The organism is uncultured Anaerofustis sp. (genome assembly GCF_938029165.1).
GTDB lineage: Bacteria > Bacillota > Clostridia > Eubacteriales > Anaerofustaceae > Anaerofustis.
In genome coordinates this window covers 1-115343 of sequence record NZ_CALHFB010000003.1, presented here as the reverse complement: position 1 = coordinate 115343, position 115343 = coordinate 1, and the positions used below count along the sequence as shown (strand labels likewise).

The window sequence follows — 115343 nt, the reverse complement described above, 5'->3', positions numbered from 1 at the left end:
AATATAAAGTAAAAGATTGTATTTATAAAATTAAAGAAACATTATAAAAAAGACCTAAAATAAAGGTCTTTTTATTAACTTATCTAGCCATGAGCATGACGATTTCTTCAAACCATTCACCTTCAAAAAACTCCCCTTTTTTAAGTCTTTTATAAGGTTTAAATCCCGCTTTTTCATATGCTCTTACTGCACGTTCGTTTACACTTCTCGGGCATATTTCGATTATGTCGGCATTTAAAGTATTAAACAGGTAAGAACACATTAATTTTAGACTTCTTGAGCCAAGTCCTTTGCTATGTCCCGCATCGGGAGCGATAAATATATCTATTCCGTAAGCATTATTATATGCTGTTAAATCATGGTCTATGTATTTCTTTTCATCGAATTCATAATACTGGATATATCCTGATGGTTTATGTAAATATTCTATAATACAAGGTTTGATCAAACTTTTTCCATGTATTCTGTCAAGATATTTTTCTTTTAGAGCATTTAGAGAATTATCTTTATCTCTTCCTCCGTAGTATTTGCTGACTCTTTCGTCGTCTCTCCATTTACCAAGCATTATCAGTTCTTCGTCTGTGTCGTTAAGTCTTCTTATACTCAAATCTCCGTTTACAGCAATATATTCTTTCATAAATAGCTCCTTATAAGTAGATTATAAAAATATTATAACATAAACATTTTATAGCTTTAATTGAAAAGTGAAAAATATTGGTATATAATTAATAAAGATTAAATAGAATGAGGATAAATATGAGCACAGTAGTAGATTTACATATGCACAGTATCAATTCAGACGGAACTTTGAGTGCTGAAGAAATGCTTAATATGATGAATGATCTGAATGTTGACTTTGCGTCTATAACAGACCATGACAATGTTAAAGTTTATGAACAAATAAAAGAAATCGATGTTAAATTTAATAAACCGCTTACTTTAATTCCCGGTACAGAGCTGGGTTGTTCTTTTGAGGGCGTCATAAGAGATGTTCTCGGTTATGGGATAGATACAAAGGTAATAGATGATTTTGTAAGTAATAGATATTCAAAAGAAAATCAAATCAAGAAACAGAAAAGACTGCTTGAAGAATATAAAAGAGTATTTAAAAAAGCCGGAATCAAATTTGATGAAGATATAGAAGTTTCTAGGGGCAATAAGAGTGAAGCGTATATAACAATATATGAAAATCTTATAAAATATTCCGAAAATATAGAAAAATATCCTTTCATTTCTAAAATCACTTTGTTTTTCTGGAATTATTGTTCTAATAATGAAACTAAATTTTTTGTGAATGAATCTATGGATTATCCGACGATGAAAGAAGGAATAGAACTTATTCATGATGCCGGAGGGTTAGCGTTTTTGGCTCATCCTTGTATGTATAGAATAGGAAAGATAAGGACGCTTCAGCTTATCAATCATGCAATGGATTGTGGGGTAGATGGTATTGAGGTAATGCATTCCCAGCATACTTTTGACGATAATTTGTTTTTGGCTGAGGTAGCAAGAAAATATAGGCTTTTAAAAAGCGGAGGAAGCGATTATCACGGCGGAACCAAGCCTGATATAAGTATGGTGACAGGGAAAGGCGATTTATATGTGCCATATAATATGGTAAAAGAGTGGATAGATAAAGTCAGACAGATTAAATTATAAAGGGGTGATAATTATTAATATAGATTTGCATATTCATACTAATAATTCGGATGGTGATGACAGTACTAAGGAGATCATAAAGAAGACGCGGGATAATGATATAAAACTTATATCCATAACAGACCATGATACTGTAAGTGCATATGATGATTTGAAAGATATCGATACCGATGGGATTAAAATCATTCCCGCAGTTGAATTATCCTGTGCATATAATCACGAAATGAGAGATATATTGGGATATGATATAAACTTGGAAAAGATGAGAGAAATCCTTAAACGTTACGAATCTAAAGAAGAAGATATAAAAAGAGAAAATGCTTTATTAAAAGAATATGTTAAAGTATTTAAGGATAACGGGCTTATTATCGATGACGGACTTCAAATAATAGACGGAGAAAAAAATGAAGGATATAAAAAAGTAATAATAAGTGCGGTAAGCCATGAAGAAAATGTTTCTAAATTTCCGCAGATAATGAATCCTTCTGCTTTTTTCTGGGATAATTGTGCAAATAAAAAAAGCAGTTTCTATGTAGACGAATCAAGGTTTTTTAAAACTATTAAAGATACTATAGATATTATACATGAAGCAGACGGGCTTGCTTTTTTCGCTCATCCGTGTATCCATCATATGCCTCATAATGAGGTAGGTAAAATGCTTGATGAAGCCAGGAAATATGGGCTTGACGGTGTAGAGGTCCTCCATGCCAAACATTCTGATGAAGATGTTGAATTCTTACTAAATTACGCAGATAGTAATGGTATTTATAAAAGCGGCGGTAGTGATTACCACGGAAGTCCAAAGCCTGATATAAAGATTTTGATTGGCAGAGGAAATTTGAATGTTGAGTATGATTTGGTTAAAGATTGGACTGAAAACTGCAAATATGTATTGTAATAATAAAAGGCTTGGATTATCCAAACCTTTTTTATTTACTCTTCTATTTCTTTAATTATTTTACATGGATTTCCTGCTGCGATTACATTTTGGGGTATGCTTTTATTTATTACGCTTCCCGCACCAATGATTGAATTTTCACCTATGGTTACTCCTGGAAGTATGATTACATTACCCCCTATCCATACATTATCTTCGATGATTACTTTTTTTGCGTATGAATATCCTGCTTTTCTTTTTAATGGATTTTCTGCGTGTCCGACAGTATATATGGAAACATTTGGGGCTATTCTGACATATTTGCCTATTACTACGTTCGCTTCAGCAAGTATAGTACAGTTGTGATTTATAAATGAATGTTTATCGATACTGATATTTTTTCCGTAATCACAAATAAAAGGCGGAAGTATGTCTACACTTTCATGTATGTAGCCAAGCATGTCTTTTAGTATGTTTTTTCTTTTCTCGATATCTGTAGTGCCAAGATTATTATACTTATCCATAAGCTTCTTATTTTCCAAAAGTAAGTCCATTAATTCTTTATTTTGTATATATTCGAGTTCATTTATCATTTTATCATATTCACTAAAAATTTTATCCATACAAATCTCTTTCATTATAAATTATATATTAATTATAACTCTTTATTTTTGAGATGTCATTAATTAAAAGTATATTTACGGCTGAAATTAATTTGATTTAATATTAAATTATTTTTTTATAATGTATGAGCTTTTATTATTAAAATAATTAGTTGTCAATATTAAAACGCTTACTGTTGATTTTCTATACTTTAAGTTTTGTTTACGATAATAATTTGATATTAATCATATAAAATAAAAAAATAAGCAGATTAATATATAGGAATTTTCAGTTTTATTATTATTTTTTATAAATTACTTATTTTCTTTTTACAGGTCTTATATACTTAAAATGTTTCTTTGGGTCAAAATAAAAGTAGATAATCCTGCCGGGAGAAGTGTCAAAGGTGTAATTGGTGTTAGAAAAATCAAACGTAGACATAGCTTTCTCGATTTTTTCTTCTACGCTTCGATTTTCCTGTTCATAGTCAAATGGTCCGTGTTCAAAAACGATATATTCGTCTTCCGGAACATCAACCATAAGCATTTGTGGGGGAACTTCTCCGCTAAAATCAAAAGGAAGACGTACTCCGTAGCATTCTGTACGAGGGAACCCCCAGTCGCATAGTCTGCCGCTTGGGTCATTGATGTATGCCATTATTTGACCGCTTGCGCTGTTTACTTCACTTCCTCCGTTATCATCCAATTTTCCTTTGATACTGTCCAGTAACCCGCAAATCGTTTCATAGTCCTGCCCCGGGATAAGGTTTTGTTTCTGCCAAAAATCCCAATATCCGTTGCTTTCATAGTTTTTAATATGTAAAAACTTGTGTGCGGGTATCGTTACAAAATAAATTTTAATATCATCTGTAGATTTTATCATTCCAATTTCTCCAAATCCTAAAAAGTAGCGGTCAAAAGGGTTTATTTTTGTGCGAAGTATTAATGTCTTTGGGTTCTTTCTATATTTGCTGGGTGTTATACCATATGCTTTTTTAAAAGCCCTTGAAAAGGCTTCATTGGATGAAAATCCGTAATCAAAAGCAATGTCTAAAATAGTCTTTTTGCTGTCTCTGACTTCTTTTAGTGCAAATGCTAATTTTCTCTTCCTCAAATAATCTCTTAACTGCATTCCGGATATTTCTTTGAATTTTCTTGTCGTATGAAACTTTGAGTAACCGAGCTTTTTTGAAAGTGCGTTTAATGTCAATGCTTCGTCATTATGATTTTTTATGCTTTCATCGATTTCGTCAACTACTATTTGAATTTGTTTTCTCCATTCATACATAATTTATCTCCTCAATTCAACCACTCTGTATTCATTATATAAAATTAAAGATTTTCCTTCTTGATATTACTTGCTATTTATATATTTTAAAGAAATTTTTAGTTTTTTGTATTACAGGTTATTAAAAAAGGACTGGTGACAGTCCTTAACTTAAAATATTTTGTACGGTTTTAAAATGCATTTTACAAACATTATTTAATTCTTCTTCTCCGAATTTTTTAACAAATTCTTTTCCTTTAGAAATAACAATGCTGTTTGCTCCCAAAGGAAAATCAAAATCGTAGTGTTTATTCATGTTTTTTATGGTTGTAAGAAGTGCGTCTCTTGCTATAATACTTGCCGCTGCAACGGCTATATTTTGTTCCGCTTTTGGTTTAAATATCATTTCCAGATTTAAATCTTGAAGGCCGCTTCTGATTTGTTCTTCTCTTCCGAATTTATCCACTAAAGCTTTTTTAAATGGTTGTTTTTTATAAACATTTTTAATATTGGTTATATGAGCCCATGCTAAAATTGCATTTATATTTCCTATTTTCTTATATAATTCGTTGTATTTGCGTTGTCCTATTCTAAGTATCGAATAACTATTTGTAACTTTTTTTATCTCTTTTGCAAGCTTTATTATATTATCATCGCTTAAATCTTTTGAGTCTCTGACTCCGAGAGTTTTTAATATATCGTACTCGTTTTTTTCTAAATATACGCTGCCTACGATAATAGGAGCATAAAAATCCCCTTTCCCGACTTCGTCGCTTCCGAGAAGAGGAGGGTCCATGATTGGATATAACTGATTTTTCTCGGTATCAAAAGCAGAGGAACTTAAACTGTTCCCCTGAAAAGTATCATATATATTATTTAATATTAAATTTAACTTATCGCTTTTACTCTGAGAAGTATCTAAAGTTGTTCCTTTTTTCTTGCTGGAATAAATCCTTACAATATTACTATCTATATGAAATTGTATACCATAAGCTATTTTTTTAAAATCACTTATACTATAAGATATAAGTTCATTGGAATTTTTTATTCTCAGATATAAATCCTCTGGTGTCTTATTCATTCTGTTTCCTTTACGATACGGGTTTAACGAATATCATTCTTCCCGCGGCGGTTTGAAGTACACTTGTTACGACTGTATTAAGTTCTTCTCCGATCCTGTTTCTGCCTTCTTCCACGACTATCATCGTTCCGTCTTCGAGATAAGCAATTCCCTGTGAATTTTCTTTGCCCTCTTTTAATACTTTGACAAATAATTCCTCTCCCGGAAGAACCACTGTCTTAACGGCATTTGAAAGTTCGTTTGTGTTGAGAACTTCAACTCCTTGAAATTCTGCGATTTTATTTAGGTTGTAATCATTGGTTACGACTTTTGCGTCGATATCTATTGCAAGTTTTAATAATTTTGTATCTACTTCGGTTATCTCCGGATAGTCTTTATCCAAATTTACTACTTCTATGGGAAGTTCTTTTTGGATTTGATTTAATATATCGATCCCTCTTCTTCCTCTGCTTCTTTTGACGCTGTCGGCAGAGTCCGCGATTTGCTGAAGTTCATATAATACAAAGTTAGGTAATATTATCGGTCCGTCTATAAAACCGGTTTTTAATATATCCAATATCCTTCCGTCGATTATTACGCTGGTATCTAAAATCTTTGCGACGCCTATAGGAACTTTTGGATGTTTCTTTGTTTGTTTTTGTTTAAATGTATCATTTTCAAATGGATTGAGTCCTCTGAAGAACCTTTCCGCATCCGGCGCTTTATATGTAGCTATAGAAACAAATACATATATGCACACAGCATATATCACTATAGTTATAATGCTTACTATCCACCCCGGTAAGTTCATGTTTTGGAAAGGAAGACATAATAAAGCAGACAAAATCAAAGCAAGTATCAGAGAGCCTATTACAAGACCGATTTGAGTAAATGTAGTATTGTTTATTTCTCTGCTTACCTGAGCAAAAATACGTCTGAATGCTTTAGCAAAAAATGGAATAAAAATAATAAAAATAAAACCGAATAAAATAGCTGCTAATACATAAATTGTACCTTTGCCAAATGCTGATGTGATATTTATTCCAAGCCTTTGATATAAGTGTCCGCTATCTATCAGCCAGCTGCCTAACTGCGTTCCAACAATTGCACCCAATACAAAAATAAATGCATAAAGTGCTTTTTTCATCTTTACACCTCCTTCTATTAAATTTTCTATCATCACTAAGGTATATACTACCTTAAATTAATTGTATAAGAAATAAATGTAAATGTAAATAGAAAAAAGATTAAAGTTTTATGAAAAGAACTTTAATCTTTTTGTTTATGGTCTAATTATTGAATAATTTGAAGACACATTCTTTAAGTGTGCTGATTTCTATTACTTTTATATTTAAATTTGAAATGTCTTCATGTTCATCCAAAGAGTTTCTCGGAATGATTGCTTTTTTGAATCCAAGGGAATTTGCCTCTTTTATCCTTTTGAAAATATTGTTTATCTTTCTTATTTCTCCGCAAAGGCCTACTTCACCTATTATTATGGTGTTGATAGGTATTTCTTTTTTTAGCATAGAGGATATCACCGCGCAAGCAACTGCCAGGTCACTTGCGGTTTCTTTTACTCTTACTCCTCCCACGACATTTAAATATACATCTGTAGAATGAAGTTTGACATTAGTCATTTTTTCTATTACAGCTAATATTTGAACAAACCTGTTATATTCAAAGCCTGTGGATACTCTTCTTGGGACTTGGAAAGATGACATCATGGCAAGGGCCTGTATCTCTATCAGGACACTCCTGTTGCCTTCCATTATTGAACAAATAACACTTCCGTAGCTTCTGTTTTCTCTGTCTTCCAGTAACAGCCTAGATGGATTTGTTACGCATTGAAGACCTTTTCTGCTCATCTCGAATACTCCGATTTCCTCGCTGGAGCCAAATCTGTTTTTACTTAGTCTCAGTATCCTTAAGCTTGAATTCGATTCGCTTTCAAAATACATAACAGTATCTACCATATGTTCAATGGTCTTCGGTCCTGCTATTGTACCTTGTTTTGTTATATGTCCCACTATGAATACACTTGTATTGGTAGCTTTGGCAAAGTTCATAAGCAAATTAGTGCATTCTCTTACCTGGGTTATCGTTCCGGGCGCACTTGGTATATTGGAACTCCTTACTGTTTGGATAGAATCTATTATTAATAAATCCGCCTTATTCTCTTTAGCACTTTCTATTATTTGTTCTATATCCGTATTTGATAAAACAAGTATATCACTTCCTTTTAGTCCCAGCCTGTCCAGTCTCAATTTTAACTGTGAGAGACTTTCTTCACTGGATGCATATAAAACTCTTTTTCCGATTATGGATACATTATGAGCTGTCTGCATTAAAAGAGTAGATTTTCCTATTCCAGGCTCTCCTCCGACAAGTACCAGGCTTGATGCTACGATACCTCCTCCCAGTACATTATCCAGCTCACTTATCGACGTCGTAAACCTCATATCTTTTTTTGTGTCTACATCTTTTAAGTTGGTGACTTTGGGAGTGAAAATACTATTTTTTGAATTTACCAAATCTAATTCTTTTTTCGAAAATTCGCTGAACGTATTCCAGTTTCCGCAGTCCGGGCATTTTCCCCAGTATTTGGGGCTTTCGTATCCGCATTCGCTGCACACAAATATTTTTTTATCTTTTGCCAAAATTTTATCCTCTTTGCTAATTTTTTTATATAAAATCATTATTATCCTGAAAAAGATTATAACATATAAGAAAAAATTTTCATAAAAAGATATTAAAAAAACTATTACATATTTAAAATATTATCTACTTACAAAATAATATAAAATTATGCATAAATTTATGGTAAAATAAAAAAAAGATGATTTATTGTAAAAGGGCGATAAAAAGGGCAAAAAAATTGGAAATATTTAATATATTTTAGTTGTTACCCTTGACTTATCATAGTTCTTTTGCTAAAATATTAAATTACTGAAAATACAAAACAAGCCTAAAATTTGTATTAATTTTATGCAGTTTAGGACGGAGGAAACAACAGCAAATTGGTTGAATCTTTTATTTTAAAATAAGATGATTTTGCTGTGTTTTTCATGTTTAAATTAAGGAGAGTGGTACAGTGATTCATCCAGAGAAAATTGGTAGAAGAGAAAGAATGAGTTTTTCTAAAATCAAAGATGTAATGGAAATGCCTAATTTAATTTCTATTCAGACAGACTCATATAAGTGGTTTATAGAGGAAGGTCTTAGAGAGGCATTTTTAGATGTATTCCCTATCAGCGACCCAAGTGAGAATTTAATACTTGAATTCGTTGATTATATCTTAGATGACACTCCAAAATATGATGTTGAAGAGTGTAAAGAAAGAAAGACAAATTATTCTGCTTCTTTAAAAGTTAAAGTTAGACTTGTTGTAAAAGAAGATGGTGAAATCAAAGACGTTAGAGAACAGCATGTATTCATGGCTGATTTTCCTTTAATGACCAGAACCGGTACATTCATCATCAATGGTGCTGAAAGAGTTATTGTAAGCCAGCTTATTCGTTCACCCGGAGCATATTTCTCAGTTGAAAGAGATAAGTATGGTAAAGAATTATACAATGGACAAATCATCCCTAACAGAGGGGCTTGGCTGGAATATGAAACGGACGCAAGTGACTGTCTGTACGCCAGAGTAGACAGAACAAAAAAAGTTCCGATCACGGTTTTAATCAGAGCATTGGGACTTGGAACAAATGAAGAGATCATAAATTTCTTCGGAGAAGAAAAGAGACTTATGACTACATTCGAAAAAGATTCTTCTTCAAGTGTAGACGAAGGTCTTATTGAAATTTATAAAAAACTCAGACCGGGCGAACCTGAAAGCGTTGATTCAGCTAAAGGTTTATTCATTCCGATGTTTTTCGACCAAAGAAGATACGACCTGATGATGGTTGGTAGATTTAAACTTAACAAAAAATTAGCTCTTGCTACAAGAATTACTGGCCAGTATGCATTCAAAGATATAGTTAATCCTTTAACCGGAGAAATCTTAGTAAGTAAAGATGAAATAATTGATGAAAAAACTGCATGGGAAATCCAAAACTGTGGAATTAATACTGTCGAAGTCAAAGTGTCTGAGGACAAAGGCTTTAAAATAATAGGTAACGGTGTCGTTGACATAAATAAATTTGAGTTGCCTTTTGATGTAAGTGATTTAAAAATCGATGAAATGGTCAACTTTAGAGTTTTAAGTGAAATATTAGACTCCGACCTTTCAAATGAAGAAAAGAAAAAACAAATCAAAGACAGAATGAGCGAACTTCTTCCTAAGCATATCACTGTGGAAGATATTTATGCTTCTATCAGTTATAACCTCGGTTTCGATCATGGTATCGGAACTTTAGATGATATCGACCATTTAGGCAACAGAAGGATCCGTTCCGTAGGTGAACTTTTACAAAACCAATTCAGAATCGGTCTTTCAAGATTAGAAAGAACTGTAAAAGAAAGAATGATTTCATTCGACCCTGAAGAAGTTACACCTTCAAGCTTAGTAAACGTAAAACCTGTAAATGCTGCTTTGAAAGAATTCTTCGGTTCATCTCAGTTGTCTCAGTTTATGGACCAAACAAATCCTCTTGGGGAACTTACACATAAGAGAAGATATTCTGCTTTAGGTCCCGGCGGACTTTCAAGAGACAGAGCTGGATTTGAAGTCAGAGACGTTCATCATTCTCACTACGGAAGAGTTTGTCCAATAGAAACTCCTGAAGGTCCGAATATCGGTCTTATCGGTTCTCTTGCAACATTCTCCAGAGTTAATAAGTATGGATTTATCGAAACTCCGTACAGAAGAGTAAAAGACGGTGCGGTAACAGGGGATATAGATTATATCCCGGCTGATGAAGAAGGTAAATACACCATAGCTCAGGCAAATGAACCTTTAATGGAAAACGGTTCTTTTGAACATTCAAAGGTAACCGGTAGAGCCGGATTTGAAAGGGATTTCGTAACTGTTGAAAAAGATAAGGTAGACTATATGGATATATCTCCTAAGCAGGTGGTTTCCGTTGCTACCAGTATGATACCTTTCCTTGAAAATGACGATGCCAACAGAGCCCTTATGGGTGCCAACATGCAGCGTCAGGCAGTACCTTTATTAAAACCGCAGGCTCCTATGGTAGCCACAGGTATAGAACACAGAGCTGCTAAGGACAGCGGTGTTTGTGTCGTAAGTGAAGTTGACGGTGTAGTTAAGAGAGTTACCGCAACTGAAATCATTATTACAGATGATGCTACGAAGCAAAATGTAAAATATAAATTACTTAAATATAAGAGAACAAACCAAAATACTTGCATAAACCAAATCCCTATCGTAAAACTTGGTGACAGGATCAAAAAAGGCGAAGTAATAGCTGACGGTCCTTCTACGGAAAACGGTGATTTATCGCTCGGTAGGAATATCCTTATCGGATTTATGACTTGGGAAGGTTATAACTACGAAGATGCTATCATCATAAATGAAAAACTCGTAAAGGAAGATGCTCTTACTTCAATCCATATCGAAGAATTCGACTGCGAAGCTAAGGAAACAAAGCTTGGAAGCGAAGAAATCACGAGAGATATTCCAAATGTAGGTGAAGATGCACTTAGAAACCTCGATGAAAGAGGGGTCATAAGAGTAGGTGCGGAAGTTAAATCAGATGATATCCTTGTTGGTAAAGTTACTCCGAAAGGAGAAAGCGACCCAACGGCGGAAGAAAAATTACTTCGTGCAATCTTTGGTGAAAAAGCCAGAGAAGTAAGAGACACCTCACTTAAAGTTCCTCACGGAGAAAAGGGTGTTGTAGTAGATGTAAAAGTATATACAAAAGAAAACGGCGATGAATTAAAACCTAATGTAAATAAGCTAGTAAGAGTTTATATTGCAATAAAGAGAAAAATTCAAGTCGGTGATAAAATGGCGGGTCGTCACGGTAACAAAGGTGTAATCAGTAGGGTGGTTCCCGAAGAAGATATGCCATTCTTACCTGATGGAACTCCGCTTGAAATATTACTTTCTCCAATGGGGGTTCCTTCCCGTATGAATATTGGACAGGTACTGGAAGTCCATTTGGGGCTTGCTTGTAAAGCTCTAGGTATCGATATAGCCACTCCGGTATTCGACGGAGCAAAAGAGGAAGATATCATGGAACTTCTTGAACAGGCAGGATACTCATCAGATGGTAAAATCCAGCTTTATGACGGAAGAACAGGTGAACCTTTCGATAACAGGGTAACCGTTGGATATATGTACATGCTGAGACTGCATCATATCGTTGATGAAAAGATGCATGCCAGAGCAACCGGTCCTTACTCCCTGGTTACACAGCAGCCACTTGGCGGTAAAGCACAAATGGGTGGACAGAGATTCGGAGAAATGGAAGTTTGGGCTCTTGAAGCATACGGTGCCGCTCATACATTACAAGAAATCCTTACCGTTAAGAGTGATGATGTATCCGGAAGAGTCAAGACTTACGAATCTATCATTAAAGGAGAAAATATCCCAAAAGCAGGTGTTCCTGAATCATTTAAAGTTCTTATCAAAGAATTCCAAAGCTTATGCTTAGACGTAAATGTTCTTGGTGAAAGAAATGAAGTAATCGACATCAAAGACGATGAAGATGAAGACTTGGTAGAAGATTTAGAACAAGTAGAAGCAAGTGCAGACGGCGACTTTGTAGAAGATTTGGATGATATCGAATTTGAAGAAATCAGTGAAGTTGATATTCTTGAAGATGACGGGGACATTGAAAGCGAAGATTTAGATTTCCTTGATAGTGATGTATTAAGTTCTGCTTCATCAGATGATGAAGATGAAGAATTTATGTAATAGGAACTATTAAAGGGAAAATATAAGTGGGAGGTAAATTCCTTGAAAGAATTTAATGATGTAAATATAGATAATAAAAAAGAAAAAACAAATATGGGCGATATTGATTTTAAATCGATACAAATTGGTTTAGCATCAAAAGAAAAAATTCTTGATTGGTCTTACGGCGAGGTAAAAAAGCCGGAGACTATTAACTACAGAACTTCTAAACCGGAAAAAGACGGGTTGTTTTGTGAAAAGATTTTCGGACCGACTAAGGATTATGAATGTTACTGCGGTAAATATAAACAAATCAGATATAAAGGCGTGATTTGCGACAGATGCGGGGTCGAACTTACAAAGTCAAAAGTAAGAAGAGAAAGAATGGGACATATTGCTTTAGCTGCTCCCGTTACTCACATTTGGTACTTTAAAGGTATCCCAAGCAGAATAGGTCTACTTCTTGAAATGTCTCCTAAAGAGCTTGAAAGAATAATATATTTTGCTGCATATGTGGTAACCGATCCGGGGAATACTCCTTTGGATGAAAAAACGGTTTTAACCGAAAATGAGTATAAAGAATACAGACAGATTTACGGAAGTGAGTTTACTGCTAAAATAGGTGCCGAAGCAATTCAGGATTTACTTGGACAAGTGGATCTAGAAAAAGAAAGTCAGGAATTAAAACAAATCATTGCTACGGAAACTACAAGACAAAAGAAAACAAAAGCAATAAAGAAACTTAAAATTGTAGAAGATTTTAGAAATTCCAATAACAATCCTCAGGATATGGTCCTTGAAGTAGTTCCTGTTATTCCTCCTGAACTCAGACCTATGGTTATGCTTGACGGAGGCAGATATGCTACAAGTGACTTGAATGACTTATATAGAAGAGTTATAAACAGAAACAACAGACTTAAGAGACTTCTTGAACTTAATGCGCCTGATATTATCGTTCAAAACGAAAAGAGAATGCTTCAGGAAGCTGTTGATGCACTGATAGATAACGGAAGAAGGGGCAGACCTGTTACAGGTCCTGGAAACAGACCGCTTCGTTCATTATCCGATATGCTTAAAGGTAAACAAGGTAGATTCAGACAAAACTTACTTGGTAAGAGGGTCGACTACTCGGGACGTTCCGTTATAGTTGTTGGTCCGGAACTTAAGATGTATCAATGCGGTCTTCCTAAGGAAATGGCAATCGAATTATTCAAGCCTTTCATCATGAGAGAACTTGTTAAGAGAAAACATTCTCTAAATATAAAATCAGCTAAAAGAATGGTAGAGAGACAAAGTCCGGAAGTTTGGGATGTGCTCGATGATGTAATCAAAGATCATCCGGTTTTACTTAACCGTGCACCTACACTTCATAGACTAGGTATCCAAGCATTCGAACCGATTTTGGTCGAAGGAAGAGCTATTAAGCTTCATCCTCTTGTTTGTACGGCGTTCAACGCCGACTTTGACGGTGACCAAATGGCTGTTCATGTACCGTTGAGTGTTGAAGCACAAGCTGAAGCAAGATTTTTAATGCTTGCTGCATACAATATTTTGAAACCTCAGGACGGCTCTCCTGTAGTTTCTCCTACACAGGATATGATCCTTGGCTCTTATTACTTGACTATTGTAAAAGAAAACCAAAAAGGTGAAGGAAAGGCATTTGCTTCAATTCCCGAACTTGAAATGGCATATTACAATAAAGAAGTAGAACTTCATGCAAAAGTTAAAGTAAGAGTTAAGAAAGTCATTGACGGAAAAGAACATGTCAAAATAGTTGAATCAACTGTAGGTAGGTTCTTATTTAATCAAATAATTCCTCAGGATTTAGGATTTGTGGTAAGAGAAACTCCTGCGGATATGTTCAAACTGGAAATAGATAAAGTTGTGGATAAAGGTGTTTTATCCGAAATAGTTTATAAATGTTTCACAAGACACGGTGCCGCTAAGACATCAATGGTTCTTGATGATATCAAAAAAATGGGCTTTACTTATTCTACAAAGGCAGCCGTTACGGTAAGTATTTCAGATATGGAAGTACCTGATGTTAAACCTCAGTTACTTGATGAAGCTGATGTAAAAGTAGATAAAGTTTTAAAGAAATATAAAAGAGGTATGATTACCGAAGCCGAAAGAAAAAGAGAAGTTATCGATATTTGGAATGATACGACCAACTTGGTAACAAATGCGCTTCTTGACCACCTTGACCCATTCAATCCAATCAACATGATGGCTGACTCGGGTGCCAGAGGTAGCAGGAACCAGATTAGACAGCTTGCCGGTATGAGAGGGCTTATGGCGTCTCCTAACGGGGATATCATAGAACTTCCTATACGTTCTAACTTCCGTGAAGGCTTGGACGTTTTGGAATTCTTTATCTCTTCTCACGGTGCGAGAAAAGGTCTTGCGGATACTGCCCTTAGAACTGCCGATTCAGGTTACTTGACAAGAAGACTCGTTGATGTAAGTCAGGATCAAATCGTTAAAGAAGACGACTGCGGTACGGATCAAGGTTATGATGTTACTGCTATCAAAGTAGGTAACGACGTTATCGAAGAATTGGAAGAAAGAATAAACGGCAGATATGCATTTGACGATGTCGTTAATCCAAATACAGGAGAAGTAATAGTTTCAAGAAATGAACTCATTACTCCTGATAAAGCTAAGAAAATAGTTGATGCGGGTATAGAAAAAGTAAGTATCAGAGCCGTATTCAACTGTAAGAGTAAAGTCGGAGTTTGTGCTAAATGCTACGGTGTAGACTTAACGAGTATGAAGACCGTAAGCGTTGGTGAGGCTGTAGGTACTATTGCCGCTCAGTCTATCGGTGAACCCGGTACTCAGCTTACTATGCGTACATTCCATACAGGTGGGGTCGCATCAGCGGAAGATATCACTCAAGGTCTTCCAAGAATCGAAGAGTTATTTGAAGCCAGAAGACCGAAAGGTCAGGCAATTATATCGGATATCGACGGTGTTATTGAAGTTACCGAAGAGGACGGACACAGCAAAGTTATCGTTATGAACAATGAGAACGGTGAAGTATTTGATTATGATATTCCTTACGGTTCAAGGATAAAAGTAAGACAAGGGGATAAGGTAGAAGCCGGTGATGAAATTACTGAAGGTAGTATTTATCCTGAAGATCTTCTTAGGATAAAAGGTGTTGACGGAGTTCAAAAATATATCTTGACTGAAGTACAAAAAGTATATAGATACCAAGGGGTTCATATATCGGATAAGCACGTTGAAATAATAATAAGACAAATGCTTAGAAAGTATGAAGTGACCGATGCGGGAGAAACAGAACTTCTTCCGGGTACGAGTGTTGATTATTTTGAATTTGAAAATGCAAACCAAAAAGCGAGAGAAGAAGGTAAAGAAGAAGCTACAGGTAACAGAAAGTTACTCGGTATTACAAAAGCTTCGCTTTCTACATCTTCATTCCTTTCAGCCGCGTCATTCCAGGAAACCACAAAGGTCCTTACCGATGCTGCTATTCAAGGTAAAGTCGACCCATTACTTGGACTAAAAGAAAATATCATTTTAGGTAAACTTATTCCTGCGGGTACAGGTATCAAGAAATACGACCTTGAACTTGTAAAGAATAAGGACGATGATGACCTTTTAAAAGAGATTTTAGATGAGCTTAATGAAAGCCAAATAGAAAATTCTTTGGAAGAAGAAGGAATGACCGTTCATGATATCGAAGAAGATGATAAGCTTGATAATGAAGATTTAAATGATTTTGAGCTTAAAAGCGAAAATGAATAGGAAATAAAAATATAAATTAAAATCTACGATTCTTATGAGTCGTAGATTTTAGTACATATATAAATGCTTATGATAGGAGAAAACATATGTCTAAAATTGGATTATTAGGCTGCGGTACAGTCGGAACAGGCGTATATGAAATAATCAATGAAAAAAAGGGAAACTTTTTTGAAGAAAATAATTATAAGATAAAGAAAATTTTAGTTAGAGATGCTTCCAGAAAAAGAGAAGGTATTCCAAGTGAACTGTTGACGGACAGTCCGGATGATATTTTAAATGATGATGAGATATCTCTTATTATTGCCGTAATGGGAAGTTACGAGCAAGAATATCCTGCAATAAAAAAAGCATTGCAGCTTAAAAAGAATGTCGTTACTGCAAACAAAGAAATCATATCTAAGCATATGGAAGAACTTTTGGAGCTTGCTAAAGAAAACGGTGTTACGATTTTGTTTGAAGCTTCCGTAGGCGGCGGTATCCCTATTATAGAATCAATTATAGATACTATTAAAATAAATAAAATAAATAAAGTTCAAGGTATACTAAACGGGACTACAAATTTTATTTTATCCAAAATGACAAAAGAAGAGTTGGACTTTGATGAAGTATTGAAGGTTGCTCAGGATATGGGTTTTGCCGAAGCTGACCCGACAGCCGATGTAGACGGTTTTGATATTTCAAGAAAGCTTACTATACTTTCTTCACTTTGTTACGGTGCTTACATAGATAATGATAATATATATACCAGAACGGTAAGAAATATTACACTGTCGGATATACAAGCTGCCGATGACTTCGGTTATGTATTCAAGTATATGGCTGAAAGTGAACTATATGATGATAATACATTCGGAGCAAGCGTTACTCCCGTACTTATCGGAAAAGACTCCGTCACCAGCAATGTAAATGATGAATATAATGTGGTCAGTATCAACGGCAACATTATAGGTCAGTTATCATTTTTAGGAAGAGGTGCGGGAAAAGAAGCTACCGCAAATGCCGTAGTAGCGGATGTAATAAAAGTTCTGACAAAATCGGTTCATGATTATACACATTTGAAATTTGAAAATAATTATAAAAGCTGCGGGATAGAAAGATACAAAAATAAATTTTATCTGAGAGTTTCTGTAAAAGATGAAGTTGAATTTGCAAAGACAATAGATATAGTCTACAGAAATATAGAAAATATCAATCTTTCGTATGAAGACGGAAAAGTGATACTTCTGACAGATGAAGTGACAGGTGAATTCATGAGTAAATTGTGCGATAGGTTATCGCATGTGACCGAAGATGTATTCTATGCTAGAATAATCGATAATATATTATAGGAAGGTAATGAGGATGAGAAAAGAAGATAGTTTAATCAAGGCGATAACGATTGATGAAGATATTGCTAAAATATCAGTAATGGAAGTTCCGGATAAACCGGGTATTGCTTTTAATTTATTTAGCAGTATCGCAAACGAAGGTATTAAAATCGAAAGTATTACTCAAAATGTAAACAGAAGTCAGGTAAATGATATAACATTTACTGTGCCTACTGATGAATTTGAAAAAGCATTTAAAATCACAAGTGATTTTGCAATCGAAGTAGGAGCTACAAAAGTACTTTACGATAAAGGTGTAGCAAAGCTTTCCGTTATAGGATCCGGAATGGTTGCCAGCACTCAGGTAGCGAGCAGAGTATTTAAAGCACTTTATGAAAAAGGCGTAAACATACAAATGATTTCTACGAGTGAAGTTAAAATTTCTTGTGTAATCGAAAAAGATAAAGCTAAAGAAGCTTTAAAACAAATTTATAAAGAATTCGAAGTAGAATAATACATAACAAAAAAAGACCGTATGGTCTTTTTTTTATAGGATTTTACTGGACTAAATCATAAATATCATATATAATAAGATTAAGTAAGATATGATAACGTTTGTAGAGTTATCGTATAAACCGATATTTTAAGCACAATTTATTAACAGGAGGGAGATTATGAAAAAGTTATTATCGGTAGTGTTAGTTTTATTAATGGGGTTATGTTTTTTGACAGGCTGCGGAGACGAGGAGCCACAAAAGACCAGTTTTAAAGTAGGCGAAACTGCTACATATGAAGGTGTGAATTACACTGTGACTAAGGTTAAAAAATCAAAAGGTGGAGACTTCGATAAACCTAAAAAGGGTCATGAATATGTAATCGTAACTTTAAAAATAGAAAATAAATCCGAAGAGACAGTTGATTTTAATTCATTAGACTGGAGAATGGAAAATTCTAAAGGTAAAGTAGAAAATGAAACTCTTTCTATAGAGGCAACCGATACAGCTTTGGGAAGCGGTGATTTGAAAACGGGCGGAAGCACTAAAGGTACAATCGTATTTGAAGAACCAAAGAAAGACAAAGGATTAAAACTTCATTATTACGGAAATATTTTTACAAGTGATGAATCCGCATTTCACTTTGTGTTGAACTAAAAAAAGACCATTATTGGTCTTTTTTATTTTATTGGAATAGTATTTGGGATTATTTATAGTTATGATATAACTATAATGATAATAAAGATAATGTTTTGATTTATTAAATCATTATTGATATCATATAAAGTAATGTTTATGATAAAAGGCTTATAACGACGTTGTTATAAGCCTTTTTGGGGTGTTTTTATTTTAAGAAAAACATTTATGTTTGTCAAGTGTACGAATATATTTTATATTATTTTGTTACAAATGTCCATACTTTTTAGAATAAAATTCCAAAATAAAATATGAATTCATATTCTTTATTAATAATCTATTTGTTATTTAATATTTTATTATTGTTATATAAAAACATTATTATCGAGGCAATGCATATTATTATATAACCTATAATGCTATAAAAGTCTGGTATTTGTCCGAGTAGCAGAAAAGATAAAATCGTAGCAAATATGATTTGAGAATAATCATAAATTGATATTTCACTTGCAGGTGCATGAGTATAAGCCGCTGTTATAAAAAATTGTCCTCCCGAAGCAGCCAGACCCGTTAAAAGCAGTATGGATATCTGATATAAACTCATGGGTGTGAATTCAAATATCAAGTATGGAAGAGATACCAGACATGAAAACAGTGAAAAAAAGAATACTATAAAGGGACCTTTGACCCCTTTTGTACCAAGCTTTCTAACGTAAGTATACGCTATACCCGCACACATACCTCCCATGATACCTATTAAAGACGGAAATATAGGCATTCCCGTAAACCCGGGCTTAACGACGAATAACGTTCCCAAAAATGCGATGAAAACGCATAGACCTTGAAAGGGTTTGATTTTTTCACTCAAAATAAAATAAGAAAATATTATTACAAAAAAGGGTGATAATTTATTTAACATTGAAGCGTCACTTACGAGCATGTGGTCTATAGCGTAGTAATTACAAAATATTCCTATTGTACCGAATGTAGCACGTAATACTAAATCCGCTCTTGAGCCTTTGGGCATAAAAATCTTTATCCCTTGTTTTTTCATTAATATTAAAGCTATAAAAAACGCTATAAAGTTTCTGAAGAAGCTCTTTTGTATAAATGGCAGGTCTCCCGCCATTCTTACAAATACATTCATAAGTGCAAAGCAGAATGCAGAAAGTACTATAAAAAATACTCCCTTGTTTTTATCTGATATTACTATTTTTTCTTTCATGATGTCCTCTTTCTAAATTTATATTACGACTTATTATATCATCAAAATTTATCTTTACATACATTATATTGTGATGTTATTTTATAAATTATGCTATAATTATTTTAGGTGATGATTATGATTTATGTAACGGGTGATACACATATCCCTATCGACGTCCATAAGCTTGATGACGATGTGTTTATGGAACAGAAAAATTTAACTAAGGATGATTATGTTATCATATGCGGTGACTTCGGAGGCGTTTGGGGGAATGGAAGAGGCGATAATTATTATTTGAATAAACTTGAAAATAAGAACTTTACAACACTTTGGGTGGACGGCAATCACGAGAACTATACTCTTCTTAAAAATTATAAGATAGAAAACTGGCATGGCGGTAAAGTACAGTTTATCAAAGACAGTGTAATTCATCTTATGAGAGGACAAATATTCGATATCGAAGGAAATAAGTTCTTTACTTTCGGCGGAGGTAATTCCATTGATAAGAGTATAAGAGACCCGGGAAGGACTTGGTGGAAAGAAGAAATGCCAAGTAAGAAAGAATATGATGAAGGTCTCAGAAATTTAAAATTAAATGATTTTATGATAGATTATATAATAAGTCATACTGCTCCGTATTTTATAAACAGGGATATATTTAAAAAGGCAATCAAGGATGAGTATAAGCTAAATAAGTATTTGGAAGATGTGGAGGATATGTGTGAATATAAGAAGCATTTCTTTGGGCATTTTCATGAAGATATTGATATTGATGATAAACATAGCTGCTTATATCAAAGGATACTCAGGATTGTATGACTTCTCGGCACTGCGCCTCACTAACATGAGAATTCGCGCCTCGAAGTCAATATTTAAAGTAAATACAAGGTACACATATCAAGGGTGCGGAGTCTGCTTTGCATATAGTGCCCGCCTTTTTTGTATAAAGAAAAAAAGCCCGACGGGTAAGATCGGACTTTTTAAAAAGGGTTTTATTTATCATGAACAGGTTTTTTCAGTATGGCTAAAAGTGCCATTCCGACTAATGAACCTGATGCAAGAGCAGCCAAGTAATATAATGGATTTCCAATGATTGCTGTTACCCATAGTCCTCCGTGAGGTGCTCTTAGGGTACAACCGAATAACATGGAAAGCCCGCCTGCTATACCGGCTCCGATGGCACATGACGGTATTACTCTTAGAGGATCCGCCGCCGCGAATGGTATAGCTCCTTCCGTGATGAATGAAGCTCCCATAATATAATTTGTAAGGGCTGAACCTCTTTCATCTTTTGAAAATCTGTTTTTAAAGAATGTAGCGCAAAGTGCGATTGCAAGTGGAGGAACCATTCCACCTATCATAACTGCCGCCATGATATCAAAGTTACCTGTTGTTAGTGAAGCCGTTCCGAATACATATGCTGCCTTATTGAACGGACCGCCCATATCAATAGACATCATAGCACCCAGAACTATTCCGAGTACGACTTTTGATGATTCTCCCATAGCTTTAAGTCCATTTGTCAACGAAGCGTTAAGGATAGATACCGGAGGGTTTACAAGGAATGTCATTATCGCTCCGATCAATAATACCCCTAGTAACGGATATATCAGAACAGGTTTCATTCCTTCCAAACTGTTTGGAAGTTTGGAGAATAATTTCTTTAAAAATACCATCAAATATCCTGCAATGAAACCCGCAAGTAGTGCTCCTAAAAATCCTGATCCGCCGCTGTTTGCTATCGCTCCGCCTACAAAGCCTGTAACGAGTGCGGGTCTGTCACCTATACTCATTGCAATGTATCCTGCAAGGATAGGTAACATAAATCCGAATGCAGTGTCTCCGATAGTTTTAAGGAATGCCGCAAATGGTGTATTTGAACCGAAGGTTTTTGCACCGAGACTGGCATCGTCGAATAAGAATGCAAGAGCGATCAATATACCTCCGCCGATTACGAATGGAAGCATATGTGAAACTCCGTTCATAAGGTGCTTATAAATCTGTCTTCCTATACTTTCGTTTGCACCGTCGTCTTCTGTTACTTCTCCGTCGCCTTCATAAATAGGTGCTTTTTCATTGATTGCGTCGGTAAGCAGTTCTTCCGCCTTGTTGATACCGTTGGCAACTTTCGTTTGAATGACCTTTTTGCCGTTGAATCTAGCCATTTCCACTTCTCTATCAGCTGCTACGATGATACATTTTGCATGTTCTATTTCATCTTTTGTAAGTTTATTTTTAACTCCCCCCGAACCGTCTGTTTCAACTTTAAATTTAATGCCCATTTCTTTTGCTTTTTTCTCCATAGCTTCCGCAGCCATGTAAGTATGGGCGATACCTGTCGGGCATGCTGTTACCGCAAGGACTTCAAAATATCCGTCATCTTCCTTATTGCTTTCGGCTTTTTCTTCCGTCTTTTCTTCTTTGAATTTTTCTTTTTCTGCTTTATCAATCATAGCCAAAAATTCATCTTTATTTTTTGCATTTATTAAACTTGCTCTGAAGTTTTCATCCATAAGCAGTGTGGATAATCTGCTCAATACCTCCAAATGAACATTGTTTTCTCCGTCGGGAGCGGCTATCATAAAGAATAGGTATGCAGGTTGAGCGTCAAGCGACTGAAAATTCAGCCCATCCCTCAATACCATTGCGCTTAGTCCCGCTTCTTTTACAGCTTTATTTTTGGAATGAGGAATGGCAACGCCTTCTCCGATACCTGTTGTTCCCTGAGCTTCTCTTTCCAAAACTCCTTTTTTGTATTCTTCTTTGTCGGATAATCTTCCGCTTTTATCCATCAAATCTACCAAGAAGTCAATAGCTCCCGATTTGTCTTGTACATCGGGATTTAATGCAATTCCTTCTTTTCTAAGTAAATCACTTATTCTCATTTTAGTCTCCTTAATATTTATAATAATTTCAGTAAAGCGTCTACATCTTTTTTTGTAGCTATACTTTCGCTGAAAGCACTTGCGCTGCCTGAAGCTATGCCCAGTTTTAACGCCTCATAGTAGTCTTTGTTTTTAAGATACCCCGCTAAAAATCCTGCGACCATTGAATCTCCCGCACCTACGGAATTTATTACTTTTCCCTTTGGAGAGGTGCTTTTTAATATTTCTCCTTTTTCAGTTAGGAGTATCGCTCCGTCGCCTGCCATGGAAACCAAAATATTTCTCGCTCCCATATCCTGAAGCTTTTTAGCATAGGTTATTATGTCTTCCTCTGTCTTTAATCTGACATTAAATAATTCTCCCAGTTCATGATGATTTGGTTTTATAAGAAACGGAGAATATTTTAATACATTTAATAACAGCTCGTTGGTTGCGTCCACTGCGATATTTACTTTTTTCTCATTAAGTCTTTTCATTATTTGTTCATAAATGTCGTCATTCACCGAACTTGGAATACTTCCGGCAAGGACTAATATATCTTTATCTGAAAGCTTATCTAATTTACTCATCAGTAAATTCAAATCTTCCTTGGTTATATTAGGTCCCCCCGCATTTATTTCACTTTCTATATCCGCCTTTAATTTGACGTTTATTCTTGTCATCCCTTCTTTAAGCGTTATAAAGTCGGTTTTGATATTTCTTTTTTTTAGTTTCTTTATGAGCTCTTCTCCCGTGAAACCCGCTATATATCCGATAGCCGTGTTATCGACACCTAGCTCGCTTAACATCATTGAAACATTTATACCCTTTCCTCCCGGATTTAAAAATTCTTCCTTGGAGCGGTTTACTTCTCCGCTTTCAAATTTATCCAGAAGCATTACATAATCCAGCGCCGGGTTAAATGTTACGGTGTATATCATATTATTGTGCCTCCAGTATTTTAGTTTTGCCCTTAAGGGAATTATTGACATCAGATGCGGTAATTATTACTGCGTCTTTTAAATTTGCAAAAGTAATCGGAGCTATCTTGTTAAATTTGGATTCATCTCCAAGGATAAAAGCTTCTTTGCATTTTTTTAGTGCAGCTCCTTTTATCAAAGCTTCCTTCTCTTCATATGTCGTATATCCGGCTTTTATATCAATCCCGTTTGTTCCGAAGAAACCTTTGGTAAAATTATATTTTACTAAGCTTTTTACCGCTTCGCTTCCGACTATGGAACCTGTGATTTCCCTTGCTTCTCCCGATGTGATGAATACTTTGTAACCCATTTTGGAGAGTGTGAGAGCGTGATATAATCCATTCGTTACGAAAGTAACATTCTTAGGTGTGATATATTTAAGCATGGCTCCCGTTGAAGTCCCGGCGTCTAAATATACAAAGTCGTTTTCTTCGATAAGGCTTGCCGCCATTTTCCCTATTTTGTCTTTTTCTTCTTTGTTTATATTTTCTCTTGTAATAATATCTTCTTCTTTTTTTATAAAACTGCTGTTTTCGATTTTAGCCGCTCCCCCGTGGACTTTCTTAAGCTTGTTCATGCTGTCGAGAGCTTGTAAGTCTCTTCTTGTCGTTGCATCGGAGGAGTTAAGTGCTTGTGTGATTTCTTTTACTGTAAGAACATTTTTTTCGTTAAGCATTTCTAAAATTTTTTCATATCTTTTTTCGGTCAACATATCATCACTTCCTTTTTTATAGGTGTATAATAACACTAAGTACTTTCATTGTCAATCATTTTTAATCAAAAATAATCAATAACAATCAAATATATTCATAAATCCTTATATATACACTTGATAAGGATAGTATTGGTAAATTAAGTTAAAATTATTCTCATAAATTCTATAGGGTTCCACCCTAAGACCCGCCATTTTTTGCTCGTACAAAAAATGGATAAAAGGACTCCACTCAATCGCCGTGGTGGCTTTTTACGCTTCTCGATTTCCTGCAAAACTCTGCCCACGTTTTGCGGAAGAGAAGCTACCCCGCCCCCATGCTATAAAATACTACTGATTGTGCAATGTAATTTCTTGACGATATGTAGGAAAAAGAGATATAATTTTAATATAAAAATTATAATTAAGGAAGTAAAATGGCAAATAAAATAAAAGGAATTAAATTTAAAAAGAATAACTTAGAAGAAATTAAAGTAGATTTTTTTAACGAAAAAAATAATATAAAATATAGGGGATGTTTAATATATGGAGAAAATGGTGCAGGAAAATCTACAATAGCTCAAGCATTTTATGATTATAAAAACAATAATTTAAACAGCTATGATTATATAAATTTATATGATTTCAATTACAATACTTTGGAAAAAGAAAATCTAGATATTAAAAATATATTTGTTTTTAACGAAAAATTTATAGATAACAATATAAATGTTACTGATGATGGAATAAATAGCATTGTTATATTGGGTGAAAATGTTAATATAGATAAAGAAATGCATAAATTAATAGATGATAACGAAGATTTATCTCATGAATTAGAGGGGTTAAAGAAAAAATTAGAGCGTTTTAATAATAAAGATAATAAAGATTCTCCTAGTCATTATTTTAATAAAATAAAAAATTATTTGCAAGAAGATGATAGTTGGGCTGATATAGATAAAATACTTAAAGGGAATTCTGTAAAATCTAGTGTATCAAAGGATATAATTATAGAAATTTCTACAATTGATACTAATGGGAAAAAGGAAGAGGAAATCACTAAAAATTTTAAAAGTAAATATGAAAGTTTTAATAATACAAAAAATAAAGCTCCAATAGTTAAAGACTATATGAATAATTTACCAGAAATTGATGATCAAATAATTATTAATTTATTGCAAAAAAAAATTATATCTTATAAAAAAAATGAAACTATAAGTAAAATAATAAATTTTATAGAAAAAAATCCAAAAATAAATATTGATAATATAAACAAATATTTTTCTGATGATAAAAATAATATTTGTCCGTTCTGCTTTAGAGCTTTTGATGAAAGTTATAGAAAAGATCTAATTAGTAGTATTAAACAAATTTGCAACGAAGATTATAAAAATCATATAACAGAACTTAAAAATATTAGAGAAGAACTAACAGAACTTAAGTTTAATAATATTAAACTAAATTCATTAAATGAAGATATCTTAATAACAAAAATAGAAAATTTAATACTAAAGATAAATAATAAAATTAATACCTATAGTAATAGTATTGATAATAAAATTAGAAATATCTATATACCATTACAAGTTACCCCCTTAGGAATAACAAAAGATATATCACAATTAAAAGAATATTTAGCTCAGCTAGATGAAAAAATTGATATATTTAATGAAGCAATTTCGAAAAGAGATCAGTTAAAAATAGAGCTTATTGACTTAAATAAGAAAGTTTACTATTTTAAAATTAAAGATGATTATGATCTTTATCTAAACAAACAAGAAATAGAAGAAAGTGAAAGAAATTATATTAAAGATAAAGAAAAAGAGTTTAATAAAAATGATACAAAAATAAAGGAATTAAATGCAAGGAAAAAAAATATAACCATAGCAATTGATAAAATAAATAATGAACTTAAATATATATTTTTTGATAAAAATAGGCTAGAAATTGAAGTTCAAAATAATAAATATTTTTTAAAATGCAGAGGTAAAAATCTAAAACCTCATGATTTATCGACGGGAGAGCGTAATATTATTGCACTATGTTATTTCTTTGCACAAATAATTGAGAATAAAAATTCCTCAGATATTAAAGATGGTGATTTTTTTATAATACTTGATGATCCGATATCCAGTTTTGATTCAGAAAGACAAATAGGAGTTTTTTCATATTTAAAAAAGAAATTGTCAGAAATCATTTTAAAAGACAATAAAAGTAAATTAATTATTTTTTCACATAACTTAGAAGTTATTTCAAGATTTAAAAAAGTATTTGAAGAAATAAACGAACAATCTGATAAAAATTTTTTATTAAAACATCATTTTATAAAAGAACTTAAAAACGGTATATTAAAAAATATTAAATATTATAATAAATACAACCGACTAATTAACGAAGTTTATGATTATGCAACAGAAAATAATCAAAATGATGAAAATATAGGAAACATTATGAGGAAATTATTAGAAGCCTTTGGCACATTTGAATACAAAAAGGGTATATCAGAAATATCGACAAATAAAGATATTTTAAAGTCAATTAATGATAACCAATATAGAGATTATTTTGAAAATTTAATGTATAGGTTAGTTTTAAATGAAGAAAGCCATACTCAAGATTTTATAAAAAATTTGTCTTTTCTTGATTTCAGTTTAAAAATTAAAAGATCAGAAAAAATTCAAACAGCTAAAGATATTTTATGTTTTATGCATATTCTTAATCCATTACATGTAAAATTTCAATTACAACATAAAACAGATGCAATTAAAAATATAAGAAAATGGTGTAAAGAAATAAAAGAACGTATATAAACGTTCTTTTTTATTCTCATACTTTCAAACTTTTGGCTATCAAAACTAAATAATATAAAAATCAATATTGTTAAATCTTTTATTAAATCTTTTATTTTCTTTTCATAATATTTGTAATTTAATAATTACTTTAATCTATTACCTATTTATAGGTAATTTTCATTTTACCTAAATATAGGTAATACCTTTTGATATAATAAAAATATAGTAACAATTAAAAAGCGTCACTATCACAGACATATGTCTCTACAAGGGGGATTTCTTTTGTTAAGATATTAATTTAAAATAATACAAAGCCCAAATATGGACGACATAACAAATGAAAAAATTATAAAATATTTATAAGTAAAAATATTATCCATAGTATAGCTATACATGTGTGTATTTATATTAGCAACGATAAATTGACGTATACAATATAAAGATACTTCGGAGTACACATAGAAGCGTAGATAAAAAACAAAAACTTATGTAAAATTAAGTAAAATAATTTGAATGGTGTAAATAATGCAAATCAATTATAAAAAAGTTGGAGGAAAAATTAAAGAAGCAAGAAAAAAGCAAGGGTATACACAAGAAACATTAGCTGAAATAATAGATTTATCAGCCAGTCATTTGAGTCATGTGGAAAATGGTATTGCAAAAATTTCACTGCCAACGATAGTTGCTATTGCAAAAACACTAAATGTAAGTCTTGACGATCTATTAAGTTTGGAAATAGATAACCAGTCGATATACTTAACTATGAAAGAACTAGATAGGATTTTTAAAAATTGTACAGTAAAAGAGAAGAACTTACTTATACAAAACTTGAATGTTTTAAAAAACTATGATTTAAAAGAGTACATAAAGTCAATGCAGGAAATATAAGTGTTAATTTCCCTTTTAAAAATATAAACCCCTCCCTACGATATCATATCTTTCTCTTATACAAGGGAGGGGAAAAGAACAGCGGTACTTAAACTTATAAGCATTTAATAAAAATTCACCCTTTCTCCGATATAATATAATACTCTCGTTGTTATCGGGCAGGGGTAGCGGTCGTTTGGAGAAAGTGCGGGTAGCACTTTCCCAAAATCCGACCGCGTAAAGAGCCACCACGGCGATTGAGTGGAAGCATTTTATCGGATATTTTTTGCTTAGGAAAAATATTCGCGGGGTGAAAGGGGCAGAGCCCCTTAATCTTTCTTATTGATTTCGGGTAGAACGACCACAAGCATAGTGATAAAGCAGGCTAATCCTCCGATGAAGTTTGAGATGGGTTCTGCGAGGAATACTCCATTTACTCCAAGAGAGAAAAACTTCGGAAGGAGGATAGTTAGGGGAGTCACTATTATCACTTTTCTGAAAATGGAAAAGAATACTGCGTATCCCGATTTACCGAGAGACACGAATACTCTCTGCCCGGCAAACTGAAGCGCCATCATAAAGAAGCCGAAGAAATAAATTTCTATTGCGGGTATGCTCTTTGCTATCAGTTTTGGGTCGTGGTTGAATATTTTAATGAATACATCTGGGAAGGCTATAATGGTTATCCATGCGAGGAAAGTGTAGGCTATACAAATCACCGACATGAATTTTATTGCTCTTTTCAGCTTGTCGAAGTTCTTTGCTCCGTAGTTGTAGCTCATTACAGGGGTCGCTCCGTCTGTGATACCGCTGACGGGCATGGTGAATATTTCCCTTATGGAATTTAAAATAGTCATTACGCCGACGTATAGATCCCCTCCGTAGATTTGGAGAGTGGCGTTGCATATTATTTGTACTATACTGTTGGTTACGGACATGATAAATCCCGACATACCAAGGTCGATTATCCTCTTTACTCTGCTAAACTTAAGTACCATGCTTTCTTTTGTAAGCTTTAAAATGGCTTTTTTCCCCGTCAGGAATTTCAGTACCCATAAACTTGAAAGTAATTGGGATATGATAGTCGCTATTGCGGCACCTTTTACTCCCATGCCGAAATAGAATATGAATATAGGGTCCAGGATAAGATTGGTAAATGCTCCGAGCATTACGGTGAGCATTCCCTTCTTTGCAAAGCCCTGTGCATTTATGAAGCTGTTCATTCCCAGGCTGGTCATTACGAATATATTTCCAAGTAAATATATGGTTATGTAATCTCTTGCAAAAGGATATGTAGCGTCGCTTGCTCCGAAGAGGTATAGTATAGGTTTTTGAAATAAAAGCCCTATTACCGTAAGAGATACTCCGAAGATTATCATCATAAGGAAAGAATTCCCCATTATTTTTTGAGCTTCTTCATCGTTTTCTCTGCCTCTTTCCATGGAAAATAGAGGGGCTCCTCCGAAGGAAAACAGGTTTGCAAAGGCGGTCACTATCATGATTATGGGAAAACATAATCCAAGACCCGTTAAGGCAAGGGTACCCGTAGTCGGTATCCTTCCTATGTAAATCCTGTCTATCATGTTATAAAGGAGGTTTATAAGCTGTGCAACCGTCATGGGTACCGCAAGTTTTAATATATTTTTTGCGGGGCTTCCTATGCTGAAATCTGCGTTATTATTCATACTTCCTCCTTATATTTTTTATATATTATTATATGCTTCATCTTCCTATATAGTCAATAGGTGTAGATAGGTTTGAGACGATATGATTTATATAAAAGCATCGTTTCTGATTTAAGTGGTTTTAATATTAATATGTAAATGATAAAAATCAAGTGTAGAACCGTGTATAATTTTATGATATAATGATTACTCACGTAGAAATGAAGGAGACACATTATGGGAATGAATGAAAAAAATAAATCACTATGTGCCGATTTTTTCCTTTTGGTAATGGCTTTTATATGGGGAAGCGGTTTTATAGTGACAAAGAACGGTTTAGATGCACTAAGCGGTACTCAGCTTATATTCACAAGGTTTGTAATTGCCGCTGTAACACTGTTTATCATTAATATAAAAAAATTAAATCTTATTACGAAGAAGACTATCATAAAAAGTGCTATAATTGGCTTTGTTTTATTTTTGGGTTTTGCTTTTCAAACATACGGACTTGCAGAGACTTCCGCGGGAAAGAGTGCCTTTTTGACTGCGGTGTATGTTGCGATAGTACCTTTCATAGCGATGTTTGTGGGTAGACAAAAGCCGGAAAAGCATAATTTTATTGCGGCTCTTCTCATGATAATAGGGATATTTTTACTTACAATGAACCCAAGGGAAGGTCTTAATATAAATTACTACGACGGTATCACCCTTATAGGGGCAGTATTCTGGGCGTTTCATGTGTTCTTTGTCGGCATTTTTTCCAAAGACGAAGACCCTATTATCCTATGCATGATGCAAATGGCATTTGCGGGACTATTTGCTTTTATATTTCTTATATTTAACGGAGAATTATTTACTTTTAATATAACGGGAAGTACGGTTCCTATGTTGCTGTATCTCGGTGTAATCGCTTCGGCTATAGCTTTTTTAATTCAAAATGTTGCTCAAAAGTATACTACTCCCACTCATGCGGGAATACTTATGAGTATGGAAAGTGTATTTGGGACTATCCTAGGTATTATTTTCCTAAACGAAATTTTTACTATACAAATGCTGTTCGGTGCTGTTATAATATTCACAGCCTTGATATTGGCTGAAACGAAATTTGCTTTTTTAAAAAAAAGAAAAAATTAAAATAGAAACCGATGACATTTAGTCAAAAGGAGAAATATGGATATAAAAGAAATCGAAAAAATCATAGGAAGCGAAAATGTTTTATTAAATGAACCTATGAAGAAACATTCCAACTTCAGAAGCGGCGGAGATGCGAAGATTTATTTGACGCCAAAAACTTCAGATGAATTTGTTAAAGTAATTGAATATTTAAAAGAAAATAATGAAGAGTTTATCGTTCTCGGAAGAGGGACCAATATACTTGTAAAAGACGGGGGAATAAAAAACACCGTCGTAAGTACATTCAAAATGACCGGACTTGATATAGACGGAGAAGTCATAACCGCCAATGCGGGGACTCCTTTAGCACTGATAGCAAATAAAGCGCTGGCTTCATCTCTTGCGGGATTTGAATTTGCGGGGGGCATACCCGGCAGTCTCGGAGGAGGTGTATTCATGAATGCGGGAGCTCACGGCGGTGAGATGAAAGACGTGCTCCTTGACGTTACGGTATTCGATAAAAATGAAAATAACGTTAAAGTCCTTACTCCAAGCGATTTGGATCTAAGCTACAGACACAGCAATATCGAAGAAAAAGGATATATCGTCCTATCTGCAAGGATAAAGCTTAGAGAAGGAAATAAAGAAGAAATAAAAGCTAATATGGATGAATTCAAGGATTACAGGACCGGGACCCAGCCGAGCGAGGCTTCAGCGGGAAGTACCTTTAAAAGACCCGAGGGATATATCGCCGCTAAGCTTATAGACGAAGCGGGGCTTAAGGGTTATCATGTGGGAGATGCGGGAGTCAGCGAAAAGCATGCCGGCTTTGTAATAAATAAAAGTAATGCATCTTCAAAAGAAATCTTAGATGTTATTGATTATGTAAAAAAAGAAGTATACAATAAATATAAAGTAAAACTGGAAGAAGAAGTCAGAATTATTGGAGAAGATGATTAGGAGGTAGGAGCATGAATTATGCCGATTTTAAAATTATAAAGGATAAACTGGAGAAGAGAGCGAAGATACTCTCTATGGTACCGATTTTTATATTCCTTGCAATGATATTTCAAATCGTTTTACTTATCGTACAGGCTGAAACGAGTGCGACATGGTTCAACTTTGTGTTGGTGGATCAGTTCTTTACAAATGCGCATTTATTTTATGCCGCTGAGAACATAGTGTTATCTGTACTCTTTTACGGGGCTGTGGGTGTAAGTGTGATTATAATCGGCACATGTGCGTTTTTCTGCTATAGGAATATAAAGTTTTCTTACGGAGTACTGACATTTTTCTATTTCATAGATTTTGTGGTAGCGGTGCTTTCCATAGATTATATTCAAATGGGAGTTCACTTTGTATTCCTATGCCTGATGTTCTATGCCTTAAGGACCCTTACTCATCTAAACAGTATCCCAAAGGAAGTATGGGGTTACGGAGAATAAAAAAGAGCTTATATAAGCTCTTTTTTATTTGTATTTTACAGCCGTTCCGTAAGCGAATACTTCCGCTGCACCCTGCATTATCGCCGCTGAAGCGTATCTAACGGCTACTATGGCATCTGCTCCCATTTCTTCAGCTTCCGAAACCATTCTCTTTGTTGCCATTGCTCTGGATTCGTTCATCATTTCGTTGTAAGATTTAAGTTCACCGCCGACTAAATTTTTAAATCCCTGTGAAATGTCCTTGCCGAAGTTCTTTGTTTGTATGCATGAACCCTTTACAAGTCCCAGCATTTCAAATTCTTTCCCTTCGATTTTTTCAGTAGTTACCAAGATCATCTTCTTCACCCTCCTCTATTTCTTCTAATCTTTCTATTACCGTATGTATCATAACACCTATAAGAGCTAAAAGCATAAGCCCCAGTACTATTTTTATAATAACAGGGAAATCTATAAGCATTACCGCTGATATATATATTATGAGTATCAGGCTTATAAATATACCCACTAAAATAGGTGCTACTTTCTTTTTGTTTTTATCGTTCATGATTTATATTTCCTCTGTAAAGTATTCAATTATTTTATCTAAATCGGTTTCTTTGATACCGCAGTCCATTAGGTAATTCCTGTACGAACCGTAAGTATTGATGACATAGTCATACACACATTCCATATATCTTGCCTTTGATAAAAAGACCTTTGATTTTCCCGTTTCATAGGCTTTCATAAAGTCGTCGTTTTCTCTCATATATGTATGGGATACTTCATAGTTAGCTTTTATATCGCCTCTGGAAACTTCGCATAAACCAAGGAGTATGGATGCGATAAGCCCCGTCCTGTCTTTGCCTGCCGTACAGTGGAACAAAAATCCTCCGTGAAGATTATTCGCTATGTATTCTATGATGCCTTTTATTATTTCTTTATGCTCTATACGCTTGATATATCCTTCGGGCATATTGAAATTTTTATCTTCTTTGGTGATATCGGCTACCATATCTACTATGCTTAAAGGGATGTTATAGTAATTTATCCCCTCTACATCTTTCAGTTTGTTTGGCTGAATAGCCGCTTCTTCCTGACTTCTAAGGTCGAGTACGTCTTTTACTCCGTAGCTTAGCAGTATATCTATGTCTTTATTTGTAATATATGTAAGTCCCGCGGACCTTATGAATTTATGATATCTTGTTACTCTCGGAGTATCCGTATGGCAGCAGTACCCGCCGAGGTCCCTTACGTTGTTGGTTCCTTCCAAAGGAAGTTCACCGGAAAAATTTATTTTGCTCAAGTCCATTTTTTATTCCTCTCTTATAGTTGTTATTTTACCACAAAAGAACTCTTCTTCCCAATAAATTTGAATAAGTTTATATTTGGTTGAAATAAAAAGGATAAAGGAGTAAAATCAAATAAAAAAGGGTAGGTAAAAAATATGAGTGATATCGTTTTTAAAAGTGAAGAAATAAACGTCAGGGAACATAAACATGTAAGCAAGAATACCGGGAATGTAATGTACGAGCAGTATCTTTTAAATGATGAAGATACAAAGATGATGATAAAGCAAATCCTTTATCCGAAAGGAACCATCACTCCTTGGCATACACATGACTGTGCCCATGGTATGTATGTGCTTGAAGGGGTACTTCATACTAATCTGGGAGATTTTGACAAGGGCAGTTTCGTATGGTTCAAGGAGGGGTCAAAAGCTTTCCACGGAGGAAAAGATGAAGATGTAGAGGTGCTGTTTATAACTAATAAAGAATTTAATATATATTATCTGTAAAAACAAAAAAGGAGTATTTATTTACTCCTTTTTATTTTGTTTATATATACCCTCCTCACTATTTTCTATTTATACTTTTTTGATAGGACTGAGTTTTTATTGTTAAATAGAATATGAATGGGCATATTTATTCCTTTATTTGTTTTAAGCTTATAGGATGTAATTAAAATCGAGAATATCTTTTTATCCTATGTTTATCATTTGTTTTTTCTTAGGTCCACGACTTTCATTCCCGTATCGAATACTCTTTTTAAGAATGTATCGTAGCCTATATCGTCCCTTTCAAGCTTTAAAGTCGGAGTATTATCTATAAACAGCATGAATGCACTGTCTATAATTTTGCATGAAGTAAAATCCGAGAAGTAATATACATTTCCCTTCGTATCCGTTATTTTTTCTCCTTCCACGGTTATCTTCCTGTAGATACAGTATTGTATCCTGTAAAGGCTCATTACGACTACGAGGGCTGTTACGATGTAGAAAAATATATTTTTTTCAAATATTATTCCTGACTGATATAATGCAAAGATTATCACCCATGCAAAGAGTATAACGGAGTGGAAGACTACCTTTGACTTTGGCTTTTTGACTGTGAAATTATGCTCATCCAAATTCTCCGTTTCCTTTTTTACGGAGTTTTGCATGTATCTGCTCCACATGGAAAAGCATATCATGCCCAGGAATATACCTATCAGCGTTGCTATTAAACTCATTTATTTCTCCTTTACCAGTTTGACCTCTATCCTTACGGGGTTATGGTCGGAATAATCAAATTTTGTATCTATGGTTTTTACTTTTTTACGCTTTACATTTGGAGATAATATAAATCCGTCTATCACATAAAGCTGTGTATTTTTGCTGTTCTCATTGTATTCTTCGTTTAACAGTCTTGAAGTTGGAGTATCGTCATCCACTGCGAATGTCCATTCTTTCGAGAATGCATCGAAGTTCAGTGTACCGGGAGTGAAGTACTCATCATTTATTATGGGATATTTTTTGTTATTTACATTTGGGAAGTTTTGATTGAAATCCCCTCCGGCTATGCAGTAATTTCCTTTTTCGTATTCTTTATTCAAGAAATCCGTTAAGACTTTTGTTTGTTTTTTCTTGCCTTCTCCGTCATCGTAAGCTTCCAGGTGAAGATTTACCAGCACCAGTTCTTTATCGCTGTTTTTTATTTTCACTCTTTCCACGAGTAAACACCTTTTCATTTGACATACTCTTATAGGGTATTTAAAAGCTACGGGAAGAGAGTATCTTTTTGCGTCCAGGATTTTATATGGGTTAATGGTTACTATCCCTGCTTCGACGCCTCCAATCATATCGGGGAAGGGGTAGGGAATATATTTACATGAGAAGTTCTTTGCAAAATAACCGGAACCTTCCAAATTGTCGCTTAGATATTTGACTTGATCTATCCCGTAACCCCTCTTTGACTTTTCATCCGCTTCCTGAATGAATATTATATCGCTTTTGTTTGATTTTATATTTTGTTCTATGCCTTTCAAATTTCTTATTACTTTATCTTTGGACTCTATCCTCGTCCTTTTGCCTCCGTCCATAAAGAAATCGCTGTCGGCACTGTCGTTGCAGTATCCCAGGTTATAAGTAAGTACGCTTAAATCTTCATTCAAATCTATTTCTTTGGTGCTGTCCGGCTCTTTGATTTTCTCTGCCTGTTCGATATCTTCGGGCTTATATTCCGTCAATGTCAGATAAAGTACGCCTATTATAAGAATGACGGCTATTATTAAAATTATATATAAGAATATTTTTAAAGTTTTCATATATTTCCCGTCCTTTGTATAAATTTGGTTTATTATTAAATATTATATCATAAAGTATAAAAGTAAAAAAATAAAAGAAGGTTTTCTTCTTTTATTTTAACTTTGGATATATCATATAAAACTAACTGTTATATTTAAGTTTTTTGATTTTGTTTACGTAGCTTGCTTTTGTCTCCATTACCGCACACCATTTATCCGCCATACAGACTATAAAAGCTTCTTTGCTTTTTGGGATTTTCCTTAGTGTCAAAGGCCACATATGAGATGAGATTATGTTGGCTTCTTTTTCATCTAAGTCAAAGTGTTCCAAGGCGTTGTTAAGAGCTCTTTTGGGATGTCTGAAACCGTGAAATCCCTCTCTTGTGTCCCTGTCCAAATGCCAGTCGTAAAGATAAAAATCATGGAGCATTGCTCCTTTTAACATCGACTCTTCATTTACTTTTATTTTCATTCTTTTGGATAGACTGTAGCTTAAAAGTGCCACATTTAAACAGTGGCTGAATGTATCCGTCCCGCCGTGCTGAGTAAAATCCTGCATTTTCCTTACTTCTTCGTGAGATAATATATGTTCCAATTTTTTATAAAAATCATTTTTTTCTTCTCTTGTCATCCTATTTTCCACCCTGTATAAGTTTCTCATTTAGTATGCATTAAATATACTACATATATATTATGAACTTATTAAGAAAAAATTATAACTTACTTAAATTTTTAATATTTTGTTTAGTATTTGTTCCAATATATTTAATTATAGACCTTTCACGACAATTTTTCAAAAATGAAATATATAGTTTGATTTTAAATAGTTCACATTTTATTTTAAAAAGCTCTTGACAGGAAAGATAATTTTATATATAATAATAAAGCTTAATAATTATGCGGATGTGGCGGAATTGGCAGACGCGCTAGACTTAGGATCTAGTACTTCGGTGTGGGGGTTCGACTCCCTTCATCCGCACCAGTTTGGAAATCAACGACTGTTTATGACAGTCGTTTTTTTGTTACTATAATTGTTTTTATTCTATATATTATTTAAGTATCTATAATAAATTTTAATACATAATAACATATAAAAATTATAATTTAGTTAATAAATAATATATAAATAGCATATTATAAGATTTTTAAAGTCTTTTTAAATAATCAGTTTTAGAAATATTAAATACAAAAAATCGCTTTTAATTAAAAGGCAGAACAAAACAGACCATATAGTTGATAAGTTCTGACAGTACTGCGATTTTTACTTTTCAAAGGCTATCCTGCTTTTTCGTGATATATATAACAGAACGATTTACAATACTCAAGCATAATATAATATAGGTACACATGTATCTAAGTATTTGTAGGTGAAATACATCTACATTATTTTTATGAGAAAGTATAGAATTAATATGAATAAATATAATGATTGCAGCGATTGCGAAAATTACGCTAATCGCGGTAATTGTACGTACTGCGGCGGTTGTGGCTGCAGTTACTGCTGTCAAGGACCGACCGGTCCTCAGGGATCGCAGGGTGAGCCCGGTCCGCAAGGACCTACTGGTCCTGCAGAGGATGCAAATTCTGCTTTTTGCGGCTGTAAGGAGCAAATGAGAAATATAATCCAACAAATAATAACTTTATATCCAAATAATGATCTGTTAGTGACTTTGGAGAGTGGTGATGCAGTTGTTGGCCGTCCTGGATCTTTAATAGCGGGACCAAACGGACGCACAGGAGTATTTGAAGTAACAAATCCTCAGAGTATCAGTCAATATTTATCAATTTGCAGCATTGATACCGTTCAAATCAACAATGCGGTGTATAATGATGCAATTGCATTTTTATCTAATACGGTTCCTAAACCGGCAGACTGCTTAGCTGATTGTGATGAAACAATTCGTTCTCTTATGCCTGTGGGAACATCAGATGTTAGTATAATCACTAACACTCAAACACCATCCACCGGAACGGTCATAAAAAATGAATATGGTATGATAGTACTTGCTAATGAAGTTAATAATAATATAACTTTTATATCGACCTGCAGTATAGATCTATTTTTTATTTAAAGTATTAATAGAGTGGATACTTTGGTTCATCCATAAAATTCTAAAAATCCGGCATCATGCCGGTTTTTTTGTATTTAAATCGGGATTAAAGGAGGGAGTCGGCTTTTGCTAAGAAAATAAAAGCTGTATAAAAATGTGTTTCTTTTTGTAAATTTATATATATCTTATCCCCATTTGACAACAACGTAATTTTATATTATAATGCAAGTATATACTTGCATAAATGAAGTCATAAAATATAGGTGAGGAAATGGATAAGACCGGTTTAAAGATAATAAATGCTACGATGAATTTAATAATGGAAAAGGGATATCCTCTTACGACCACCAAGGAAATAGCAAACAAAGCGGGAGTAAACGAGTCTACCGTTTTCAGGAAATTCGGGAGTAAGAAAGATATAGTCTTAAATGCAATGGAACTTAGAGAGTGGAACCCCGATTTGGCGGCAGATGATTTTAAAGTATATTCATTGGATTTAAAAAAAGATTTATTAAAGTTTTCTCATACTTATTTAAATAAGGTAACACCCAAGTTCGTTAAAGTGTCTTTGGGGCTGAGGTGTCCCGAACTTTATGAGTATACAAAAGACGGGATAATGCAGGTACCTATGGTTTTTAAAAAAGGTCTTACTGACTATTTCTGTGAAATGTATAAAAGAGGAAAAATAAATAGCAGTGATCATGAAAGCTTGGCTATGATGTTTTTATCCTTAAACTTCGGATTTGTGTTTTTCAAGGCTTCTTTCGATGATATGCTCACATCTCTTTTAAAAGAAACTTACATTGAAAACAGCGTAGATATATTCGTAAACGGAATAAAAAAATAAATATGGTATTTAGGTACCATATATTTTTTAAATATTATGCAAGTGAGTACATGCACTTAAAAAATGTAAAAAGGAGGAAAATATAATGAGTTATTATTTTATGGCAAATATTTATCTTAAGGATAAGTCCAAGCCGAAGGAGTACGGCGATTATATCGATTTGGTCAAACCTATTGTGGAGAAATACGGAGGAGAGTATCTGGTCAGGACAGATGAAATAACGTATTTGAGTGATGATTATACTCCCGACAGGATAATCATCATAAGATTTAAGGATAGCCGCAGGCTAAATGAATTCTTCGGTTCAAAAGAATATAAAGAAATAGAATATAAAAGAAAGGACTTTGTTATAAGCAAAGCGGTAACTATGGTGGGGTGTGATGAAAATTTGTGACAATGTACATCAAGTAAGGATAGATTTTAACGTAACTGAAGATATAAAAAGATACGTTTATATTTATATTATAGAGGGAAAACATTTATATCTTATAGACAGCGGTGTCAGCGGAAGCGAAAGGATAATAGAAGATTATTTACATGACATGAATAAAAATATTCGTAATATCAAAGGAGTGTTTTTGACTCATTCTCATCCCGACCATATAGGAAGTGCAGGAAAGATTAAAACAATATCAAAGTCAAATATATATGCTCCTTATGATGAGAAGGATTGGATAGAAGATATCCATAAGCAGTTTAAGGAAAGACCCATACCAAACTTTTATGGTTTATTGAATGAGTCGGTAAAAATCGATGAGTACTTGAAAAAGGATGATATCATTACTTTACAAGAGGATATTCATTTAAGGGTCATCGATACTTCAGGACACTCCAAAGGTTCGCTGTCTTATTTATGGATGGAAAGAAATATACTTTTTACCGGAGACGCTGTTCCCGCTACGGGGGATATATCGATATTTGTAGACTTTAAAAAAAGCATGGATACACTTGAAAGACTTAAAAGTATCGATGATATAAACTTCTGTCTGCCTGCATGGGACAGAGCTTATAAGAAAAATGAATATAAAAACGTTATAAATAGCTCAATAAGACTGCTGAACAAAATAAATAATGAAGTGCGATGTTTAAAAGGAAAAACAAATGATAAAGATGAAATATTTGAAAATGTATGTGATAATTTAAATATGAGCTCATTTAAAAATAACCCTTTATTTAAGAAATCGGTGTTATCATGTATGAATGAAGAGTAAACAAAAAGGAGTATAAAATACTCCTTTTTGTTTATTTTCTGATTATAAGTTTTTCTCCCGGATGAATAAGCTCCAAGTGATTTAGTTTGATAAGTTCTCTCGTTGTAGTGTCAAATTTTTTTGCTATATCTCTGAGTGTTTCGCCTTCTTTTACCGTGTAGCTCAAATATCCCTCTTTAGTGCATTTTGCGTCTTCTTTTTCTTTATCAGTTATCAAAAGTTCATCTTTAAACCTATCCATATCCGTGTGTCCGTGAATACCGCGTACGCTTCCTCTGCTTGAATACTGAAATCCCGACCAGTCTTTCCAGTGTCCGATAGAATAAGGTCTTTCGACTCCGTAGTCTGCGACCCAAAGAGGATATTTCGTCAAATCTTCTTCCCATACGCTTTCGCAGTCATATGCATTTGAGTAGAATGCGGGTTTGATTTTCATAAGTTTTTCCAAAGTATCCATATACACTCTTGCTATATCGTTTGCTTCTTTTTTGCTTAGTCCGGTCAGCTGTTCAAAGTCCATAGCGGGTCTTAGATCCTGTCTTTTATCTCTTATAAGAGAATAAAAGAAATGTGCCTGGTCTTTTGCTTCTTTCGTATCTCTCGCCGTTACATAATGATAAAAGCCCAGCTTCATGCCTTCTCTTCTTGCATCACGGTAGTTCCTGTCGAATTTGGAGTCTACCAGCGTGGTGCCTTCTCCTGCTCTTATATATACATAGTCTATACCATCGTCTTTTACTTCCCTGAAGTTGATATCTCCCTGCCACACGCTCACATCTATACCTTTGTGTTCGCTGGCAGCCGAGACTACCGAGGCGGCAGAAATGCACATTATAAATGAAAAGCACACTGCTAAAATTTTTATTAATTTTTCTTTCATTACATTTCCTCCCATTACTAGGATACGTAAAAAGAGAAAATCGGTGACAATACGCTTTATAAATTGATTTCCCGGGAAATAAAAAAGGCAGATAACTGCCTAATTATTTACTGTTTTTTTATTGAAGTATTTAAATGTATATATGAATGATATAATCCCTATTATGAGCATTAAAGCCGGTATACCTGCCAAATCGGATAACAGCGGTATGGAGAACAAATGGTTAGATATATTGAAGCTTATGTGGAATATTGAAGATACGAGCAAGCTGTTTGATTTTTCATAAATATATCCCAGTATCAATCCCGCAACGACGGCATAAGTGCTTTGAATGATGTTCATATGCATCATGCCGAATAATAAAGCCTGAACTAATATCGCAGCTGAGGGTTTAATATACTTTTTTAAATTGTTGTAAGTTACCCCTCTTATCATAAGTTCTTCGCTTATTGGGGCAATTATACCCACCGCGATGATGTTTAATATAATTCCTCCCGATGAGAGGGAACTTATTATTGTGTCATAGCTGTCGGAGTATTTAGTTAAGTCAAACATATCTATTATCCCCGAAGAGAGCATAAAGAAACTTATCCCCATTACTGTCAGTGATACTACATAAGGGATTTTACTTTCTTTACGGTTCAAGCCTATATTTAGTTTATTATTCCTCTTTAGCATGAAGGTAAAGAATAATATATTTATAACAGATGTTATGAGTAATATCAAAACTATATTTTCGCTTGTGAATTCGATCAGACTCTGCGTCGTTATCGAATTTTCCCTGCCTTTATTTGTCATATCAAATAAAAAGTATAACTGAAATAAAAAGCCGACCGCAAATTGATTTACTGCCCAAAATATCAGCGGATATATGCACAGCCATATTTTTTTTATTATATTATCCTGCTTCATTAAATCTCCTAAACGGTCTTATGGTATAATTTATAATTTCCTTTGTCGTCTATGGTCATTATCCCGTAGCTTATTTTGCCGAAGCTTCTCATACTGCTGAGACTCCCGGGGTTAAAAAGATGAATATCGCTGATTTTTTTATTTAAAGCTTCATGGGTGTGTCCGAACAAGACTATATCCGCTCCGATTTCATCGGCTTTATAGAAAATATTTGTCAAAGAATTTTTTACTCCGTAGTAATGTCCGTGTGTCATGAATATTTTTCTTCCGTGAACAGTAAAAACCGCTTCTTCTTTTTCTTTCATGAAATCGCAGTTTCCTCTTACTCTTATTACATTCACCTTTTCATGATCTATATCCACCTCGTCCAAGTCAAAGTGATGGTCTCCCAAGTGCAGAAGGTATGAGTAATTCTTTTCTCTTTTGATTATTTTTTCCAGCGTTTTTATGTCTCCGTGTGTATCGCTTATTATAAGTATTTTATCCATTTTAGGCTCCGCGGTCACTTTAATTTTTTGTCCAAGATTTCTTTAGCTTTGGTAAAAGCTTTTCTTCTGTGGCTTACCCTGTTTTTTTCATCAAATGTAAGTTCGGCGTAAGTCTTATTCAGTTCCCTGATATAGAAAAGAGGGTCATATCCAAAACCTCCGTTTCCTATTTCCTTGGTTCCTATGATGCCTTCCACTTCACCTCTTACAGTCTCTGTCGTGCCGTCTTCATAGCATATACCTACCGTGCATACGAACTTTGCTTTCCTGTCCTCTTCTTTTACTCCCTTTAGTTTACTTAAGAGTTTTTCGTTGTTTTTTTTGTCGCTTTTTTCTTCTCCCGCATATCTTGCGGAGTATATACCCGGCTCACCGTTCAAACACTTTACCATCAAACCCGAATCGTCCCCGAGTACAAGTTTGCCTGTCTTTTCATGTATCCCTTTTGCTTTGATAAGTGCATTTTCTTCAAATGTAGTCCCGTCTTCTACTATATCGTCAAAAAAGCCGGCTTCCGCCATGCTTATTACTTTATAATCCTTTAAAATACTTTTTATTTCTTCTAATTTATGTTTGTTTGCTGACGCTATTATTACTTCTTTCATTGTTACCTCTAATTATTAAATCCAAGTACTTCTCTTTGAATTTCGATAAGTTCCTTAATACCTTTTTTTGCTAATACAAGAAGCTCTCCCAGCTCCTCTTCCTTAACCGGTCTCTTTTCTCCCGTCATCCCAAGCTCTATAAATTCTCCGTATTCGTTCATTACTACATTCATATCCACTATCGCATTTGAGTCTTCTATGTAGCATAAGTCTAACAGCGGTTCATTTTCGACTATGCCCACACTTATCGCCGCTAAGAACGATGTTAGCGGTAGTCTTTCTATTTCTCCTTTTTCCACCATTTTTGAAAGAGCATCGTAAAGTGCAACGAATGCCCCCGTGATACTTGCTACTCTCGTGCCTCCGTCGGCTTGTATGACGTCGCAGTCTATCATTATCGTCTTTTCACCTAAGATAGATAAGTCTACCACGCTTCTCAGACTTCTTCCTATGAGCCTTTGTATTTCCGAACTTCTTCCGTCCAGCTTTAATCTGTTGATGTCTCTTTGTTTCCTAGTTTGAGTGGAAGATGGAAGCATGGAGTATTCACATGTTATCCACCCGGTACCTTCTCCTCTTAAAAAGGGAGGAACCCTGTTTTCTATAAATGCCGAACATATTACTTTAGTATTTCCTGATTCTATTAAAACGCATCCGTCGGGATACATGGTATAATTTCTCGTTATCTTTACTTCTCTTTTTTCATCAAACTTTCTGTTATCTGACCTTACCATATGATTTTGCTCCTTCTATTTTCTTTCTTGATTTGAATAATCTTTAATAAGTACAGTTTCCATTATACCATTATTTTCTTCGTTTTGGTCTATTATGAAGCGAACTTTTTCAATAGAATCGGAATTTTCTTTTACCGTCAGCGAAACGCTGTTCTTATACATGTTTAGCATCGCCTTGTCCATTTTTTCGAATTCCTTGCTTAAATGTATATAAACGCTGTCTCCCTTGATTAGTATCTCCTTTAGCTTTGCATTATCGGCGAATATCATGCTTGAAAATTTAGTATCACTGCAAAGGTTAAAATGAATGCTTAGTACTTCTTTCAAGCTAATATTGCTTTTTCTGTTATATACGCTGTAAGGTATATAATTGTAAACACTGTCGCATTTTTTAGCCAGGTACATGGTTTGCTTTGATTTTGCGAGTTTGGAATATTTGATTTTATTTATATTTTCTCTGTAATAAAGCTTGTTCATTTCCGTCCCGAAGGGAAGCTTATCCGAGTTAGACAGATCGAACATCACGCCGTCCACGTTTTTATATTCGGTAAGTGCGTATATGATAGAAGTAACAAATGCACTCTCATCGCTTTTATCCACGAATTGAGCGGATTTATCATTGAGGCTTACTTTAGCAGTCGTCCCGTCTACTTGAACGCTCTTGATACTCCCTGCAACCACTGCGGGAAGAAGTCCGTTTTTTGCCGCGATTTTGCTGTTTTCTTCGTTATCCACCATTAGATTGAGGACATTGTCAAAAGTAGCCTCTTCTTTGTTTACTTTTCTGGTTATCGGAACGACGTATCCCTCCGCATTCTTGAAGTAGATAGTCATATCCATCTGTTCCGTCTTCGTTTCTTTTTTTATGTAATTACTTACTGTCTGCTGTACTTTTGCAGTCAGCTGGGGTTCTTTTATCGTTATGTAACTCAGTGCAATTATTCCGACTAATAATAATAATTTTATTAATTTTTTCATATCTCATCCTCTTTAAATAGTTATGTCATTTAAATTTTATGAACAAGCCTTCTTAAATATTCATAGCTTGTTTATTATCCTAAAAAGATTATAGAAATTTGATTGGGAGTATTATGGGAAATTTTATCAATAAATGAAAATTATTTATTGATAAGATTTTGATATTTAATTTAGCAGTTTATTTTTAATGTAACGATAACTTTTATATTCAAACATCATTTAATAATTCATTTGATAACATATTTTATATTGTCCTCCAATATTTAGAAGGATAGAGAAAGTATTTTATAAAATAAAAAGTGAGTTTAGATTGGTTAATATCAAACATAAAATAGTGTCAACCTATAACTATAAAAGAGTTGACACTAGAAAGCGAAAATTGATATAATCTCACATAAATCATTAGGGAGGATATAAATGAAAAATATCAATACAAAAGATTTGGTGATGTGTTCACTGTTTACCGCTTTGGTAGCTGTCGGAGCTTTTATAAAAATACCCGTGCCGTATATGGATTATTTTACTCTGCAGTTCTTATTTGTCCTTTTGGCAGGTATGCTCCTTGGAAGCAGGCACGGAATGCTGTCGGTCATGATATATGTTCTGCTCGGATTGTTCGGCTTTCCGATTTTTGCATCAGGCGGAGGTATCAATTATATTTTAAGACCGAGCTTCGGGTATCTAATCGGATTTGTCTTTGCAGCTTTCGTATGCGGTTTGGTTCTTGAAAAGGCAGAGGAGAAGTCATTTAAAATCTATCTTATTTCCGCTTTTGCAGGATTTATTGTTACATATTTGGTAGGTCTTACTTATAAATATTTAATGCTTAATTTTTTCGTTGGCGAACCTGTTTCATTTTTTATCGTTCTTGCTTCTTGTTTTCCTCTTGATATGCCCGGGGATATACTTCTGTGTTTTATGTCAGCGGTTTTAGGAAAGAAATTAGTTCCTATAGTTAGGAGGAACAGTTATGCAGTTAGATAAATTAAAAGATAGGATATTAGACGGATATGATATCAGCTATGAAGAGGCTTTATTATTGATAAAAAGTCCTTTAAATGAACTCAGGGAATGTGCTGATGAAATCAGAAAGGTAAAGTGCGGGAATAAATTCGAACTCTGTACGATAATCAATGCCAAGAGCGGAAGATGTACCGAGGATTGTAAGTACTGTGCACAGTCGGTACATTATAAAACCGATATAGATGAATATGATTTTTTAGGTGATAATGAAATCACCCAAAGTGCATTGTCAAATGAAAAAGCCGGAGTAGATAGATTTTCCATAGTCACTTCGGGGAGAAGGTTCAATAAAAAAGATGTGGATAAGCTGTGCGTAACTTACAGGAAACTAAATAAAAAGTGCAGTATAGACTTTTGCGGTTCTCTTGGACTTTTGGAATATGAGGATTTTATAAAGCTCAAAAATGCGGGGATGAGCAGGTACCATAATAACCTGGAAACTTCACGAAGGTTCTTTCCTTATATTTGTACTACTCATACATATGATGAAAAATTGCACACAATAAAAGAGGCTAAGAAAGCAGGACTGGAGATATGCAGCGGAGGCATTTTCGGTCTTGGAGAGACCATGATTGACAGGATAGATATGGCTTTTACTTTAAAGGAAATAGAAGTAAAAAGTGTACCGATAAATATTTTAAATCCCATAAAAGGTACACCTCTAGAGCATAATGAGCCTTTAAGCTACGATGAGATAAACAGAAGCATAGCTATATATAGATTTATCTTGCCGAATGTCTTACTTAGGCTTGCCGGCGGAAGAGCCCTTTTTTACGATAAGGGAAAAAGTGCGGTAAATAGCGGGGTCAACAGTGCTATATCAGGGAATATGCTGACTACCTACGGTATCGAAACAAAAGATGATATAGATATGGTAAGGGATATAGGTTTTGAGGTGAGTAATGAGTAAAGGGATTTTTGTGACCGCGACGGGTACGGATATAGGTAAAACTTATATAAGCGGACTTATTTTAAAAAAGCTTAGGGATAGCGGATATAACGCAGGATATTTTAAAGCCGCGATAAGCGGAGCTAAAAAAGAAAACGGAAAGTTTGTTTCTTCGGATGCGCATTATGTAAATGAAATTTCCGGTTTGAACGAGGATATCGATGATATGGTTTCATATATATACGAAAGTGAAGTTTCCCCTCATTTGGCTCAGAAAATAGAAGGAAATAAAATCAATATTAACAAAATAAAATCCGATTATGATAATTTACAATTTAAATATGATTATATCCTTACCGAGGGAAGCGGAGGGATAATATGTCCCATAAGATATGACGGCAAAAATAGAATTATGCTTGAAGATATAATAAAACTTCTGGATTTAAATGTAGTGGTGATAACTCACAGTTCTTTGGGGTGTATCAATGATACTGTCCTTACCTGTGAATACTTAAAAAATAGAAATATCTTTATTAAAGGTATAATAATGAATAACTTTGATGAGGAAAATATGCTATGCACGGATAACAAAAAAATGATAGAAGAGTTAACGAACTGTGAAGTAGTGGAGACTATAAATAAAAATAAAAAAGAATTATCTATGGACATAAAAAAGTTATTAAAAATTTTTGAATAAAGTCTTGACAATCAAATAAAAACAAGATAATATGTTAGGAAGCTAACATATTTAGAAGGTGTTTTAGAAATGAAAACAAAAAAAGATATAGGCAGGATAATCAATATCTTATCCAATGAACTAAAAAAATCCATGAACAAGAATGCTGCGTGCTACGGTGTGACGGGTATACAAAGCAAAGTGCTGTATTATATAAGTAAACAAAAAAGCGATATATTCCAAAAAGATATAGAAGCACAGTTTCATACCAGCAGAGCCACTGCCAGCGGTATATTGCAGCTTTTGGAAGAAAATGAACTTATCAGGCGAGAATGCGTGGATTATGATGCGAGGCTCAAAAAAATAATAATAACCCAAAAGGGTCTTGACATCAAAGAGAGTATCGGAAAAGAAATAAATAAGACCGAGGAAAAATTAAAGCTGGGTATTTCCGATGATGAGCTTGATACTTTTTTAAAGGTATGCGATAAGATGCTGATCAATCTGAGATGATATTTTTTGATGATATAGTTAGGCACCTTACAGTTATGAAGCTAACTTTAATTTAGGAGGTAAAGAAATGTTAAAGACATTATTCGGTTCTATCAGAGAGTACAAAAAAGATTCTTTGCTAGCACCTTTTTTCGTCATAATAGAAGTTTTGATGGAAGTACTTATTCCATTTTATATGGCTAATATTATCGACCTTGGAATAGAAAAAGGTAACTTAAATTATATTGTTAAGCTGGGTGTTTTTTTATTTGGTATTGCACTCGTTTCTCTCATATGCGGTGTTCTTGCGGGAAAATATGCCGCAGGTGCAGCTGCGGGTTTTGCCAAGAATTTAAGAAAAGATATGTTTTATAAGATACAAGACTTTTCTTTTTCAAACATAGATAAATTTTCAACAGCGAGTTTGGTTACCAGACTTACCACGGATGTAACGAATGTTCAGATTGCTTATCAGATGATAGTGCGTATGCTTATCCGTTCACCTATTATGTTATTTTTCGCTCTCGTGTTTGCAATCAAAATAAACCTTCAGGTTTCGGTAGTATTCTTTATCGCTATACCTGTGCTGGGTGTTCTGTTATTCTTTATTGCGATAAAGGCACATCCGCACTTCGAGAGGGTGTTCAATACATACGATAAGTTAAATAATGTGGTACAAGAAAATGTTACAGGGGTAAGAGTGGTAAAGGCTTATGTAAGGGAAGACCACGAAGTCGAAAAGTTCGGCGGTATATCGAAACTTATATTCAAGTTCTTTACAAAAGCAGAAAAAATAGTAGCCTTAAATACTCCGATAATGCAGTTTACTATCTATAGCTGTATTTTGGCTATTTCATATTTGGCTGCAAGATTTATCACAGTAGGTTCAATGACCACCGGAGAACTTACGAGTATGGTCGTTTATGCTTCCCAAATACTTTCGAGCCTTATGATACTTTCAATGGTTTTCGTAATGGTGCTTATGGCGCAGACTTCCGCGGAACGTATTGTAGAAGTACTTAATGAAGAAAGTGATTTATCTAACGGCGAAAATCCCGTAACTGATGTAAAAGACGGTTCCATAGATTTTGAGAATGTAGATTTCAGCTATGGAGGAGACGGCGATAGTCTTCCTTTAAAGGATATAAATTTACATATAGATGCCGGTAAGACCGTTGGTATCATCGGGAGCACGGGAAGCTCGAAAACATCCCTCGTTCAGCTTATCCCGAGACTTTACGACGTTACAAGAGGAAGCGTTAAAGTCGGAGGAGTCGATGTAAGAGACTACGATATAGAAACCCTTAGAAACGAAGTAGCGATGGTTTTACAAAAAAATACTCTCTTTGCAGGGACAATCAAAGATAATTTAAGGTGGGGGAATGAAAATGCCACGGACGAAGAAATCGTAAGAGCATGCAGACTTTCTCAGGCAGATAGTTTTATTGAAGAATTCCCCGATAAATACGATACCAAGATAGAGCAGGGAGGCACGAACGTTTCCGGAGGACAAAAGCAGCGTCTATGTATAGCACGAGCACTGCTTAAAAATCCTAAGATACTTATTTTGGACGATTCCACCAGTGCGGTGGATACCAAAACCGACGCCTTCATCAGAAAATCCTTCAGGGAAGAAATCCCGGGAACTACAAAAATAATCATTGCCCAAAGGATATCTTCCGTAGAAGATGCGGATATGATAATCGTAATGGACAGCGGGAAGATAGACCAAATCGGGACTCATGACGAACTTATAAAAGAAAATGAAATATATAAAGATGTTTATAATTCTCAGGTGAAGGGAGGGCGTGAATAATGACTGATAAAAAAACAAATAAAAGTAATTATTTTAAGACCGCAAAACGTCTCCTAGGATATGTATTTAAATCATATAAGCTGGAATTCTTTGTGGTATTCATAGCAATAATAATAAGTTCCGTGGCAAGTATGTCAAGTTCACTGTTCCTGATGTATTTGATAGATGATATCATCACACCTCTTATAAATAGTGTTAACCCGGAATTCTTCGGAGTTCTTAAAGCAATAATGCTGTTTGGTATAGTTTATTATACAGGCGTACTTTGTACTTTCATCTATTCAAGACTGATGGTAAATATCGGTCAGGGAGTACTTAAAAAGATAAGAGACGATATGTTCGTTCATATGCAGTCACTTCCCATAAAGTATTTCGATACTCATTCACACGGTGAACTTATGAGTTTATATACCAATGATACCGATACGTTAAGACAGATGATCTGTCAGAGTATCCCACAGGTGTTCTCCTCTGTGGTGACCGTAGTGGCAGTATTTTTCGCAATGCTTTATATAAGCATACCTTTATCGATACTTTCGATATTTATAATAATATTGATGGTCTTGGCTACAAAAATAGTAGGAGGCAAGAGCGGTAAATACTTTGTAAGTCAGCAGAAGAATTTGGGTACATTGGACGGATATGTGGAAGAAATGATGAGCGGTCAAAAAGTAGTCAAAGTATTCTGTCATGAAGAGGAAAGTAAAGCAGACTTTGATAAATTGAATGAAAGCCTGTTTGAGAGTGCCGCAAAGGCAAACGGATATGCAAATATCATTATTCCCATAATAGCAAACTTGGGATACATACAATATGTACTTACCGCTATTCTCGGAGGTTATCTTGCTATATCGGGAGTCGGGGGACTTACTCTCGGAGCCATTGCTTCATTCCTTCAATTAACGAGAAACTTCAACTTCCCCTTCAGTCAAATCTCGGGACAGTTAAATTCGATAATAATGGCACTTGCGGGGGCTGAAAGGATATTCAAATTGATAGATGAAGAGCCTGAAGAAGATGACGGATATGTAGGTCTTGTGAATGCGGTTATAGATGAAGACGGGAATGTAGAGGAAAGTGAAAAGCGTACCGGACAGTGGGCTTGGAAGCATCCTCATTCAGACGGAAGCGTTACATATACTCCTTTAAAGGGAGATGTAAGATTTATCGATATGAGCTTTGGATATGATTCCAATAAAACGGTTTTGAATAAACTCAACTTATATGCAAAACCGGGACAAAAACTTGCATTTGTAGGTTCTACGGGTGCCGGTAAGACTACTATAACTAATCTTATAAATAGATTTTACGATGTAACAAAAGGTAAAATAAGATACGACGGTATAAACGTCAATAAAATCAAAAAGTCTGATTTAAGGAGGTCTCTGGGTATAGTCCTTCAGGATACGCATTTGTTTACAGGAACCATTATGGAAAATATCCGTTACGGTAAACTGGACGCAACAGACGAAGAAGTATATGAAGCAGCTAAACTCGTCAATGCGGATAAATTTATAAAAATGCTCCCTCAGGGATATGACACTAAAATTTCCGGAACGGGAGAAGAACTTTCACAGGGACAAAGACAGCTGTTATCCATAGCAAGAGCGGCACTAAACAACCCTCCTGTTTTGATTTTGGATGAAGCTACCTCAAGTATAGATACACGTACGGAAAAAATAGTTCAGGACGGTATGGATGAACTTATGAAAGGCAGAACGGTTTTCGTAATTGCCCACAGGTTATCCACAATAAGAAATTCCGATGCGATAATAGTATTGGAACATGGGACCATTATCGAAAGAGGAGATCATGAACAGCTTATCGATAAGCATGGTACATATTACAGATTATATACCGGTGCGTTGGAACTGTCATAATAAGGATAATGAAAAGACAGCTTAAGCTGTCTTTTTTAATTGTCTTTAAGTTTTTTATTTATATTTTCTGCTTCTTTTTTATAGTACATATAGAATAAAAACCATATGGCAAGTGAAATGAGTATCCAAAATGCTATCGATAATATTACAGCACCCGCTCCAAGACTTGTAGGGACCCAGCCTGCTATATATGCACATATCATATATATAGTGAACCCTATTCCCATATGAATGATAAACTGAAGAAATTTTGATATGTTTTCATTTTCATATATGATGCTCGGAACCGTGAAACCTATTCCGATTATAATGGATAACAAAGCCTGCTTTATATAATCCGAAGTGCTCATCATAAAAGAACCGCTATTTCCAATTATAAGAGCAATTATAATCCCTATTATAGTGAACATCGTACAACCCCATGCTACACCGCCGAGTGTTAATTTTATTATTTTTTTCATTTTTATACCTCCTATATCCCAAGCTTTTCTTTGAAGCTCTTTAAATATCTTCTTGAAATATAATCTTTTACTTTATTTTTCATTACTATTATCATTGTGCAATTAAAAGAAGGCTCTACATAATCTATTTTTTTGATATTCACTATAGTTGATTTGGATATTCTTATAAAATCTTTTCCCAAAAGCTCTTCCACTTCATATAACCTTTTATTCGTATAGCATTTTTTATCTTTTAAATATATAACAGTCTTTCCTTCTTCAGTCCTTATTATCTCTGCTTCGGTTTTATCGATTATTATGATTTTTTCATAATAATTCCCCGTTAAAATATTATCTTTTTTAGATAATATTTCATTGATATTCCTTATTTCGTCCGTTATCTCATTTGCAAAAATAACGATGTAAGGCTCTTTTATGTTTTCGTCCAGCTTGATTTTTACTTTCATATCGATTTCCCTTTCTTAAGGATATAATAATGGATAATTTAAATTTTGTCATCGGTTTTCACATAAGAGGCAGTAAATAGGAGGCAAGATACAAAATTTAACATTTATAAAGAATATTTTTTAATTGAAGAGAAATAATATAGAGATAGAAAGTTAAATATAGGAGGATAAAATGGAAGTAGTTATTGATAGAGAAGGCTGTATTTCATGCGGACTTTGTGTTTCAACATGTGAAGATGTATTTCAGTTTGCAGACGACGGAAAAGCCGAAGTAATCAAACAGCCTGAAGGCGAAAGTGAAGAAACTTTGGCAAGAGAAGCCGCGGAAGGCTGTCCCGTTGCGGTTATTGGTGTAGAATAAGATATAAGGCTCCGCCTTAAAATCCGCCAATTTTTATCCGAAGCAATAAAAATTGGATTTAAATGCTTTCGCTCAAACGGCGGGAGCCTTATAACGCAGCCATATCTCATGAAAAATCTACCCGATTTTTCTATGAGTGGCTGCTACCCCTCCCCGTGTTATTTGTAAGTAGCAATTAAAAATGGTGTTTGGGGTGGAATATTATTGTAATGGTATTAAAAAAGAGATAAAAATTATCTCTTTTTTTATTTGAAATTATTACTTTATTATTTTATAAAGCTCATCTTGTTTGGGTGGTTCCAGTAATTCCTTTTTATTATTTTTTATGGTATAGATTTCTTTTTCTTCCGTTAAATATCCAATCGTATTTGCGGGGATATTTTCTTTTTTCAAAGCTTCTATCAGTTCTTTATCTTTAGTTGTTATAAATAACATCACTCCGCTTGAGATAAGTTTATATGGGTCTATATCAAAATGTTCTGCGATTTTTTTTGTTTCATTTAAAATTGGTATTTCGTCTATATTTATTACAGCACCTAAATCGGAGTTTGTCGCCATTTCCCAAACTCCTCCGAGTACACCTCCTTCGGTTGCATCGTGAAGAAGGGAGACTTCATGATCTTTTGCTATCAAACCTTCTTTTATTACGTTTGTATGGTTTATAAGTTCTTTCATCCTTTTTAGTTCATCGTCGGATAGTATTTTTTTTATCTCTTCTTCCAAGTCGAGTGCCGCTATTGCACTTCCTTCCAGTCCCGCGTATTTGCTCATGACTATTTTATCGCCCGCACGCGGTGATGAGCCTTTTCTTTTTTCTTTTTTTCCTATACATACTCCGCTTAATATAAACTTATTTACGCTTGAGGTGACTTCTGTGTGACCTCCTATAAGGTCTACATCATTTTCGTCACAGGTCAAAAGGATTTCATCGATTATTTCTTCAACATCTTTTATTTTAGCGTATGTGGGAATAAGCATGGTTATCATCATTGCGACAGGTCTTGCCATGGCAGTCGCGATATCGTTGCAGGAAATATTTACACATAATTTTCCTATTCCGTTCTTGCTTCCCGTAATGGGGTCGGTTGATATTATAAATAAATCATTTTTAAAATCCAGCATGGCGGTGTCTTTTCCTATCCCTGCTCCGATCATTACTTCTTTATTTTTTATTTTGATTTTATTGAATAATATTTTTTCTAAATTTTCGTTTGATAATTTTCCGTCTTTCATTTTTTATTTCTCCATATGATTTATAAATATTTTATCACATTTTGGTTAATACTCATAGTGAATACTTTTTAGGAGATTTTTTAATGAATATTAACTGTACTTTGGACTGTAAGCATCAGGACGGCGGAATGTGCACTTTGTATAAAGTTCCCTTATATATATCCGGTTTAAGCGATAAATGTATGTACTATTTACCAAAAGATGAGAATAAGATTTTAAAGAGTAATGAATACGATAAAATCCATTTAAAATAAATGGATTTTTTTTATGTGCATAAGTCAAATTAAGTTGAAAAATAGTATATATTTTGTTATTATAACGGTGTGTGTAATAAAAGGAAGAATGAGACTGAAATTTAGTTTTAAGATGTCTTATAATAACTTGGAGGTAATTAGGAAGTTATGGAAAATTTAGATCCCAAAAAAGTATTGGCAGATTTAACCAAAAATGCCAATAAGTACTGCGGTGCTGTAAATCCGATTTGCTTGGACGATTATGTAGCATTCGGCGGCTATAAAGCAAGCAGTAAAGTTGTTAATAACGAAGTAGATGTAAAAAGTGTAATAAAAGATGCAAATCTTGTAGCAAGAAAGAAACTCAATGAATTATGTGCTGACAGATGGAGCGGAGCACAAACCGTTGTTTGTGAAACGGAAGATCCGATGGCAACTCTCGACTTAAAGGTACAAACAGAAGCTCCTCACGTGATTGTTGAAGCTATGATAATCTTTATGCATGCAAATAATGCAAACAAAGGTGTTATTGTCGTAAGTGATGAACTTGCATACGAGAGAATTTTTAAAGCTGTAAATGATGCGAAAGATGCGGGTCTTACCGATAAAGATATCACTGTAAGCAAAGAATCCGTAGACGGCTTGAAGGAAAATGCACAGCTCCTTGCAAACGTAGTTGCTATAGTACAAGACAGTTATAAAGCTGCTCCTGCAAAAGGCTTAAAAGGAGTTGCTATCGGCGGAAAAGTTAAAAATCCCGGAGTATATGAAATCGAAGACGGGACTACATATAGAAAACTTATAGAAGAAATCGCCGGCGGAGCATTAGGAACCGTAAAAGCAATCAAAGTAGGTGCTCCTTATCCCGAGTATTTGTCCGTAGATAAGTTAGATGATAAAATCAATTTCATGTCTCTTATGATGAACGGTATGATAAGAGGTACCGCACTTATCGTAGTATTGGATGAAAGTACCGATATGGCAGAAGAAATTTCCGATTATCTTGAATTTTTATTAAAGGTTTCCTGCGGAAAATGTTTTCCTTGCAAAGTCGGAACCAAAAGAATGGACGAAATGGTGAAAGACGTTGTTAAAGGAAATGCAGATAAAGATAATTATAACATGATAAAATCTATTGCAGTCAATATGAACATAGGTACTCTTTGTCCTATAGGTCAAAAAGGTGCGGTTCCTGTATTAACAGCTTTAGAAAATTTCAGAGATGATTTTATAAAGGAATAATTAGGAGTATTAAAAATGGTAAATTTAAAAATAAATAATGTCGATGTTAGTGTTGAAGATAAAACGACTATTCTTGAAGCTGCAAGACAAATAGGTATCAACATCCCGACTTTATGTTTCTTGGAACATAATAAAATCGGAGCTTGCAGGATGTGTGTGGTTGAAATCAAGGGCTCCGATGTCTTAAGAAGTGCTTGTAACTTCCCTGTAAAAGAAGGCATGGAAGTGTTTACGAATTCTCCAAAAGTAAGAGAATCGAGAAAAAATACTTTGGAACTTACTTTATCAGACCATAACAGAGACTGTACCACATGTATAAGAAGCGGTAACTGTGAACTTCAAACATTAGCTAATGATTTAGGTGTCAATACAGTACCGTTCAAAGGAGATTTTTCTTCCGATACATATGATGATAAGTCACTATCTGTTGTAAGAGACGAATCAAAATGTATTTACTGTAAAAGATGTATAAATACTTGTGCTAAGATACAAGGTATCGGTGCTTTGATAGGTAAAGATAACGGATTTGATTCCAAATCAAGACCTGTTAAGGGAGATGTTCTTGCGGATACTAATTGTATCAACTGCGGACAATGTATAATAAATTGTCCTGTGGGTGCTTTAACCGAAAAGGTAAATGTGGATGAAGTTTGGGAAGCATTGAGTGATGAAAACAAACACGTAGTGGTTCAGCCTGCTCCTGCGGTAAGAGCCGCTTTAGGTGAAGAATTCGGATATGAAATCGGGACAGATGTAACAGGTAAAATGGTCGCTTCCATGAGAAGACTCGGATTTGATAAAGTATTCGATACTGACTTCGGTGCTGATATGACTATTATGGAAGAAGCTTATGAACTTGTAGACAGAGTGTCTAACGGAGGAACTCTTCCTATGATCACGAGCTGCTGTCCTGCATGGGTAAAAATGTGCGAACAGGAATATCCTGAGCTTTTGGATAATCTGTCTTCATGCAAATCGCCTCAGGCTATGACAGGAGCCTTAATCAAAACTCATTATGCGAAAGTAAATAATATAGATCCTAAAGATATCTATGTCGTAAGCGTTATGCCTTGTGTGGCAAAGAAATTCGAAGTAGCAAGAGAACAGCTTAAAGAAGATGATCTATTTGACAGCGATGTATGTATCACAACAAGAGAACTTGCAAGGATGATAAAAGAAGCGGGTATAGACTTTAAGAACTTGGATGATGAAGACTTTGACCCTATCTACGGAGAAAGCTCGGGTGCGGGTGTAATCTTCGGTGCAACAGGAGGTGTTATGGAAGCAGCGGCAAGAACAGCCGTTGAAGCTATAACAGGAGAAGTATGCGAAAATGTTGATTACGAGGCTGTAAGAGGCTTAGACGGACTCAAAGAAGCAACTATAACAGCAGGTGAAAAAGAAATAAAAGTAGCTGTTGTTCACGGCGGTGCAAATATTAAGAAGCTTATGGATAAAGTTAAAAAAGGAGAAGCCGATTATGACTTTATTGAATGTATGGCTTGTATTGGAGGCTGTGTAAACGGAGGTGGACAACCTATCGTAAACTCTCAGCTTATAAATGCGGGATTATCTCTTCCTCAGGAAAGAGCAAAAGTCCTTTATAACCAGGATAAGAATGTAAGACCTGTGAGAAAATCACATGAAAATCCTTCAGTTCAAAAAGTATATAAAGAGTTCTTGGAAAAACCAAATTCACATAAAGCTCATGAAATACTTCATACTACATACGTAGACAGAAGCAATGACTTTGTAAAATAATAAAGAAAAGGACCTTAAATCTAAGGCCCTTTTTTATTGTTTAATTTATTAAATTATTGTTAAAATTATTATCTATGTTTAATTTTATTTTTTCAATGATTACTTCTTTGCAGTTATAAAACTATTGGTTTATTTATACTAAAAAATTTAATTATTGCTTATATTCTATTACTTAACTTATAAATGTAAATATTAAACAGATCATTATAATCAATGTTGGGAGGATTTTGGTCAAATCACTTTGAAGAACATCTGCTTTTTGGGGGCTTTTAATCTTTATAATAAATTTATATAATATATATCCGCTGACAGCTCCGAAAATATTGGTAACCAAATCATTTATATCAGTTGCTCTGTATAGAGTAAACAGCTGGCTTATTTCAATCATTAATGATAGCCCAAAAGCAAAGGATATTACCTTTCTCGGGTTTTCGTAGTAGTAACTGAGCATTGGGAGTAAAAATCCTAAAGGTACAAAGCAAAGGATATTTAGTATAAATTCTGCTCCGATTCCATTATCCAAAGGGATTAAGTTGATATTTGGGTTGAAGAATGGTTCTCCCAAGCGGGATAATCTAAAAAATTCTTTTAGTGTCGGTATCCCAACAACATTATTAAATAATAAACATATATAATAGTACATTAAAACAGTACATATTATTGTCTTAGCCTTAGGTAATTCTGTGTTGTTTTTAAAAGCTATATATAAAAATATACAAATCGGTAATAATCCGATAAAAAATAAAGGTTTTAAATATAATGTATCCATAATAGCTTCAAATAAGCTTAATTGAATTTGCATAGTGAACTCCTGCTTTTTTATTCTAAAAATTTTTCTATAAAAAAAAGCTAATTATAAACTTTTAAAAGTATAAGAAGTATAATAACAATTATCATCATAATACTTCCCAGAATTATAATAATTTTATTTGTAATCTCTTCTTTCCTAAATATCAATTTTAGGAGGTTATATATACCTATTCCTAAAATCCCGCCGATCACATTATATATGATATCGGTTATATCGCTCGCTCCTATCGCAAGGATATACTGGAGCGTTTCAAAACTTAGGCTTATTAGAAAGAATAAGAATATATTTTTAATGATTTTATTGTTTGGTCGTAGGATTTTTAAGTATAATCCGAAGGGCATGAATAATATCATATTTCCGAATATATCGAGACTATTGTATACACCTTTAAATAAATCGCTAAAGGGAATGAGATTTATACTCCTTGAATAGTATCTTCCGCTTTCGAATAATCCTGCGGGTGTAACATATTTAAATAGGATATTACTCAGTAAAAAATAAATATAAAATATTATTGTGATATATAATAAAATATCCCATAAGGATAAACGTTTTTCTTTTTTCATATCAATCCCTCCTTTATATTTAGAATATAACATAAACATTTTAGGATATTATTTAGAAAGTATTAATATATTATGAAGATAAATAATAAAAAAAGATTTAAGCTTTGATTGGTTTAAATCTTTCTCATTTTCGGTATTTAATTTAATAAGTTTTAGTTTATTCGATTTCTTTTTCTGTTTTTTTATCGCTTTTTATAAATAAATATACTCCGGCTAAAATGATAAGACCTCCTATGATTTGAAATGGAAGTACTTTTTCACCAAAAAACGTAAAATCGTACATAGTGCAGAATAAGGGACCGGTGAGGCTTACTACACTTACTACGGTCGCAGAGACGTATTTTACGCATATATTCATTATTGCATGTCCGAGTATCGTACAGAAGAATGTAAGCCCGAAGCAGTTTAGATACATCTGTGTAGGGTAACCTGTAAATGGTGTTTTTGTTATTATCGCACCTATACCCAATATCACCGCACATGTAGTAAATAATATAGCAAGAAACGTATATTCTTTGACTCTTTTAAGTACTCCTCTAGAACATAATAAGTAAGCACAAAAGAATAAAGCCGTCATCATTGAAATTATAAATCCGATGAAAGAATTACCGCCCTTTGAAATCAAAAAAGTAAATATCCCTATAAATAGGATACCTATTACCGCTGTTAACATTCCCAAGATACTTTTATTGTTTATTGTTTCTTTGAATAAAAAATATGATGCTATAGCTATCACAATGGGTTGGACCGCACTGGTTATGGTCGCGATAAATCCGTTTGTATACATAAGAGAAGAAAAGTAGCATAAAAAATGAAGCGCCATGAATATTCCTGCCAGTATGCAGAATGCTTTTTCTTTATTGGTTAAAGTTAGAAAATGTTTTCCTTCCTTATATAAAGCAAAAGGCACTACGATCAAAGCAGAAAAGCCTAATCTGTAGAACCCTATTATAATCGGCATGGCACCAAAGCTCAATGCATTTTTGGTGAAAATCACAGCTGTATTGGCAAACATTATAGAAAGTACCAATATGAAGTAAAATTTTTTATTTTTATTATCCATTGCCTGTCTCGTATATGATTTTAGGCTACACACCCACCATCGACATGATAAAATCAAATGCTTTCCCATAAATGAACTCAAGCCAGGTAGTTTCGGGGCACATCATAGCACTTACTTACCACTGCTTGCTCTCGCACCTGATGGAGTTTATAAGGTATGATTGCACGAAGCCCAACTCTCAACATCCAAGTATAGGCGCAAACCTTAATTTTACCAGCCTCAAAGTGGGAATTCAGTCTTGCTGCAGCGGATTGCAAGTACAGGGCACCGCTAACTCCCCACCTAGTGTAGCTAATTATAAATTATAGATTTTTTCCTCTCTTAAGTCAAGTAAAATAAAGGATATTTTTATATCCACTGTATATTGTGGTGGCAAAAATTACATTCCACAATCGCCCTTCAAAATTTGACAAAATATTATATTTAAGGTATATTTTAAATACTAAAAATCTTTAAAGGATGTGATTGTTGTAGTATGAAAAATAAACTTTTAGAAAAATTGAATACTATAAAAAAATCAAAATCGGAAAAAGACATAAATGAAAATAGTATAAATATAATAGAATCCGAAACCGAAAATATTCAAGATAAGTCAGAGGAAAAGCTGAATAATTTAAATGATATCGAAGAAGCAAATAATGTTGTTGACATTGATGAAGCAGATGATAAAAATGTCTCTTCAAAAGATGAAAATTTTATATCGGAAGAATTATCTGATGATGAAAATAAGATTATGCAGCCGATAGAAGAGATAGATGAAGATACGCTTAAAGCTGCTAAATTAATCGAAGAAGAAAATATGGATGTTATCGAAGCTCTGGAGCATTTGGATAAAATGGATGAAGACAGCGATATATCTGAGAGCTTAAAAAAGAAAAAAGCAAAAGATTATTTGAATAAAAAACTTATCCCTATATGCATTTGCTTTTTTATAACGGCAATGGTCGGACTTTCCGCGCTTCTTATAAATATGTCTACTTTGAATGTAAGTATAGTTGTGGATGATGAAAAGCCAGTAAGTGTAAAACAAATAGGAACTTTGACCACATCGGAGGCTCTTATGAAGGCAGGGATATCTCCTTCAAGCAAGGATACCATATCAAAACCTTTGGATGCAGAGCTTAAAAATAATGACGTTATAAACATTACAAGTGCGGATAAAGTACTTGTTACCAATGGTAAGAAAATAGTAAAAGTCGATACCGGACTAAAAAGTAAAAAAGATATAGTCAAACAGGCAAACTTTAAAGTCGATAAAAATAAAAAAGTATCGTCTATAAAGCATAAGAATACTTCCGTATACGCGGTACTCGATAAAAATCAAAAGCTTGTCAATAAGACACAAAAAGTAAAATATAAAACCGTTTATAAAGAAGTAGATTCTCTTGACGGCGAAGATGAAAAAGTCGTGAAAGAAGGGCAAAACGGTAAACTTAGTTTTATCAGTGTTGTGACTACAAATTCCAAGGGAAAAGTCGTTTCAACGACTAATTTGACCAAGACAGTTGTAAAACCGGTTCAGAACAAAGTTGTTGAAGTAGCGAAAGATTCCGATGATACCATAATGCTTCCGGAAGCTGACGGAAAGGCTCCTGTTAAGTATAATCAAAAGATAACCGTCAATGTTACCGCTTACTGCTCATGTGCGGTTTGCTGCGGTAAATCCACAGGACGAACTGCCAGTGGTACATATGCCACTGCAAACAGGACAATAGCAGCTTGGAGCGGACTTCCTTTCGGGACCGAAGTTTATTTTCCATCTATGGCAAACAGACCTAATGGCGGTATATACACTGTTGAAGACAGAGGCGGTGCTATAACTTCCGGAAGGATAGATATCTATTTTTCCTCTCATTCGGAAGCACTGGCTTTTGGAAGAAGGACAATGGACGCATACATACTTAAATAAAATAAAACACATTGGATATCCAATGTGTTTTTTATTACTTATTATTAAATTGTTTCACTTTTTTCTTTTTTATTATTGTGTTTACGGCTATAGTTATAAAAGTATACTTTTTCTATCCAAGTAAAAAACATTTTTCCGATTTTTTCATTATAGTTATCTTGTAAAAAAGAATAGATTTTTATATCCTTTATTTTGAGACTTCTTTTTCTTCAAATGATGATGTGAAAGCATCTATCACTTTGTTATTATCATATGATATAACATAAATCAAATAATTATTGTTTTCATAATAACTTCTGTTTACCACTAAGTTATATTCTGCCTGATTTTGACCTTTCCAAGTATTTTCATAACCGATCATATAATCATCTATAGCTTTTTTAACTTCCTCTTTTTTGTCAGGCTTTACTTTTGCAAGTATATACAGATTGCTTTTTGTACTTAAGGCGGATTGTTTGATAATCAGTTCGTCTAACATACTTTCATCAATTTTATAGATTTTATTGATTTCTTTCTCATTGGGAGAAGTCATATTATAAAATATAGGGACATTCTTACCGTCTTTTTCATATGTAAGTTCTTCTATTACATTAGCTGTCTTTCTGAGATTTAAAGTAGTTATATATTCTTTTTTACCGCACCCCATAAATAAAGTAGTGCAAAATATGGTGAGCATTGATAAAATAGCTATTCTTCTTTTCATTTATTCCCCTCGTTTAAAATTTTATCTGCTATATTTGTTATAATAGTATCGACCTTTAAATTTTTAATATAATTATATTCTCTAAAAGTGTTGATAGTATAACAATTTACTTCAATATTATTTTCTCTTGCTTTATCTATTATATTTTTATCAATGCATAAAAATTGTGGATGTATGGCGTCAAAGTTATTTTCTTTTGCATAATCTATTATGTTTTCAAAAAAACCTTCGTATAAAGCTCCGACTTTTAATGTTTTATCTATTTCTTTTATCTTTCTCAGTGCTCTGTGGTCGAATGAAGAAAATATAGTATAATCTTCCATATTATAATCTTTTATCATATTTACAGTCATTTGTTCAATATCATTATATAAATATGAAGAACTTTTTAATTCAACGTTTAAGTTTATATCAGTATCTGTAAATAAATCAAGAACATCTTTGAATAATGGGATACTATCCTCATTATTTATTTTTATATTTTTAATTTCATTATATGTAAGCTCTGCTATATATTCATTGATATTACACATTCTTTCTAATGTAAAATCATGAAAAACCACTAACTTTTTATCTTTTGTTAAATGTACATCAAGCTCGATACTATCTATATCATACTTCATCGCTTCTTTAAACGAACTTATTGTATTTTCAGTCTTTTGTTTTAGCATTCCTCTATGTGCGCATATTTTTGACATATTATTCACCTTCTTTGCTCTAATATATATTACTTAAGAGGTAAAGTAAATAGATTTAATGTTTTCATAATTTATATTTAATGGAATATAAATAATTATAAGTAAGTAGGAGGAGAATATGATAGATTTAGTAAATAAAGAGTTTGTTAACCTTGGAAATAACAGTGCGAATTTGATTTGTGATATAAAAGAAAAAAATGATATTTTCGAAATAAATTTAAAATTGGAGAATTTGCCTGTCAGTGAATATGCAGTGGTATTTATAATGGATACGAAAGAATATACTTCTGCTATATTTGAAGTTAAAAGTTTAAAATCGGAAAATAAGAAAATAAATGTTGAAAAAGAAAAAGTCAAAACTTTCGATAAAATAGAAATCGTTGATATTTATTCCGGAGATGTTTTATTTGAATATATAAAAGAGGAAGATTTCGAAAACACAGAAGCGGAAGAAGAAAAGGAAATCGAAATACCTTTTTTAAAAAACAATGAAACGATAAACGATGAAAAAGAAATCGTAAAAGAAGATATAACAATAATAAAAGAAGAAAAAAAAGAGAATAATAATACCGAAGAAGAAATAACTAATGAAATTTACGAAAATGAAGACGAGAGCTTTGAAAAGGAAGAAATCGTCACTTCTAAAGAAGAAAAAAGTATAAATAAAAAAAACGATAAGTTAAAAGATGAAAAATCGGTAAATTTAATTGAAAATGATAATGAAGAAACTATTTCATTGGATGAAGAAATCCGAAATACCGAAGAAGATGTCGATGCATTAAGAGGATTATTTGAAATTTTTTCACCAAAAAACAAAAATAAATCAGAAGACGATAACGATGAATTCGAAGCCGCAATAGATAATATCAGCGATGATAATGCTGATGAGAAAAAAAATGATGAATTTGAATTTGTTGAAGAAAAAACTGAGACAGAAAAAGAAGAAATACCTAAAGTAGTCATAAATGCAAATGATGTTTTGGTAGAAGACATTATGGAGGTGTTTCAAACAGATAACCTTCCAAAAGTCGAAGGAGATCATAAATTTTTTATCGTAGATGAAACAGATGAAAGATTAAATGATATAAATATTATATATAACGGTTTTGTTATGCCGATGTTATATCCTTATATGGGATATAAAAACTTAGAGCTGGAAAATGCGATTTTGCCTAATTGGATTTTCGGTAAGCTTTTTGAAGACGGAGAAATAAAATATTATGTTTACGGGATTTTGGGAAGTAAAAATGATAAGACACAGCCGTTTTTGGGTTCAACGGGATTTATTTACTATGAGCCGAGTGCATATGACGGTTTTGGTTACTGGCTTATGTATATAAGCGAAAAAACAGGTAAAATATGCCTGCTTTAATATACAAATAATACTTTATAATCAAGTTATTACCAGCATATAAAAATCCTTCTTTTTAAATAATAATATAGAAAGGAGGATTGTAAATGAATAAAAAAATAATGACTATAACTCTAGCTTCATTTATGATGCTGTCGACTTTTGCCGGCTGCGGAAATGTTAGCAATGATACAAATACCAAAAAAGGTAATGCTATCGAAAACGCTGCAGACGATGTGAAAAACGGTGCTGAAAATATAGGTAATGACGTAAAGAACGGTGTTGATAATGCCGCAGATGATGTTAGAAACGGTGCAGAGAATGTTACAGACGGAAATGATAATGTAACAAAGAATGATTCTTCATTAACACCATATCAGTTTGATTACAGCGGAATGTACAGACAGTATACATCTAACGATACAGGATATTATAATTCATCTTCTTCTGCTAAGAATAAGCAGGAAGGAAATGCTGCATATAATGATATCAAAAAGATATCAGGTATCGATGATGTAAAAGTCGTGATTATTGATAACAGGGCATACTGTGGAGTTAAAACTGAAGCCAACGCAAACAGTTTATCGACTAAGAAAAAAGCAAAAATAGGAAACATTATAAAAGAAAGATACCCTCAGGTTAAGAATGTCTACTTTTCAGATAAAGTTAACGGATACACTTCTTTAGTTAACGTTATCGGAAATGATTTAAAAGATATTACAGATGATGTTTTAAATTTGTTTGATATAAGATAATGATAATATAAAGTCTCTTTGAAATCAAAGAGACTTTTTTATTATGTTCTTTTTAAATTAATATTTAATTAAATTTTAGCATTTTCCATAAAATAATGTATAATAAATTATATAGCTAAACGTTTGTTTAGTTTTCTTAGTATATAAAAAATATTAAATTGTTATTTATTGGGAATAATAGTATTTAAATAATGATAGATATTTAATGTAAGTATTTATTTACTAAGTAATATTAATATAAAAATGAGGTAAGGTAAATAGAATGTCTCAGATAGCATCTTTTTTTAATCAGATATTTCAATCTTTTACTATATTATCGGCAATCGATATTCTTATAATGACTTTTATTATATATGCTATTATCAGGCTAATAAAAGGTACTCAAGCGGAGCAGGTAGCGAAGGGAATAATCATAATATTGGTGATAACCCAGGTCAGTGACTGGATCGGGCTTGTTACCGTTAATTTTGTGTTTAAAAATATAATTACCGTTGGATTATTGGCACTGCTTATCATGTTCCAGCCGGAACTTAGAAAAATGCTTGAAACTATCGGTAAAACAAATGTCAAACATTTAAAAGATATATTCATGGAAAAGGACCTTGATTCACCCAGTGTTGCAGTGGATCAAATAGTTGAGAGCGTAAGTGCATTATCCAAAACCAAGACGGGTTTACTTGTTGTGATTGAAAGGCAAGTACCTCTCGATGATGTGGTGGAAACGGGAGTTAAGCTGGATAGTTTACTCAGTACAGAACTGCTTAACAATATATTTGAATACGCTACACCGCTTCATGACGGTGCGGTTATCATTAACAGCGAAACTCTTAGGATAAGAGCAGCCGCTTGCCTTCTTCCGTTGTCGCAAAATAAAAATCTTTCTACCAGCATAGGTACAAGACATCGTGCGGGGATAGGTATAAGCGAGCATTCCGACTGTGTATCACTTATGGTTTCTGAAGAAAACGGAGTTATTTCTTATGCAATAGGCGGTAAGCTTTCCAGATTTGTAGGAGAAAGAGGGATAAGGAGAATATTAACTGAAATATTGATCGAAGAACCTTCTCATAAAAATGGTAAATCTAAAATGCTAAGGAGAAAACACAGTGATGGACAAAAATAACAGTAAAATCATGACATTATTGATTTCTTTTCTTTTAGCTTTACTTTTATGGGCATATGCTACGAGCGACGGGGATAATATGGCTTATAGCAGGATAGAGGATATTCCGATTGCAATAACGAATACAAATAATCTGGATCAAAATGATTTTGTAGTAAAGTTATCCAAAGAAAAGATAGAGAGCATAAAGGTATACGGCAAGGGCTCTTTGGTAAAAAGTATGAATAATCAAAATATCCATGCAAGTGTGGATTTGAAAGATATCTCTACGGAAGGGACTTATACTTTAAATATAAATATTAAGGGTATACCTAGTGATGTGACCGTAGTAGATCAGTCTCCCAACGTTGTTAAGGTAACGGTCGATAAGATGGGTAATAAAGATATAAGTATCCCTTTGATAAAGCAGACCGGAGAACTCAAGAAAGGGTATAGTGTACTATCCCTTTCCTCCAGTGTAGACAGTGTCCACATATCGGGACCTTCAAACAGTGTAGATAAGGTAAAAGCTATTGTCGGTACAGTAGATGTTTATAACAGAAGTGAGGATTTTACTTCTAATGTGAATTTATATGCTGTAGATGAAAATGGTAAAAAAATAAAAGATGTCGATTTGTCTCCAAAAACTACGAGTGTCAATGTCAACATAGGAAGAACCAAAGAAGTAGACATAAATGTAAAAACAAAAGGTAAGTCCAAAGACGGATATAAAATTACAAGTATAACGCCCAATAAAACTAAAATAACAATATCCGGTCCGGAAGATGTTTTGAATTCAATCGAGACTGTAAATACCGAAGTTTTGGATTTATCCGAAATAACATCTTCAATAGACAAGAAACTTGATTTAGATTTACCTGAGGGAGTTCATGTTGTGGACTCTAAGGATACCGTGGATGTAAGTGTTTCTGTTGACAGAGATAAACAAAAAACCATATATATAACTTCATTTACTTTTGATAATTTATCTGAGGGACTCAGTGCGGAAGTAATTGATGATAAGGTTGGTGTCCTTCTTTCGGGAGACAATGCTTTATTGAATGAAATAAGCGAAAAAAATCTTGTCGGCTCTCTTGACTTATCGGGACTAACTGAAGGGACTCATTCCGTAGCAATAAAAATAAGTACTCAGGGGATACCTGACGGTGTAAAAATTCAAAGTGTGAGCAAAAATTCAGTAAGTGTAAAAATAACTAAAGGACAAATAAAATAGTGAGAAAATATTTAATTGAAAATATAAAAATAAATATAGAAAATCTGTCTCATAGCGGAGAGAGAGAAGTAATAATAAATAAACTTAAACTTACCGAACAGAAGGTTAAGGATTTAAAAATAATAAGAAAATCCCTGGATGCAAGAAAAAGGAATACAGATGGTATTTTTTATGTCTATTCCGTTGTACTTTCATATCCCACAAAACCAAAAGAAAGAGGTTTTAGGGTAAGTATATATGAAAATAAAAAAGAAAATTTAATCAATTTTAATAAAAATAAAGATATAAAACCTATTATCGTGGGTAGCGGTCCAAGCGGTCTGTTTGCGGCTCTATATCTTGCTAAAATGGGATATAAACCAATTATTTTTGAAAGAGGCGAAGAAGTAAAAGAAAGAGTAAAAACCGTAAAGGACTTTTTTGATAATGCTGTTCTTAATGAAAATTCCAATGTTCAGTTTGGTTTGGGCGGAGCAGGAACTTTCTCCGACGGAAAAATAAATTCAAGGATAAAAAGTCCTTTGAAAAACGAAGTGCTGGATACCTTTATAAGCTGCGGTGCACCGAGGGAAATAAAATACTTAAATAAACCTCATCTCGGTACGGATAAACTTAGAACAATAGTTGATGATTTAAAAGCTTTAATAGAATATTATGGAGGAGAGTTTAACTTTTCTTCTACAGTAACCGATATTATAGTAGATGATGATAAGATAAAAGGTGTAATAGTCAATGATAAAGATGAGTATTTATCAGATATCGTGATAATGGGTATCGGTAACGGTGCAAGGGATACATTTAAGATGTTACATAAACATAATGTAAGTATGGTAAGCAAATCTTTTGCATTAGGATTTAGGGTGGAGCATTTAAGAGAAGATATAGACAGGTGCTGTTACAGTGATTATGCAGGACATAAAGTTCTCGGAGCCGCTGATTATAATCTTACATATCATGATGAAGAAACCAAAAAGGGCGTTTATTCTTTTTGCAACTGCCCGGGAGGCGTAGTTGTTGCGGGTGCAAGTTCAAAGGGACAGGTCGTTACAAACGGAATGAGCTTTAGGAGCAGGAATATGATAAATACCAATTCTGCAATCGTAGTAAACATAAATGAAACTGACTATGGGAATGATTTGTTTTCAGGCATTATGTTTCAGGAAGAATTGGAAAGAAAAGCTTATGAAATGGGGGGGAGCGATTATAAAGCCCCATACATGAGCATATATGACTATTTAGGTTTAAAGGGAAAAACTACTGTTAAACCGAGTTATTTACCGGGAGTTAAAGAATGCGATTTAAATGAGCTTCTTCCCAAAAACTTGAATAATGCAATAAAAAATTCTTTAATCTCATTTAATAATTTTTTTGAAACATTTTATAATGGTATAATCACCGGGGTTGAAACGAGGACTTCTTCTCCCGTAAGGATTTTAAGAGATAAAAATACATTAGAAAGTGAAAATATAAAGGGGCTTTATCCTATAGGGGAAGGTGCTGGATATGCCGGAGGCATATTATCGAGTGCAGTGGATGGAATTAAAGCCGCACTTGCCATAAATGAAAATTAATATTACTTAGGAGGAAAGTAAATGGGAAGATTGTTTGGAACAGACGGAGTAAGAGGAGTTGCTAATACACAGTTATCCTCAAAGTTGGCACATAAAATAGGATATGCGGCTACTATAAAATTAACAAAGGATAATGATAAATCACCTACATTCGTAGTAGGTATGGATACCAGGATTTCGGGGGATATGATTTACGCGGGACTGGTAAGCGGGATAATGTCTGCGGGCGGAAATGTTTTAAATGCAGGGATAATTCCAACACCTGCCGTTTCTGTTTTGGTTAAGGAGTTTAATGCCGACAGCGGTATAGTTATTTCTGCTTCTCATAATCCATATGAGTATAATGGAATAAAGTTTTTTAGTAAGACCGGACATAAACTGCCGGATGAAGTTGAAGATGAAATAGAAAGGTATATTTTCGATAAAGTCAGAGACAGAGATATTGTAGGAGATAAAATAGGCAGAGAGACTAAGATTGCTTATCCGGGAGATATTTATATAAAATATTTATTATCTAAATTAGATATAGATTCTTTGGAAGGTCTAAATATCGTATTGGATTTGGCAAACGGTGCTACATATAAAGTCGGACCGGAAATCTTTAAAAAGCTGGGTGCAAATGCTGTTTTGATAGCTAACGATCCGAACGGAGTAAATATCAATAATAAATGCGGTTCTACAAGTGTTAAGAATTTATCAAATAAAGTTCTCGAGACCAATGCTGATTTTGGTATAGCTTTCGACGGCGACGGCGATAGAGTTATCTTTGTAGACGATAAAGGCAAAGAGTTTGACGGAGATAAAATAATGTATCTGTTAAGCTGTTATTTAAAGGATAAAGGAAAGTTGAATAAAGATACCTTGGTACTTACCGTAATGAGTAATCTTGGAGTAAAAAAAGCTTTAAAGGCAAAAGGTATCAATATCAGTGAGACCGGTGTCGGTGACAGATACGTTGTGGAAAGAATGCTGGAAGAAGGATTTAATATCGGAGGAGAACAGTCGGGACATGTGATCATTTCCGATATCAACTCTACGGGAGACGGTATAGCTACGGCTTTACTTGTTTGCAAGGCAGCAAAAGAATATGGTAAAAACGTAACCGAACTTACAAAAGATTTGGTTATTTATCCTCAGGTACTCATAAATGCGACGGTAAATAATGATAAAAAGAACGACTATGATAAAGATGAAGTCATAGTATCTGCAATTAAAAAAATAGAAGAAAAATATGCCGGAAACGGCAGGGTTCTTATAAGAACAAGCGGAACCGAACCTTTGGTAAGAGTTATGATCGAAGGGGAAGACCAAGTTGAAATCAAAAAAGACGCAACGGTACTCGCTAAATTAATCGAAGAAAGATTAGTATAATATGTCAAATAAAACTGCAGTGATAAGCGGAGCAAGCGGTGATATAGGTATTTCTCTTGCTCATGCTTTTTATAATGAAAATTATAATTTAGTACTATTATATAATAAAAATAAAAAACCTATAGATGATTTTATTGATACTCATAAGTATAGAGATTTAGAAGTTATAGCTTTAAAAGCAGATTTATCCGATGAAAATCAAGTTGACAATGCTGTTAAAGAAATAAAGGATAACTTTAAAAATATAGACGTACTTATTAATAATGCAGGCATCAGTTTAATTAAATTTTTTGATGAAACCGGCTTAGAAGAATGGGATAAAATTTTTAACGTAAATGTTAAAAGTGCATTCATGTTATCAAAGGCATTTATTCCAAACATGATCAATAGGAAAAAAGGAAATATAATAAATATTTCTTCCATGTGGGGAATAAGCGGAGCCAGCATGGAAGTCGCTTACTCAGCTTCAAAAGCTGCTTTGATAGGTATGAGTAAAGCTCTTTCCAAAGAAGTGGGACCCAGTAATATAAATGTCAATGTAATAGCTCCGGGAGTTATCGATACGAAAATGAATAATAATCTTTCAGATGAAGATTTAGAAGTATTATCTGAAGAAACTCCTATGGGTAGGATTGGAAAACCTGAAGATGTAGCAAATATGGCAGTATTTTTAGCAAGTGATAAAGCTACTTTTATAACCGGACAAGTTATAAGTGTGGACGGCGGATTTATATTATAATCAATTTGACAATGTTCATTATAAAGTGTATATTTTATTGTAATATCAAAAATGTGTTAGGTGAAAAAAAGAATGAAAGTAAACATATTAACCGATTCTACAGCAGATTTAACTAAAGAACAAATGAATGAACATGATATCAATGTGTACCCTCTAAATATTTATTTTGGGGAAGAAGAATATATAGATGGGGTTACTATTGATCATAGGCAGTTTTTTGATAAGTTATCCAAATGCAAAGAACTTCCTACGACAAGTCAAATCCCTGTTGGACAGTTAAAGGACTTATTTTTAAAATTTACAGAGAATGGGGAAGAAGTAGTAGTTATAACATTATCAAGTAAATTAAGCGGTTCTTATAATTCTGCGGTATTAGTCAGAGACTCTTTGGATATGGACAGGAAAAGCAGAGTTCATTTAATTGATTCACAGAGTGTTACATTGGGGCTATGTAATATAGTTTTGGAAGCATGTAAGCTTAGAGACAAGGGACTCAGCGGTAAAGAAATAGAAGACGAGATCAACAGTATCAAATCCCAAAGTACACTTCTTGCTTTAATAGAAGATTATAAATATCTGGTAATGGGAGGCAGGCTTTCAAAAGCAACTGCATTCATAGGAAATACTTTGAATATTATGCCTGTAGTGGAAATCACGGGCGGCGAAGTCGTACCTATCAAAAAAGTAAGAGGAAGAAAAAAAGGTTATCAATTTATAATAGAGAAAGCACGAGAATATGGAATCGATATGTCAAAAGCTTTTTTTATGGGACATGTTGATGACGCGGAAGCTTTTAATAATTTTGAAGAATATATGTTTAATAATTTTGAAGAATTAAAGGATATTGAAATATCTCCGGTAAAAAATATCGGAGCGGTTGTCGGGACACATGCGGGACCGCACTGTGTCGGTATAGCATTTTTCAAAAATAACCAAGGGGATCATTAATGGCGGATAATAATGATAATAATGAATATAATAACAGACTCGCAACTTATCTTGGTTTAGGTTTATGTTTTGGAACCGCCTTTGGAATTATTTTTAAAAATCTTGCAATGGGTATAGGTTTAGGTTTATGTTTTGGCGTAGCATTGGGTTCTTCATTCGATAAAAAAGATAAATAAAATTTTACATTGTATATAATTTAAGTTAATATATACACTATGGATATTAAAAAATGCAACAAAAAAAGTCCTATGCGGACTTTTTTTAGTTTCTTTTTTCTTTGACTTTTGCAGCCTTACCCACTCTGTCTCTAAGGTAGTGAAGTTTTGCTCTTCTAACTTTACCTTGTCTTGTTACTTCGATTTTATCGATTCTTGGTGAGTGTACCGGGAAAGTTCTTTCTACTCCGACACCATAAGAAATTTTTCTTACTGTGAATGTTTCCTGAACTCCGCCATGTTGTTTCTTAAGCACAATACCTTCAAAAACCTGAATTCTTTCTCTTTTACCTTCAACAACTTTAACGTGAACTTTTACAGTATCACCTACGTTAAATTTAGTTACATCAGCTTTAAGGTTTTCGTTTTCAACTAGTTTTAATAAATCCATCGTTTGTGCCTCCCTTCATCTTCAAGCATTCTTACTTACTTTCTAAGCAGAGGAACACCCATAATAGTTATAGTCATCAGACTTATAGCCTAAAAAGTATATCATAACCAAAAGATTTATTCAACTTATTTTTGTTATTATTTTAATAAAATTTGCTTAGTATCAATATTTTAAGCACTTTAAGTAAAATCATCCTAATTATTATCGGGATTATGTTAAAATAAAAGAGAAATAATATCAAAAGGGGCGTTATCATGAAAAGTATATCATTAGAAAAGAAAATAGGATTTTTATTGATATTTATATTTTTGTCGGTATTTACAACCGTAAATAATGTATTTGCAGTAACTGCATATCCTTATGTAAGTACGCTGATTCAGCCTGACGGAACAAAGTTTGGTGCTTATATCAAAGGAGACGAATACTTTAATTATTATGTTGACGAATCTGATAACCTTATTTTAAAAGATAAAGAAGATGACACTTGGAAATATATAATTAATAAAAGCGGAAAATTAGATTTGGGAGAAGTAATCGGTAATAAATCTAAAAGAAACAAATCATCAAAAAAAGATATAATTAAATCTTCGGTTCTAAATAGTGAGACAAAAAAGAAAGAATATTTAAAATTGCAGGGAAAGAGTACAAATATAGAAAAGAGGCAAAATTCCAAACCTATTGATTTAACTAAAGTTCCTTTGTCTAAAAAAAGCAAGTCATTTAAAGGACTTAGTGATAACGGTTCTTCTGTAAGAGAACTTCCTATGGTTATAATAGATGTCAGTTTTCAGGATATAGAAACGGAGAATACAGAAAAGTGGTATGATACAGTTTATAACGATGCCGACGGGATAAGAGCGTATTATAAGGAAGTATCAAATAATAAGTTTACCGTTGCTCCCGTTAAGGAAACAAATACTTCTCATCCCGGAACTATAAAAGTGAAACTGGATAGAGTACATGGTAACTGGGGTAACGATTTTAATAAAAATGATTTTAGCAGAGCAATGCAGGAAATCCTCACCAAGGCAAGCTCATATATAAATTTTAACGATTATGATGTAAATAAAAATGGGATAATAGATAATAACGAACTTGCCGTAGTATTCATATTTGCGGGATATGAAGCGGCTATGCTTGATGCCGCTGGGCCGAATTATTGGGCAAGTAAAATTACATATAATATACCTTATTTAAAGGCAAATGATACGTATATAATGAATTTTGTCGGGTTTGCCGAAAAAAGAAAATTAGATAACGATCCTGATGAGAATATAAACTCTACTGCTACGCTTTGTCATGAACTGGGACACTATCTGGGACTATCCGATTTATATGATACAGATTACGGAGCAGGCAAATGGGCTGGTTGTGCAAATCTTGAATATACGAGTTTAATGGATGGCGGGAACTGGGGATATGAAAAATATGAAGGTGCTATAAATACAAAATTTATTCCCTCTCATCTCGATGCCTTTTCAAAATCAATGCTTGGGTATTATGAAAAGAGTTACATACTTAAAAATGGAAAATATATCTTAAATACCGCGTCGGATAATATGAATTATAACTTATATATAATACCGACCAATGATAAAAATAAATTTTATATCATTGAAAACAGACAGTTTAAAAACTTTGACAGAGCTCTTGGCACTTCTTATAAAAGTAGATATGGATTAGTGAGCTGTGAAGCGGGAATTGTTGTATATATGGTAGATATTGATAAATTCAAAAAATACAATTCAAATAATACCGTCAACAGCAGTTATCATCCTCCGGGGATAAGCCTTATAAGACCGAGTAGCGATAATTATGAGTTCCCGTCACCGTTTTGGAGTGACTTTATATATAATTTAAATGATCCCAAAGGGTATGATAAAGTACCTTTTATGTTTATGTGGAGCAATGACTCTTATTCAATATATCGTACTGATATAGTTATAGATACAAATACTCCTTCAAAAGATAATATGACAATCAATGTTGCTCTTCCAAAGGAAAAAGTTAGTTCGATAAAGACTAAAAATTCTGCCATTGACAGTAATGGGGGCAAAGTTTCTTTTAGAGTAGAGGGAAAGAATTTTTATGGAGATATGACACTTAGTGTATTTGATAATAAAGGGAATAAAATAAACGAGGACTGGGCTCATGCCGTAATTAAAAATGAAGATGTATTAAATATAGTAACGAGAAATGGAAATATCGAGTTTCCAAAAAACGATACAAAAGAAAATGAAGCTTATGTTGTTAGAGCTTCTTTTGACGGAGGTAAAACCTACAGTAACAAAGTATCTGATATAACGGTAAAAAATTCTTATACAAAAGAGGATGTCATCACAAACGAGGGAGTAAGCAATATAAATGATAATAAAAACAACGAAACAAATCAGGTCTCTTCCGCTAAAACTTCGGACAGCGGAGATATGGATTTATGGCTGATAATTCTCGGAGTTTCGGTTTTGGGGACTTTTGGAGTCGGTCTTAAAATCAAATATAATTCCAAATAAAATAAAAAAGAGCCTATGTTATGGCTCTTTTTATTTATCATAAACGTTTAGGATTTCGCCGTAGAATATCATATGATAATCATTGTTTCCTTCATAAAATCTTTTTTCAATATTTTCATAGTCTATTATTCCTGTAGGGTCCATTGACTGTTTGTAAACTATTTTACATTCGTAGTGCAGTTTTGCTTCGTTTATTACTGGACTTTCCACAGATTGTGCGTCGGCTAACGTAAGTCCCGTTTCTTTATATTTATCAAAGTCCCTGCCTGATTTTGTTCCCATGAATGCGATTTCTTTTTTCATTGTATCGTACTCGGGTACGCTTACAGTAAATGAGTCTGCATTTTTAATCAAATCATATGTATTCCTTGAAAATCTAACCATTACTGTCATAATGTCTTTGCCCCATACTCTTCCAACCGTCGCCCAGCCTATAACCATTGTATTTACTTTATCTTTATTTTTAACTGTGAGAAATACTCCCTTGGGAAGTTGTTTATTTAGTAAATCAAAAGCTTCTTTTGTTTCCATTTTAAATCCCTCCTTGGAATTATATTTGTTTTATAAAAATATTATAACATTTTTAATTATTTTTACATAGGCGAAAAAAGTCGAAGTTTTGATTTTTATACTTCACATTTTATAAAAAAGTGATATAATTATTCCTTGTGAGTATTTGCTCAATTAAATTTTGGGGGAAATTTATATGAAAGAAAAATTATCTAATTTAGATAAATGGAAGAAAAAATATTTGCTGGTAAGCGTAGTTTTGATATTTTTACTTAGTGCGGTATTTTTAATCGAAGCCGGCGTTCATTTAATAAATGATAAAAACGCGGAGGAGGGGTATTGGCAGAGCACGGGAAAAATAGATCCAAAGGTGGAAGCCTTTGCCGATGACATATCAAAAAAGGCAGCGAAAGTAACTACGGGGCAATATATTGAAACGGTAAAGGAATTTTCAATAAGGGATTCGAAGTATAGATATACGATGATGGTCTGGTTTAAATGGAACGGTAATAATGATCTTGATATGGCAAATCATTTTAGGATTTACCAGGGAACGATAAACAACAAAGAAATGGTAAAAGACTATCATAAAGGAAATTTAAATTATCAGTCCTTAAGGGTAGATGTTACTGTTTCCAAAGATTTCTAGACTACGAGATTTCCTCTGGAATCTCATCAGTTAAAAGTCTATTTGGAATTGGATTACACAATCGATAAGGTAAGGCTGATTGCGGATAAGAAGTATAGTTCTTATAATAGTGCACTGGATATAAACGGTTTTAAGGTCAAGAGATATAAAGTTGAAAGTAATATAATGCAGTACGATAATATAAGAAACGATCCGGAACTTAAGGATATCAATGCCTCACATGAAATCAATTCGGAAGTCGTATCGGTACTGGAAATAAACAGAGCAAACTTTGGACTTTATTTAATTTGTACCATAGCTCTTATGGGTACCTGCTTATGGGCGATAATTGCATTATATATTTGTTCTCATCATAGCGTGGATCCTCTGTCAATGCTTCCCGGGGCTTTGTTTGGTGCGGTATCCAATATTATGGTAGGGGTAAATATGCTTTCTCAAACGCTTAATCCGGGACTTATACTCTTTATAAACGTATGGGGGATAGGTTCTATCCTTGCTACGACGATATCAATAATAAATATAAATCATATAAGAAACGATTTTGGAGAAGAAGAATTTGCCAACAAATACGGAAGTATTATATTTAATATTTCCACAGTGATTTGTGTCATTGGATTTATCGTTCTTCCTCTCTGCGCTTATTTGTAATAAAATATAAAGACTCTTAGAAAGCTAAGAGTCTTTTTTATATATTTATTTTATATTCCAAAAGTTCTTCAACGAATGGTGATAAGCTGTTACGATCTACCATTATAAAAAGCTTTTCTTTTGCCCTTGTCATTGCCACATAAAACAGTCTTCTTTCTTCTGCATATAAAAAGTTTTCTTTATTTTTAAGAAGCAATTTTATGAGATTGTCGTCTGTTATATTGCAGGGGAAGCCCATTAGATTATTAAATGTATTTAGAATAAAAACATAGTCGCATTCAAGTCCCTTTGCTTTGTGTACGGTCATGAACTCGATATTCAAGTCCGGTCTTCTTACGACCTTTATATTTACTTCTTTTTCCTCATTTACCATGATTTCTACTTCATCGGTTTTTGAATATCTTAAAATATCTTTTTTATATCTTCCGAGAAGCATTACTTTACTCCCAATCGGAAGAGAATATAATTTTTCCAAGAATAGCTTTGTAAGATTATTTTTATTTGGAGAAGTTAAAAATTCTACCGAAGAAACACCTGCTCTTTTGCTTTTAAGCTCTTTTTTTATTTGATGAGGATTTTGCAGGATAAACTTATTTGATAAATTTGCTATGTTACTGTCAAATCTATAATTGTTTTCTATTAAATATTTTTTAGCTTTATAATCTCTCTCAAAATCAAAGAATATATTGATATCGCTTCCCGTGAAACGAAATATACTTTGATAATCATCTCCTACCGCAAATATTTCACTTTCCGATTTTCTGTAGATACTATCCACTAATCTCATTCTGGAAGAGGAAATATCCTGGAATTCATCTATTAAAATATATTTATAGTCTTTTAAATATAATCCTTTGTTTACATAATCCGTAGCCTTTAAAATCATGTCGTTAAAATCGATTTGATTATTGTAATATAAAATTTTTTCATATGCTTCATAAATCGGAAGTACCAGTTTATAAAAAGATTTAGACCTGATTTCCTCGGCTTTATTGTAATAGTTATCTATTTTTAATACATCTTCGCTTTTTCTTGCTGTAGTCTTCATAAGCGTAATAAAATTAGCTGCCAGTTTTTTTATGAAGGAGATATTATAGGCGAAGACTCTGGATATTTCTTCATCTATATCATCGTATGAAAAATTTCTTTTGACATTATATCTATCTAGCTCCTCATTTAGTTTATTCGCAAATTCATTATTTTCAAAGTCATAAGAATATGTAAATATGCATTTATCTTTAAAATCAGGGTAAGTATTTAAAAACTCTATATAGTAATCATAATTTTTAAGTGCTATTCTTTTGTTTTTAGGATATCCCCATATCGGCTTATTTCCGTCTTTATCGATATAAAGGTTAAATACATATAAATCGTAATCGGGAAGATAAAATCCCGAGCAGAGCTTTCTGAACTCATCTCCTAAGGGGTTTGTCATGAAGTATTCGTAATTTATCTTGTTTAAAAATAAATAGTTGGATATCACATTTTCTTCAAAGGTCATTTTATATTCATTGTCAAGGCTTATGATTGCTTTATCTTTAAGATATTTGTATTCATGTTCCTTCTTATCAAAGTTTTTAAAGGGTACATATTCATGATAGTGGTTTATGAGAAAGTCGTAGAATTCATAATACTTCCCCTTTTTAAGTCTGATATCCAGATACTGGCTGACAAACTTGCTGACTCCGTTCTTATAAAGGGTAACATCATATCCGTCTACACTGTTTATTATACTTTTACCCAGTTTATGAAATGTAAACACATCTATATCTTCATGGGTCACTCTTCTTATTCTTTCCTTAAGTTCATTTGTCGATGAATTAGTAAAGCTTAATATGAGTATATCATCTTTATCCGCTTTCCTTTTTTCAATCAGATATTTGACTCTTGCGAGAAGGGTTGTGGTTTTTCCGCAGCCTGCACCTGCAATTGCAAGTATATTTCTTTCTTCGCTGTTTACACATTCTATTTGGGCTTCATCAAGTTCTTTTTCTTCTATGTTTGTTATTAAATCAATTTGTTCATTCATAAATTTTATTATATCACTTTTATCAGTAACACAAAATAATATTTCTCATATTATATAAGTGTATAACAAATAAGAACATAAACTTAGGAGGATTTAAAAAGTGGAAGAAAGAACATGTAATACTAATACAAGAGGTGTGGAATGTCTAATTGTTGATAAGGTTTATGATGCCTGCTCAAAGAGAGAATGTATTCAAAATATGACATTTGAACTAGCGTTGAATGGAGATATCTCAGAATATACTTTCCTTTATGCACAATTCGGAGAAACCGAAGTTGAACAATATGAAGATGAACCATTCTTCACAGAAATGGATGAATGTCATGCAAGACTAAAATGTGTTGTTGCGGTTCCGATCTATGCTGTACTTAGAAGAAAATGTGACTGTTCAATAGTAGCAGTTGAAGCAAAACCTGTATGCAAGGGATGTGTACAATCAGACAACAAGATCAGAATTCCTGTAAGTACAGTTATGGACTTAAACAGAAAATTCGTAAGACAAGGCAGATTTATTCCTACAGCAGAATGCTTTGTAGAAGCTAACTGTGTAAACAGATCAGGCGGATGTCAAATATCTATGACACTTGGTTTCGTGATCGTAGTAAGTGCTGTATCTAAAGTAAGCTTAAAGGTTCCTACATTCGGATATTGTCCAATACCTGAAGAATGCAGAGAAGAAGAATGTGCACCAAACTTCTGTGAAACATTTCTTAGTGAAGATATTTCAGCATTTAGGGATTTTTTCCCATCTAACAGCTCATGTGACACATGCGAATGCGATGACTAATATCTATTTTTATTAAAACATATTATGTATTAAAAAAACGGGGGATTTTTCCCTCGTTTTTTATATAAAAGTATTTAAATAGTCCGATACATCATCAGGTATTTTGAAATCAAATTCCATTTTTGCAATACTAAGTGTTACGTAATTGATGTCTTTGTAAGTTATTATTTTTGCTACCTGGATAAATTTTGTTGAATTATCTTTATTTCCCGCTTTTTTTGTTTTGTTTTTGTACATAACAAATTCTGCATTCTTTTTTGCATCATTTGGAAGTTCTTTTATTTTCCATTCATCAAGCTTTATAGCCGTTACGAAGTCTTCCATATTGTTATGTCCGGAAATCATATCAACTCTTTTATCATCTACTATTACATCTATCCTATCGCTGTTATTTATAGTATCATCGTAATCATCTATATTAAAACCATTATTTACGTTAAATCCACATCCTGTAAATCCTATTAGTAACAAAGCTGATAATAGTATCACAAATATTTTTTTCATTTTCTTTCCCTCTTTTATATAGGTTTTATTTTAAGTTTTCAGGGTTTAGTCCTTTTAGTTCATCTAATACAAATACTCCGTTTTTTCTAATCAGTACATCGTCAAAATAAATTTCTCCGCCGCCTTTTTCCTCTGTCTGTATCAATACAAGGTCCCAGTGAAGAGATGATTTATTTCCGTTGTCGGCATCTTCATAGCAGCAGCCGGGAGTAAAGTGAATGCTTCCTGCGATTTTTTCATCAAATAGCGTATCAAGCATAGGTTCATTGATAAATGGATTTATGCCTATAGCAAATTCTCCTACATATCTTGCGCCTTCGTCCATATCAAATACGCCGTTCATTCTTTCACTGTTATTTGATGTTGCTTCTATTATTTTTCCGTCTTTAAATGTCAATTTTATATTTTCATATATAAACCCAAGGTGGTCGCTTTTTGTGTTATAAGAAATAGTTCCGTTTACACTGTCTTTGATTGGCGCTGTATAGATTTCTCCGTCAGGTATATTCATATTACCGCAGCATGGGATTGCATTCATTCCTTTTATAGAGAATGTTAAGTCTGTACCCGGACCTTTTATTCTTACCTTATCGGTTTTTTCCATTAGTTCTTTTAATTGCTCTACCGCTTTAGCCATTTTTGAATAATCAAGACAGCATACATCAAAGAAATAATCTTCAAAAGCGTCCTTACTCATCTTTGCACTTTGAGCCATTGAGCCGTTAGGATATCTTAAGATAACCCATTTTGAATTATCTACCCTTTCTCTTAGAACAGGTCTTAAAACAGATGACTGAAGCGAGATATTATCACTTGGAACGTCGCTTAGTTCGCTTGCATTATCCGAACAGCCGATACCTATATATGCATCCATTCCTTTCATTTGATATAATTCGTAGTCGTTTTGAAATTCAAGCTGTTCTTTACATACTCCCATTAAAATTTCTCTATTGATACTTGAGTCGGTAAGTTTTAAATAAGGAAATCCTCCTGCTTTATATACTTCTCTTACCAGTGCTTTTACCAAGTCTCTAGTATTTTCTATTCCTCCGGCATTTATAAGTACTTTTTCGCCTTTTTGAACGTTTGTTGAAAAAGTGACTAGATTATGTGCCAGTTGTTCTATTCTTTTATCCATAAAAAATTATGCCTCCATATATACTAATTTGTTATATATTATTTTACCATATTTTATTAATATTTATTATAGATATGGAAAAGAAATATTTTTTTTGATAGAATATAAAAAAACATAGAGAGTGGTAATATGAAAAATAATGTCGTAATAGGTAAAATATTCAATGTACATGGAATAAAAGGGGAGCTGAAGGTTCATCCATTAACAGATGATATCAATAGATTTAAAATTTTAAAAAAATGTTTTATAAAAAATAAAGAATATGAAGTGTCGGCTGCAAGAATAAATAAAGACCAAATCATCCTAAAGCTTAAAGGGCTTGATGACAGAAACGAAGCGGAAAAATTAAAAAATGAATATGTGGAAGTGCTTAGAGAAGACAGTGTGGGGCTGGAAGAAGGAGAGTATTTTATCGAAGATTTAAAAGGATTAAAAGTATTAAATGAAGAAGATAAGGAAATAGGCGTCATGTCGGATGTGCTTACCAACGCTGCCGTTGATATTTATGTATTTAAAATCGAAAATAGAGAGCAAATGCTTCCTGCTTTAAAAGAGAATATCTTGGAAATAAAAATTGATGAATATATAAAAATAAATTCCAAGAATTTGGTTTATTAGGAGATACTATGATTTTTAATGTACTTACTTTATATCCGGAAATGATAGAAGCCTATAAGGAAATCGGGATTATAGGCAGAGGCGTCAACAGCGGAAAATTACAAATCAATGCAGTAAATATCAGGGATTACTCAAAGGACAAACATAGAAGAGTCGATGATGAAATTTACGGTGGGGGAGCGGGTATGCTAATGAAAGCCGAACCTGTTTACGACTGTGTAAAAGATATAAAAAAGAATAGAGATGTTCCTGTTATTTATTTTTCTCCAAGAGGCAGGACTTTTAACAGCGAGATTGCCAAAGAATATGCAGACCTTGATGAAGTAATACTTTTATGCGGACATTATGAAGGAATAGACCAAAGAGCCGTAGACCTTTGTGTAGATGAAGAGATAAGTATAGGGGATTATATCCTAACGGGAGGACATATTGCTTCAATGGTGTTTATGGATACCGTAAGCAGATATGTAGACGGAGTTCTCGGAAACTGCGAAAGCTATCAAAACGAGAGCTTTGAAGACGGGTTATTGGAGGCGAGTCAATATACGAGACCTGAGGAATTTATGGGTATGAAAGTTCCTGAGGTATTATTATCAGGTCATCATAAAAAAATAGAAGAGTATTATAAGGATGAAGCTTTAAAGGAAACTAAAAAAAGAAGAGAAGATTTGCTTTAGCACTGAAGTATGTTGAATTATAGGGGCGCGGAGTCTGCTTGCAGGTGAAGTGCCCCGTTAAGTGATAAAAAAAGAAACCTTATTATCAAGGTTTCTTTTTATTTAGTACAAATATATTATTTTTCTTTACTTTCAAAATATTTATCTATACCGGCAGCAGCGGTTTTTCCTGCTCCCATTGCTTTGATAACTGTGGCTGCACCTGTAACGGCATCGCCGCCGGCAAATATTTCGGGACGGTTTGTAGCAGCGTCATCATCTGTATAAATCCCGCCTCTTTTATTTTCTTCAAGATTATCCGTAGTTTCTAAAATCAATTTATTTAATTTAGTACCTATCGCCATAATTACGCAGTCTACATCTATGACGTAGTTTGAGCCTTCGATTACGACAGGTCTTCTTCTTCCGGAAGCATCAGGTTCTCCAAGTTCCATCTTAACGCATTCTATCCCGCATACTTGACCTTTTTCATCTCCCAAAACTTTAACCGGATTTGTTAGGTAACGGAAGTCGATTTCTTCTTCCACTGCATGGTGGATTTCTTCCGCTCTTGCAGGTATTTCTGCTGCAGAACGACGATAAATCAAATATACTTCTTCAGCTCCCATACGCTTTGCACATCTTGCAGCGTCCATAGCAACGTTTCCGCCGCCGACAACTGCGATCTTATTTGCTTTTAAGATTGGTGTGTCGTATTCAGGTAGGTATGCTTTCATTAAGTTGATTCTTGTTAAGTATTCGTTTGCTGAACATACACCTATCAGGTTTTCTCCGGGGATGTTCATGAATGAAGGAAGCCCTGCTCCGGTACCTATAAATACGGATTCAAAACCTTCTTCTTTCATTAATTCATCAACGGTTATGGATTTTCCTATAATAGCGTTGGTTACAAACTTAACGCCTTTATCTTCAAGCTGTTTTACTTCAGCCGCTACGATTTCTTTTGGAAGACGGAACTCAGGTATACCGTAAACCAAAACTCCACCTGTCTTATGTAAACTTTCGTATACTGTAACGTCATATCCCTTGTTTATCAAATCCCCCGCACATGCAAGTCCTGCAGGTCCCGCTCCGACAACGGCAACTTTGTGACCGTTACCTTTAACGGGTTCTACCTTTTCATCTTCGTAGTTTGCAGCATGCCAGTCGGCAGCAAATCTTTCAAGACGACCTATTGCAACAGGTTCACCTTTTTTCGCATGAACACATTTCCCTTCACACTGAGTTTCCTGAGGGCAGACTCTTCCGCAGATAGCAGGAAGTGAATTTGTTTCTTTTATTATTTGATATGCTTCCTCAAATTCTCCTTCTGCGATTTTAGCTATAAAATCAGGTATTTTAACCATTACGGGACATCCTGACATGCATGGTTTTTTACGGCATTTAAGACATCTCATAGCTTCATTTATTGCCATTTCTTCAGTATATCCGTTAGCTACTTCTTCAAAATTCTTATTACGAACGTCGGGTTTTTGTTCCGGCATTGGGTTCTTTTCTTTAATTAAATTAATCATGGTAACGAACACCTCCAGTCAAACGGCAAACATGTGCCCTGTCTTCTGCTTCCTGATCGGCATAATATGTACTTCTTTGAATAAGTTCATCCCAGTCGACCAAAGAACCGTCAAATTCGGGTCCGTCAACACAAACGAATTTATTTTCTCCTCCGATGATACATCTGCAGCCTCCGCACATACCGGAACCGTCGATCATATAAGCTGTCAAAGATGCAACAGAAGGTATACCATGTTCTTCGGCAAGTTTACATACAAGCTTCATCATGATAGGCGGTCCTACTGCTACAACCTCATCATATTTATTTCCTTGTTCTATTAATTGTTTAAGTTTATCAGTGGTAAAAGCTTTTTCTCCGTAGGAACCGTCATCTGTAACCATGTATAGGTTATCTGTTCCTTTTCTGAATTCATCTTCTAAGATTACCAGTTCTTTATTTTTAAAACCGGCAATCATATCTACTTCGATACCATGATCGTGCATTCCCGTAGCAAGGGGATATGCAAGAGCATTACCCGAACCTCCGCCTACTACGCATACTTTTTTAAGTCCTTCCATATGAGTAGGTTTTCCGAGAGGACCTACGATATCCGCAAAACAATCGCCTTCTTCAAGCTGATCCATTAACATGGTTGTTCTTCCAACGGTTGCATAAATCAAATCAATCGTTCCGTCTTCTTCGTTATGTCCTGCCATTGTAAGAGGGATTCTTTCGCCGTATTCATCGGTACGAAGGATGATAAATTGTCCCGGTTTGGCTTTTCTTGCAACGAGTGGTGCATATATTACCAGCCAAGTCATATTTTCATTTAATTTTCTTTTTTCGGTAATTTCAAACATCTTCATTTTTAGCATCCTCCTTCCTTTTTATCCATGCTTTTCTTTTGCATGACTAAGTTGTCATACCTATCCATTGCAGCTTCTTCTGCTTTTGTAAATAACTCTTCGGCTCTGTCAGGGAATTTAAGTTTAAGTGAGTTATAACGAACTTCACCCATGATAAAGTCTCTGTAGCTTTGAGTTGGAGCTTGGCTGTCAATAGAAAGAGGATTTTTGCCTTCTGCTTCTAAATCAGGATTATATCTAAGTAGGTTCCAGTATCCTGAACGAACCGCATTTTTCATTTCCAGCATAGATCTGTTCATTCCTGCTTTTACTCCGTGATTTATACAAGGAGCGTAAGCGATGATAAGTGAAGGACCATCATAATTTTCCGCTTCTCTTAAAGCTTTTAGTGTTTGTTCCGGATTAGCTCCCATAGCGATCTGTGCTACGTAAACATATCCGTAAGCCATAGCGATTTGTGCAAGGTCTTTCTTTTTAACTGCTTTACCCGAAGCCGCGAATTTAGCTACAGCACCTATAGGCGTTGATTTAGAAGATTGTCCTCCTGTATTGGAGTAAACTTCGGTATCAAATACCATTACATTGATATTTTCCCCTGAAGCCAGAACATGATCAAGTCCGCCGTATCCAATATCATAAGCCCAGCCGTCGCCGCCGAATATCCATACAGACGGTTTTATAAGCATGTCTTTGTTATCGACAACGTATTTAGCATACTCGTTTGAATCAGCTATCTTTTCACATTCTTCAAGTAAAATTTTACCTGTTGTTTCCGCTGCTTTTGCATCGTTCATTGAAGCTATCCAAGCTTTTGCAGGTACACCGATAGTATCAGTTAATTTCTCAACCGCACTCTTCATTTCGTTTCTTCTGGTCTGCATTGATATAGCCATACCGAAACCGAATTCCGCGTTGTCTTCAAATAAAGAGTTAGCCCATGCAGGACCTCTTCCTTCTTTGTTTACTGTATAAGGAGTACTTGGAGCACTGCATCCCCAAATAGATGAACATCCTGTGGCGTTTGCAATGAACATTCTGTCTCCGAATAATTGAGTAATTAATTTAGCATAAGGTGATTCTCCGCATCCCGGACATGCTCCCGAGAATTCAAGAAGCGGTTGTTTGAACTGAGAACCCTTTACTGTATCTTCCTTGAACGGAAGTTCTTTTTCATCGATATTAGCAAATAGGTAATCGTAATCCTTTTGTTCTTCTTCAACTACGACTGCGTCCGCAGGAACCATTTTAAGGGCTTTATTTCTTGATGGACAAACTTCAACACATAGTCCGCAGCCGCTGCAGTCTAGAGAAGATATTCCTATTGTGAATAAATTATTTTTGACACCCTTCATTTTTACAGCCGTTCCTTCAAAGTCTTCAGCTTCGTTCTTATCAAGAACGAATGGTCTGATAACACCGTGAGGACATACATAAGAACACCAGTTACACTGCATACAGTTTTCATGTAGCCAAACAGGTACGTCCGTTGCTATACCTCTCTTTTCGTAAGCAGCTGTTCCTGCAGGGATCATTCCGTCTGCAGTTGATAAGAAAGTAGAAACCGGTTCTTTATCTCCGTTAAGAGTATTTGTCGGTTTTAAAATATTGTTTAAGTAATCTGTATGTACTTTGTCCCTGCCCACCATTTTTGCTTGAGGTGCATCATCGGGTACATCTTTCCATGAAGCCGGAACTTCTACTTTATGAACATTTTTTATACCTTCGTCTACTGCTGCAACGTTCATATCGACGATTTTCTGACCTTTTTTGCCGTAAGTCTTATTTATTGCGTCTTTCATGTATTTAGCCGCATCTTCGATAGGGATTATATTAGCAAGTTTAAAGAATGCCGCCTGAAGTACGGAGTTCGTCCTTCTTGCACCGAGACCGATTTTCTTAGCAATCGATACGGCATCGCATGTATAGAACTGAATATCGTTTTCTGCGATATATCTTTTAACTTTTGCAGGTAAGAATGTTTCAAGTTCTTCGTCATTCCATACGCAGTTAAGTAAGAAATATCCGCCCGGTTTTACATCCTGTACCATATCGTATTGATTTAGATAAGCTGAGTTATGACAGGCTACAAAATCCGCTTGTTTAACGTAATAAGTCGATTTGATAGGTTTATCACCAAATCTCAAGTGAGATATAGTTACCCCTCCTGATTTCTTTGAATCATATTGGAAATATGCCTGAACCTTTTTGTCTGTATAATCTCCGATGATTTTTACACTGTTTTTATTTGCGCCAACGGTACCATCGGCACCAAGTCCCCAGAATTTACATGCTACGGTACCTTTTGGTGCAACGTTTGGATATTCTTTTGTTGGAAGAGATAATTCGGTAACATCATCAGTAATTGATATTGTAAAGTTGTTTTTTGGATTTTCTATCCAAAGATTTTGATATACTGCTAAGATATCTCCCGGTTGTGTGTCTTTAGAACCCAGTCCGTAACGTCCTCCAACGATTTTAGCATCTTCAAATTTTGTGCCTCTTAAAGCCGAAATTACGTCTAAGTATAAAGGTTCACCGACTCCGCCGGGTTCTTTAGTTCTATCAAGTACAGCTATTTTCTTAACTGTCTTAGGTATTACATTTAAAAGATATTTACTGGAGAAAGGTCTGTATAAATGAACTTCAATGATACCTACTTTTTTACCTTTATCATTGAGGTAGTCAACTATTTCTTCAGCTGCTTCGCAAACAGAACCCATTGCTACGATTATTTCCGTTGCGTCTTCAGCACCGTAATAATTAAATGGTTTATAGTTTGTACCTATTTTTTCATTTACTTTATCCATATATTCAGCGACGATATCAGCTGTTATATCGTAAGCTGTGTTACATGCTTCTCTGTGCTGGAAGAATGTTTCCGGCTGTTCTGCAGAACCCATTGCATGAGGATGAGCAGGGTGAAGTGCTTTTTCTCTGTATGCTTTTACTGCGTTCCAGTCAACCAACTCTTTTAAATCATCATAATCCCAAACTTCGATTTTTTGATTTTCATGTGATGTTCTGAAACCGTCAAAGAAATGAACCATAGGAAGCTTACCTGCTATTGTAGCAAGATGTGCTACCGCAGCTAAATCCATTGATTGCTGTACACTGTTTGAAGCAAGCATTGCAAAACCTGTTTGACGGCATGACATAACGTCTGAGTGGTCTCCGAAGATAGACAGTGCATGACTTGCAAGTGCTCTCGCAGCAACATGGAATACTGTAGGAGCTTGTTCTCCTGCCAGTTTATACATATTAGGTATCATTAGAAGAAGTCCCTGAGAAGCTGTAAATGTTGAAGTATAAGCTCCCGCTGCTATTGCACCGTGAACCGCACCTGCTGCTCCTCCTTCAGACTGCATTTCTACGATTTTAACTTTTTCATCGAATATATTTTTTCTTCCGTCCGCTACCCATTCGTCCATGCTCTCTGCCATAGGAGATGACGGAGTAATTGGGTAAATAGCAGCAACTTCGGAAAAAGCATATGCCACATGAGCGGCTGCTGTGTTTCCGTCCATTGTTTTTAATTTTCTCACCATAATCACTCTCCTTCCCTGATGCCAAGAGCATCTCTTTGCAAGTAGTTATAATCCGGAACTTCTTGTTCAACGATTACGTTTCTTGGACACATGTACTGACATACTTCGCAGTTTTCGCATAAATCACTGTCTATAACTGCATGTGCACCTTCCATATATATTGCTTCGTTAGGGCAGTTTACTTTACAGTCTTCACATCCGATACATGCTGAGTCACAAACTGCTGCTTTATCTTCGTAATCTTCTGTTGAAGAACATGGAACCAGTTTTGTTCCTTTGTATGGTACCATAACGATTAAATCCTTAGGGCAAGCATATGTACAATCTTTACAACCTACGCATTTATCAGGGTCTACTTTAGCAGTACCGTCTACAACGCTTATTGCATCGTATCTGCAGACTTTTGTACAGTTACCCTGTCCCGTACATCCCGTTGTGCAGATATTATAATCTTTTGGATTAACTTTAGCCACTGCTTCCGCACAGTCCGTAATCCCTAAATTTTCATAAACTTCACTTGCTTTTTTGCCTCCGTTACATTTTACAAATGCAACTTTGTCTTTAAGCTCGGTTAAATCATGCATTGTGTCTATGATGATTTTTTTCTTACATTTTACTGTACATGCTACACATCCCACACATTTATCATAGTCAATAACAGCATGATTATCTATGATATCTATAGCTCCTTCGGGGCACGCTCTAACGCAGTCCGAACATGCAATACATCCAAATCCGCAGATTTCTCTTGTCTTCTCGTCATCTTCTTCTTTTGAAGAACATGGGATAAAGTTTGTTGCGTCTCTAGGTATCATAGTAATAATATTTTGAACACAGCTTTCTGCATTTGCACAAGCTCCGCATCCGCTGCATTTTTCTTTATCGATTATTACTCTTCCGTTAGAAAGTGTCATAGCATCAAATTTACAAAAATCGATACATGAACCAAGTCCGACACATCCGTCTCTACATTCTCCTCTTTTAAATCCAAGGTTTACTGCTTCAGCGCAAGATTTCAAGTCCTTAAATCTTTCTTTACCGGCAGAATCCCCGTTACAGAGAATAAAGGCTACTTCATCTTTAACTTCCACAGACTCGGTGCCCATAACTTTAGCAATTTCATCTACTTTATCTTGTGTGCATGCAGGACAAAGCGCGACACTTGCTCCGTTTGCAATAGCTTCGGCACATTCCTGACATGTATCTTTACCACATCCGCCGTAACCACCGCAATTAACGCCCGGCAGAAGCTCTAATATTTTTTTAGCTGCTTCTCCAGCCGCATTATGATTGGTACTCATAATGAATTCCTCCTTTACCTTTACCTACTAAAACTTACTTAAAAATTACAAGGATTATTTTTAATAAAAGTCTAATTTAATCTTACTATCAAGGGTGGTAAAAGTCAATTAAAAAACCGATTTTCCTAAGCTTAGGGATATTTTGTAATTGTGCTTTAATATAATGATGAAACCCCTTTTTATGTTTATTTTTGTTTGTTTATTTGTAAATAAAAAAGTTATTTATAGACTTTATAAAATTAGACAGCATAAATATCTGACTTGTTAAAGTAAAGTGTAAAATGATAAAATATAATTATTAAGTAATAAACATTTAAATTATTAGAGTGGAAGAGTAAAATTATAAAACTGAATTAATAAATATTTCAATTAAAATTAAATTTAAAAGGTTTATATAAAAAAAGAGAATATTTAATAATTCTCTTTTTTATAAATTTTATTAAAGTAAAGTTTTATTTTATGTTTATGATCTATTTAATAAATATTATTAGAAAATTTCATCTTCTGCTCTTCTCACATACATTTCTTCAAGTTCTCTTTTATGGTAAAGGTATCCTTCATCATCATAATACCTTGCATTCATTGGGCATTTTTTTATACAGGCACCGCATTTGATGCATATTCCATTGTATTTTCTTATATCAACTTTATCGATGGAACCCATGGGGCAGACTTCTGCACATAATTTACAGTCATTGCACCTATGGTTTACTTTGGGTAATACTTTTCTTATATCTATTTTATTACCGTTTCTGTCTCTTGGTGTGTAATAAGGTCTTATGGGGTCTTCTCCATTTACTTGTATAGGTTTTTCACTGTATGTATCTAAACTGCTTATTCTCTTGATAATCAAATCTAACATTTTATCCATGATTTTAAAATCTTCATTGTCCGGTCTGTTCTTTGCCAAAATATTTGAAAAAGAATGTTCTCCGACAAAGGCTCCCGCCGCAATGGAGTGAAAATTATTTTTTTCTAAAATGTTTCTCAGTTCTATAAGTGCATCATCGTAATTCCTGTTTCCGAATAAAACTACGGGAACGCATAAAGCGTTATCTCCGCTTATATTATTTGTTAAAAATGGAAGCAGTACATTCGGTACTCTTCCTGCATAAACCGGAGTAGCAAAAATTACCAGTTCGTCATTTTTAAAATCAATAATTTCTTTTCTTTTTTCTTTGGGTGTGAAATTTACAATTCCTAAGTCGATATTTAATTTTTTAGAAATATTCTCGGCTATATATTCCGCTGTTCTTTTTGTAGTGTCTGTTGCGCTGAAATAGACTGCATAAACTTTATTTATTTTCATTTTAATTACCTATATAACCTTTTTAAAATATAACATATCGATAAGCTTTGTGCCGTCTTCGTACATTTCATGGTCATAATTATCTATGAAGAAATTTCTTTTTCTCATAAAATATTTAAATCCAAGGTTTTCATAAAAGGATATTATCTTATCGCATTCTCCCGTTCCTAATATTATAATTGAAGCTTTGTTCTTATAATGCTCAAAAATAAATTTAATCAGTTTGCTTCCGTATCCTTTTTTCTGAAATTGCTCATATATGGATATATTTTTTATTTCATAAATTTTATTAGCTAATCTTAAAATCGTTATTTGTCCTATTAATTCATTCTCTTCATAGCAAACGAACATATCTGACTTTTTAAGGTATTTATTTATCATATCTTCATCTTCGTCTCCTAAATATAATAGATCCATAAATCGTTCTTTTTTTGATTTGACTTGCTTTATTTTCACTTTAATAACTCCAAAATTTAAATATTATACTATTATTATTCCAAGAAGTTTTGCAAGCTCCATAGCCTGCATTTCACTTACTTTTGCACCCTTTATCTCCGAGAAATTATCCGATAATATGATACCGTCTATAAAACTATCTGAAAAATCAAGTCCTTTTAAACTTGTTTTAAAAAAGTTTGACATAATAAATTTGCAAAAGTTTATATCGAGTTTTCTTATTTTGCATTCACTGAAACCCGCATTAGAGAAATCACTTTCATTTAAAATTACATAGTCAAAACTTGTAAGGTCAAAATTAGCATACTTAAAATTACAATCCTTTATTAAGGTATCTTTTATTATTGATTTGAAAAAATCTGCTCCGACTCCTTTTGAAAGTACAAAATGTACCCTTGAAAAATACCCTTCGTTAAAATCACTGTTGGAAAAGTCACAGTTTTTAAATAAGACGTCTACAAATCCTGATTTTTTAAATGAACACTCTAAAAATCTGCAGTTTTCAAAAATCATATCCGAAAAATTGAGTTCTGAAAAATCTTCATTACTATATACTTGGTCTTTGATATATTTATTTTCTACATCCAAGTCTTCGTCTTTTGCGTCTATAGCCAAGGTATAAAAATCTTCGATTATTTCAAGGTCGTTTATGTTTAAATCTAATTCTTTTGTTTTCATAAACATATAATACTATGTTTGAGTTTTTAATACAAATATAATCAATAAAAAAGTTTACTTAATTAAGTAAACTTTAAAATAGAGTAAGCTGTTCTTTTTTATATCTTTTTATAATAAATTCATCTATTTGACTGTGGTCGTACATAATATCATTTTTATTGCATTCATCTTTAAAAGCTTTCCACAGAATTTCTTGATTGGGGGATGAACACCAATAAGTATTGCCAAATTCTTTTATATACCTGCTTTTAATTCCCGGGAAATACTCGTCCAGTTTTTCGTAAAAATAGTCTCTTTGATTTTCTCTTAATGATACCGCAAAGTTGGGAAAAGTATATACCCAGTTTGCACCGCATTCTTTAGCTTCTTTTATAATCGAAGTTATATTTTCTTTTGTATCGTTTATAAAAGGCAAAGTTGGAGTTAAGAGTACACCTACATTTATATCCTTTCCGGATAATTTTTTTATTGCCTCAAACCTTCTTTTGCTTGAGGGGGCAAAAGGTTCTATTTTTTTAGTGATTTCATCATTTGCTGTAGTAATGGTTATATTTACAGTTACGCTTGAATGAGTTGCAATCTTGGATAATATATCTATATCTCTTGTTACCAAATCGGATTTTGTTATTATGCTTACTCCGTACATATATTTATCGATTATTTTCAGAGCTTCTCTTGTGACTTTTTCAACTTTTTCAAAAGGATTATAGGGGTCACTCATCGCGCCTGTCATTATGATTCCTTTTTTCTTTTTTGCTCTTAGCTCTTTTTCCAGTATCTCTAGAGCATTTTCTTTTAAAACGACTTCGTCAAAGTTTTCAATGTTATAACAGTTGCTTCTGCTGTCGCAGTATATACATCCGTGTACGCAGCCTTTGTATAAATTCATATTATAATTTGAATTGAACCATCCATGTTCTTTATAGCCTGAGAGTATAGTTTTTGCAGGTATTTTTTTCATATTTCGTTCTATCAGCCTTTAAGTTTTATTTTTTATAATTATATAATAAAAGCACAGGTTTTATCTGTGCTTTTAAAATTATTTAAATAAATTTTTTATTTTATTCTTTGTATCATCAAAGAAATCTTCTATTTTGTCTAAATCTATTTTAGATTTTACAGTGTTTGCTAGTTCCTTTATTTCTTCATCAGGAAGATCCACTCCCAGTAAATCTTCGATTGTCTTTGTAGGTTCTTTCTTTAAATTTTCTTTGAAGTTTTCATCTTCTTTTGCTTTTTTTATTATTGCCTCAATTTTTTCTTTTTTGTCATTTGTAAAATCTTTTGATTTATCTATAAATTCTTTTGTCTTATCTTCCGTCTTATTATAGAATTCGCTGTCTTTTACTTTTTCTTTGTATTCCTGAACCTTATCTTTTGCATCATCGAAGTATTCTGAACCTTTATCTATAAGTTCTGCGGTTTTTTCTTTTGATGTTTCTATTATGTCTACAATCTTATCTTTCGTTTCATCTTTCATTTTTGATATCCTCTATTCTTTATATTTAATTTAATTCTATGTAATTAATTTTTTTTTGTAAATAAAATTATTTTTATACTCAAATACTATTTTAAATATTTGTTTTTAATAAATTCCAAATCATCATAAAGAAGGTCTTGTTTTGTCATAAAGAATTCATCCATCTTTCCTCCGTGATCAAAATAATCCATATATATTGCTGCTTTTGTAAGAACTCTGTCTTCCATTATATCTTTTCTTGCTTCCAAGTTAGCAATCGCTATTGTCATAAATAATTTATGCATTCCCATTACAGGATGTTTTGGGTCATGAAGGAGGATATCTGTAATTTCACCCATAGATAGTCCGTCTTTTAAAACTTCGTAAGTATTGTTTACTTCTTCTTTAATTAGCTTATAACTATTATCTGCATTTATCTTCATATTAAATCACTCCTTTTCCTATATTATACTTTAATTTTCATAAATTACTACTATTATAAAAAAAAATTTGATATAATCAAAATATTAAAGATAATGGGAGGCTAAAAATGTCAAATAATATGGTAGCGGATCATGCGATAAGGCCTGTGGAAAATGATACGATCTTTACAATATCAGCCAAAGCTAGCGAGGCGGTTTTAAAATATGGTGCAGAAAATGTTATAAATTCTTCTATGGGTGTGTTGCTTGAGGATAACGGAGATTTTGTTGCATTTGAAAGTGTATATAGTTATTTAAAAGATTTGGATAATCCTAAAATTGCTGCTTATGCGAGTATAGAAGGAGATAATGACTTTTTACAAGCGGTAAAAAAGGCATGCTTTAATGAGCATATGCCAAATGCATATATTAAAGCGGTTGCAACTCCGGGAGGATCGGGTGCTATTCATCATGCTATATTTAATTATACAAATATAGGAGACAGTATACTGACTTCCGGTTTATATTGGGATCCATATAATACAATATGCTTGGAAAACAGCAGAAAATTAGATACTTATAACATGTTTAATGATGATGGAGGACTTGATATAGAAGCATTTAAAGAAAAGTTCGATTATCATTTAAATAAACAAAAAAGACTTCTTACAATATTCAATACTCCTGCTCATAATCCGACCGGATATTCGATTTCAAATGAAGAATGGGATAAAATAATAGATATTTTAAAAGCAGGAGCAGAGAATAAGGAGAATAAAATAATTATTCTTGTTGATGTTGCTTATATAGATTTTTGTGATGAAAAGTTTGACAGACGTTCATTTATGGAGAAATTTGCGGGACTTGAAGAGAATATTTTGGTATTATTTGCTTTTTCGGCTTCAAAGGGATATACGATGTACGGACTTAGAAACGGAGCACTTCTTTGTGTAACAAGCAAAGAAGAAATAGCAGAGGAATTTTTCTATACTAACCTTCATTCAAACAGAGGGACCTGGTCCAACGGAACAAAAGGTGCGATGAGAGTCCTTACGGTTATAATAAATGATGAAAAAGTAGGTAAGCCTTTCTATGAGGAAAGGAACCATTATGTAAAACTTCTCAGAAGAAGAGCCGATGCATTCTTAGAGGCGAGTAAAGAAGCTGATTTAGAACTTTATCCTTATAAAGATGGTTTTTTTGTATGTATACCTTGCAAAAATCCGTCAAAGGTATCACAAAAGTTAATGGAAAAGAATTTGTTTGTAATCCCTCTTCAGACGGGGCTTAGGTTTGCGGTCTGTGCGGTAAGCGAAGAAAAGTGTATGAGCGCTCCTAAAAAAATAAAAGAAGCTTTAGTTGAGTGTGATGAATAATCAAATTAAAAGAGAGAGTAGTTCTCATAGGAGAGCTGCGCCTAAAAAAACAATTAGCCGGAGTAAGAAACGGCGAAGTGTTAACAAAAATCCTAGGATAAGGAGCTCTTCGGGTAATGTTACTGTAAGGTATGATGAATTCGGTCGTCCGATCAGAGTAAGAAGAGTAAAAAAGAGAAAATTCAGAAGAAGAATAAAAGAAGTTATAATTATTGTTTTTCTTTTATTGATCGCATGGGGTATTTTTGTTGTGGTTAAGTATAAACCTTTTAATACCACTACGATAAATAATGTAAAACTCAGAGGAGTTTTAAAAGAGCAGGTCGTTTTTGAAGGACCGGATAGTGAATATATACAAACCGGAAAAACATATAGATTTAAAGTCAAGGATATGGTAAAGGATATCTTTAATACTAAAGTAACCGAAGATATAGACGGCAAATTAATAAAAGTAAAAGTTACAACAAACGGTGTTAAAGATTATGTGGATATAAAGAACAACACCATAAAAGTAAGCGATAGAATTTTAAGCGGTTCGAGGGTCGATGTAATTGTAAGTTATAATGGCTTAAATAAATCATATAGTTATAGTATAAAAGATAACTTAAGTGAGGAAATAGGTAAAAATATGATTATAACTAATCCTAATGAATATGATGCTGTCGTAAATAAAACCAGACACTTGTCCAGTGATTATAAACCTAAGGATTTGGTAGAGGCAAATGTCGATTATGCTCAGTCAAATTTAGCAGTAAGACCTCTTAGGAAAGAAGCTGCTAAGGCATTGGAAGACCTTTTTGCGGATGCAAAACAAGCAGGCTATGATTTTTATGCTTTAAGCGGGTTTAGGTCTTATAAAATGCAGGTTGATGTGTATAAGAATAATATAGCTCAGTACGGAAGTGAAGAAAAAGCTAATTTCTATTCCGCAAAACCGGGAGAGAGCGAACATCAGCTTGGGCTATCCATGGATGTAACAACTAAAGAAGTAAACTTTAAATTGACCGAAAGCTTAGGAGATACCGAGGCGGGGAAATGGCTTGAGGATAACTGTTATAAAAACGGATTTATAATAAGATTTCCCAAAGGAAAAGAAAAGATCACCGGATATAGTTATGAACCTTGGCATGTAAGATATGTGGGAAAAACTTTAGCTAAAGTGATACACGATAACAATTTAACATTAGAGGAATATTTTGAAGAAAAATAAAAAAGAATTCAGCACAACTTATGTTTATAAAACAGACAAAAAGTACGAGGGAGAAAATGTATACTATTTTTTAGAAAATGAGTACGATTATTCTTCTCGTACTTTTAGATATATCATACGTGAAGGCAGGCTTCTTATTAACGATAAAGAGGCTATGTTTGTAGATGTATTAAAAGAAGGGGATATAATCAAAGTATCTTTTCCCGTAGAGGAAGCTGATGCTCCTTCTACCGATATGAAAATTGACATTATCTATGAAGATGATGATATAGCCGTAATAAATAAAAAGCCGGGAATGGTAGTTCATGTAACGAAGTCACATCCTTTGGATACACTTCAAAATGCAATATATCATAAGTGGGAATGTGAAAATAAACACTTTAAAACTAGGTTTGTAAACAGGCTGGATATGGATACTTCCGGAATTGTTGTAATAGCAAAGAACAAATATATTCATCATTTTATACAAAATCAAAGCATAAATAATGAAATAGATAAAAGGTACGTTTTAATTATAGAAGGTGTAATGAACAAAAAAGAGGGATATATAAACGCTCCCATAAAAAGGGCTGAAGGACATCCGCTTAAAAGAATTGTTGACAGTGACGGTAAAGAATGCATAACGAAGTATAAAGTTATAGAGGAATTTAAAAATCATTCTTTGGTAGAAGCAAGGCTTATTACCGGAAGGACACATCAGCTCAGAGTTCATTTTTCTTATATTGGACATCCTATCCTCGGAGACAGTTTATATAACGAAAATAAAAGTGAACTGATTTCTCATCAGGCTTTGCATGCAAAGAGCATTTCTTTTGTTCATCCGAGAGAAAACAAGCTTAGGACCTTTGAAGCCGAGCTTTGTGATGATTTTAAATATGCTTTGGAAAGATTAAAAAAGAGTTAAAAACATTGAAATTTAATATTTGAGGTATATAATAGTAAAAGTATTAATTTTCGGGAGGAAATGTGATTTGAGTGCTGCTAAAAAGAAGAATTACTTAAAGGGAGCCGCCGTGCTTGCCTTTGGAGGAATAATAGCGAAATTTTTAGGTATGTTTTTAAAACTGCCTTTAGTAAGAATATTAGGCGACTTTGGGATGGGTTTATACGGGAATGCGTATCCGGTATATACATTCCTTCTTGCAATATCTGTAATAGGACTTCCTGTTGCCATATCAAAAATGGTTTCCGAAAGGATTAGCCTTGGGAAGTACGACGGAGCTTATAGAGTATTTAAGGTTGCTATTTTAGCATTAGCGATTATTGGTGCTATATGTTCCAGTATAATGTTATTTGGAGCTCATTTCTTTATATCCGTATTCAAATGGCATCCTGATACTTATTATTCCATACTCGGTTTAGCTTTTGCACCTCTTTGTGTATGTATACTTTCATCGTTTAAAGGTTTCTTCCAAGGTATGCAGAACATGACTCCCCCGAGTATATCTCAGATAGTCGAGTCTATAACCAGGGTAGTTGTAGGTCTTGGACTAGCGGTATTCTTATATAATAAATTAGGCGTCGCTTTTGGTGCCGCAGGTGCTACATTTGGTGCTACCGCAGGTGCTTTCGTGGCGAGTTTCTTCCTGTTCCTGTGCTTTTTAAAAGTAAGACCTAGGCTTAAAAGACAGATAAGCAGGCAAACAAGCAAATCAACTGAAGATGCAAGAACAATTTTAAAGATCCTTGCTTCTATTGCAATACCGATTACTCTTGCATCTTTAGTTACTTCTTCCATGAATTTAATCAATTCCTTTACGGTTTCTGCCTTTCTTCAAAAGGCAGGATTTAGTGTAAATGAAGCGACGGTGCTTTGGGGACAGCTTTCACAAAGGGCACAGACAATCATAAGTATCCCTCTTATTTTATCTTCTTCTCTTGCGGCAAGTCTCGTTCCGACAATAAGTGAATCCTTTGTAAAGAAAGACTTGAAGCAAATAAGGCAAAAGACCTTCTTAACATTTAAAGTAGTTTTGATGATAGCTCTTCCTTGTATTGCGGGACTTGTTGTAATGTCAAGTGAAGTGACTACTTTATTGTTCGGTGATGCAAATGGGGCTAATATGCTTAGGATTTTGGCTATAGGAATTGTATTCACAATGATTTCAACAACGATGCAGGGGATTTTACAGGGGATCGGACTTCTTAATACTCCCGTCAAAAACTTAGCTATTGGATGTGTTATAAAACTTATTTTGAATGTAGTATTGATACAAATCCCTTGGCTTAATATTTACGGAGCTATACTCGGAACTCTAGGTGCGGACTTGGTCGTTGCCAGCCTCGACTACAGAGCGATAAAAAAATTCCTTGGTTCCACTTATGGAGGTCTTGGTATGGCATTTATCAAAAACTTGTTTTGTGCGGCTGTCATGGGTATAGTTTGTTTCTTTGTAAAAACATTCCTTGCAGGCTTTCTCGGTAACAGTATATTGACCGTAGTCGTTATATTGGTTGCCATGGTGGTATATCTTGCACTTATTTATATAACAAGGGTCCTTAATATAGAAGAAGTAAGAAGTGTTATAGGAAAATAATAATGAAAGCTACAAATAAAAATACAATAAGCGAGATAACCAATAAATACGATTTTAGATTTAAAAAGGATTTGGGACAAAATTTTCTTACAGATGAAAATATAGTTTTAAAAATAGTAGATGCACTTGAACTTAAAGAAGATGAAGTAGTTCTTGAAGTCGGTCCCGGAATGGGAAGTCTGACTCAAAAGCTTGCAGAAAAAGCGTATAAGGTATATGCGGTGGAAATAGATACCAGAGCTGTAAATATGCTCGAAGAAACTTTAAGCGGATATGAAAATATAGAGATTATAAATAAAGATATATTAAAGACCGATTTAAGTGAAATACTTGAAGAGGCATTACAAGAAAATAGAAAAATCAAATTCATATCTAATCTTCCTTACTATATTACCTCACCTATTTTAATGAAGGTTTTGGAAGATAAAGTAAAGTTTGAAAATATCGTTGTAATGCTTCAGAAAGAAGTTGCGGTAAGGCTAAATGCAAATGTGAATACAAAAGATTATTCTTCATTTACCATAGCGGTTGATTATTATGCAGAAGTCGAAAGACTTTTTAATGTACCAAAGACTGTTTTCGTGCCTATGCCTAAAGTGGATTCCACTGTTTTAAGGGTAGTACCAAGGAAAGAAAGTAAAGTTAATGTAGATAACGAAGAAATGTTTTTTAAAGTAGTTAAAGCTGCTTTTATGAACAGACGTAAAATGGCTTTTAATTCTCTTGCCAACGGACTTTCTTTGAATAAAGATTTACTTAAGGATGCTCTTATAAATGCAGGGCTTGATGAAAAAGTCAGAGCGGAGAATATAACAATAGAGCAGTTTGCTGAATTATCAAATGAAATAAATAATATAAAAAAATAAAAAGAGCTTTAAGCTCTTTTTTTATTTCTATTGTTTTTAATTTTTTTACTGTTTGGTTTGCTTTTTCCGCTTTTATTTGTAAGTTTCTTTTTATGTACTTTAGCTTTTTTATTTGGTTTGGTATTTTTATTAAATTCTCTTTTTTCGAATACCAAACAGTCTGGAGACGTTCCGATCAGGTCAGTTCTTCCTATTTTTAATAAAGCTTTTTTTACTCTTTCTTTGTTCTCCGGTTTGTAATACTGCATTAACGCTCTTTGTGTCTGCTTTTCTTCGTATGTTTTGGGAACAAATACTTTTTCGTTAGTTAAGGGATTTTTCCCTGTATAAAACATACATGTAGATAATGTTCCCGGAGTAGGATAGAAATCCTGAACTTGTCTCGGTCTTAAATTATGCTTTTTAAGATATACCGCAAGCTCTACCGCACCTTCAATAGTACATCCGGGATGTGAAGAAATGAAGTAAGGAACAAGGAACTGATTAAGCCCCATTTTTTTGTTTGCTTTTTCATATCTGTCAACGAATTCTTCGTAAACTTCTCTTCCCGGCTTTCCCATTTGTTTTAAAGTTTTATTGTTTATATGCTCGGGTGCGATTTTAAGCTGACCGCTTATATGGTATTTTACCAATTCATTAAGTACTTTAGGGTCTTTTTCCAAAAGCAGATAATCATATCTTATACCGCTTCTTACAAATACCTTCTTTACACCTTTTACTTTTCTTGCTTCTCTGAGTACATCAATAAATTCACTGTGGTCAACGTCTATATTCTTACATGGGGTAGGGGATAAACACGTTTTATTAAATCCTACACATGTTCCATGTTCCATTTGTTTTTTACATGACGGATGTTTGAAGTTCGCCGTAGGACCTCCTATATCGTGTATATAGCCTTTATATCCCTCTAAGGTAGTTAAGAGCTTGACTTCAGCAATGATGCTTTCTTTGCTTCTTGATTGGACCATACGCCCCTGATGAAATGTAAGTGCACAAAATGAGCAGTTTCCAAAACATCCTCTGTTTGATGTGACGGAGAACTCTATTTCTTTTATTGCCGGGATTTCTTTTTTATACATAGGGTGAGGTTTCCTTGTATATTCTAGTCCGTATACTTTATCCAACTCTTCTCTGTTTAAAGGCATCATTGGGGGATTTTGAACGAGATAATTTTTATCCATGAATTGTATCAATGTCCTTCCCGTTATAGGATCCTGGTTTTGATACTGAGCTTTAAATGCCTTATTATATTTTTCCTTGTCTTCATTTACTTCTCTGAAAGAAGGGATTATCAAAGAATTTTCTATATTTTCGATTTTGTTTGTGATATAGCATGTTCCTCTGACATCTTTAATGTCTTCAAGATGTTCACCGTTTCTAAGTCTAATTGCTATTTCGCCTAAGACCTTTTCTCCGCTGCCGTAGGTAAGCATGTTAGCTGTGGAATCCGTTAAAATAGAACGCCTTACTTTATTATCCCAATAATCATAATGGGCAAATCTTCTAAGACTTGCTTCTATTCCTCCGATAATGATATTGACCTTTTTATAAGCCATTCTAATCATATTGGAATATACTATTACCGCTCTGTCCGGTCTTTTATTTGCTTCTCCGCCTTCGGTGTAAACATCGTCGTTTCTCTTTTTTTTCGATGCGGTATAATGATTTACCATGCTGTCTATATTTCCGCTGTTTACCAAAAATGCATATTTAGGTCTGCCGAGGACTTTAAATGCTTCTTTATCTTTCCAGTCCGGCTGGGGGATAACTCCGATGTTAAATCCCAAACTTTCAAGATGTCTTCCTATAATTGCGGTACCGAAAGATGGGTGATCTATGTATGCATCTCCTGTAACGATTATAAAATCCAGCTGGAAAATATTTTTTCTTTCCATTTCTTCTTTGGTTGTTATTAAAAATTCTTTGTTTGTTTTCATATCAGTTTTCCCTTAAACAGTATAGTAAGAAATTGTTATCAAATATTACATCCACCTTTTTTTCATCTATTAAGTATGAGATGAATGCTTTTAATGTCCCTTCCACCAAATGATACTGTACATAATTTATTTCTATATTATAATAGTCAAATACTTTTTTTGTAATGACATTTAAACTTAATGGTCTTTTTAAAATGTCCAACAGCAAGTTTATTATTTCAAATGTCTTATTCCTGTTTAATTCGATTAGATTTTTTAAGTTACTTGAAGCTTCTGCATGTGTAGGGATAAAAAATTCTCCTTTTAATGTTTCAAGATAATCAAGTGTCTTTAAAAACTTTTTTATATCATAAATAGTAGCTATGTGATATTTATTTAATACTTCCTTTGGAAATAAGCTGTCTCCTATGAAATATACATTGTCATCTGTCCTCACACCTATCATATCATAGCTGTGTCCGGGCAGATTGATTATTTCAAGTCCCGCTGGAATATCCTCAAAGTCTGCGGAAGCGTCACTTGGTTTTGCCATTAAAAATTTCTTTTGAAGCCTTTTGGGTGGATATGCTCCGTAAATAAATGCCGGTTCTAAAATTGTATATTTGGTAAAAGCATGTTCTATTTCATTTGTGATTATTTTACATTCTGTTCTCTTTTTTAAAGTTTCATTGCCGCCTATATGATCTGCATGGGAATGTGTGTTTATTATTCCCTTGAGTTCCCATCTTTTTTCATCTAAGATTTTTAGTACCTTTTTCGCATAGTCTTTTCCGTTACCGGAATCTATCAAATATATTTTATTATCGTCGTATCTGTAAAAACCTATTTTATTGGGTGAGTCCATATAAAAAGTATTATTACCTACTTGAATTAATTCGTACATTTTTTTTACCTTAAAAATATTCTTAAGCTATTCTAACATAAAAATATAAAAAGACAAAAAAAGAAAGGCATTTGCCTTCCTTTTTTATGTAAGTAAATTATTTTCTGTTTGCAATATGATGAGGTCCCATAGAATCAGGAGCAGAATATTTTTCTCTTCTTAGTTCATATAATTCATCAATAACATTTTGTGGAATTGTAGCTTTTTCTACGATACCCATTGCTCTTGCTGCGAATTCCTGTTGTGCGATGAATTCTAAGCTTTCCATTCTGTAGTAAGCTGTAAGAACATCAGGACCGAATGTTACAGCACCGTGATATCTCATTAATACTGCGTCATGGTATTCTACATAATCTTCGATATCTCCGCAGATTTCGAATGTTCCGGGTAAGCCATATTTGATTACAGGGATTTCTCCTAAGTTAAGTGCAGCTTCTGTACAGATTGGTTTATCCAAAGGCATATTAGCCGCCGCAAATACTGTTCCGTATAGTGGATGAGCATGAACTACTGCATTTACGTCAGGTCTTAATTCATATATTTTGTAATGAAGTTTGAATTCACTTGTGCCTTTCCATGGACCGTTTTCTTCTACTAATTTACCGTCTTTATCTACTATACACATCATGTCAGGTGTCATGAAACCTTTGCTTACTCCTGTTGGTGTGATTAGGAAGTTACCATCATCTAATCTTATTGAAATGTTACCATCATTTGTAGAGCAAAGTTGTCTGTCGTACATTTTACGTCCTACGTCACAAATCGCTTCTCTTAATTCTTGAATATTTTGACTCATTTTTTCCTCCTTGAGACATATAAATCTTTATTTAAACGTATTATATACTATTTAAATTTAATTGTAAAGTACTTTTGGTCACTTTTTTTATTAGTGTTACATATGTCACCCAGTGTTAAGTTTTAACAAAATTTATTTTGTTAAATATTTCATATAAAGTGCTTTAAAGCCTTATATAATAAGGAATAGAAAGGTTATGACAAAATGGTAGTAACGTTTACTTATTGACATTTAAATTTTTTTTAATTATAATTAGTTAAAATAATTATAAGAGCTATTTATGGGTAAGATAGATAGTTTAAGGAGGAGATACCAATGGCAGATTTAGAATTTAACAAGGATCTTATATTTTTTGATGTGGAGGCTGACAGTAATTTAGATGCACTTGATAATGTTGCACACAAATTATTAGATCTTGGTTATGTAAAAGAAAGTTATGTAGAAGCAGTAAAAGAAAGAGAAAAAGTATTTGCAACAGGACTTCCTGTAGAAAACTTTGCAGTAGCTGTTCCTCATACAGATGTTGAACATGTTAACAAACAAAGTATTTGTGTTGCAACACTTAAAAAACCTGTAACATTCGAAGTTATGGCAGGTGCCGGAGAAAAATGTGAAGTTTCAATTTTATTCATGTTAGCATTAAAAGAACCACATCAACAATTAGCTATGTTACAAACAGTTATTTCTCTTATCCAACAAGAAGATAAACTAAAAGCAATTTACGAATCAAAAGATAAAGATTTAATTTTAAAAATTGTTGAAGAAGAATTAGCTAAACAAGCAGAAGAAGCGTAAGAAATAAATATAGTTAATTAGAGATTTTCTCTAGGAAAAAGGAGTTAGACGTATAATGTATTTAATAATAGTTGATTTCATGATGCATATGTCTTTTGGTAAACATTTATATTTTATAGTTGAATGGATAACCGAACATGTGTATTTAGTAGGATTTGCAGGATTTTTATATGGATGTGTACTGTTCTACGGTACGGTTTGTGCCAAAAAATACATACCTAAAGATTTTAATGATTTTGTATTCAGTGAAAGTGCGAAAATTTTAAAACAGGATTCATCGTTAAGCATCGATGAACTTTCAAAACAAATTTATGCTAAGTGGGTGGAGCACGTTCCAAATCTACCTAAAAAATACAAAGTTCCCACAAAAAAAGGTTTTTGGATTGAAAAGCCTACTGTAAAGACTTTGGAAGAAGATTTAAATATAAACAGACAAAAAATAGTTACAATGTTTAAATCCAATAAAAAAGAGAATGAAGTAGCTGAAAGTAAGTAAGTATTTAAATCAAATACTTTTAAAATTGTAAATTGAATATCAACTGCAAATACTTAGTATGTCATGATTGCTTTTTTATTATTTAGTTCATAAGTATTTAAATCAAAAGAGAAAAATAAATTTTTATTTTTCTCTTTTTGTGTAAATATATTTAATTAAACAGGGAAGTCGAATATCTCTTTTATTATATGGTAAATCGCGTCTTGGTTATTAGAATATGGAACTATCATATCAGATACATCTTTTAAATCTTTACATGCATTTTTTACACATATCCCAAGTCCCGCATTTTTAATCATTTCAATATCGTTTCTTTGATCTCCCACTGCAATAATATTATTTTTACTGACTTTATAACTGTCTGCAATTACTTTTAATGCATTGAATTTATTTACTGCTTTGGGAAAAATTTCTATCCAGTTCTTTTCTGATTGTGTGATGTTGATATTATATTTTTTTACTATATTTAAAATTTCATCATAATATTTTTTATTCTTTACATAACAAGTTATTAGGATAGGTTCTCTCACGGAATTTAAATTTAACTTTATTATATCTTTTGTTGAGTAATATCCTTTCTTTTTAAGCATATCAGAATTATTATCCGTTTCATAATAAAATCCATTTGGAGTTTGTACTCCCATAGAAGCCTTAATAAATCTAAGCTCATCAATGATATTATTAAAATCAATTTTGTCTAATGTTTTTATTACTTTATATTCTTCTTTATAAGTGTTAAAAATTAATCCTCCGTTACAGCATATATGATAATCGTTAAAAGAACTGATTTGTTTAGCTATATCCCTTGCTGCACTCAAGCCTCTTCCGCTTGCCAGTACTACGACGATATTTTCTTTTTTACAAAAGTTCAATGCCTTTAGATTATTTCTTGATATATCCTTATTATCGTCAAGTAAAGTTCCGTCCAAATCGACTGCTATCAATTTATACATAAGATGTCTCCGCTTAGAAAATAAAAATATATAAAATAATATTATTTGCTGAAATCATGATCGAATATAAAATACTTTTTCATGTCTTCGGTGATCCTCCATTGGCAGTTCCAATTTGTTGGGAAGGTAACGAGATCTCCTTCTTTAAAAAAATATTCTACCTGCTCACCTTTTCCGATAACCGAGGCTTTACCTTTTATTATTAGACATGTTTCCTGTTTGTCTTTGTATTCCCAGTCGAATACTCCCGCTTTATGTTCCCATATTTTACATTTTCCCATTATTTCTTTTTCTTCATCATTGGGTGTTTTTATCAATACTTTCATAAGTAATCTCCTTTTTAAAATATAAGCCCTAAGTAACAAACAAACTTAGGGCTCAATGCAAGTTGTAATAATAAAATATTTAGTTATTAATACCTTATTCAACTTCTGTTATCCATTTTTTATAAAATAAATTTTTAACTTCATTCAAATTAAGCTTCTTTGCTTTTTCAAGAAATGTTTTATCCTGAACGATATTTATGACAGCTCTTAATAAAGTTAATTGGTCTTCGTTTCTTTTTAGTGCCATGTTAAAAATAAACTGCGCATCTACTTTTTTCGTTGCATCTTCGATACTGTAAAACGATACTGGTTCTTTGAGCCTGAGAACACAAATAGCTTGTTTGTTTACATGAACCGCGTCGGTATGCGGGATTGCTACCGGTATATGGCTATTAAGCCCTGTGGGGAATTTTATTTCCCTTTCTATACAAGCTTCATAAAAAGATGGTTTTACATAACCTTTTTTATATAATTCATTAAAGGTTAAATTTATTGCATCTTTCCAATTTTTTGCTTCTCCATCTATTACTATTACGTCATTAAGCATAATAACCACCTTTCCTTTAAAGTAATATGCTATAGATTGTGAATTGCTTTTTCTTTTTGTTCTATTAGTTCATCCCAAATAGGAATATCCACTACTTTTCCGTTTCCGATTTGCATAGCAAGCACCCAGGCTCTTAAAGTATTATCCACTGCTTCGAGTACTTTAAATGCTTTTTCCAGATCGGAACCGACACAAAGAGCGCCGTGATTACCAAGCAGGACTATATCGTGGTATTTTATTTGTTCTTCCAATCCTTTATAAATATCGGACGTTCCGCCTTTTCCCCAAGGAAGACAAGGTATACCTCTTGTCAAAAGGAACTCTTCATGACATTTTGGATTGACTGTTTCTCCGAGCATCGAAAATGCTGTCAAATATACACTGTGACAATGAATGACTGCGGTACAGTCCTGACGATATTTAAGTGCAGCCAAATGCATTTTATACTCTGAAGATTTTTTTACACTGCCTTCAAGTTGTTTTCCGTCCATATCCAAAACCGCAACTTCTTCTTCCGTAAGAGTCAGTTTTCTTGTGCCTGAAGGGGTGATAAATAGTTTCCCTAAATTTCTGTCAATAATTGAAATATTTCCCTGAAATGCGTTTGTAAAGCCCTTTTCTTCCAATAATTTTGATATTCTTATTAATTCTTGTTTTGTGTTCATTTTTATACCTCTTTATTTAATATTTAAATTCAAATTAAAATCCACCGAAAAGTTTTCCTATAAGTCCGATTAGAACTATTTGTGTTTGCTGATAGCCTCCGCCTGTAACGAGAGGAGTCATTTTGTCTATTACTCCTACATCGTATGCTAGCTGTGTTGCTATAGGAGCCATGAAATTCAATGTAATGACTGTCCATGCCATAAGGAACGTACCTGCAAATATTGCTTTAGGCAGATTTCCTTTTGCCACGAATGCCGCAGCATGTCCCGACCATATTATTCCACCGAATAATCCTATAGGGAAGAAAGTTATGTTAGGGAGTACGAATGCGAGAAGTATAGTTATAGGCATTAAAAACATCGTTACTATCATTCCGCATTTATCACCGAGACCTATCGATACATCCATACCGATTAAAATATCCGCATCTTCTCCGAGTTTTCGTTTCATGAAGGTTCTTGCAGCGTTTGAAAGTGGTACAAGTCCGTCCATCAATAGAGAAACCATTTTAGGCATTAATACGATAACGCTTGCTACACCAATAGCCATTGTAAGTATTGTAGAAAAGTTTTGTTTCGTAATGAGACCCAAAAGTCCACCTACTAAAAATCCTACGATTGAAGGTGCTGTCCAAGCGGTATATTTTTCGTTTACGTTGTTTATATCAAAATATAGTTTGTTTAATCCCGGTATAAGGTCGTATAATTTTGCACCAAGCCATGATACAGGGTAGTGAGTTAACTGTGTGTCAAGTGTGGAACAAGTAACACCTTTCGGCATATTGAAATATCCCTGCCATGATTTTGCCAATATATCTCCGATTTTACAAGCAACTACGGTCAAGGATAAACCAACTATCAGACCTATGATGTTTGCAGCTAATGTAGATGCTCCGAGCGATAATGCTATATAATATGTAACTGCTGCCGTAAGTACGGCACTGTAAAAGTTCCATATATCCACATTCAATGTTTTAAGTACTTTTAATCGAACCAATATAAAGTTCAATAAAAATCCTAGAGGGATAAGCCATAAAGCAAAACTTGTGGACCAAGCCATTGCGGCTATACTGTCCCATCCCAAGTTGACGGTTGTAAATCCCGTTCCAAGTTTGGTGTAATATTCCGTTGCCGGAGAAACCGTTGTAACAAGTAAATCAACGATTAACATGATACCAGAAAACCCGACACCTATCATAAGACCGTTTTTAAACGAGTCTATGAATTTTAGACCGAAAATGATACCTAAAATCGTTACAAAGAATGGTAGAATGATAGTTCCGCCCATATCGAGTAAGAATTGAACCGCTTTTAATATAATATCCATTGTTTTCCTCCTTATTAAATTTACAAATGTTTTTAATCTTTACTGCTAAGTTCTTTAAATAATTTCATTAATTTTTCTTTTGTTTCTTCTTCTTCAAATCCCGTGATCAATGATGCTACCGATAAAGCGGGGCATCTTATATTTTCTTCGTGAATAAAATTATTCCAGTTGCTTGATGTAAACAGAACTACATCAAAGGCGTTCGATTTTGTTTCCGCTTCTTGTATAGTGCTTTTTGATATTTCGATAGGGACTCCCGCATTTTTTGCAATATCTTTAACTGCCGCTTCCGCGTAAGATGATGTAGCTATTCCGCTTCCGCAGGCTACCAATACTTTTACTTTTTTCATATTATATTCCTCCTTTCTTTTATAGTGTTTCGTCTGCTATCTTAATTAAATTTTTGATACCTATTTGATTTGAATGGTCTTCCAGTGCCTGTACACAGTTTTCTAAGGTGTAGTTCCCCGTTATCATTACATCTCTTGGAATCAGTCCGTTTGCTATAGAGTCAAAAGCCATTTGTATTTGCTGAGGAGTTGCGTGATATAAGCCCTTAATGGTAAGCTCGGAATAATGAAGAAGAGCGGTGTCTACTGTTATCGTCGTTCCCGGAGCACATCCCGCAAATTCAAGAACAAGACCGCCTTTTCTTGCCATAGGTATAGTTAGCTCCCAAGTCTTTGGAAGTCCTACCGCTTCAATCGCTACATCACAGCCTCTGCCGTTAGGTGTCAAATCCCTTACCGCTTTGATTTGGTCTAATCCTTCGGTGACGTGAACTGTCCACTTTGCTCCCATTTTATTAGCCATTTCCAGTCTGTATTCGCTCATGTCGCAGGCTATTACCTGAGCGCCCATTGCGGATACATATCTAATTATTCCAAGTCCCAACGGACCTGCCCCGTTTACTACTACGTAGTCTCCTAGTCTAACGTTAGCCGCTTCCGCACAGTGCATTGCACTTGCCATAGGTTCTACTGCCGGAGCAAGTTCCAAAGGAACGTCAGCCGGTACTTTGAATACACATTTATTTACCGTTTCAGGTGACAGTGCTATGTATTCTGTCCAAGTGCCACCGGTAGGTTTTAGGTTTTCACATATATTGCCTTGCCCTTTTTTACACCAGTAGCAAATCCCGCATGCCGCAGAGTCATGTGTTGCTATTCTATCTCCCTCTTTTAAATCAGTTCTTTCGCATTCATCGTCTATTTCATATACAAGTCCGCTGGCTTCGTGTCCGAATATTGGGTTTTGTCCTTGTCCTCTGTCGATAGCATAAGGTCTTTTGAATTTTTTTACGTCTGTACCGCATGTAGTTACATAGCAGACTTTCATGAGGAGCCCGCCTTTCGGGCATTTCGGCATTTCCCTTTCCTCTATCCTGATGTCGTTTAATCCATAAAATATCGCAGCTTTCATTGTTTAAGTTTCCTCCTAAGTTTCTATAAAGTTTCTTCTGATATTCTAATTAGGTTTTTTATTCCTATTTGATTTGAATGATCTTCAAGTGCTTGTACACAGTTTTCTAAGGTATAATTACCCGTTATCATGATATCCCTCGGGATAAGTCCGTTTACCATTGAATCAAAAGCCATTTGTATCTGCTGTAGTGTTGTATGAAATAGTCCTTTAATGGTGAGTTCCGAGTAATGAAGTAGAGCGGTGTCTACTGTTATAGTCGTTCCCGGAGCACATCCCGCAAATTCAAGAACTAAACCCCCTTTCCTAGCCATTGGTATAGTAAGTTCCCATGTCTTTGGAAGACCTACCGCTTCTATCGCAACATCACATCCTCTTTTGTCTGGAGTTAAATCCCTTACAGCTTTGATTTGATCCAGCCCTTCTGTGACATGAACCGTCCACTTTGCCCCCATTTTTTTTGCCATTTCTAGTCTGTATGCATTCATGTCACAGGCTATTACCTGTGCACCCATTGCTGATACGTATCTTATTATCCCCAGTCCCAGAGGTCCTGCTCCGTTTACCACAACGTAGTCTCCAAGCCTTATATTTGCCGCTTCCGCACAGTGCATGGCACATGCCATTGGTTCAACTGCGGGAGCCAGTTCCAGCGGAACGTTCTTTGGTACTATAAAAGTATTTTTTTCTAATATCTTTTTATCCACTGCTATGTATTCAGTCCATGTACCTCCAAGTCTTGTCATGTTCGGGCATATATTGCTTAATCCTTTTTTACACCAGTAACAATTCCCGCAGGCAGTCGCGTCGTGAGCTACTATCCTGTCTCTTACTTTAAAATCCTTGCAGTCTTCGTCTACTTCGTACACCAGTCCGCTTGCTTCATGTCCGAAAATCGGCTGTTCTCCTTGACCTCTGTCTATTGCATAAGGTCGCTTGTACCTCTTTACGTCTGTACCGCATGTCGTTACATAGCATACTTTCATGATGAGTCCGCCTTTTGGACACTTCGGCATTTTTCTTTCTTCTATCCTAATATCGTTTAATCCATAAAATATCGCCGCTTTCAAAATAATTCCTCCTTTATTTTTTTATATTTTTATCGGCTATGATGAATATTGTTTGATTAAGTCCAGTATTTCGTTTTTGCTTGATGCATTTATTAGTACATTTCTTGTGTTTCTGTTTTGCAATATATTGAATAACTGCATTAAAGCCTTTTTATAGATATGTTCGTTGACGAGAGATAAGGTTATAACTACTTTTACGGGGTCGTGTCTCGGAAAACCGAATATAACGGGTTTCTTTAAAGTTGTAATGGAGAACCCAAGTTTTTTACAAAATTTCCCGGGTGCCAAATGAGCAAGGACTATCCCCGGAACTATTACCATTTGGGGTCCCATTTCCTCAATGTTTTTGATGATTGCTACTTTATATGCGTCTGTTATAAAGTTTTTTTCTTCCAGAATTTCAGTGCCTTTTATTATTGCTTCCTGCCATGTGGTGCAGATTACATTTAGTCTTATGAATGAAGGAGTTATTAAGTCCTTTAGATTTATTTCACTTTCGTTCGTGTATTCCGGTGTATTGTTTTTATTTTGATTTATGAGTTCCAGCAGTATTTCATACTGAAGCTGAAGTTTGTTTACTTTTGGATTGTATTTCATGGAAATATCCGCAAGAGTTCCCGCAAGCTCCAGTTGACTGTAGTCTATTTTGCTTTTTATAAACTTTGCCCTTAAATATTTATTTATTTCCAAAAAGTCATTATGGTTGAACATAGGGCTTATTTTTATGTAGTCATCTTTTTTTAAATTAGCGATGTTTACGGTGCTTATTATGTAGTCAAAGTTTTTACTGCTTTTATCCAAATTTATTATTTCTCTTTGTGAAACGATTGCTTTTATTTCAACATTGAATAATGAAGAAAGCTGCATTGCAACCACTTGTGCGGTTCCGTATCCGGAGCCGCATACTACTATTGCTTTTGGTATATTTGTTTTTTTGTTTAATTTGTTATGAAGTGCCGCAAGGAAATGCATTGCTATATATGAAACTTCCTGTTCGTTTATTTCTTCCTTGCAGTATTCACTTAGGTGTCTGCATACGATTTTGGTATTTTCGAGTAAGTCGGAATATTTTTGTTCCATTTCAGGGTAAATTGGATTTGATATCCTTTTTTTATATTTAATTCTGTATACTGTAGGTATCAAATGAGTTATAAGTCCGTCAATGACGTCATCTTTCTTTTCTTTAAAATCAACCGCATACAATTTGCTTATTTCTTCTACCATTTTTACTGCGATATTTCTTATTTCGATTGTTTCCAATTCATTAAATTTAAATTTTGTCTTTTTCGTTATTACTTTTGCTCCGAGTAAATGTACTGTAAAGTAATATATTTCTTCATTGGGAACGGATATATTAAAATGATTTTTTATATTTTCTGCCATTTGAGATGTAAGTGTATATTCTATGCTGTTGTTTAAAGTTGTTTCTCCTGTGATTTCTTTCAGCGCTGAATTGTTTTTGACTCTGTAAACTATCATTGCCAGGTGAATGAGAATTGAAGAAAATGTTTCATCTGAAAATATTTCTCCAAGTTCTTTTTCGAGATATTGTATTTGCTCGATTAAATATCCGCTGTTTAAATCTTTAAATAAATCATCAAGCAGTAAAGTGTTTGTTCTTTCATCCAAAGATATATTATTTATGTAATTTATTACGCTTGAGGGCGTTAATATTTCATCCGTAAGTTCTCTGTACAAAGCACGTCTTTTTATTTCATCAATTTGGATCGTAATTCCTTTGCCCGCTTTTTTTATTAATAAGGTATTTTTATCTCCCAGCCACTTTTCTACATTTTCCAAATCTTTTGTTATTGTGCTTACCGAAGCCAAAAGTTCATTCGCAAGCTTTTCAATGGGGGTGTATCCGTTTCTTTTAAGTAAATATCCGATTATGAAGGAACATCTTTCTTTAGCGGAATATTTATATTTATATGGAGGTGCTATATTTAAATATTCTCTGTAGAAATTTTCGGACTGCTTATTTTTTATAATAATCAGACCTTTCTTATAATTTCTGTAAAGAAATGAATATTTTTTATTTCTTAAATATTCTTCTATTTTTTCGACGTTGTATCTGATTATTCTTTCGGAGTAGCCAAGTTCTTTACTTAGGTTTTTTATAGAAACATAATCGTCTTTTTCAAAAAGTGTTCTTAAAATTTTGAAACATCTGTTATTTAGCTCCATTGCTCCCACCTCTTATCTTTAAATTATCAAACATGGGTATCCTGTTCAATTGATTGCTGCATGTATTATTGTCAATTGTGATTTACAAAAATGGAGTTATATCTTTATAGAATGAAATATTTATGAAAATTTAGTATGATAGAGTAAGATGTATTTATAATTTAAACGTATTCTAATAAGGATAAATATACAAGTGGTAATTATTTCCACTTATTTTTAGTATCGAAACGAAAGTTATTGAAAAAAGGTGTTATGATGAATATAATATAAATGTATAAATAAATTAAACAAAGGATATATGATCATGGAAAAAAACGAGATTTTACAAAAAGGTAAAAAAGTTATTGAAATGGAAAGATATGAACTTGGAAGACTCATGGATAGTTTAGACGATAATTTCGTTAAAGCTGTGGATATGATAACCGAGTGTAGGGGTAAAATAATATTAACGGGAACAGGTAAATCGGGGCTTATTAGCAGAAAGATTGCCGCTACTCTTTGCTGTACGGGAAAGCCTGCATTTTTCCTAAGTGCATATAACTGTGAAAACGGAGATATCGGTGCTATCCAGCCAAATGATTTGATCATTGCAATATCTAACAGCGGAGAAACTACTATTTTAAAAGACTTGGTCATTCCTTCGGCTAAGACCATCGGTGCAAAAGCTATATGTTTAACAGGCAATACGGATTCTACACTTGCCAAACTTTGTGATGTAGCATTATACATAGGTGTTGAAAAAGAAGCTTGTCCTACAGGGGTAAATGCTACGACTTCAACGACAAATACTTTGGCAATGGGAGATGCTCTTGCTATGGTAAGTGAAGAGATAAGAGGTGTTACAAGAGAACAAGTGCTTTTCTATCATCAAGGCGGTGCATGGGGAGAAAAGTTAAAGAACGAATTTGAAAAATAAATTTAATTAACTAAAAAAGCTATTCACTTTAATGTGAACAGCTTTTTTAAGATTATTAGAATATTAATTATCTTTGTATTTCTTTCCCTGATAAGCCTTTCTGATTTTAAATTCATGGTGAAGAGAGTTTAATACTGCTTTTTTATTACCGCTCCATAAAGGAGCAATCAAAATCTTTTTTGGACCGTCTCCGGTAATTCTATGAATTACAATATCTCTTGATAAGTGTTCAACGCAGTCGATTACGGTGTCGATATATTCTTCCATGGTATATACTTTAAATTTATTCATTTTATAATCTTTCGCCAAATCAGTGCCTTTTAAAACGTGAAGGAGCTGAAGCTTTATTCCTTGTATGTCTTTATTATTTAAATAATCTATAGTCTCAAGGATATCTTTTCTGGTCTCACCGGGCAGTCCCAGTATAGTATGGACTATTACTTCGATACCGCGTTTTCTTAGCTCTTTTACCGCACTTTCAAAACATGAAAGCGGATATCCTCTTCTTATATATTTTGCAGTTTTCTCATTTATTGTTTGAAGTCCAAGTTCTATCCAAACGGACTTTATTTTATTAAGTTCTTCCAACAGTTCCAATACGTCTTTATCGAGACAGTCGGGTCTTGTTGCTATGGAAAGTGCTACGATATTTGGATTGGAAATTGCCTCAAAATAAATCTTTCTTAAATAATCTACAGGGGCATATGTATTAGTGTATGCCTGAAAATATGCAATAAATCCCGAAGCATTGCATTTGTTTTTTAGTATTTTGATTTGATTTTCAATTTGTGTCGTTATATCGTCTATTTTATTTCCCGCAAAGTCTCCTGAGCCTCCGAGACTGCAAAATATACATCCTCTCGTGTCTATTGTCCCGTCTCTGTTCGGACAAGTCATTCCGCCGTTTAAAGATACTTTATATATTTTTTTGTTAAATCGTTCTTTTAGCATGTAATCCAATGAATAATAAGGTTTGCCGTTCCAGTTTTTCATAATAAAATCCTCCTTGGATTTATCTTGAAATATAATATCATTTCAAATTTTTAATTACAATATTTTAACTAATAAAAATGATAACGGTTTATTATTAAAAAAATTATAAAATAAAAATAAGTTTTAGTTATATATTATATTTTTTTAATT

At 33.8% G+C, this 115343-nt stretch carries 112 protein-coding genes, 1 tRNA gene and 1 other RNA gene (1 of these 114 running past the window's edge); 54 read left to right on the top strand and 60 right to left on the bottom strand.

Annotation, left to right across the window (positions count from 1 at the left end; genetic code table 11):
- A protein-coding gene (locus Q0516_RS00860) for a pitrilysin family protein (RefSeq protein WP_294466531.1) crosses the window boundary here: on the top strand, positions 1 to 47 show its 3' portion. It extends 1222 nt beyond the left edge of the window; 47 of the gene's 1269 nt are visible here — the last part of the coding sequence; its start codon lies beyond the left edge, outside the window; it ends in the stop codon at positions 45 to 47.
- A 32-nt stretch (positions 48 to 79) separates the two neighbouring features.
- Here Q0516_RS00860 and Q0516_RS00855 read toward each other — a convergent pair whose 3' ends face one another.
- Positions 80 to 637, bottom strand: coding sequence for a GNAT family N-acetyltransferase (locus Q0516_RS00855; protein WP_294466528.1), 558 nt, complete (start codon positions 635 to 637; stop codon positions 80 to 82).
- Positions 638 to 756: 119 nt separating this feature from the next.
- Here Q0516_RS00855 and Q0516_RS00850 point away from each other — a divergent pair, with 119 nt between their 5' ends.
- Positions 757 to 1659: a PHP domain-containing protein gene (locus Q0516_RS00850; protein ID WP_294466525.1), complete on the top strand. Its 903-nt coding sequence runs from the start codon at positions 757 to 759 to the stop codon at positions 1657 to 1659.
- A 4-nt stretch (positions 1660 to 1663) separates the two neighbouring features.
- Entirely contained in the window at positions 1664 to 2557 is an 894-nt protein-coding gene (locus tag Q0516_RS00845; protein ID WP_294466522.1) for a PHP domain-containing protein, read from the top strand.
- A 35-nt stretch (positions 2558 to 2592) separates the two neighbouring features.
- On the opposite strand, the gene Q0516_RS00840 is transcribed toward Q0516_RS00845, so the two are convergent.
- The 5 genes from Q0516_RS00840 to radA form a co-directional block, all read right to left on the bottom strand.
- Positions 2593 to 3159: a sugar O-acetyltransferase gene (locus Q0516_RS00840; protein ID WP_294466517.1), complete on the bottom strand. Its 567-nt coding sequence runs from the start codon at positions 3157 to 3159 to the stop codon at positions 2593 to 2595.
- A gap of 298 nt (positions 3160 to 3457) precedes the next feature.
- Positions 3458 to 4426 carry a helix-turn-helix transcriptional regulator gene (locus Q0516_RS00835; RefSeq protein WP_294466514.1) on the bottom strand — a complete coding sequence of 323 codons (969 nt, stop codon included), beginning with the start codon at positions 4424 to 4426 and terminating at the stop codon, positions 3458 to 3460.
- Positions 4427 to 4571: 145 nt separating this feature from the next.
- Entirely contained in the window at positions 4572 to 5486 is a 915-nt protein-coding gene (gene rnhC, locus Q0516_RS00830) for a ribonuclease HIII (RefSeq protein WP_294466511.1), read from the bottom strand.
- Positions 5487 to 5496: 10 nt separating this feature from the next.
- Positions 5497 to 6612 carry a PIN domain-containing protein gene (locus Q0516_RS00825; RefSeq protein ID WP_257480893.1) on the bottom strand — a complete coding sequence of 372 codons (1116 nt, stop codon included), beginning with the start codon at positions 6610 to 6612 and terminating at the stop codon, positions 5497 to 5499.
- A 142-nt stretch (positions 6613 to 6754) separates the two neighbouring features.
- Positions 6755 to 8125, bottom strand: coding sequence for a DNA repair protein RadA (gene radA / locus Q0516_RS00820; RefSeq protein WP_294466507.1), 1371 nt, complete (start codon positions 8123 to 8125; stop codon positions 6755 to 6757).
- Positions 8126 to 8559: 434 nt separating this feature from the next.
- Here radA and Q0516_RS00815 point away from each other — a divergent pair, with 434 nt between their 5' ends.
- The 5 genes from Q0516_RS00815 to Q0516_RS00795 all read left to right on the top strand — a co-directional run bounded on the left by Q0516_RS00815 (position 8560) and on the right by Q0516_RS00795 (position 18502).
- Positions 8560 to 12294, top strand: coding sequence for a DNA-directed RNA polymerase subunit beta (locus Q0516_RS00815; protein WP_294466504.1), 3735 nt, complete (start codon positions 8560 to 8562; stop codon positions 12292 to 12294).
- A gap of 93 nt (positions 12295 to 12387) precedes the next feature.
- The gene (rpoC, locus tag Q0516_RS00810; protein ID WP_294466547.1) at positions 12388 to 16044 is read left to right on the top strand and encodes a DNA-directed RNA polymerase subunit beta'; all 3657 of its coding nucleotides are present in this window, start codon (positions 12388 to 12390) and stop codon (positions 16042 to 16044) included.
- 86 nt (positions 16045 to 16130) lie between these two features.
- Complete coding sequence (locus Q0516_RS00805) at positions 16131 to 17372, top strand: homoserine dehydrogenase (protein WP_294466500.1); 1242 nt, start codon at positions 16131 to 16133, stop codon at positions 17370 to 17372.
- Between the two features lie 13 nt (positions 17373 to 17385).
- The gene (locus tag Q0516_RS00800; protein WP_052294605.1) at positions 17386 to 17865 is read left to right on the top strand and encodes an ACT domain-containing protein; all 480 of its coding nucleotides are present in this window, start codon (positions 17386 to 17388) and stop codon (positions 17863 to 17865) included.
- 160 nt (positions 17866 to 18025) lie between these two features.
- A complete protein-coding gene (locus tag Q0516_RS00795; protein WP_294466490.1) occupies positions 18026 to 18502 on the top strand; it encodes a DUF4352 domain-containing protein in 477 nt (158 codons plus the stop codon).
- A gap of 316 nt (positions 18503 to 18818) precedes the next feature.
- Here Q0516_RS00795 and Q0516_RS00790 read toward each other — a convergent pair whose 3' ends face one another.
- On the bottom strand, positions 18819 to 19706 hold the full coding sequence (locus tag Q0516_RS00790) for a DMT family transporter (RefSeq protein ID WP_294466487.1): 888 nt from the start codon (positions 19704 to 19706) through the stop codon (positions 18819 to 18821).
- Between the two features lie 117 nt (positions 19707 to 19823).
- On the opposite strand from Q0516_RS00790, the gene Q0516_RS00785 reads away from it, so the two are divergent.
- Entirely contained in the window at positions 19824 to 20507 is a 684-nt protein-coding gene (locus Q0516_RS00785) for a metallophosphoesterase family protein (RefSeq protein WP_307983360.1), read from the top strand.
- Positions 20508 to 20680: 173 nt separating this feature from the next.
- On the opposite strand, the gene Q0516_RS00780 is transcribed toward Q0516_RS00785, so the two are convergent.
- The 3 genes from Q0516_RS00780 to Q0516_RS00770 are packed head-to-tail and all read right to left on the bottom strand — an operon-like array spanning position 20681 to position 24244.
- Positions 20681 to 22573 (bottom strand): fructose-specific PTS transporter subunit EIIC, encoded by a 1893-nt coding sequence (locus tag Q0516_RS00780; RefSeq protein WP_294466485.1) that lies wholly within the window; start codon positions 22571 to 22573, stop codon positions 20681 to 20683.
- A 17-nt stretch (positions 22574 to 22590) separates the two neighbouring features.
- Entirely contained in the window at positions 22591 to 23493 is a 903-nt protein-coding gene (gene pfkB / locus Q0516_RS00775; RefSeq protein ID WP_294466482.1) for a 1-phosphofructokinase, read from the bottom strand.
- 1 nt (position 23494) lies between these two features.
- On the bottom strand, positions 23495 to 24244 hold the full coding sequence (locus Q0516_RS00770) for a DeoR/GlpR family DNA-binding transcription regulator (RefSeq protein ID WP_257480901.1): 750 nt from the start codon (positions 24242 to 24244) through the stop codon (positions 23495 to 23497).
- A 416-nt stretch (positions 24245 to 24660) separates the two neighbouring features.
- Here Q0516_RS00770 and Q0516_RS00765 point away from each other — a divergent pair, with 416 nt between their 5' ends.
- Together Q0516_RS00765 and Q0516_RS00760 are read left to right on the top strand one after the other, a co-directional pair.
- On the top strand, positions 24661 to 27033 hold the full coding sequence (locus tag Q0516_RS00765; protein ID WP_294466475.1) for an AAA family ATPase: 2373 nt from the start codon (positions 24661 to 24663) through the stop codon (positions 27031 to 27033).
- 507 nt (positions 27034 to 27540) lie between these two features.
- Positions 27541 to 27903: a helix-turn-helix transcriptional regulator gene (locus tag Q0516_RS00760; RefSeq protein ID WP_294466471.1), complete on the top strand. Its 363-nt coding sequence runs from the start codon at positions 27541 to 27543 to the stop codon at positions 27901 to 27903.
- A 308-nt stretch (positions 27904 to 28211) separates the two neighbouring features.
- Here the strand turns inward: Q0516_RS00760 and Q0516_RS00755 are convergent, their stop codons facing one another.
- Positions 28212 to 29567, bottom strand: coding sequence for an MATE family efflux transporter (locus Q0516_RS00755; protein ID WP_294466467.1), 1356 nt, complete (start codon positions 29565 to 29567; stop codon positions 28212 to 28214).
- A gap of 216 nt (positions 29568 to 29783) precedes the next feature.
- Here Q0516_RS00755 and Q0516_RS00750 point away from each other — a divergent pair, with 216 nt between their 5' ends.
- From Q0516_RS00750 to Q0516_RS00740, 3 genes are read left to right on the top strand one after another with little or no spacing between them, the layout of a single operon-like run.
- Positions 29784 to 30680, top strand: a complete 897-nt coding sequence (locus Q0516_RS00750) for a DMT family transporter (protein WP_294466464.1) — start codon at positions 29784 to 29786, stop codon at positions 30678 to 30680.
- 36 nt (positions 30681 to 30716) lie between these two features.
- On the top strand, positions 30717 to 31619 hold the full coding sequence (gene murB, locus Q0516_RS00745) for a UDP-N-acetylmuramate dehydrogenase (RefSeq protein ID WP_294466462.1): 903 nt from the start codon (positions 30717 to 30719) through the stop codon (positions 31617 to 31619).
- A gap of 11 nt (positions 31620 to 31630) precedes the next feature.
- A complete protein-coding gene (locus Q0516_RS00740; RefSeq protein ID WP_257479491.1) occupies positions 31631 to 32104 on the top strand; it encodes a hypothetical protein in 474 nt (157 codons plus the stop codon).
- A 24-nt stretch (positions 32105 to 32128) separates the two neighbouring features.
- Here Q0516_RS00740 and Q0516_RS00735 read toward each other — a convergent pair whose 3' ends face one another.
- Genes Q0516_RS00735 through Q0516_RS00725 form a run of 3 tightly spaced genes read right to left on the bottom strand, consistent with a single transcriptional unit; the run spans position 32129 to position 33392 of the window.
- Positions 32129 to 32440 carry a YbjQ family protein gene (locus Q0516_RS00735; RefSeq protein ID WP_257479492.1) on the bottom strand — a complete coding sequence of 104 codons (312 nt, stop codon included), beginning with the start codon at positions 32438 to 32440 and terminating at the stop codon, positions 32129 to 32131.
- Positions 32421 to 32648: a hypothetical protein gene (locus tag Q0516_RS00730; protein WP_257479493.1), complete on the bottom strand. Its 228-nt coding sequence runs from the start codon at positions 32646 to 32648 to the stop codon at positions 32421 to 32423. Before Q0516_RS00730 ends, Q0516_RS00735 begins: the two co-directional genes overlap by 20 nt.
- A 3-nt stretch (positions 32649 to 32651) precedes the next feature.
- The gene (locus Q0516_RS00725) at positions 32652 to 33392 is read right to left on the bottom strand and encodes a tyrosine-protein phosphatase (protein ID WP_294466456.1); all 741 of its coding nucleotides are present in this window, start codon (positions 33390 to 33392) and stop codon (positions 32652 to 32654) included.
- A 135-nt stretch (positions 33393 to 33527) separates the two neighbouring features.
- Here Q0516_RS00725 and Q0516_RS00720 point away from each other — a divergent pair, with 135 nt between their 5' ends.
- Positions 33528 to 33878 (top strand): hypothetical protein, encoded by a 351-nt coding sequence (locus tag Q0516_RS00720; RefSeq protein ID WP_294466452.1) that lies wholly within the window; start codon positions 33528 to 33530, stop codon positions 33876 to 33878.
- Between the two features lie 197 nt (positions 33879 to 34075).
- Here the strand turns inward: Q0516_RS00720 and Q0516_RS00715 are convergent, their stop codons facing one another.
- The 3 genes from Q0516_RS00715 to Q0516_RS00705 form a co-directional block, all read right to left on the bottom strand.
- Positions 34076 to 34591: a hypothetical protein gene (locus Q0516_RS00715; RefSeq protein ID WP_294466449.1), complete on the bottom strand. Its 516-nt coding sequence runs from the start codon at positions 34589 to 34591 to the stop codon at positions 34076 to 34078.
- A complete protein-coding gene (locus Q0516_RS00710; protein ID WP_294466444.1) occupies positions 34592 to 35665 on the bottom strand; it encodes an endonuclease/exonuclease/phosphatase family protein in 1074 nt (357 codons plus the stop codon).
- A gap of 121 nt (positions 35666 to 35786) precedes the next feature.
- Positions 35787 to 36275 (bottom strand): HD domain-containing protein, encoded by a 489-nt coding sequence (locus Q0516_RS00705; protein ID WP_294466441.1) that lies wholly within the window; start codon positions 36273 to 36275, stop codon positions 35787 to 35789.
- A 268-nt stretch (positions 36276 to 36543) separates the two neighbouring features.
- Here Q0516_RS00705 and Q0516_RS00700 point away from each other — a divergent pair.
- From Q0516_RS00700 to Q0516_RS00680, 5 genes are all read left to right on the top strand, one after another.
- Positions 36544 to 36626: transfer RNA gene (locus Q0516_RS00700), tRNA-Leu, on the top strand.
- 682 nt (positions 36627 to 37308) lie between these two features.
- Positions 37309 to 37716 carry a hypothetical protein gene (locus Q0516_RS00695; protein WP_294466436.1) on the top strand — a complete coding sequence of 136 codons (408 nt, stop codon included), beginning with the start codon at positions 37309 to 37311 and terminating at the stop codon, positions 37714 to 37716.
- A 250-nt stretch (positions 37717 to 37966) separates the two neighbouring features.
- Positions 37967 to 38542, top strand: a complete 576-nt coding sequence (locus Q0516_RS00690) for a TetR/AcrR family transcriptional regulator (protein WP_294466434.1) — start codon at positions 37967 to 37969, stop codon at positions 38540 to 38542.
- Between the two features lie 85 nt (positions 38543 to 38627).
- On the top strand, positions 38628 to 38936 hold the full coding sequence (locus Q0516_RS00685) for a DUF1330 domain-containing protein (protein WP_294466432.1): 309 nt from the start codon (positions 38628 to 38630) through the stop codon (positions 38934 to 38936).
- Entirely contained in the window at positions 38923 to 39753 is an 831-nt protein-coding gene (locus Q0516_RS00680) for an MBL fold metallo-hydrolase (protein ID WP_294466428.1), read from the top strand. The genes Q0516_RS00685 and Q0516_RS00680 overlap by 14 nt, the downstream gene beginning before the upstream one ends.
- A 31-nt stretch (positions 39754 to 39784) precedes the next feature.
- Here the strand turns inward: Q0516_RS00680 and Q0516_RS00675 are convergent, their stop codons facing one another.
- From Q0516_RS00675 to Q0516_RS00650, 6 genes are all read right to left on the bottom strand, one after another.
- The gene (locus Q0516_RS00675; protein ID WP_294466425.1) at positions 39785 to 40633 is read right to left on the bottom strand and encodes a GH25 family lysozyme; all 849 of its coding nucleotides are present in this window, start codon (positions 40631 to 40633) and stop codon (positions 39785 to 39787) included.
- A 99-nt stretch (positions 40634 to 40732) separates the two neighbouring features.
- Positions 40733 to 41545 carry a type II CAAX endopeptidase family protein gene (locus Q0516_RS00670; RefSeq protein WP_294466422.1) on the bottom strand — a complete coding sequence of 271 codons (813 nt, stop codon included), beginning with the start codon at positions 41543 to 41545 and terminating at the stop codon, positions 40733 to 40735.
- A gap of 8 nt (positions 41546 to 41553) precedes the next feature.
- Positions 41554 to 42033, bottom strand: coding sequence for a metallophosphoesterase (locus Q0516_RS00665; protein WP_294466418.1), 480 nt, complete (start codon positions 42031 to 42033; stop codon positions 41554 to 41556).
- A 14-nt stretch (positions 42034 to 42047) separates the two neighbouring features.
- Complete coding sequence (locus Q0516_RS00660; protein ID WP_294466415.1) at positions 42048 to 42638, bottom strand: XTP/dITP diphosphatase; 591 nt, start codon at positions 42636 to 42638, stop codon at positions 42048 to 42050.
- An 8-nt stretch (positions 42639 to 42646) separates the two neighbouring features.
- Positions 42647 to 43372, bottom strand: coding sequence for a ribonuclease PH (rph, locus tag Q0516_RS00655; RefSeq protein ID WP_257479507.1), 726 nt, complete (start codon positions 43370 to 43372; stop codon positions 42647 to 42649).
- Between the two features lie 15 nt (positions 43373 to 43387).
- Positions 43388 to 44350 carry a GerMN domain-containing protein gene (locus Q0516_RS00650; RefSeq protein ID WP_294466411.1) on the bottom strand — a complete coding sequence of 321 codons (963 nt, stop codon included), beginning with the start codon at positions 44348 to 44350 and terminating at the stop codon, positions 43388 to 43390.
- Between the two features lie 417 nt (positions 44351 to 44767).
- On the opposite strand from Q0516_RS00650, the gene Q0516_RS00645 reads away from it, so the two are divergent.
- From Q0516_RS00645 to Q0516_RS00620, 6 genes are all read left to right on the top strand, one after another.
- Complete coding sequence (locus Q0516_RS00645) at positions 44768 to 45334, top strand: biotin transporter BioY (protein WP_294466408.1); 567 nt, start codon at positions 44768 to 44770, stop codon at positions 45332 to 45334.
- Positions 45321 to 46283 carry a biotin synthase BioB gene (gene bioB / locus Q0516_RS00640; protein ID WP_294466404.1) on the top strand — a complete coding sequence of 321 codons (963 nt, stop codon included), beginning with the start codon at positions 45321 to 45323 and terminating at the stop codon, positions 46281 to 46283. Before Q0516_RS00645 ends, bioB begins: the two co-directional genes overlap by 14 nt.
- Positions 46276 to 46959, top strand: a complete 684-nt coding sequence (bioD, locus tag Q0516_RS00635) for a dethiobiotin synthase (RefSeq protein WP_294466401.1) — start codon at positions 46276 to 46278, stop codon at positions 46957 to 46959. Before bioB ends, bioD begins: the two co-directional genes overlap by 8 nt.
- Positions 46960 to 47028: 69 nt before the next feature.
- A complete protein-coding gene (locus Q0516_RS00630) occupies positions 47029 to 47451 on the top strand; it encodes a MarR family transcriptional regulator (protein WP_257479512.1) in 423 nt (140 codons plus the stop codon).
- A gap of 67 nt (positions 47452 to 47518) precedes the next feature.
- Complete coding sequence (locus Q0516_RS00625) at positions 47519 to 49246, top strand: ABC transporter ATP-binding protein (protein ID WP_294466398.1); 1728 nt, start codon at positions 47519 to 47521, stop codon at positions 49244 to 49246.
- On the top strand, positions 49246 to 51126 hold the full coding sequence (locus tag Q0516_RS00620; RefSeq protein WP_294466394.1) for an ABC transporter ATP-binding protein: 1881 nt from the start codon (positions 49246 to 49248) through the stop codon (positions 51124 to 51126). The genes Q0516_RS00625 and Q0516_RS00620 overlap by 1 nt, the downstream gene beginning before the upstream one ends.
- Before the next feature lie 35 nt (positions 51127 to 51161).
- On the opposite strand, the gene Q0516_RS00615 is transcribed toward Q0516_RS00620, so the two are convergent.
- Positions 51162 to 51587: a DUF3021 domain-containing protein gene (locus Q0516_RS00615; RefSeq protein WP_294466389.1), complete on the bottom strand. Its 426-nt coding sequence runs from the start codon at positions 51585 to 51587 to the stop codon at positions 51162 to 51164.
- A gap of 11 nt (positions 51588 to 51598) precedes the next feature.
- Positions 51599 to 52033, bottom strand: a complete 435-nt coding sequence (locus tag Q0516_RS00610) for a LytTR family DNA-binding domain-containing protein (RefSeq protein ID WP_294466387.1) — start codon at positions 52031 to 52033, stop codon at positions 51599 to 51601.
- A 172-nt stretch (positions 52034 to 52205) separates the two neighbouring features.
- On the opposite strand from Q0516_RS00610, the gene Q0516_RS00605 reads away from it, so the two are divergent.
- A complete protein-coding gene (locus Q0516_RS00605; RefSeq protein ID WP_294466384.1) occupies positions 52206 to 52394 on the top strand; it encodes a ferredoxin in 189 nt (62 codons plus the stop codon).
- A gap of 258 nt (positions 52395 to 52652) precedes the next feature.
- On the opposite strand, the gene Q0516_RS00600 is transcribed toward Q0516_RS00605, so the two are convergent.
- Positions 52653 to 53627, bottom strand: coding sequence for an AIR synthase family protein (locus Q0516_RS00600; protein ID WP_294466381.1), 975 nt, complete (start codon positions 53625 to 53627; stop codon positions 52653 to 52655).
- Positions 53628 to 53710: 83 nt separating this feature from the next.
- Between Q0516_RS00600 and Q0516_RS00595 the strand changes: the two genes are divergently transcribed.
- The 3 genes from Q0516_RS00595 (at position 53711) to Q0516_RS00585 (ending at position 56863) form a co-directional block, all read left to right on the top strand.
- Positions 53711 to 53881 (top strand): hypothetical protein, encoded by a 171-nt coding sequence (locus Q0516_RS00595; RefSeq protein ID WP_257479519.1) that lies wholly within the window; start codon positions 53711 to 53713, stop codon positions 53879 to 53881.
- A gap of 147 nt (positions 53882 to 54028) precedes the next feature.
- On the top strand, positions 54029 to 55102 hold the full coding sequence (locus Q0516_RS00590) for an NADH-ubiquinone oxidoreductase-F iron-sulfur binding region domain-containing protein (RefSeq protein WP_294466376.1): 1074 nt from the start codon (positions 54029 to 54031) through the stop codon (positions 55100 to 55102).
- 15 nt (positions 55103 to 55117) lie between these two features.
- Complete coding sequence (locus Q0516_RS00585) at positions 55118 to 56863, top strand: NADH-dependent [FeFe] hydrogenase, group A6 (protein WP_294466373.1); 1746 nt, start codon at positions 55118 to 55120, stop codon at positions 56861 to 56863.
- Positions 56864 to 57035: 172 nt separating this feature from the next.
- Here Q0516_RS00585 and Q0516_RS00580 read toward each other — a convergent pair whose 3' ends face one another.
- The 4 genes from Q0516_RS00580 to ffs form a co-directional block, all read right to left on the bottom strand.
- Positions 57036 to 57665, bottom strand: a complete 630-nt coding sequence (locus Q0516_RS00580) for a VanZ family protein (RefSeq protein WP_294466370.1) — start codon at positions 57663 to 57665, stop codon at positions 57036 to 57038.
- A 47-nt stretch (positions 57666 to 57712) separates the two neighbouring features.
- Positions 57713 to 58240, bottom strand: coding sequence for a VanZ family protein (locus tag Q0516_RS00575; protein ID WP_294466368.1), 528 nt, complete (start codon positions 58238 to 58240; stop codon positions 57713 to 57715).
- Between the two features lie 157 nt (positions 58241 to 58397).
- Positions 58398 to 59303 carry a DMT family transporter gene (locus Q0516_RS00570; protein WP_294466365.1) on the bottom strand — a complete coding sequence of 302 codons (906 nt, stop codon included), beginning with the start codon at positions 59301 to 59303 and terminating at the stop codon, positions 58398 to 58400.
- Between the two features lie 25 nt (positions 59304 to 59328).
- Positions 59329 to 59594: signal recognition particle sRNA large type (gene ffs / locus Q0516_RS00565), an RNA gene on the bottom strand.
- Positions 59595 to 59778: 184 nt separating this feature from the next.
- On the opposite strand from ffs, the gene Q0516_RS00560 reads away from it, so the two are divergent.
- Positions 59779 to 61212, top strand: coding sequence for a 3D domain-containing protein (locus Q0516_RS00560; RefSeq protein WP_294466362.1), 1434 nt, complete (start codon positions 59779 to 59781; stop codon positions 61210 to 61212).
- Positions 61213 to 61399: 187 nt separating this feature from the next.
- Here the strand turns inward: Q0516_RS00560 and Q0516_RS00555 are convergent, their stop codons facing one another.
- Positions 61400 to 61915 carry a DUF4358 domain-containing protein gene (locus tag Q0516_RS00555; protein WP_257479526.1) on the bottom strand — a complete coding sequence of 172 codons (516 nt, stop codon included), beginning with the start codon at positions 61913 to 61915 and terminating at the stop codon, positions 61400 to 61402.
- Entirely contained in the window at positions 61912 to 62613 is a 702-nt protein-coding gene (locus Q0516_RS00550) for a glycerophosphodiester phosphodiesterase (RefSeq protein WP_294466351.1), read from the bottom strand. Before Q0516_RS00550 ends, Q0516_RS00555 begins: the two co-directional genes overlap by 4 nt.
- A gap of 118 nt (positions 62614 to 62731) precedes the next feature.
- Between Q0516_RS00550 and Q0516_RS00545 the strand changes: the two genes are divergently transcribed.
- From Q0516_RS00545 to Q0516_RS00505, 9 genes are all read left to right on the top strand, one after another.
- Positions 62732 to 63985, top strand: a complete 1254-nt coding sequence (locus Q0516_RS00545; protein WP_294466350.1) for a hypothetical protein — start codon at positions 62732 to 62734, stop codon at positions 63983 to 63985.
- 86 nt (positions 63986 to 64071) lie between these two features.
- Positions 64072 to 64719, top strand: coding sequence for a YhcN/YlaJ family sporulation lipoprotein (locus Q0516_RS00540; RefSeq protein ID WP_294466347.1), 648 nt, complete (start codon positions 64072 to 64074; stop codon positions 64717 to 64719).
- Between the two features lie 262 nt (positions 64720 to 64981).
- The gene (cdaA, locus tag Q0516_RS00535; RefSeq protein WP_294466343.1) at positions 64982 to 65842 is read left to right on the top strand and encodes a diadenylate cyclase CdaA; all 861 of its coding nucleotides are present in this window, start codon (positions 64982 to 64984) and stop codon (positions 65840 to 65842) included.
- Positions 65829 to 67055, top strand: a complete 1227-nt coding sequence (locus Q0516_RS00530; protein ID WP_294466541.1) for a CdaR family protein — start codon at positions 65829 to 65831, stop codon at positions 67053 to 67055. Before cdaA ends, Q0516_RS00530 begins: the two co-directional genes overlap by 14 nt.
- A complete protein-coding gene (locus Q0516_RS00525; RefSeq protein ID WP_294466340.1) occupies positions 67055 to 68626 on the top strand; it encodes an NAD(P)/FAD-dependent oxidoreductase in 1572 nt (523 codons plus the stop codon). Before Q0516_RS00530 ends, Q0516_RS00525 begins: the two co-directional genes overlap by 1 nt.
- Positions 68627 to 68647: 21 nt before the next feature.
- Positions 68648 to 69997, top strand: a complete 1350-nt coding sequence (gene glmM / locus Q0516_RS00520; protein ID WP_294466337.1) for a phosphoglucosamine mutase — start codon at positions 68648 to 68650, stop codon at positions 69995 to 69997.
- 1 nt (position 69998) lies between these two features.
- Positions 69999 to 70736 carry a 3-oxoacyl-ACP reductase FabG gene (gene fabG, locus Q0516_RS00515; protein WP_294466335.1) on the top strand — a complete coding sequence of 246 codons (738 nt, stop codon included), beginning with the start codon at positions 69999 to 70001 and terminating at the stop codon, positions 70734 to 70736.
- Positions 70737 to 70808: 72 nt separating this feature from the next.
- A complete protein-coding gene (locus Q0516_RS00510) occupies positions 70809 to 71684 on the top strand; it encodes a DegV family protein (RefSeq protein ID WP_294466332.1) in 876 nt (291 codons plus the stop codon).
- Positions 71684 to 71860, top strand: coding sequence for a hypothetical protein (locus tag Q0516_RS00505; RefSeq protein WP_294466330.1), 177 nt, complete (start codon positions 71684 to 71686; stop codon positions 71858 to 71860). The genes Q0516_RS00510 and Q0516_RS00505 overlap by 1 nt, the downstream gene beginning before the upstream one ends.
- An 85-nt stretch (positions 71861 to 71945) precedes the next feature.
- Here Q0516_RS00505 and rplS read toward each other — a convergent pair whose 3' ends face one another.
- Positions 71946 to 72290, bottom strand: coding sequence for a 50S ribosomal protein L19 (gene rplS, locus Q0516_RS00500; protein ID WP_257479536.1), 345 nt, complete (start codon positions 72288 to 72290; stop codon positions 71946 to 71948).
- Between the two features lie 254 nt (positions 72291 to 72544).
- On the opposite strand from rplS, the gene Q0516_RS00495 reads away from it, so the two are divergent.
- Positions 72545 to 74800, top strand: coding sequence for a M6 family metalloprotease domain-containing protein (locus Q0516_RS00495; RefSeq protein WP_294466324.1), 2256 nt, complete (start codon positions 72545 to 72547; stop codon positions 74798 to 74800).
- 30 nt (positions 74801 to 74830) lie between these two features.
- Here Q0516_RS00495 and Q0516_RS00490 read toward each other — a convergent pair whose 3' ends face one another.
- Positions 74831 to 75331: a flavin reductase gene (locus Q0516_RS00490; RefSeq protein WP_294466322.1), complete on the bottom strand. Its 501-nt coding sequence runs from the start codon at positions 75329 to 75331 to the stop codon at positions 74831 to 74833.
- 175 nt (positions 75332 to 75506) lie between these two features.
- Between Q0516_RS00490 and Q0516_RS00485 the strand changes: the two genes are divergently transcribed.
- Entirely contained in the window at positions 75507 to 75959 is a 453-nt protein-coding gene (locus Q0516_RS00485) for a hypothetical protein (protein WP_294466317.1), read from the top strand.
- Between the two features lie 48 nt (positions 75960 to 76007).
- Positions 76008 to 76607: a hypothetical protein gene (locus tag Q0516_RS00480; RefSeq protein ID WP_294466315.1), complete on the top strand. Its 600-nt coding sequence runs from the start codon at positions 76008 to 76010 to the stop codon at positions 76605 to 76607.
- A 37-nt stretch (positions 76608 to 76644) separates the two neighbouring features.
- Here Q0516_RS00480 and Q0516_RS00475 read toward each other — a convergent pair whose 3' ends face one another.
- The gene (locus Q0516_RS00475) at positions 76645 to 78636 is read right to left on the bottom strand and encodes a UvrD-helicase domain-containing protein (protein WP_294466313.1); all 1992 of its coding nucleotides are present in this window, start codon (positions 78634 to 78636) and stop codon (positions 76645 to 76647) included.
- Positions 78637 to 78736: 100 nt separating this feature from the next.
- Between Q0516_RS00475 and Q0516_RS00470 the strand changes: the two genes are divergently transcribed.
- Positions 78737 to 79423 carry a hypothetical protein gene (locus tag Q0516_RS00470; RefSeq protein ID WP_257479541.1) on the top strand — a complete coding sequence of 229 codons (687 nt, stop codon included), beginning with the start codon at positions 78737 to 78739 and terminating at the stop codon, positions 79421 to 79423.
- 60 nt (positions 79424 to 79483) lie between these two features.
- Here Q0516_RS00470 and Q0516_RS00465 read toward each other — a convergent pair whose 3' ends face one another.
- A complete protein-coding gene (locus Q0516_RS00465; RefSeq protein ID WP_294466307.1) occupies positions 79484 to 79927 on the bottom strand; it encodes a hypothetical protein in 444 nt (147 codons plus the stop codon).
- A 25-nt stretch (positions 79928 to 79952) separates the two neighbouring features.
- Positions 79953 to 81065: an aminopeptidase gene (locus Q0516_RS00460; protein ID WP_294466305.1), complete on the bottom strand. Its 1113-nt coding sequence runs from the start codon at positions 81063 to 81065 to the stop codon at positions 79953 to 79955.
- A 129-nt stretch (positions 81066 to 81194) separates the two neighbouring features.
- On the opposite strand from Q0516_RS00460, the gene rimM reads away from it, so the two are divergent.
- Both rimM and trmD read left to right on the top strand, forming a co-directional pair.
- Positions 81195 to 81683 carry a ribosome maturation factor RimM gene (gene rimM / locus Q0516_RS00455; protein ID WP_294466303.1) on the top strand — a complete coding sequence of 163 codons (489 nt, stop codon included), beginning with the start codon at positions 81195 to 81197 and terminating at the stop codon, positions 81681 to 81683.
- A gap of 8 nt (positions 81684 to 81691) precedes the next feature.
- Positions 81692 to 82360: a tRNA (guanosine(37)-N1)-methyltransferase TrmD gene (gene trmD, locus Q0516_RS00450; RefSeq protein WP_294466301.1), complete on the top strand. Its 669-nt coding sequence runs from the start codon at positions 81692 to 81694 to the stop codon at positions 82358 to 82360.
- 116 nt (positions 82361 to 82476) lie between these two features.
- On the opposite strand, the gene gltA is transcribed toward trmD, so the two are convergent.
- The 10 genes from gltA to Q0516_RS00400 form a co-directional block, all read right to left on the bottom strand.
- Positions 82477 to 83874, bottom strand: a complete 1398-nt coding sequence (gltA, locus tag Q0516_RS00445) for an NADPH-dependent glutamate synthase (RefSeq protein ID WP_294466298.1) — start codon at positions 83872 to 83874, stop codon at positions 82477 to 82479.
- Complete coding sequence (locus tag Q0516_RS00440) at positions 83867 to 84715, bottom strand: sulfide/dihydroorotate dehydrogenase-like FAD/NAD-binding protein (protein WP_294466535.1); 849 nt, start codon at positions 84713 to 84715, stop codon at positions 83867 to 83869. Before Q0516_RS00440 ends, gltA begins: the two co-directional genes overlap by 8 nt.
- Positions 84716 to 84723: 8 nt before the next feature.
- Positions 84724 to 88266, bottom strand: a complete 3543-nt coding sequence (gene nifJ / locus Q0516_RS00435; RefSeq protein ID WP_294466296.1) for a pyruvate:ferredoxin (flavodoxin) oxidoreductase — start codon at positions 88264 to 88266, stop codon at positions 84724 to 84726.
- 2 nt (positions 88267 to 88268) lie between these two features.
- Positions 88269 to 89567: a 4Fe-4S binding protein gene (locus tag Q0516_RS00430; protein ID WP_294466292.1), complete on the bottom strand. Its 1299-nt coding sequence runs from the start codon at positions 89565 to 89567 to the stop codon at positions 88269 to 88271.
- Between the two features lie 487 nt (positions 89568 to 90054).
- Positions 90055 to 90876 carry an EFR1 family ferrodoxin gene (locus Q0516_RS00425; RefSeq protein ID WP_294466289.1) on the bottom strand — a complete coding sequence of 274 codons (822 nt, stop codon included), beginning with the start codon at positions 90874 to 90876 and terminating at the stop codon, positions 90055 to 90057.
- Positions 90877 to 90885: 9 nt separating this feature from the next.
- Complete coding sequence (locus Q0516_RS00420; protein ID WP_294466282.1) at positions 90886 to 91332, bottom strand: GNAT family N-acetyltransferase; 447 nt, start codon at positions 91330 to 91332, stop codon at positions 90886 to 90888.
- A 24-nt stretch (positions 91333 to 91356) separates the two neighbouring features.
- A complete protein-coding gene (locus Q0516_RS00415; protein WP_294466278.1) occupies positions 91357 to 92010 on the bottom strand; it encodes a pentapeptide repeat-containing protein in 654 nt (217 codons plus the stop codon).
- Between the two features lie 73 nt (positions 92011 to 92083).
- Entirely contained in the window at positions 92084 to 92971 is an 888-nt protein-coding gene (locus Q0516_RS00410) for a radical SAM protein (protein ID WP_294466274.1), read from the bottom strand.
- A 78-nt stretch (positions 92972 to 93049) separates the two neighbouring features.
- The gene (locus Q0516_RS00405) at positions 93050 to 93490 is read right to left on the bottom strand and encodes a hypothetical protein (RefSeq protein WP_294466271.1); all 441 of its coding nucleotides are present in this window, start codon (positions 93488 to 93490) and stop codon (positions 93050 to 93052) included.
- Between the two features lie 86 nt (positions 93491 to 93576).
- Positions 93577 to 93912: a hypothetical protein gene (locus Q0516_RS00400; protein ID WP_257479553.1), complete on the bottom strand. Its 336-nt coding sequence runs from the start codon at positions 93910 to 93912 to the stop codon at positions 93577 to 93579.
- Between the two features lie 107 nt (positions 93913 to 94019).
- Between Q0516_RS00400 and Q0516_RS00395 the strand changes: the two genes are divergently transcribed.
- The 5 genes from Q0516_RS00395 (at position 94020) to rsmA (ending at position 99880) form a co-directional block, all read left to right on the top strand.
- Positions 94020 to 95267: an aminotransferase class I/II-fold pyridoxal phosphate-dependent enzyme gene (locus Q0516_RS00395; RefSeq protein ID WP_294466267.1), complete on the top strand. Its 1248-nt coding sequence runs from the start codon at positions 94020 to 94022 to the stop codon at positions 95265 to 95267.
- Entirely contained in the window at positions 95260 to 96477 is a 1218-nt protein-coding gene (locus Q0516_RS00390) for a D-alanyl-D-alanine carboxypeptidase family protein (protein ID WP_294466264.1), read from the top strand. Before Q0516_RS00395 ends, Q0516_RS00390 begins: the two co-directional genes overlap by 8 nt.
- Positions 96464 to 97381 carry an RluA family pseudouridine synthase gene (locus Q0516_RS00385; protein ID WP_294466263.1) on the top strand — a complete coding sequence of 306 codons (918 nt, stop codon included), beginning with the start codon at positions 96464 to 96466 and terminating at the stop codon, positions 97379 to 97381. Before Q0516_RS00390 ends, Q0516_RS00385 begins: the two co-directional genes overlap by 14 nt.
- 67 nt (positions 97382 to 97448) lie before the next feature.
- Positions 97449 to 99014, top strand: a complete 1566-nt coding sequence (locus Q0516_RS00380) for a polysaccharide biosynthesis protein (RefSeq protein WP_294466258.1) — start codon at positions 97449 to 97451, stop codon at positions 99012 to 99014.
- Between the two features lie 2 nt (positions 99015 to 99016).
- Entirely contained in the window at positions 99017 to 99880 is an 864-nt protein-coding gene (gene rsmA / locus Q0516_RS00375; protein ID WP_257479558.1) for a 16S rRNA (adenine(1518)-N(6)/adenine(1519)-N(6))-dimethyltransferase RsmA, read from the top strand.
- An 8-nt stretch (positions 99881 to 99888) separates the two neighbouring features.
- On the opposite strand, the gene Q0516_RS00370 is transcribed toward rsmA, so the two are convergent.
- The 3 genes from Q0516_RS00370 to Q0516_RS00360 all read right to left on the bottom strand — a co-directional run bounded on the left by Q0516_RS00370 (position 99889) and on the right by Q0516_RS00360 (position 103496).
- On the bottom strand, positions 99889 to 101817 hold the full coding sequence (locus Q0516_RS00370; RefSeq protein WP_294466253.1) for a YgiQ family radical SAM protein: 1929 nt from the start codon (positions 101815 to 101817) through the stop codon (positions 99889 to 99891).
- A 1-nt stretch (position 101818) separates the two neighbouring features.
- Positions 101819 to 102700: an MBL fold metallo-hydrolase gene (locus Q0516_RS00365; protein ID WP_294466250.1), complete on the bottom strand. Its 882-nt coding sequence runs from the start codon at positions 102698 to 102700 to the stop codon at positions 101819 to 101821.
- Between the two features lie 97 nt (positions 102701 to 102797).
- Positions 102798 to 103496: a class II aldolase/adducin family protein gene (locus Q0516_RS00360; RefSeq protein WP_257479561.1), complete on the bottom strand. Its 699-nt coding sequence runs from the start codon at positions 103494 to 103496 to the stop codon at positions 102798 to 102800.
- 315 nt (positions 103497 to 103811) lie between these two features.
- Between Q0516_RS00360 and Q0516_RS00355 the strand changes: the two genes are divergently transcribed.
- Positions 103812 to 104291, top strand: a complete 480-nt coding sequence (locus Q0516_RS00355) for a PTS sugar transporter subunit IIA (RefSeq protein ID WP_007050273.1) — start codon at positions 103812 to 103814, stop codon at positions 104289 to 104291.
- 55 nt (positions 104292 to 104346) lie between these two features.
- The gene (locus tag Q0516_RS00350; RefSeq protein WP_257479562.1) at positions 104347 to 104787 is read left to right on the top strand and encodes a hypothetical protein; all 441 of its coding nucleotides are present in this window, start codon (positions 104347 to 104349) and stop codon (positions 104785 to 104787) included.
- 155 nt (positions 104788 to 104942) lie between these two features.
- Here Q0516_RS00350 and Q0516_RS00345 read toward each other — a convergent pair whose 3' ends face one another.
- From Q0516_RS00345 to Q0516_RS00305, 9 genes are all read right to left on the bottom strand, one after another.
- Positions 104943 to 105740 carry an HAD family hydrolase gene (locus Q0516_RS00345; RefSeq protein WP_294466242.1) on the bottom strand — a complete coding sequence of 266 codons (798 nt, stop codon included), beginning with the start codon at positions 105738 to 105740 and terminating at the stop codon, positions 104943 to 104945.
- Between the two features lie 41 nt (positions 105741 to 105781).
- A complete protein-coding gene (locus Q0516_RS00340) occupies positions 105782 to 106066 on the bottom strand; it encodes a cupin domain-containing protein (protein WP_294466239.1) in 285 nt (94 codons plus the stop codon).
- A gap of 94 nt (positions 106067 to 106160) precedes the next feature.
- Positions 106161 to 106613 (bottom strand): PTS sugar transporter subunit IIA, encoded by a 453-nt coding sequence (locus Q0516_RS00335; RefSeq protein WP_294466236.1) that lies wholly within the window; start codon positions 106611 to 106613, stop codon positions 106161 to 106163.
- A 29-nt stretch (positions 106614 to 106642) separates the two neighbouring features.
- The gene (locus Q0516_RS00330; RefSeq protein ID WP_294466235.1) at positions 106643 to 107278 is read right to left on the bottom strand and encodes a class II aldolase/adducin family protein; all 636 of its coding nucleotides are present in this window, start codon (positions 107276 to 107278) and stop codon (positions 106643 to 106645) included.
- A gap of 34 nt (positions 107279 to 107312) precedes the next feature.
- Positions 107313 to 108605, bottom strand: coding sequence for a PTS transporter subunit IIC (locus tag Q0516_RS00325; RefSeq protein WP_294466232.1), 1293 nt, complete (start codon positions 108603 to 108605; stop codon positions 107313 to 107315).
- Between the two features lie 32 nt (positions 108606 to 108637).
- Entirely contained in the window at positions 108638 to 108955 is a 318-nt protein-coding gene (locus tag Q0516_RS00320) for a PTS galactitol transporter subunit IIB (RefSeq protein WP_294466231.1), read from the bottom strand.
- Between the two features lie 19 nt (positions 108956 to 108974).
- Entirely contained in the window at positions 108975 to 110027 is a 1053-nt protein-coding gene (locus tag Q0516_RS00315) for a zinc-binding dehydrogenase (RefSeq protein ID WP_294466229.1), read from the bottom strand.
- A gap of 23 nt (positions 110028 to 110050) precedes the next feature.
- On the bottom strand, positions 110051 to 111097 hold the full coding sequence (locus Q0516_RS00310) for a zinc-binding dehydrogenase (RefSeq protein ID WP_294466227.1): 1047 nt from the start codon (positions 111095 to 111097) through the stop codon (positions 110051 to 110053).
- A gap of 36 nt (positions 111098 to 111133) precedes the next feature.
- Positions 111134 to 113284: a BglG family transcription antiterminator gene (locus Q0516_RS00305; RefSeq protein WP_294466225.1), complete on the bottom strand. Its 2151-nt coding sequence runs from the start codon at positions 113282 to 113284 to the stop codon at positions 111134 to 111136.
- Between the two features lie 304 nt (positions 113285 to 113588).
- On the opposite strand from Q0516_RS00305, the gene Q0516_RS00300 reads away from it, so the two are divergent.
- Positions 113589 to 114200: an SIS domain-containing protein gene (locus tag Q0516_RS00300; RefSeq protein WP_257479572.1), complete on the top strand. Its 612-nt coding sequence runs from the start codon at positions 113589 to 113591 to the stop codon at positions 114198 to 114200.
- A gap of 63 nt (positions 114201 to 114263) precedes the next feature.
- On the opposite strand, the gene Q0516_RS00295 is transcribed toward Q0516_RS00300, so the two are convergent.
- Positions 114264 to 115193, bottom strand: coding sequence for a TIGR01212 family radical SAM protein (locus Q0516_RS00295; RefSeq protein ID WP_294466221.1), 930 nt, complete (start codon positions 115191 to 115193; stop codon positions 114264 to 114266).
- Positions 115194 to 115343: the final 150 nt, after the last annotated feature.

What these genes read in the sequence shown, in the direction of transcription:
- Q0516_RS00675 (WP_294466425.1), bottom strand. Translation starts at nt 40,633, where the DNA reads ATGAAAGAAAAATTAATAAAAATTTTAGCAGTGTGCTTTTCATTTATA.
- Q0516_RS00730 (WP_257479493.1), bottom strand. Translation starts at nt 32,648, where the DNA reads ATGAACGATAAAAACAAAAAGAAAGTAGCACCTATTTTAGTGGGTATA.
- Q0516_RS00545 (WP_294466350.1), top strand. Translation starts at nt 62,732, where the DNA reads ATGATAGATTTAGTAAATAAAGAGTTTGTTAACCTTGGAAATAACAGT.
- Q0516_RS00475 (WP_294466313.1), bottom strand. Translation starts at nt 78,636, where the DNA reads ATGAATGAACAAATTGATTTAATAACAAACATAGAAGAAAAAGAACTT.
- fabG (WP_294466335.1), top strand. Translation starts at nt 69,999, where the DNA reads ATGTCAAATAAAACTGCAGTGATAAGCGGAGCAAGCGGTGATATAGGT.
- Q0516_RS00850 (WP_294466525.1), top strand. Translation starts at nt 757, where the DNA reads ATGAGCACAGTAGTAGATTTACATATGCACAGTATCAATTCAGACGGA.
- Q0516_RS00805 (WP_294466500.1), top strand. Translation starts at nt 16,131, where the DNA reads ATGTCTAAAATTGGATTATTAGGCTGCGGTACAGTCGGAACAGGCGTA.
- Q0516_RS00410 (WP_294466274.1), bottom strand. Translation starts at nt 92,971, where the DNA reads ATGAAAAAAATACCTGCAAAAACTATACTCTCAGGCTATAAAGAACAT.
- Q0516_RS00330 (WP_294466235.1), bottom strand. Translation starts at nt 107,278, where the DNA reads ATGAACACAAAACAAGAATTAATAAGAATATCAAAATTATTGGAAGAA.
- Q0516_RS00665 (WP_294466418.1), bottom strand. Translation starts at nt 42,033, where the DNA reads ATGGATAAAATACTTATAATAAGCGATACACACGGAGACATAAAAACG.
- murB (WP_294466462.1), top strand. Translation starts at nt 30,717, where the DNA reads ATGGATATAAAAGAAATCGAAAAAATCATAGGAAGCGAAAATGTTTTA.
- Q0516_RS00575 (WP_294466368.1), bottom strand. Translation starts at nt 58,240, where the DNA reads ATGAAAAAAGAAAAACGTTTATCCTTATGGGATATTTTATTATATATC.
- Q0516_RS00770 (WP_257480901.1), bottom strand. Translation starts at nt 24,244, where the DNA reads ATGTTGACCGAAAAAAGATATGAAAAAATTTTAGAAATGCTTAACGAA.
- Q0516_RS00785 (WP_307983360.1), top strand. Translation starts at nt 19,824, where the DNA reads ATGATTTATGTAACGGGTGATACACATATCCCTATCGACGTCCATAAG.
- Q0516_RS00750 (WP_294466464.1), top strand. Translation starts at nt 29,784, where the DNA reads ATGGGAATGAATGAAAAAAATAAATCACTATGTGCCGATTTTTTCCTT.
- gltA (WP_294466298.1), bottom strand. Translation starts at nt 83,874, where the DNA reads ATGATTAATTTAATTAAAGAAAAGAACCCAATGCCGGAACAAAAACCC.
- Q0516_RS00335 (WP_294466236.1), bottom strand. Translation starts at nt 106,613, where the DNA reads ATGCTTAATGACGTAATAGTAATAGATGGAGAAGCAAAAAATTGGAAA.
- Q0516_RS00585 (WP_294466373.1), top strand. Translation starts at nt 55,118, where the DNA reads ATGGTAAATTTAAAAATAAATAATGTCGATGTTAGTGTTGAAGATAAA.
- Q0516_RS00780 (WP_294466485.1), bottom strand. Translation starts at nt 22,573, where the DNA reads ATGAGAATAAGTGATTTACTTAGAAAAGAAGGAATTGCATTAAATCCC.
- Q0516_RS00365 (WP_294466250.1), bottom strand. Translation starts at nt 102,700, where the DNA reads ATGTACGAATTAATTCAAGTAGGTAATAATACTTTTTATATGGACTCA.
- Q0516_RS00485 (WP_294466317.1), top strand. Translation starts at nt 75,507, where the DNA reads ATGAAAGAAAAATTATCTAATTTAGATAAATGGAAGAAAAAATATTTG.
- Q0516_RS00345 (WP_294466242.1), bottom strand. Translation starts at nt 105,740, where the DNA reads ATGTATAAATTGATAGCAGTCGATTTGGACGGAACTTTACTTGACGAT.
- Q0516_RS00855 (WP_294466528.1), bottom strand. Translation starts at nt 637, where the DNA reads ATGAAAGAATATATTGCTGTAAACGGAGATTTGAGTATAAGAAGACTT.
- Q0516_RS00350 (WP_257479562.1), top strand. Translation starts at nt 104,347, where the DNA reads ATGTATTTAATAATAGTTGATTTCATGATGCATATGTCTTTTGGTAAA.
- Q0516_RS00615 (WP_294466389.1), bottom strand. Translation starts at nt 51,587, where the DNA reads ATGAAAAAAATAATAAAATTAACACTCGGCGGTGTAGCATGGGGTTGT.
- Q0516_RS00355 (WP_007050273.1), top strand. Translation starts at nt 103,812, where the DNA reads ATGGCAGATTTAGAATTTAACAAGGATCTTATATTTTTTGATGTGGAG.
- Q0516_RS00440 (WP_294466535.1), bottom strand. Translation starts at nt 84,715, where the DNA reads ATGTTTGAAATTACCGAAAAAAGAAAATTAAATGAAAATATGACTTGG.
- Q0516_RS00405 (WP_294466271.1), bottom strand. Translation starts at nt 93,490, where the DNA reads ATGAAAGATGAAACGAAAGATAAGATTGTAGACATAATAGAAACATCA.
- pfkB (WP_294466482.1), bottom strand. Translation starts at nt 23,493, where the DNA reads ATGATATACACCGTAACATTTAACCCGGCGCTGGATTATGTAATGCTT.
- Q0516_RS00650 (WP_294466411.1), bottom strand. Translation starts at nt 44,350, where the DNA reads ATGAAAAAATTAATAAAATTATTATTATTAGTCGGAATAATTGCACTG.
- Q0516_RS00600 (WP_294466381.1), bottom strand. Translation starts at nt 53,627, where the DNA reads ATGAAAGACGGAAAATTATCAAACGAAAATTTAGAAAAAATATTATTC.
- Q0516_RS00325 (WP_294466232.1), bottom strand. Translation starts at nt 108,605, where the DNA reads ATGGATATTATATTAAAAGCGGTTCAATTCTTACTCGATATGGGCGGA.
- Q0516_RS00580 (WP_294466370.1), bottom strand. Translation starts at nt 57,665, where the DNA reads ATGCAAATTCAATTAAGCTTATTTGAAGCTATTATGGATACATTATAT.
- rplS (WP_257479536.1), bottom strand. Translation starts at nt 72,290, where the DNA reads ATGGATTTATTAAAACTAGTTGAAAACGAAAACCTTAAAGCTGATGTA.
- Q0516_RS00725 (WP_294466456.1), bottom strand. Translation starts at nt 33,392, where the DNA reads ATGGACTTGAGCAAAATAAATTTTTCCGGTGAACTTCCTTTGGAAGGA.
- rnhC (WP_294466511.1), bottom strand. Translation starts at nt 5,486, where the DNA reads ATGAATAAGACACCAGAGGATTTATATCTGAGAATAAAAAATTCCAAT.
- Q0516_RS00550 (WP_294466351.1), bottom strand. Translation starts at nt 62,613, where the DNA reads ATGTCAAAAATATGCGCACATAGAGGAATGCTAAAACAAAAGACTGAA.
- Q0516_RS00340 (WP_294466239.1), bottom strand. Translation starts at nt 106,066, where the DNA reads ATGAAAGTATTGATAAAAACACCCAATGATGAAGAAAAAGAAATAATG.
- Q0516_RS00505 (WP_294466330.1), top strand. Translation starts at nt 71,684, where the DNA reads ATGGCGGATAATAATGATAATAATGAATATAATAACAGACTCGCAACT.
- Q0516_RS00720 (WP_294466452.1), top strand. Translation starts at nt 33,528, where the DNA reads ATGAGTGATATCGTTTTTAAAAGTGAAGAAATAAACGTCAGGGAACAT.
- Q0516_RS00315 (WP_294466229.1), bottom strand. Translation starts at nt 110,027, where the DNA reads ATGAAAGCTGCGATATTTTATGGATTAAACGACATCAGGATAGAGGAA.
- Q0516_RS00430 (WP_294466292.1), bottom strand. Translation starts at nt 89,567, where the DNA reads ATGAGTACCAATCATAATGCGGCTGGAGAAGCAGCTAAAAAAATATTA.
- Q0516_RS00630 (WP_257479512.1), top strand. Translation starts at nt 47,029, where the DNA reads ATGAAAACAAAAAAAGATATAGGCAGGATAATCAATATCTTATCCAAT.
- glmM (WP_294466337.1), top strand. Translation starts at nt 68,648, where the DNA reads ATGGGAAGATTGTTTGGAACAGACGGAGTAAGAGGAGTTGCTAATACA.
- Q0516_RS00825 (WP_257480893.1), bottom strand. Translation starts at nt 6,612, where the DNA reads ATGAAAAAAGCACTTTATGCATTTATTTTTGTATTGGGTGCAATTGTT.
- Q0516_RS00510 (WP_294466332.1), top strand. Translation starts at nt 70,809, where the DNA reads ATGAAAGTAAACATATTAACCGATTCTACAGCAGATTTAACTAAAGAA.
- Q0516_RS00755 (WP_294466467.1), bottom strand. Translation starts at nt 29,567, where the DNA reads ATGAATAATAACGCAGATTTCAGCATAGGAAGCCCCGCAAAAAATATA.
- Q0516_RS00415 (WP_294466278.1), bottom strand. Translation starts at nt 92,010, where the DNA reads ATGAAAACAAAAGAATTAGATTTAAACATAAACGACCTTGAAATAATC.
- Q0516_RS00835 (WP_294466514.1), bottom strand. Translation starts at nt 4,426, where the DNA reads ATGTATGAATGGAGAAAACAAATTCAAATAGTAGTTGACGAAATCGAT.
- rpoC (WP_294466547.1), top strand. Translation starts at nt 12,388, where the DNA reads ATGGGCGATATTGATTTTAAATCGATACAAATTGGTTTAGCATCAAAA.
- Q0516_RS00370 (WP_294466253.1), bottom strand. Translation starts at nt 101,817, where the DNA reads ATGAAAACAAACAAAGAATTTTTAATAACAACCAAAGAAGAAATGGAA.
- Q0516_RS00735 (WP_257479492.1), bottom strand. Translation starts at nt 32,440, where the DNA reads ATGATCTTGGTAACTACTGAAAAAATCGAAGGGAAAGAATTTGAAATG.
- Q0516_RS00620 (WP_294466394.1), top strand. Translation starts at nt 49,246, where the DNA reads ATGACTGATAAAAAAACAAATAAAAGTAATTATTTTAAGACCGCAAAA.
- Q0516_RS00740 (WP_257479491.1), top strand. Translation starts at nt 31,631, where the DNA reads ATGAATTATGCCGATTTTAAAATTATAAAGGATAAACTGGAGAAGAGA.
- Q0516_RS00295 (WP_294466221.1), bottom strand. Translation starts at nt 115,193, where the DNA reads ATGAAAAACTGGAACGGCAAACCTTATTATTCATTGGATTACATGCTA.
- Q0516_RS00465 (WP_294466307.1), bottom strand. Translation starts at nt 79,927, where the DNA reads ATGAAAAAAATATTTGTGATACTATTATCAGCTTTGTTACTAATAGGA.
- Q0516_RS00800 (WP_052294605.1), top strand. Translation starts at nt 17,386, where the DNA reads ATGAGAAAAGAAGATAGTTTAATCAAGGCGATAACGATTGATGAAGAT.
- Q0516_RS00715 (WP_294466449.1), bottom strand. Translation starts at nt 34,591, where the DNA reads ATGAGTTTAATAGCAACGCTGATAGGTATATTCCTGGGCATGATATGC.
- Q0516_RS00670 (WP_294466422.1), bottom strand. Translation starts at nt 41,545, where the DNA reads ATGAAGCAGGATAATATAATAAAAAAAATATGGCTGTGCATATATCCG.
- Q0516_RS00395 (WP_294466267.1), top strand. Translation starts at nt 94,020, where the DNA reads ATGTCAAATAATATGGTAGCGGATCATGCGATAAGGCCTGTGGAAAAT.
- Q0516_RS00680 (WP_294466428.1), top strand. Translation starts at nt 38,923, where the DNA reads ATGAAAATTTGTGACAATGTACATCAAGTAAGGATAGATTTTAACGTA.
- rimM (WP_294466303.1), top strand. Translation starts at nt 81,195, where the DNA reads ATGAAAAATAATGTCGTAATAGGTAAAATATTCAATGTACATGGAATA.
- Q0516_RS00610 (WP_294466387.1), bottom strand. Translation starts at nt 52,033, where the DNA reads ATGAAAGTAAAAATCAAGCTGGACGAAAACATAAAAGAGCCTTACATC.
- Q0516_RS00495 (WP_294466324.1), top strand. Translation starts at nt 72,545, where the DNA reads ATGAAAAGTATATCATTAGAAAAGAAAATAGGATTTTTATTGATATTT.
- rsmA (WP_257479558.1), top strand. Translation starts at nt 99,017, where the DNA reads ATGAAAGCTACAAATAAAAATACAATAAGCGAGATAACCAATAAATAC.
- Q0516_RS00400 (WP_257479553.1), bottom strand. Translation starts at nt 93,912, where the DNA reads ATGAAGATAAATGCAGATAATAGTTATAAGCTAATTAAAGAAGAAGTA.
- Q0516_RS00790 (WP_294466487.1), bottom strand. Translation starts at nt 19,706, where the DNA reads ATGAAAGAAAAAATAGTAATATCAGATAAAAACAAGGGAGTATTTTTT.
- Q0516_RS00760 (WP_294466471.1), top strand. Translation starts at nt 27,541, where the DNA reads ATGCAAATCAATTATAAAAAAGTTGGAGGAAAAATTAAAGAAGCAAGA.
- Q0516_RS00625 (WP_294466398.1), top strand. Translation starts at nt 47,519, where the DNA reads ATGTTAAAGACATTATTCGGTTCTATCAGAGAGTACAAAAAAGATTCT.
- bioD (WP_294466401.1), top strand. Translation starts at nt 46,276, where the DNA reads ATGAGTAAAGGGATTTTTGTGACCGCGACGGGTACGGATATAGGTAAA.
- rph (WP_257479507.1), bottom strand. Translation starts at nt 43,372, where the DNA reads ATGGTAAGGTCAGATAACAGAAAGTTTGATGAAAAAAGAGAAGTAAAG.
- Q0516_RS00305 (WP_294466225.1), bottom strand. Translation starts at nt 113,284, where the DNA reads ATGGAGCTAAATAACAGATGTTTCAAAATTTTAAGAACACTTTTTGAA.
- Q0516_RS00555 (WP_257479526.1), bottom strand. Translation starts at nt 61,915, where the DNA reads ATGAAAAGAAGAATAGCTATTTTATCAATGCTCACCATATTTTGCACT.
- Q0516_RS00685 (WP_294466432.1), top strand. Translation starts at nt 38,628, where the DNA reads ATGAGTTATTATTTTATGGCAAATATTTATCTTAAGGATAAGTCCAAG.
- Q0516_RS00645 (WP_294466408.1), top strand. Translation starts at nt 44,768, where the DNA reads ATGAAAAATATCAATACAAAAGATTTGGTGATGTGTTCACTGTTTACC.
- Q0516_RS00425 (WP_294466289.1), bottom strand. Translation starts at nt 90,876, where the DNA reads ATGAAAATAAATAAAGTTTATGCAGTCTATTTCAGCGCAACAGACACT.
- Q0516_RS00710 (WP_294466444.1), bottom strand. Translation starts at nt 35,665, where the DNA reads ATGAAAACTTTAAAAATATTCTTATATATAATTTTAATAATAGCCGTC.
- Q0516_RS00460 (WP_294466305.1), bottom strand. Translation starts at nt 81,065, where the DNA reads ATGGATAAAAGAATAGAACAACTGGCACATAATCTAGTCACTTTTTCA.
- Q0516_RS00530 (WP_294466541.1), top strand. Translation starts at nt 65,829, where the DNA reads ATGGACAAAAATAACAGTAAAATCATGACATTATTGATTTCTTTTCTT.
- Q0516_RS00360 (WP_257479561.1), bottom strand. Translation starts at nt 103,496, where the DNA reads ATGAGTCAAAATATTCAAGAATTAAGAGAAGCGATTTGTGACGTAGGA.
- Q0516_RS00590 (WP_294466376.1), top strand. Translation starts at nt 54,029, where the DNA reads ATGGAAAATTTAGATCCCAAAAAAGTATTGGCAGATTTAACCAAAAAT.
- Q0516_RS00605 (WP_294466384.1), top strand. Translation starts at nt 52,206, where the DNA reads ATGGAAGTAGTTATTGATAGAGAAGGCTGTATTTCATGCGGACTTTGT.
- Q0516_RS00320 (WP_294466231.1), bottom strand. Translation starts at nt 108,955, where the DNA reads ATGAAAAAAGTAAAAGTATTGGTAGCCTGCGGAAGCGGAATAGCTACA.
- bioB (WP_294466404.1), top strand. Translation starts at nt 45,321, where the DNA reads ATGCAGTTAGATAAATTAAAAGATAGGATATTAGACGGATATGATATC.
- Q0516_RS00705 (WP_294466441.1), bottom strand. Translation starts at nt 36,275, where the DNA reads ATGACAAGAGAAGAAAAAAATGATTTTTATAAAAAATTGGAACATATA.
- Q0516_RS00570 (WP_294466365.1), bottom strand. Translation starts at nt 59,303, where the DNA reads ATGGATAATAAAAATAAAAAATTTTACTTCATATTGGTACTTTCTATA.
- Q0516_RS00795 (WP_294466490.1), top strand. Translation starts at nt 18,026, where the DNA reads ATGAAAAAGTTATTATCGGTAGTGTTAGTTTTATTAATGGGGTTATGT.
- Q0516_RS00560 (WP_294466362.1), top strand. Translation starts at nt 59,779, where the DNA reads ATGAAAAATAAACTTTTAGAAAAATTGAATACTATAAAAAAATCAAAA.
- Q0516_RS00390 (WP_294466264.1), top strand. Translation starts at nt 95,260, where the DNA reads ATGAATAATCAAATTAAAAGAGAGAGTAGTTCTCATAGGAGAGCTGCG.
- Q0516_RS00690 (WP_294466434.1), top strand. Translation starts at nt 37,967, where the DNA reads ATGGATAAGACCGGTTTAAAGATAATAAATGCTACGATGAATTTAATA.
- Q0516_RS00595 (WP_257479519.1), top strand. Translation starts at nt 53,711, where the DNA reads ATGAATATTAACTGTACTTTGGACTGTAAGCATCAGGACGGCGGAATG.
- nifJ (WP_294466296.1), bottom strand. Translation starts at nt 88,266, where the DNA reads ATGGTGAGAAAATTAAAAACAATGGACGGAAACACAGCAGCCGCTCAT.
- cdaA (WP_294466343.1), top strand. Translation starts at nt 64,982, where the DNA reads ATGTCTCAGATAGCATCTTTTTTTAATCAGATATTTCAATCTTTTACT.
- Q0516_RS00300 (WP_257479572.1), top strand. Translation starts at nt 113,589, where the DNA reads ATGGAAAAAAACGAGATTTTACAAAAAGGTAAAAAAGTTATTGAAATG.
- Q0516_RS00540 (WP_294466347.1), top strand. Translation starts at nt 64,072, where the DNA reads ATGAATAAAAAAATAATGACTATAACTCTAGCTTCATTTATGATGCTG.
- trmD (WP_294466301.1), top strand. Translation starts at nt 81,692, where the DNA reads ATGATTTTTAATGTACTTACTTTATATCCGGAAATGATAGAAGCCTAT.
- Q0516_RS00490 (WP_294466322.1), bottom strand. Translation starts at nt 75,331, where the DNA reads ATGGAAACAAAAGAAGCTTTTGATTTACTAAATAAACAACTTCCCAAG.
- Q0516_RS00660 (WP_294466415.1), bottom strand. Translation starts at nt 42,638, where the DNA reads ATGAAAGAAGTAATAATAGCGTCAGCAAACAAACATAAATTAGAAGAA.
- Q0516_RS00840 (WP_294466517.1), bottom strand. Translation starts at nt 3,159, where the DNA reads ATGGATAAAATTTTTAGTGAATATGATAAAATGATAAATGAACTCGAA.
- Q0516_RS00765 (WP_294466475.1), top strand. Translation starts at nt 24,661, where the DNA reads ATGGCAAATAAAATAAAAGGAATTAAATTTAAAAAGAATAACTTAGAA.